General features: G+C 35.3%; 112 protein-coding genes, 3 tRNA genes, 2 rRNA genes and 14 pseudogenes (2 of these 131 cut by a window edge). 87 read left to right on the forward strand and 44 right to left on the reverse strand.

From position 1 onward, the window contains the following. From walE1 to ABWU67_RS01945, 6 genes are all read left to right on the forward strand, one after another. A protein-coding gene (gene walE1 / locus ABWU67_RS01920; protein WP_353282113.1) for an actin bundler crosses the window boundary here: on the forward strand, positions 1–1,405 show its 3' portion. The gene continues 119 nt to the left of window position 1, outside the view; only the last 1,405 of its 1,524 coding nucleotides appear in the window; the start codon falls outside the window, past its left edge; the stop codon is at positions 1,403–1,405. A gap of 91 nt (positions 1,406–1,496) precedes the next feature. Beyond that, entirely contained in the window at positions 1,497–1,679 is a 183-nt protein-coding gene (locus ABWU67_RS01925) for a hypothetical protein (RefSeq protein WP_353282114.1), read from the forward strand. A gap of 167 nt (positions 1,680–1,846) precedes the next feature. After that, complete coding sequence (cutA, locus tag ABWU67_RS01930; protein WP_353282115.1) at positions 1,847–2,182, forward strand: divalent-cation tolerance protein CutA; 336 nt, start codon at positions 1,847–1,849, stop codon at positions 2,180–2,182. Then, positions 2,173–2,247 (forward strand) — tRNA-Gln (locus ABWU67_RS01935). The genes cutA and ABWU67_RS01935 overlap by 10 nt, the downstream gene beginning before the upstream one ends. An 18-nt stretch (positions 2,248–2,265) precedes the next feature. After that, entirely contained in the window at positions 2,266–2,841 is a 576-nt protein-coding gene (locus ABWU67_RS01940) for a hypothetical protein (protein WP_353282116.1), read from the forward strand. 55 nt (positions 2,842–2,896) lie between these two features. Then, positions 2,897–3,859, forward strand: a complete 963-nt coding sequence (locus ABWU67_RS01945) for an IS481 family transposase (protein ID WP_353282117.1) — start codon at positions 2,897–2,899, stop codon at positions 3,857–3,859. Positions 3,860–3,920: 61 nt separating this feature from the next. On the opposite strand, the gene recG is transcribed toward ABWU67_RS01945, so the two are convergent. Further along, the gene (gene recG, locus ABWU67_RS01950) at positions 3,921–5,942 is read right to left on the reverse strand and encodes an ATP-dependent DNA helicase RecG (protein WP_341821823.1); all 2,022 of its coding nucleotides are present in this window, start codon (positions 5,940–5,942) and stop codon (positions 3,921–3,923) included. Between the two features lie 296 nt (positions 5,943–6,238). Here recG and ABWU67_RS01955 point away from each other — a divergent pair, with 296 nt between their 5' ends. Next, the gene (locus ABWU67_RS01955) at positions 6,239–7,036 is read left to right on the forward strand and encodes a hypothetical protein (RefSeq protein WP_341822193.1); all 798 of its coding nucleotides are present in this window, start codon (positions 6,239–6,241) and stop codon (positions 7,034–7,036) included. A gap of 12 nt (positions 7,037–7,048) precedes the next feature. Here the strand turns inward: ABWU67_RS01955 and miaA are convergent, their stop codons facing one another. Continuing rightward, on the reverse strand, positions 7,049–7,942 hold the full coding sequence (gene miaA / locus ABWU67_RS01960; RefSeq protein WP_264329657.1) for a tRNA (adenosine(37)-N6)-dimethylallyltransferase MiaA: 894 nt from the start codon (positions 7,940–7,942) through the stop codon (positions 7,049–7,051). 75 nt (positions 7,943–8,017) lie between these two features. Here miaA and ABWU67_RS01965 point away from each other — a divergent pair, with 75 nt between their 5' ends. The 5 genes from ABWU67_RS01965 (at position 8,018) to ABWU67_RS01985 (ending at position 11,632) form a co-directional block, all read left to right on the forward strand. Further along, a complete protein-coding gene (locus tag ABWU67_RS01965) occupies positions 8,018–8,488 on the forward strand; it encodes a hypothetical protein (RefSeq protein ID WP_353282118.1) in 471 nt (156 codons plus the stop codon). 118 nt (positions 8,489–8,606) lie between these two features. Further along, on the forward strand, positions 8,607–9,194 hold the full coding sequence (locus ABWU67_RS01970; RefSeq protein ID WP_006280292.1) for an L-threonylcarbamoyladenylate synthase: 588 nt from the start codon (positions 8,607–8,609) through the stop codon (positions 9,192–9,194). Between the two features lie 17 nt (positions 9,195–9,211). After that, positions 9,212–10,033 carry an AAA family ATPase gene (locus tag ABWU67_RS01975; protein WP_038199127.1) on the forward strand — a complete coding sequence of 274 codons (822 nt, stop codon included), beginning with the start codon at positions 9,212–9,214 and terminating at the stop codon, positions 10,031–10,033. 73 nt (positions 10,034–10,106) lie between these two features. Continuing rightward, complete coding sequence (locus ABWU67_RS01980) at positions 10,107–10,901, forward strand: hypothetical protein (protein ID WP_022626354.1); 795 nt, start codon at positions 10,107–10,109, stop codon at positions 10,899–10,901. A 68-nt stretch (positions 10,902–10,969) separates the two neighbouring features. Next, positions 10,970–11,632 (forward strand): hypothetical protein, encoded by a 663-nt coding sequence (locus ABWU67_RS01985; RefSeq protein ID WP_010082435.1) that lies wholly within the window; start codon positions 10,970–10,972, stop codon positions 11,630–11,632. Here the strand turns inward: ABWU67_RS01985 and ABWU67_RS01990 are convergent. The 7 genes from ABWU67_RS01990 to ABWU67_RS02020 form a co-directional block, all read right to left on the reverse strand. Continuing rightward, positions 11,629–13,125 carry a proton-conducting transporter membrane subunit gene (locus tag ABWU67_RS01990; RefSeq protein ID WP_341822192.1) on the reverse strand — a complete coding sequence of 499 codons (1,497 nt, stop codon included), beginning with the start codon at positions 13,123–13,125 and terminating at the stop codon, positions 11,629–11,631. The genes ABWU67_RS01985 and ABWU67_RS01990 overlap by 4 nt on opposite strands. A gap of 114 nt (positions 13,126–13,239) precedes the next feature. Continuing rightward, positions 13,240–13,425, reverse strand: coding sequence for a hypothetical protein (locus ABWU67_RS01995; protein ID WP_353282119.1), 186 nt, complete (start codon positions 13,423–13,425; stop codon positions 13,240–13,242). 80 nt (positions 13,426–13,505) lie between these two features. Beyond that, entirely contained in the window at positions 13,506–13,883 is a 378-nt protein-coding gene (locus tag ABWU67_RS02000) for a holo-[acyl-carrier-protein] synthase (protein WP_341820479.1), read from the reverse strand. After that, positions 13,880–15,148 (reverse strand): proline--tRNA ligase, encoded by a 1,269-nt coding sequence (proS, locus tag ABWU67_RS02005; RefSeq protein WP_353282120.1) that lies wholly within the window; start codon positions 15,146–15,148, stop codon positions 13,880–13,882. Before proS ends, ABWU67_RS02000 begins: the two co-directional genes overlap by 4 nt. Positions 15,149–15,250: 102 nt before the next feature. Continuing rightward, complete coding sequence (locus ABWU67_RS02010; protein ID WP_353282121.1) at positions 15,251–16,564, reverse strand: hypothetical protein; 1,314 nt, start codon at positions 16,562–16,564, stop codon at positions 15,251–15,253. Between the two features lie 81 nt (positions 16,565–16,645). Continuing rightward, positions 16,646–16,906, reverse strand: a complete 261-nt coding sequence (locus ABWU67_RS02015; RefSeq protein ID WP_353282122.1) for a hypothetical protein — start codon at positions 16,904–16,906, stop codon at positions 16,646–16,648. A gap of 383 nt (positions 16,907–17,289) precedes the next feature. Next, on the reverse strand, positions 17,290–18,234 hold the full coding sequence (locus ABWU67_RS02020; protein WP_265022222.1) for an IS110 family transposase: 945 nt from the start codon (positions 18,232–18,234) through the stop codon (positions 17,290–17,292). 509 nt (positions 18,235–18,743) lie between these two features. Between ABWU67_RS02020 and ABWU67_RS02025 the strand changes: the two are divergent. The 3 genes and pseudogenes from ABWU67_RS02025 (at position 18,744) to ABWU67_RS02035 (ending at position 21,730) form a co-directional block, all read left to right on the forward strand. Continuing rightward, positions 18,744–19,999, forward strand: a pseudogene (locus ABWU67_RS02025) (IS4 family transposase). Between the two features lie 440 nt (positions 20,000–20,439). Next, entirely contained in the window at positions 20,440–20,967 is a 528-nt protein-coding gene (locus tag ABWU67_RS02030) for a c-type cytochrome (RefSeq protein ID WP_010082469.1), read from the forward strand. Between the two features lies 1 nt (position 20,968). After that, positions 20,969–21,730, forward strand: coding sequence for an alpha/beta hydrolase (locus ABWU67_RS02035; RefSeq protein ID WP_012673268.1), 762 nt, complete (start codon positions 20,969–20,971; stop codon positions 21,728–21,730). A gap of 175 nt (positions 21,731–21,905) precedes the next feature. On the opposite strand, the gene trpS is transcribed toward ABWU67_RS02035, so the two are convergent. The 8 genes and pseudogenes from trpS to ABWU67_RS02075 form a co-directional block, all read right to left on the reverse strand. Then, complete coding sequence (trpS, locus tag ABWU67_RS02040; protein ID WP_353282123.1) at positions 21,906–22,904, reverse strand: tryptophan--tRNA ligase; 999 nt, start codon at positions 22,902–22,904, stop codon at positions 21,906–21,908. 17 nt (positions 22,905–22,921) lie between these two features. Beyond that, positions 22,922–23,491 carry a nucleotide exchange factor GrpE gene (locus ABWU67_RS02045; RefSeq protein ID WP_012673267.1) on the reverse strand — a complete coding sequence of 190 codons (570 nt, stop codon included), beginning with the start codon at positions 23,489–23,491 and terminating at the stop codon, positions 22,922–22,924. Between the two features lie 61 nt (positions 23,492–23,552). Beyond that, a complete protein-coding gene (locus ABWU67_RS02050; RefSeq protein ID WP_010962840.1) occupies positions 23,553–24,539 on the reverse strand; it encodes a polyprenyl synthetase family protein in 987 nt (328 codons plus the stop codon). A gap of 10 nt (positions 24,540–24,549) precedes the next feature. Next, positions 24,550–24,870, reverse strand: coding sequence for a 30S ribosomal protein S16 (rpsP, locus tag ABWU67_RS02055; RefSeq protein WP_006279266.1), 321 nt, complete (start codon positions 24,868–24,870; stop codon positions 24,550–24,552). 401 nt (positions 24,871–25,271) lie between these two features. Further along, positions 25,272–25,643: pseudogene (locus tag ABWU67_RS02060) on the reverse strand (peptidylprolyl isomerase); the annotation flags it as partial. 17 nt (positions 25,644–25,660) lie between these two features. Next, a pseudogene (locus tag ABWU67_RS02065) lies at positions 25,661–26,519 on the reverse strand (IS630 family transposase). Positions 26,520–26,553: 34 nt separating this feature from the next. Then, positions 26,554–26,700: a hypothetical protein gene (locus tag ABWU67_RS02070; RefSeq protein WP_353282124.1), complete on the reverse strand. Its 147-nt coding sequence runs from the start codon at positions 26,698–26,700 to the stop codon at positions 26,554–26,556. Positions 26,701–26,885: 185 nt separating this feature from the next. Further along, the gene (locus ABWU67_RS02075; RefSeq protein ID WP_006279522.1) at positions 26,886–27,068 is read right to left on the reverse strand and encodes a hypothetical protein; all 183 of its coding nucleotides are present in this window, start codon (positions 27,066–27,068) and stop codon (positions 26,886–26,888) included. 397 nt (positions 27,069–27,465) lie between these two features. Here ABWU67_RS02075 and ABWU67_RS02080 point away from each other — a divergent pair, with 397 nt between their 5' ends. Next, positions 27,466–28,173 carry a TerC family protein gene (locus tag ABWU67_RS02080; protein WP_010082284.1) on the forward strand — a complete coding sequence of 236 codons (708 nt, stop codon included), beginning with the start codon at positions 27,466–27,468 and terminating at the stop codon, positions 28,171–28,173. Positions 28,174–28,205: 32 nt separating this feature from the next. On the opposite strand, the gene guaA is transcribed toward ABWU67_RS02080, so the two are convergent. From guaA to ABWU67_RS02095, 3 genes are all read right to left on the reverse strand, one after another. After that, complete coding sequence (gene guaA / locus ABWU67_RS02085; RefSeq protein WP_264373861.1) at positions 28,206–29,768, reverse strand: glutamine-hydrolyzing GMP synthase; 1,563 nt, start codon at positions 29,766–29,768, stop codon at positions 28,206–28,208. A gap of 802 nt (positions 29,769–30,570) precedes the next feature. Beyond that, positions 30,571–32,355: a ribonucleoside-diphosphate reductase subunit alpha gene (locus ABWU67_RS02090; RefSeq protein WP_077188557.1), complete on the reverse strand. Its 1,785-nt coding sequence runs from the start codon at positions 32,353–32,355 to the stop codon at positions 30,571–30,573. A 58-nt stretch (positions 32,356–32,413) separates the two neighbouring features. Beyond that, positions 32,414–33,490 (reverse strand): methyltransferase domain-containing protein, encoded by a 1,077-nt coding sequence (locus ABWU67_RS02095; protein ID WP_353282125.1) that lies wholly within the window; start codon positions 33,488–33,490, stop codon positions 32,414–32,416. 335 nt (positions 33,491–33,825) lie between these two features. Here ABWU67_RS02095 and ABWU67_RS02100 point away from each other — a divergent pair. Then, positions 33,826–36,591: ribosomal RNA gene (locus tag ABWU67_RS02100) — 23S ribosomal RNA — on the forward strand. Positions 36,592–36,657: 66 nt separating this feature from the next. After that, positions 36,658–36,764, forward strand: a 5S ribosomal RNA gene (gene rrf, locus ABWU67_RS02105). A gap of 85 nt (positions 36,765–36,849) precedes the next feature. On the opposite strand, the gene ABWU67_RS02110 is transcribed toward rrf, so the two are convergent. The 3 genes and pseudogenes from ABWU67_RS02110 to rpmH all read right to left on the reverse strand — a co-directional run bounded on the left by ABWU67_RS02110 (position 36,850) and on the right by rpmH (position 37,676). Then, positions 36,850–37,068, reverse strand: coding sequence for a hypothetical protein (locus ABWU67_RS02110; RefSeq protein ID WP_353282126.1), 219 nt, complete (start codon positions 37,066–37,068; stop codon positions 36,850–36,852). A 130-nt stretch (positions 37,069–37,198) separates the two neighbouring features. Beyond that, positions 37,199–37,474: pseudogene (gene rnpA, locus ABWU67_RS02115) on the reverse strand (ribonuclease P protein component); the annotation flags it as partial. Between the two features lie 67 nt (positions 37,475–37,541). Continuing rightward, positions 37,542–37,676: a 50S ribosomal protein L34 gene (rpmH, locus tag ABWU67_RS02120; protein ID WP_006279898.1), complete on the reverse strand. Its 135-nt coding sequence runs from the start codon at positions 37,674–37,676 to the stop codon at positions 37,542–37,544. A gap of 107 nt (positions 37,677–37,783) precedes the next feature. On the opposite strand from rpmH, the gene pstC reads away from it, so the two are divergent. The 6 genes and pseudogenes from pstC to ABWU67_RS02150 all read left to right on the forward strand — a co-directional run bounded on the left by pstC (position 37,784) and on the right by ABWU67_RS02150 (position 45,354). After that, a complete protein-coding gene (gene pstC, locus ABWU67_RS02125) occupies positions 37,784–38,872 on the forward strand; it encodes a phosphate ABC transporter permease subunit PstC (RefSeq protein ID WP_341822187.1) in 1,089 nt (362 codons plus the stop codon). Between the two features lie 101 nt (positions 38,873–38,973). Further along, complete coding sequence (atpD, locus tag ABWU67_RS02130) at positions 38,974–40,401, forward strand: F0F1 ATP synthase subunit beta (protein ID WP_353282225.1); 1,428 nt, start codon at positions 38,974–38,976, stop codon at positions 40,399–40,401. Positions 40,402–40,413: 12 nt separating this feature from the next. Further along, positions 40,414–40,758, forward strand: a complete 345-nt coding sequence (locus ABWU67_RS02135) for a F0F1 ATP synthase subunit epsilon (RefSeq protein ID WP_006279902.1) — start codon at positions 40,414–40,416, stop codon at positions 40,756–40,758. Between the two features lie 426 nt (positions 40,759–41,184). After that, the gene (locus ABWU67_RS02140; protein WP_223823054.1) at positions 41,185–41,364 is read left to right on the forward strand and encodes an ankyrin repeat domain-containing protein; all 180 of its coding nucleotides are present in this window, start codon (positions 41,185–41,187) and stop codon (positions 41,362–41,364) included. A 139-nt stretch (positions 41,365–41,503) separates the two neighbouring features. After that, a pseudogene (locus tag ABWU67_RS02145) lies at positions 41,504–42,362 on the forward strand (IS630 family transposase). Positions 42,363–43,383: 1,021 nt separating this feature from the next. Continuing rightward, positions 43,384–45,354: a hypothetical protein gene (locus ABWU67_RS02150; RefSeq protein WP_353282127.1), complete on the forward strand. Its 1,971-nt coding sequence runs from the start codon at positions 43,384–43,386 to the stop codon at positions 45,352–45,354. Here the strand turns inward: ABWU67_RS02150 and ABWU67_RS02155 are convergent. Next, a complete protein-coding gene (locus tag ABWU67_RS02155) occupies positions 45,351–45,491 on the reverse strand; it encodes a hypothetical protein (RefSeq protein WP_353282128.1) in 141 nt (46 codons plus the stop codon). The two genes, ABWU67_RS02150 and ABWU67_RS02155, sit on opposite strands and share 4 nt — an antisense overlap. A gap of 181 nt (positions 45,492–45,672) precedes the next feature. Between ABWU67_RS02155 and ABWU67_RS02160 the strand changes: the two genes are divergently transcribed. The 4 genes from ABWU67_RS02160 to ABWU67_RS02175 all read left to right on the forward strand — a co-directional run bounded on the left by ABWU67_RS02160 (position 45,673) and on the right by ABWU67_RS02175 (position 51,606). Then, positions 45,673–47,769 (forward strand): hypothetical protein, encoded by a 2,097-nt coding sequence (locus tag ABWU67_RS02160; RefSeq protein ID WP_341822097.1) that lies wholly within the window; start codon positions 45,673–45,675, stop codon positions 47,767–47,769. A gap of 94 nt (positions 47,770–47,863) precedes the next feature. Next, the gene (locus ABWU67_RS02165) at positions 47,864–49,042 is read left to right on the forward strand and encodes a cytosine permease (RefSeq protein ID WP_264951909.1); all 1,179 of its coding nucleotides are present in this window, start codon (positions 47,864–47,866) and stop codon (positions 49,040–49,042) included. After that, a complete protein-coding gene (locus tag ABWU67_RS02170; protein ID WP_209473059.1) occupies positions 49,011–50,060 on the forward strand; it encodes a DUF917 domain-containing protein in 1,050 nt (349 codons plus the stop codon). The genes ABWU67_RS02165 and ABWU67_RS02170 overlap by 32 nt, the downstream gene beginning before the upstream one ends. Position 50,061: 1 nt before the next feature. Then, positions 50,062–51,606: a hydantoinase/oxoprolinase family protein gene (locus ABWU67_RS02175; RefSeq protein WP_353282129.1), complete on the forward strand. Its 1,545-nt coding sequence runs from the start codon at positions 50,062–50,064 to the stop codon at positions 51,604–51,606. A 14-nt stretch (positions 51,607–51,620) separates the two neighbouring features. On the opposite strand, the gene ABWU67_RS02180 is transcribed toward ABWU67_RS02175, so the two are convergent. From ABWU67_RS02180 to ABWU67_RS02195, 4 genes and pseudogenes are all read right to left on the reverse strand, one after another. After that, the gene (locus ABWU67_RS02180; protein ID WP_007549769.1) at positions 51,621–52,166 is read right to left on the reverse strand and encodes a pyrimidine dimer DNA glycosylase/endonuclease V; all 546 of its coding nucleotides are present in this window, start codon (positions 52,164–52,166) and stop codon (positions 51,621–51,623) included. A 20-nt stretch (positions 52,167–52,186) separates the two neighbouring features. Continuing rightward, positions 52,187–52,951 (reverse strand): Rpn family recombination-promoting nuclease/putative transposase, encoded by a 765-nt coding sequence (locus ABWU67_RS02185; protein WP_353282130.1) that lies wholly within the window; start codon positions 52,949–52,951, stop codon positions 52,187–52,189. Continuing rightward, positions 52,948–54,495 carry a group II intron reverse transcriptase/maturase gene (gene ltrA / locus ABWU67_RS02190; RefSeq protein WP_353282131.1) on the reverse strand — a complete coding sequence of 516 codons (1,548 nt, stop codon included), beginning with the start codon at positions 54,493–54,495 and terminating at the stop codon, positions 52,948–52,950. The genes ABWU67_RS02185 and ltrA overlap by 4 nt, the downstream gene beginning before the upstream one ends. A 633-nt stretch (positions 54,496–55,128) precedes the next feature. Then, a pseudogene (locus tag ABWU67_RS02195) lies at positions 55,129–55,374 on the reverse strand (PD-(D/E)XK nuclease family transposase); the annotation flags it as partial. A 580-nt stretch (positions 55,375–55,954) separates the two neighbouring features. Here ABWU67_RS02195 and ABWU67_RS02200 point away from each other — a divergent pair. The 4 genes from ABWU67_RS02200 to tsaD all read left to right on the forward strand — a co-directional run bounded on the left by ABWU67_RS02200 (position 55,955) and on the right by tsaD (position 59,304). After that, a complete protein-coding gene (locus ABWU67_RS02200; protein WP_038198869.1) occupies positions 55,955–56,239 on the forward strand; it encodes a transposase in 285 nt (94 codons plus the stop codon). A gap of 147 nt (positions 56,240–56,386) precedes the next feature. Continuing rightward, the gene (locus tag ABWU67_RS02205) at positions 56,387–56,602 is read left to right on the forward strand and encodes an IS3 family transposase (RefSeq protein ID WP_245836010.1); all 216 of its coding nucleotides are present in this window, start codon (positions 56,387–56,389) and stop codon (positions 56,600–56,602) included. A gap of 262 nt (positions 56,603–56,864) precedes the next feature. Then, complete coding sequence (locus tag ABWU67_RS02210) at positions 56,865–57,809, forward strand: IS110 family transposase (RefSeq protein ID WP_265022222.1); 945 nt, start codon at positions 56,865–56,867, stop codon at positions 57,807–57,809. Between the two features lie 487 nt (positions 57,810–58,296). Beyond that, positions 58,297–59,304 (forward strand): tRNA (adenosine(37)-N6)-threonylcarbamoyltransferase complex transferase subunit TsaD, encoded by a 1,008-nt coding sequence (tsaD, locus tag ABWU67_RS02215; protein WP_209473117.1) that lies wholly within the window; start codon positions 58,297–58,299, stop codon positions 59,302–59,304. A gap of 352 nt (positions 59,305–59,656) precedes the next feature. On the opposite strand, the gene ABWU67_RS02220 is transcribed toward tsaD, so the two are convergent. From ABWU67_RS02220 to ABWU67_RS02230, 3 genes are all read right to left on the reverse strand, one after another. Next, complete coding sequence (locus tag ABWU67_RS02220; RefSeq protein ID WP_010081946.1) at positions 59,657–60,172, reverse strand: IS110 family transposase; 516 nt, start codon at positions 60,170–60,172, stop codon at positions 59,657–59,659. Beyond that, complete coding sequence (locus ABWU67_RS02225; protein WP_010081945.1) at positions 60,162–60,413, reverse strand: hypothetical protein; 252 nt, start codon at positions 60,411–60,413, stop codon at positions 60,162–60,164. Before ABWU67_RS02225 ends, ABWU67_RS02220 begins: the two co-directional genes overlap by 11 nt. 521 nt (positions 60,414–60,934) lie before the next feature. Next, positions 60,935–62,779 (reverse strand): hypothetical protein, encoded by a 1,845-nt coding sequence (locus ABWU67_RS02230; protein ID WP_341821778.1) that lies wholly within the window; start codon positions 62,777–62,779, stop codon positions 60,935–60,937. Positions 62,780–63,200: 421 nt separating this feature from the next. Between ABWU67_RS02230 and ABWU67_RS02235 the strand changes: the two genes are divergently transcribed. Beyond that, a complete protein-coding gene (locus ABWU67_RS02235; protein ID WP_341821667.1) occupies positions 63,201–64,547 on the forward strand; it encodes an IS110 family transposase in 1,347 nt (448 codons plus the stop codon). 236 nt (positions 64,548–64,783) lie between these two features. Then, positions 64,784–66,139: a phosphomannomutase/phosphoglucomutase gene (locus tag ABWU67_RS02240; protein ID WP_227738550.1), complete on the forward strand. Its 1,356-nt coding sequence runs from the start codon at positions 64,784–64,786 to the stop codon at positions 66,137–66,139. Between the two features lie 106 nt (positions 66,140–66,245). Here ABWU67_RS02240 and ABWU67_RS02245 read toward each other — a convergent pair whose 3' ends face one another. Then, positions 66,246–67,097 carry an Rpn family recombination-promoting nuclease/putative transposase gene (locus ABWU67_RS02245; protein WP_015589151.1) on the reverse strand — a complete coding sequence of 284 codons (852 nt, stop codon included), beginning with the start codon at positions 67,095–67,097 and terminating at the stop codon, positions 66,246–66,248. Positions 67,098–67,307: 210 nt separating this feature from the next. Here ABWU67_RS02245 and ppdK point away from each other — a divergent pair, with 210 nt between their 5' ends. Then, entirely contained in the window at positions 67,308–70,043 is a 2,736-nt protein-coding gene (gene ppdK, locus ABWU67_RS02250) for a pyruvate, phosphate dikinase (protein ID WP_353282226.1), read from the forward strand. 85 nt (positions 70,044–70,128) lie between these two features. Here ppdK and ABWU67_RS02255 read toward each other — a convergent pair whose 3' ends face one another. From ABWU67_RS02255 to ABWU67_RS02270, 4 genes and pseudogenes are all read right to left on the reverse strand, one after another. Next, a complete protein-coding gene (locus tag ABWU67_RS02255; protein ID WP_353282132.1) occupies positions 70,129–70,920 on the reverse strand; it encodes a hypothetical protein in 792 nt (263 codons plus the stop codon). Continuing rightward, positions 70,913–71,745 (reverse strand): IS5-like element ISWpi1 family transposase gene (locus ABWU67_RS02260; RefSeq protein WP_353281801.1). Its coding sequence is split into 2 segments (ribosomal slippage): positions 70,913–71,376 and positions 71,376–71,745, totalling 834 coding nucleotides; the frame shifts between segments, so codons are not numbered across the junction. Before ABWU67_RS02260 ends, ABWU67_RS02255 begins: the two co-directional genes overlap by 8 nt. A gap of 90 nt (positions 71,746–71,835) precedes the next feature. Next, a pseudogene (locus tag ABWU67_RS02265) lies at positions 71,836–72,694 on the reverse strand (IS630 family transposase). Between the two features lie 34 nt (positions 72,695–72,728). Beyond that, on the reverse strand, positions 72,729–73,142 hold the full coding sequence (locus ABWU67_RS02270) for an ankyrin repeat domain-containing protein (RefSeq protein WP_353282133.1): 414 nt from the start codon (positions 73,140–73,142) through the stop codon (positions 72,729–72,731). Between the two features lie 262 nt (positions 73,143–73,404). Here ABWU67_RS02270 and glpX point away from each other — a divergent pair, with 262 nt between their 5' ends. The 3 genes from glpX (at position 73,405) to ABWU67_RS02285 (ending at position 75,780) form a co-directional block, all read left to right on the forward strand. After that, the gene (glpX, locus tag ABWU67_RS02275; protein ID WP_264374058.1) at positions 73,405–74,331 is read left to right on the forward strand and encodes a class II fructose-bisphosphatase; all 927 of its coding nucleotides are present in this window, start codon (positions 73,405–73,407) and stop codon (positions 74,329–74,331) included. Positions 74,332–74,412: 81 nt separating this feature from the next. After that, positions 74,413–74,793 (forward strand): hypothetical protein, encoded by a 381-nt coding sequence (locus ABWU67_RS02280; RefSeq protein WP_353282134.1) that lies wholly within the window; start codon positions 74,413–74,415, stop codon positions 74,791–74,793. 51 nt (positions 74,794–74,844) lie between these two features. After that, positions 74,845–75,780 carry a hypothetical protein gene (locus ABWU67_RS02285; protein WP_341821770.1) on the forward strand — a complete coding sequence of 312 codons (936 nt, stop codon included), beginning with the start codon at positions 74,845–74,847 and terminating at the stop codon, positions 75,778–75,780. A gap of 420 nt (positions 75,781–76,200) precedes the next feature. Here the strand turns inward: ABWU67_RS02285 and ABWU67_RS02290 are convergent, their stop codons facing one another. Beyond that, complete coding sequence (locus tag ABWU67_RS02290; RefSeq protein ID WP_010962761.1) at positions 76,201–76,695, reverse strand: hypothetical protein; 495 nt, start codon at positions 76,693–76,695, stop codon at positions 76,201–76,203. A gap of 205 nt (positions 76,696–76,900) precedes the next feature. Between ABWU67_RS02290 and carA the strand changes: the two genes are divergently transcribed. The 36 genes from carA to ABWU67_RS02470 all read left to right on the forward strand — a co-directional run bounded on the left by carA (position 76,901) and on the right by ABWU67_RS02470 (position 97,849). Continuing rightward, entirely contained in the window at positions 76,901–78,100 is a 1,200-nt protein-coding gene (gene carA / locus ABWU67_RS02295; RefSeq protein ID WP_353282135.1) for a glutamine-hydrolyzing carbamoyl-phosphate synthase small subunit, read from the forward strand. A gap of 114 nt (positions 78,101–78,214) precedes the next feature. After that, positions 78,215–78,297: transfer RNA gene (locus tag ABWU67_RS02300), tRNA-Tyr, on the forward strand. A gap of 4 nt (positions 78,298–78,301) precedes the next feature. Then, positions 78,302–78,372 (forward strand) — tRNA-Gly (locus ABWU67_RS02305). A 78-nt stretch (positions 78,373–78,450) separates the two neighbouring features. Then, entirely contained in the window at positions 78,451–79,623 is a 1,173-nt protein-coding gene (gene tuf / locus ABWU67_RS02310) for an elongation factor Tu (RefSeq protein WP_010962759.1), read from the forward strand. A gap of 14 nt (positions 79,624–79,637) precedes the next feature. Further along, entirely contained in the window at positions 79,638–79,958 is a 321-nt protein-coding gene (rpsJ, locus tag ABWU67_RS02315; RefSeq protein ID WP_353282136.1) for a 30S ribosomal protein S10, read from the forward strand. 9 nt (positions 79,959–79,967) lie between these two features. Then, entirely contained in the window at positions 79,968–80,690 is a 723-nt protein-coding gene (gene rplC / locus ABWU67_RS02320; protein WP_006279218.1) for a 50S ribosomal protein L3, read from the forward strand. 2 nt (positions 80,691–80,692) lie between these two features. After that, the gene (gene rplD / locus ABWU67_RS02325) at positions 80,693–81,307 is read left to right on the forward strand and encodes a 50S ribosomal protein L4 (protein ID WP_012673183.1); all 615 of its coding nucleotides are present in this window, start codon (positions 80,693–80,695) and stop codon (positions 81,305–81,307) included. Then, a complete protein-coding gene (locus ABWU67_RS02330) occupies positions 81,304–81,591 on the forward strand; it encodes a 50S ribosomal protein L23 (RefSeq protein WP_209473095.1) in 288 nt (95 codons plus the stop codon). The genes rplD and ABWU67_RS02330 overlap by 4 nt, the downstream gene beginning before the upstream one ends. A 1-nt stretch (position 81,592) precedes the next feature. Next, complete coding sequence (gene rplB / locus ABWU67_RS02335) at positions 81,593–82,417, forward strand: 50S ribosomal protein L2 (protein ID WP_015589143.1); 825 nt, start codon at positions 81,593–81,595, stop codon at positions 82,415–82,417. A 3-nt stretch (positions 82,418–82,420) separates the two neighbouring features. Continuing rightward, positions 82,421–82,705, forward strand: coding sequence for a 30S ribosomal protein S19 (rpsS, locus tag ABWU67_RS02340; protein ID WP_006279181.1), 285 nt, complete (start codon positions 82,421–82,423; stop codon positions 82,703–82,705). Between the two features lie 5 nt (positions 82,706–82,710). Further along, complete coding sequence (rplV, locus tag ABWU67_RS02345; protein WP_353282137.1) at positions 82,711–83,058, forward strand: 50S ribosomal protein L22; 348 nt, start codon at positions 82,711–82,713, stop codon at positions 83,056–83,058. A gap of 39 nt (positions 83,059–83,097) precedes the next feature. Beyond that, positions 83,098–83,712, forward strand: coding sequence for a 30S ribosomal protein S3 (gene rpsC / locus ABWU67_RS02350; RefSeq protein ID WP_353282138.1), 615 nt, complete (start codon positions 83,098–83,100; stop codon positions 83,710–83,712). A gap of 14 nt (positions 83,713–83,726) precedes the next feature. After that, positions 83,727–84,140 carry a 50S ribosomal protein L16 gene (rplP, locus tag ABWU67_RS02355; protein WP_010962752.1) on the forward strand — a complete coding sequence of 138 codons (414 nt, stop codon included), beginning with the start codon at positions 83,727–83,729 and terminating at the stop codon, positions 84,138–84,140. A gap of 11 nt (positions 84,141–84,151) precedes the next feature. After that, entirely contained in the window at positions 84,152–84,355 is a 204-nt protein-coding gene (gene rpmC, locus ABWU67_RS02360) for a 50S ribosomal protein L29 (protein ID WP_265037324.1), read from the forward strand. Beyond that, entirely contained in the window at positions 84,348–84,584 is a 237-nt protein-coding gene (rpsQ, locus tag ABWU67_RS02365) for a 30S ribosomal protein S17 (RefSeq protein WP_353282139.1), read from the forward strand. The genes rpmC and rpsQ overlap by 8 nt, the downstream gene beginning before the upstream one ends. A gap of 13 nt (positions 84,585–84,597) precedes the next feature. Continuing rightward, positions 84,598–84,957 carry a 50S ribosomal protein L14 gene (gene rplN, locus ABWU67_RS02370; protein WP_006279348.1) on the forward strand — a complete coding sequence of 120 codons (360 nt, stop codon included), beginning with the start codon at positions 84,598–84,600 and terminating at the stop codon, positions 84,955–84,957. Continuing rightward, positions 84,957–85,274 carry a 50S ribosomal protein L24 gene (rplX, locus tag ABWU67_RS02375; RefSeq protein ID WP_006279347.1) on the forward strand — a complete coding sequence of 106 codons (318 nt, stop codon included), beginning with the start codon at positions 84,957–84,959 and terminating at the stop codon, positions 85,272–85,274. Before rplN ends, rplX begins: the two co-directional genes overlap by 1 nt. A gap of 6 nt (positions 85,275–85,280) precedes the next feature. Beyond that, the gene (gene rplE, locus ABWU67_RS02380; protein WP_353282140.1) at positions 85,281–85,814 is read left to right on the forward strand and encodes a 50S ribosomal protein L5; all 534 of its coding nucleotides are present in this window, start codon (positions 85,281–85,283) and stop codon (positions 85,812–85,814) included. 16 nt (positions 85,815–85,830) lie between these two features. After that, positions 85,831–86,139: a 30S ribosomal protein S14 gene (rpsN, locus tag ABWU67_RS02385; protein WP_006279345.1), complete on the forward strand. Its 309-nt coding sequence runs from the start codon at positions 85,831–85,833 to the stop codon at positions 86,137–86,139. Between the two features lie 21 nt (positions 86,140–86,160). After that, positions 86,161–86,556, forward strand: coding sequence for a 30S ribosomal protein S8 (rpsH, locus tag ABWU67_RS02390; protein ID WP_007551150.1), 396 nt, complete (start codon positions 86,161–86,163; stop codon positions 86,554–86,556). A 16-nt stretch (positions 86,557–86,572) separates the two neighbouring features. Further along, entirely contained in the window at positions 86,573–87,118 is a 546-nt protein-coding gene (gene rplF / locus ABWU67_RS02395) for a 50S ribosomal protein L6 (RefSeq protein ID WP_007551152.1), read from the forward strand. Positions 87,119–87,123: 5 nt separating this feature from the next. Beyond that, positions 87,124–87,495, forward strand: a complete 372-nt coding sequence (gene rplR / locus ABWU67_RS02400; protein ID WP_006279867.1) for a 50S ribosomal protein L18 — start codon at positions 87,124–87,126, stop codon at positions 87,493–87,495. Between the two features lie 12 nt (positions 87,496–87,507). Further along, positions 87,508–88,020, forward strand: coding sequence for a 30S ribosomal protein S5 (gene rpsE / locus ABWU67_RS02405; RefSeq protein WP_010962748.1), 513 nt, complete (start codon positions 87,508–87,510; stop codon positions 88,018–88,020). 3 nt (positions 88,021–88,023) lie between these two features. Continuing rightward, entirely contained in the window at positions 88,024–88,494 is a 471-nt protein-coding gene (gene rplO / locus ABWU67_RS02410) for a 50S ribosomal protein L15 (RefSeq protein ID WP_006279863.1), read from the forward strand. Positions 88,495–88,497: 3 nt separating this feature from the next. Beyond that, complete coding sequence (gene secY / locus ABWU67_RS02415; protein WP_010962747.1) at positions 88,498–89,826, forward strand: preprotein translocase subunit SecY; 1,329 nt, start codon at positions 88,498–88,500, stop codon at positions 89,824–89,826. Further along, positions 89,823–90,464 (forward strand): adenylate kinase family protein, encoded by a 642-nt coding sequence (locus ABWU67_RS02420; protein ID WP_077188177.1) that lies wholly within the window; start codon positions 89,823–89,825, stop codon positions 90,462–90,464. Before secY ends, ABWU67_RS02420 begins: the two co-directional genes overlap by 4 nt. 59 nt (positions 90,465–90,523) lie before the next feature. After that, positions 90,524–90,892, forward strand: coding sequence for a 30S ribosomal protein S13 (gene rpsM / locus ABWU67_RS02425; RefSeq protein ID WP_353282141.1), 369 nt, complete (start codon positions 90,524–90,526; stop codon positions 90,890–90,892). A gap of 24 nt (positions 90,893–90,916) precedes the next feature. Continuing rightward, a complete protein-coding gene (rpsK, locus tag ABWU67_RS02430; RefSeq protein WP_015589137.1) occupies positions 90,917–91,303 on the forward strand; it encodes a 30S ribosomal protein S11 in 387 nt (128 codons plus the stop codon). Positions 91,304–91,324: 21 nt separating this feature from the next. After that, positions 91,325–92,392 (forward strand): DNA-directed RNA polymerase subunit alpha, encoded by a 1,068-nt coding sequence (locus ABWU67_RS02435; RefSeq protein WP_353282142.1) that lies wholly within the window; start codon positions 91,325–91,327, stop codon positions 92,390–92,392. A 7-nt stretch (positions 92,393–92,399) separates the two neighbouring features. After that, on the forward strand, positions 92,400–92,828 hold the full coding sequence (rplQ, locus tag ABWU67_RS02440; protein WP_007550873.1) for a 50S ribosomal protein L17: 429 nt from the start codon (positions 92,400–92,402) through the stop codon (positions 92,826–92,828). Positions 92,829–92,851: 23 nt separating this feature from the next. Next, a complete protein-coding gene (locus ABWU67_RS02445) occupies positions 92,852–93,202 on the forward strand; it encodes a YraN family protein (protein ID WP_353282143.1) in 351 nt (116 codons plus the stop codon). Between the two features lie 41 nt (positions 93,203–93,243). Beyond that, entirely contained in the window at positions 93,244–93,804 is a 561-nt protein-coding gene (gene atpH / locus ABWU67_RS02450; RefSeq protein WP_010962742.1) for an ATP synthase F1 subunit delta, read from the forward strand. Continuing rightward, the gene (gene atpA, locus ABWU67_RS02455) at positions 93,801–95,342 is read left to right on the forward strand and encodes a F0F1 ATP synthase subunit alpha (protein ID WP_182320407.1); all 1,542 of its coding nucleotides are present in this window, start codon (positions 93,801–93,803) and stop codon (positions 95,340–95,342) included. The genes atpH and atpA overlap by 4 nt, the downstream gene beginning before the upstream one ends. 9 nt (positions 95,343–95,351) lie before the next feature. Beyond that, the gene (greA, locus tag ABWU67_RS02460) at positions 95,352–95,846 is read left to right on the forward strand and encodes a transcription elongation factor GreA (protein WP_353282144.1); all 495 of its coding nucleotides are present in this window, start codon (positions 95,352–95,354) and stop codon (positions 95,844–95,846) included. A gap of 6 nt (positions 95,847–95,852) precedes the next feature. After that, complete coding sequence (gene ribB / locus ABWU67_RS02465) at positions 95,853–96,497, forward strand: 3,4-dihydroxy-2-butanone-4-phosphate synthase (protein WP_007549343.1); 645 nt, start codon at positions 95,853–95,855, stop codon at positions 96,495–96,497. Positions 96,498–96,568: 71 nt separating this feature from the next. After that, positions 96,569–97,849, forward strand: coding sequence for a M48 family metalloprotease (locus tag ABWU67_RS02470; protein WP_341821762.1), 1,281 nt, complete (start codon positions 96,569–96,571; stop codon positions 97,847–97,849). A 27-nt stretch (positions 97,850–97,876) separates the two neighbouring features. Here the strand turns inward: ABWU67_RS02470 and ABWU67_RS02475 are convergent, their stop codons facing one another. Both ABWU67_RS02475 and fabG read right to left on the reverse strand, forming a co-directional pair. Then, entirely contained in the window at positions 97,877–98,206 is a 330-nt protein-coding gene (locus ABWU67_RS02475; protein WP_155968336.1) for a TrbC/VirB2 family protein, read from the reverse strand. 94 nt (positions 98,207–98,300) lie between these two features. Continuing rightward, on the reverse strand, positions 98,301–99,035 hold the full coding sequence (gene fabG / locus ABWU67_RS02480) for a 3-oxoacyl-[acyl-carrier-protein] reductase (protein WP_015589136.1): 735 nt from the start codon (positions 99,033–99,035) through the stop codon (positions 98,301–98,303). 370 nt (positions 99,036–99,405) lie between these two features. On the opposite strand from fabG, the gene ABWU67_RS02485 reads away from it, so the two are divergent. From ABWU67_RS02485 to ABWU67_RS02495, 3 genes and pseudogenes are all read left to right on the forward strand, one after another. Continuing rightward, positions 99,406–100,926 (forward strand): HlyD family type I secretion periplasmic adaptor subunit, encoded by a 1,521-nt coding sequence (locus ABWU67_RS02485; protein WP_174516815.1) that lies wholly within the window; start codon positions 99,406–99,408, stop codon positions 100,924–100,926. A gap of 208 nt (positions 100,927–101,134) precedes the next feature. After that, positions 101,135–101,920 (forward strand): annotated as a pseudogene (locus ABWU67_RS02490) (major capsid protein); the annotation flags it as partial. 290 nt (positions 101,921–102,210) lie between these two features. After that, positions 102,211–103,152: pseudogene (locus ABWU67_RS02495) on the forward strand (IS110 family transposase); the annotation flags it as partial. 23 nt (positions 103,153–103,175) lie between these two features. On the opposite strand, the pseudogene ABWU67_RS02500 reads toward ABWU67_RS02495, so the two are convergent. Beyond that, a pseudogene (locus tag ABWU67_RS02500) lies at positions 103,176–103,355 on the reverse strand (transposase); the annotation flags it as partial. Between the two features lie 62 nt (positions 103,356–103,417). Here ABWU67_RS02500 and ABWU67_RS02505 point away from each other — a divergent pair. Further along, positions 103,418–104,276, forward strand: a pseudogene (locus ABWU67_RS02505) (IS630 family transposase). Between the two features lie 55 nt (positions 104,277–104,331). On the opposite strand, the gene ABWU67_RS02510 reads toward ABWU67_RS02505, so the two are convergent. Beyond that, a protein-coding gene (locus ABWU67_RS02510) for an IS5-like element ISWpi1 family transposase (RefSeq protein WP_353282041.1) occupies positions 104,332–105,164 on the reverse strand; the annotation gives its coding sequence in 2 pieces (ribosomal slippage) (positions 104,332–104,795 and positions 104,795–105,164; 834 coding nt in all). Between the two features lie 219 nt (positions 105,165–105,383). Between ABWU67_RS02510 and ABWU67_RS02515 the strand changes: the two genes are divergently transcribed. Together ABWU67_RS02515 and ABWU67_RS02520 are read left to right on the forward strand one after the other, a co-directional pair. After that, positions 105,384–105,545 (forward strand): hypothetical protein, encoded by a 162-nt coding sequence (locus tag ABWU67_RS02515; protein ID WP_353282145.1) that lies wholly within the window; start codon positions 105,384–105,386, stop codon positions 105,543–105,545. Beyond that, entirely contained in the window at positions 105,538–105,702 is a 165-nt protein-coding gene (locus ABWU67_RS02520; RefSeq protein WP_010082072.1) for an IS3 family transposase, read from the forward strand. The genes ABWU67_RS02515 and ABWU67_RS02520 overlap by 8 nt, the downstream gene beginning before the upstream one ends. Before the next feature lie 179 nt (positions 105,703–105,881). Here the strand turns inward: ABWU67_RS02520 and prfB are convergent. Continuing rightward, a protein-coding gene (gene prfB, locus ABWU67_RS02525; protein ID WP_141456981.1) for a peptide chain release factor 2 occupies positions 105,882–106,986 on the reverse strand; the annotation gives its coding sequence in 2 pieces (ribosomal slippage) (positions 105,882–106,910 and positions 106,912–106,986; 1,104 coding nt in all). Positions 106,987–107,139: 153 nt separating this feature from the next. Here prfB and mgtE point away from each other — a divergent pair. After that, the gene (gene mgtE / locus ABWU67_RS02530; RefSeq protein ID WP_006280192.1) at positions 107,140–108,510 is read left to right on the forward strand and encodes a magnesium transporter; all 1,371 of its coding nucleotides are present in this window, start codon (positions 107,140–107,142) and stop codon (positions 108,508–108,510) included. Between the two features lie 255 nt (positions 108,511–108,765). Here mgtE and ABWU67_RS02535 read toward each other — a convergent pair whose 3' ends face one another. Then, positions 108,766–110,226, reverse strand: a complete 1,461-nt coding sequence (locus tag ABWU67_RS02535) for a TrkH family potassium uptake protein (RefSeq protein WP_341821691.1) — start codon at positions 110,224–110,226, stop codon at positions 108,766–108,768. Positions 110,227–110,367: 141 nt separating this feature from the next. Here ABWU67_RS02535 and ABWU67_RS02540 point away from each other — a divergent pair, with 141 nt between their 5' ends. Beyond that, positions 110,368–110,538: a hypothetical protein gene (locus ABWU67_RS02540; protein WP_353282146.1), complete on the forward strand. Its 171-nt coding sequence runs from the start codon at positions 110,368–110,370 to the stop codon at positions 110,536–110,538. Positions 110,539–110,633: 95 nt separating this feature from the next. Continuing rightward, a complete protein-coding gene (locus ABWU67_RS02545; protein ID WP_353282147.1) occupies positions 110,634–111,125 on the forward strand; it encodes a hypothetical protein in 492 nt (163 codons plus the stop codon). A 72-nt stretch (positions 111,126–111,197) separates the two neighbouring features. Here the strand turns inward: ABWU67_RS02545 and ABWU67_RS02550 are convergent, their stop codons facing one another. Then, positions 111,198–112,214: a substrate-binding domain-containing protein gene (locus tag ABWU67_RS02550; protein ID WP_353282148.1), complete on the reverse strand. Its 1,017-nt coding sequence runs from the start codon at positions 112,212–112,214 to the stop codon at positions 111,198–111,200. Between the two features lie 140 nt (positions 112,215–112,354). Between ABWU67_RS02550 and dcd the strand changes: the two genes are divergently transcribed. From dcd to ABWU67_RS02570, 4 genes and pseudogenes are all read left to right on the forward strand, one after another. After that, positions 112,355–112,912 (forward strand): dCTP deaminase, encoded by a 558-nt coding sequence (gene dcd / locus ABWU67_RS02555; RefSeq protein WP_006280485.1) that lies wholly within the window; start codon positions 112,355–112,357, stop codon positions 112,910–112,912. 232 nt (positions 112,913–113,144) lie between these two features. Beyond that, positions 113,145–113,471, forward strand: a pseudogene (locus tag ABWU67_RS02560) (hypothetical protein); the annotation flags it as partial. A 62-nt stretch (positions 113,472–113,533) separates the two neighbouring features. Continuing rightward, positions 113,534–114,392 (forward strand): annotated as a pseudogene (locus ABWU67_RS02565) (IS630 family transposase). Positions 114,393–114,419: 27 nt separating this feature from the next. Continuing rightward, a pseudogene (locus ABWU67_RS02570) lies at positions 114,420–115,343 on the forward strand (glycoside hydrolase TIM-barrel-like domain-containing protein); its annotated part runs 1,371 nt beyond the window's last position; the annotation flags it as partial.

Here is a 115,343-nt window from a genome sequence, read left to right on the forward strand (position 1 = left end):
CAAGAAGCTAAAAGAAAGAATTACTGACCTGTTAAAAGGGGATACAAAATTCTCTAAGATGAAACAAGGAGATAAGATTCTTGTAGTAAGTGCAGCAAGTGGATTATTTACGGCAGTACTACCACTTTTGGCAGTTGGTGCAACACTTGCTATACCAGGTGCTATAGTTGGTCTTGCTTTATATTTCGCTGTAAAAGTCGCTGTAAAAACAGTTCAATCTGGATATAAAGGGCTCAAGTGGTCAGCAGAAAAAACAGTTGATGGGGCGAAATATACTGCTGGGAAAGTTAAGGACGCATCAACATACGCTGCCGGAAAAGTTAGAGATGGTGCTGTGCATGTTAAAGATAAGGTGAAAGAAGGTTATGAACATTCAGTAGATTCACTGAAAAAAGGCGCTAGTTTTGTAGGCGAAGGAGTGGCAAATAAGTTCCATAAGGCATCTGGTGAGACGGACTATTTAGATAAGGTAAAAAGGTTTACTCCAGATGCAATTAAGAAATCTGACGAAATAAGAAATGATATGAAAGCAATTTTTGCTGATAAAGGAAATAATTCTGGGTTAGTGAAAAATGTACTTTCTGGAATATCGTCAGAAATTGATTTAAAAATGGCAGAGAAGGCAAAATCAGGGGAGATTGAACATACTTCTGGATGGCAAGTACAGAAAGAATTCATTAATAATTTAAATGAAAAAAGCTTGCATAACTTTTTAACACAAAGGTCATTACCTAAAGGTAGTTATTTCATCGACAGTGTTTTCTCTGAACATTACGATGAAATTAAGAAGGTTATTAAAGAATGTAGAGAAAATCATTTGTACTCAAGCGTAAGCAATATGTTTGACAGAGCAGAGAAAAAAGCTAACAGGCCTTCTGTCAAAAGTTTAACTAGGTCTGTGTCATCATCATTCTCTTCACTGGGAAGAAAAGGCTCTGAACAATCTAACAGCTTGTCAAAAAGCAATTCACTAAATTCTATAGGAACTGAAAGTACTGCTACTGTCTCTGATTCAGATTCTCAGAACTTTGCAACAGTCCGTAGAAGCAATTCATCTAGTAGCTTAACTCCTAAGCTTACTCCAGTTGCTCCACCAGAACTACCTAGAAGCGCCTCATTGACTAACTTAAATGGACAAAGTTCTTTCAGTGGAGATGTTCTCAGTGATCCTATTGTGGAGCAAAACCTGGATAGTTTGAGTAACAGAACTCTCACTCACAGTAATTCTACTGATAGTGGAATGGGTTCTGGTTCTTCTACGCTAACAAGAAAACAAGTTCTTCCTTTAAAAGAAGAATTTGACAGAGAACTCGAAGAAAAGTTGGCAAAACGACGCGCATCTCTAGATCAACCTAGTGCAGAACCTGTCAACTCAAGAGCTACAGCAACTCCAGGAACAGTGTAATAAGTAAAACTTCTACCTTCTCCAAAAGGATGTTACTCAATGAGTAACGTCCTTTTTTTGTTTTTAAACTATAGAAAAATCCTAGATCCCAGTGGTATGCGTACAACCGTATGAACATTGTGATTTCTCTGCTAGGAAAGGTGTCATCCGAGTAGCTGACACTGGGATCCAGGAAAGTTTGCTTGTTTACAAGCAAACTAGCATAGGAAGTGGTTACAACGTTTTCGATGAGATTATATGGAAAACTGGATTCCAGTGTCAAGCACTGGAATGACATCACAGGGGCACTGGGATGACACCTTTACGTTTGAGGCAAACTAGCTATAACACTTAACATACTACCTTTGCAAACAAATGTTCATACAGTACGCGCTGGCGTTATTTTCTCTTGATGAATAAATCTCGGTAGAGTATAGTAGCAATGCATTTATGTAGCTACTAATGAATAATTTAGTTTTGGTTTATACAACTTTTTCAAATTTTGAGGAGGCTAAAACTGTTTCTGAAGAATTGTTAAACGAGAAATTAATTGTATGTGTAAATATATTTCCCGAAGTGAATTCTCTGTATTTATGGGAAGGTAAAATTAGTAATAGTTGTGAAGTAGTGGCAATTATGAAGAGCAGGAATAATCAAGTTGATAAAATTGTAGAAAAAATCGAAGCAATGCATTCTTATGATCAGCCAGCTATTGCTGTGATGCCCATAGAAAAAGCAAATAAATCTTTTACTAATTGGGCTAATAGTGTTATTGATGTAAGTAGTATTGGGGTGTAGCCAAGTGGTAAGGCAGCGGTTTTTGATACCGCCACGCGAAGGTTCGAATCCTTCCACCCCAGCCATATTGAAGTGGGTGTGAAATGATATCACTTTTCTATAAATTAAGATTATTGAATTATATATTAGGTAGTCTAAAAGATATAATTGTGAAACTGTTTCTCTTCACAATGTATCTTTACACATTCAGCATTGTGCTCATGTTTCTCAGCAATGGTTTTTGGTATGCTGTAGAATTTTGCTCTTTCAAAAATGCGTTTTACCGTTTGTTTCAATATTGCAAGTGGTATTATGAAAATAGGGAAGATCTCGGTTACGGAATTTCTATTCGAATATTAGTGGCGTTTCTTACTCCGCATTTTCTCTATAAATTATTACTTGGCACAGGCTGGAAGTCCTTTTTAAAGGAAAAGATAATACAGATACTCAACACAAGAAGAAAAAAGGGTGGTGAGTTCAGTAACAGTAGCAAACCAAGTGGCAGTAGTTATAGTGATAAGAATAATTACAGCAATAACAGTGGTAACAATGAGCGTCAAGCTCAAGATGCAAAGCGAAAAGTAAACATGATAAAGCAGCTATTAATCAAAGATATAGAGGCAACTATAGATAGGAGATTGAATTATATTTTTTTCGGTAAAAGGAGTAAACCTCATTAAGATGTATGGTCCCAGAGAGTGATGGTATACTATCATCATCATTTAAGGAGTCATTATGGGACAGATATTACATGGGTGCGCCAAAACAACACAGACGATTCGTAGAGCAATACAAAATAGAAAAGAGAGCATAGCAAAACTCTCCAAGCATTATAACCTTAATCCAAAAACTATTATTAAGTGGAGAAAACGTTCATTTACGAAAGATGCTGATATGGGTCGAAAGCATCCAAGATCAACTGTTTTAACGCTAGAAGAGGAAGCTATAATAGTTACATTTCGCAAGTATACACTACTGCCACTAGATGATTGCCTTTACGCTCTGCAGTCTACAATTCCGCATTTGACTCGCTCTAGCTTGCATCGTTGTTTACAAAGACACAACATTAGCAGATTACCAACTGTTGATGGAGAAGTTAAGTCAAAAAAGAAATTCAAACAATATCCTATCGGTTACTTTCATATTGATATTGCTGAAGTTAGAACTGAGGAGGGCAAATTACATTTGTTTGTTGCTATTGATAGGACATCCAAATTTACCTATGTTGAGTTGTGTAACAGTGCTACAAAACCCATAGCTGCTGAGTTCTTACGTAATTTGATTAGAATTTTACCGTATAAAATCCATACTATTTTGACAGATAACGGTATACAATTTACAAACCAGAAGCGTCATAAGTATGCTTTCCAACATATATTTGATAGAGTTTGCGAAGAGAATGTTATTGAACATCGTTTGACAAAAGTTAGCCATCCTTGGACGAATGGGCAAGTCGAGCGTATGAATAAAACTTTAAAGGATGCTACAGTTAAGAAGTATTACTATCAATCGCACCAGCAACTTAAAGAACACCTTTATAACTTTGTTATGGCTTATAATTATGCAAAGAGACTCAAAACTCTTAAGGGTCTTACTCCTTATGAATTTATATGTTATCAGTGGACACAGTCTCCAGAATTATTTATACTAAATCCACACCATCACACTCTGGGACCATACATAGCTTCAGTTTCATGATAAGGGGGCTGGCGGAGTTTGTCAAGGAAGTTTTTTCGTTTCTGTGGGCTACCTGGTTTTCCTACTGAAATTTTGAAAAATGTAATCTACTCCTATATTCAAATATATCAAGCAGTAATTCAAAATCAGCCATTGCGCCTTTTGCGTTATTATACGCGAGATTGAGCAGCTCTTTGTCCTGATATAAATCAGCAAATTTAAATTCCATACATCCTGATTGTTTTGTGCCTAAAATATCTCCACTGCCTCTTAGCATCATATCCCTTTCAGCAATGTAAAATCCATCTTGTGACTCACACATGATCTTTAACTTTGAAGATGAGCTTTTACTTAAATTATCGTATAATAATACACAAAAAGATGGCTTGTTTCCTCGCCCTACTCTGCCTCTTAACTGATGCAATTGTGATAACCCAAATTGCTCTGCATTTTCTATAATCATGATGGTTGCATCTGGCACATCTATACCAACTTCTATCACAGTGGTTGCAACAAGCAGAGAAAATTCATTCCTTTTGAAGGAAAACATAACTTGATCTTTCTGCTCCTGAGTCAATTTTCCGTGTATTATCCCGACTTTATCAAGAAATGTTTTTTGTAATTCCTGAAAACGCATCTCTGCTGCAGCAATATTGGTCTCTTCGTTTTCTTCTATATATGGACAAATCCAATATGCTTTTTCGCCCCTGTTTATAGCACCTTTTAGCTTTTCAATAACATCTGGCACCCTACTAATGTTCATAGTTACAGTTTTTATTGGCAATCTGGATTTTGGTTTTTCTTTCAAAATTGAACATTCAACATCACCATACATAGCTTGCTGCAAGGTTCTTGGGATTGGGGTTGCAGTAACAAAAAGTATATCGGCATTTTCTCCTTTTCCTACCAAGCGATTTCTCTGCATCACTCCAAATCGCTGTTGTTCGTCTATGACTGCAAGCCCTAAATTTTTAAATGTAACGTTAGCTTGAAATAGTGCATGAGTGCCAATCACTATATTTAAAACACCACTTGCAAGTTCGTTCATGATAATCTTTCTTTCCTTGCGCGAAGTTTTACCAGTAAGCAGCGCAACTTTTATATCGGTACAGGATAAAACTTCCTCAATCCAATTATAATGTTGCTCCGCCAAGATAGTAGTCGGTGCCATTAGAGCTGCCTGCATGTTGTTTTCTACCACATTTATCATCGCAAAAAGTGCAACTACGGTTTTGCCACTACCAACATCACCTTGCAGCAAGCTTATCATGCGATACTTGGATTTTTGTCTCTCTGAGATCTCATCTATTGCACGAGTTTGATCATTTGTTAATTGAAACGACAATTCATTTAAAACTTGCTCTTTGTATTTACTCAATATTATAAATTCTCTTCCCCTTTCTTTCACATGATTTTTTCTTGCAAGTTTCAGCGCTAGCTGATACGCAAACAATTCATCATAAGCAAGCCTTTTTCTACAAACCTCAGCTTCCACCAATGAGCTTGGTCTGTGCAACTTTATGATGCTTTCCCTCCAACTTAACCATTTTTTTTGCTTGATTAATGTATCATCTATCCACTCTGGTAAATCAGGCAATTCCTTTAGATTAGAGCTTATTATGTTCCCAATGCGCTTATTGGTAATGCCACGGCATAATTGGTAAACTGGCTCTATGCAAGCTATTTCTTTAAATTGGTTGATGTCAAGCGACACGTAATCTGGATGAGTAATTTGCCAATGTTCAGCAAACTTTTCGAGCTTGCCACTGATGATTACAGAAGCTCCAGTTGGAAATAGTTTATATAAATACTTAACTGAGTAATTAAAAAAGACTATGAACATATACTGACTCTCACTTTCAACGACTATTTTATATGGTCTACCTCTAAAAGTAGGCGGCTGATGTTCATAAACTTTTGCCATGAAAGTTGTAAGTTCTCCAACTCGAGCATCAGATAGTAACTTGCTTCTATCCACATAACTAAGTGGCTTATAAAACAGCAGATCCACCACCTTGTCCCCACCACAAAGTTTAGGTAATATTGCGGAATGAAATTTAGGTATATTCTCCAGCCTGCTATTTAGAAAAATCTGATTGCTCATTGAGATTCATACATGTGTAAAACTGTTATAGAGCCTTTTTAAAATCTTGTCACCTTATGGTCAGGTATGCACTATAGCTAGCACAGCTCTCTAACGTTATACCGCGATTCATTCGCGGTATCTCAGCCGCTAACACGTAACGGAATGACGAATTTGTTGTTTTTAAAATCGTCGGTAAGCCTAAGTTACCCCTAACTATATTTGCTATCATAGGGCTTATAGTAGGTATTTTATTAACTTATTAATCATTTTTATGTATTATTATACCATTAGCAGTCTATATCAAGGTATTAATGATGAACGGCTCTACACCAAAAGAAAAGGAAAATCCAATAGTTACACTAAGAGCTCAAGCAGAAAAGTTTGGTTTTAGCAGGTTGAGGGCTGGTAAAGATAATGCTGAAGCGAATTCTGGTGCAACTATGTACGTAGATCTTCCAAGAATGAAACTTGTTATTCAGAACAAAGTTATAACAAAAGAGCTTGTTGATGAATTATATAATAAACATACCAACCTCATTTCAAATGACAAAAATAAGTACCGCCAATTTGTAAAACAAGTTTTTACAGAGCTATTTGAATATGCTGAAGCAGAAGTTCCAAATGATTCTATTCTAGAAGAACTAATCACTAATTGTAACCAGGCTGCTTATGTGGGTGCATTGTATGGTAAAGGAGGACCTATCCTTCATTTAGCTGAAACATATGGGTTATTGTTTCAGTCTAATCATGTAACACATATTAATTGTAGTGATCCAAGTCATGCGGCAATCAGAATTGAAGAAAAAATTGCAGTTCGCACTTTTGCAGAACTGGAAGAAGAATTATGTAAATTGGATAGCTCGCTAGAATTCACACTTAAGTCTCAAGGTGATAAAAATGTAACATATGAAGATGGTAAATTGTCGCTCACTGTTCCTCGAAAATTGAGAGATTACAAAATTGATGGCAGAAATTTATTTGATGTCATTAAGGAGTATTTTTACGAATTCTGCGAGAAGCTAGGATTTAAGTTGAAAATAGAGCATGACTTGGATAAGCAACTGAAAGTGAACAGTGTAGAGTCACTTACCCACGATAAGGGTAGGACTTAGCCTTGATAATGATTAAGATATCTCAATCTCTGTAAGCTTATTTGCACAATCAATTACTTTAGAACTCGGAAATTGATTTTTAAACCAAGTATACTGACGTTTCGCGTAGTGTCTTGTATTGGTTTGAGCAATCTGTATCGCTTCGTCTAAAGTAATCTCACCTTTCAAGTACTTTATAATTTCTGGCACTCCGTGTGCTTTCATAGCTGGCAAATGTGGGGCTAGGTTCATGTTAAGTAGCTTTTTTACTTCATCAATTGCTCCATTTTCAATCATTTTGATAAAACGAGAATTTATTTTTTGGTATACATCCTCACGTTTAGGCAAAATTGTATATATCTTAAAATTATTGAATAAAGGAGGCTGTCGATTTTTCTGCCATACGAAAATCGACTTGCCAGTTTCAGTGATAACTTCAAGTGCCCTTGAAAGGCGGTGCGAGTCATTCATGAATACTTTACCTTGAATCCTTGGATCTTTGCTTAGCACTAATTTGTAAAACTCCTCTTTACTTAAATTTTTCCTTAATTCGCTTACATTTTTCCTTACTTTCTGACTTATTTGTGGCATTGATGATAAGCCTTTGATTAAACTGCTGATGTAAAGCCCGCTTCCTCCAGTGATGATAGGTATTTGAGCATTTTCTAATGCGTGATTAACTTCTTTTTCTAAATCCTCTAACCATAGACCCACGGAATAATTTTCTTTTGCTGAAACATAACCATATAATTTATAAAATTCTTCTTGCTTTAGTGGTTGAGCAGTAATTATGGGAATTTCTTTGTATACCTGCTTTGAATCACAATTTATTATACTAATATTTCCATATTTTTCTCTCAGGTTATCGCATAATTCTGATTTACCTGAGGCCGTAATTCCTGTAATAATTACTATATTATTTTTCATTTATATTAATTTAATTAACATATGATAAAGTGTAGTAAAAGTTTGGATTCTACAATCTAAAGTTTGGAGATTTTTATGGCAGAAAACAACGACAATAATTCATTTGCTAAGCGTTTCACAAACAGGACTCCTGGCGGTACAGGGGAAGGTTTTTCCAGTAAGTATTCGTCTCAAAACACCAAAGAACGGGCATTAGGGGAAAAAGGAAAAATTTCTGAATTAGCAGGCAAAAAAACCGAATCCAAGGAAGCTTTTTCTGAAAGTGGCGGCATAAGAAGTAAAAGCAGAACTGTCAATGAAAGATCTTTTGCTGATGCAACAAAAAGAAGTAGGTCAGATCTTATATACTTAGTCCGTGGTAAAGATCGTGGAAAATCAGCGTGGCATTATGTATTAGTTGATAAAGAGAAAAGAGAAATGTTTCTAGCAAAAAGCAGAACTGGCTCTATAGATGTTGCAGACTATGGAGAGATTTTGTATTCAGGATGGGGAGAGGATCCACCACAGGCAATAATTGATAAAGTCAATGAAGAGTTTGGGTTGTAGCAAATCTGCATAACAAATGGTAAGCTGCGTTGCATTACGTTTACAAAAACTAGCAGTTACTATATAAGATACAGTGCAACAAAACTGATCTAGTTGTTATGAATAAGTTTTTAGCTATATGGTATCTAAAATAATAAATGCAATACAGAACAATTTATTAGTGTGTTTTCCAACAGAAACAGTGTATGCTCTTGCTTGTAATGCACTAGATAATGAATCTATAGGAAAAATATATCAGATAAAGAAACGCTCTCAAAATAAACCACTGTCTATATTTGTTAGTGATATTTACAATTTGACAAAAATAGCAAAGGTAAAGGAAAGATATATTGATTTAATAAACCACTTTTCTCCTGGACCAATTACCTATATTTTACCACTTAAAAACAACAACATATTGCCAAACGAATTCTTTAAAGATAGTATAGGTATCAGAATTCCTGAGCATCCTATTGCAATTTCAATACTAAACAAACTGAAAGTTCCAATAGTTGCAACTAGTACAAATATTTCAGGAAAAGAAAGTGTATGTAAGGCAAACGATATACCACAATCCATTAAGCAACATTTATCTGTAGTGATTGAAGATGACGAACTAGTTTCTGGTATAGAATCTACTATTATTGACTTAACCGAAGATAAGATTAAGGTTTTAAGGGAAGGTGCAATTTCATTACAAACAGTAAACAACGCATTTTCAAACTAAAATCTATAGGAGAAAGAATGAAAAAAGTAATAGGCCACAACCAAGCCAAAAAAAAAATAATGAACAACTTATCTGTTCAGTCTTGGCTGATCTGTGGTAAAAAAGGTATAGGAAAAGCAACACTTGCAAAATCCTTCTCTAATTGGTTACTCATAAAAAACTATAATGAAGTAGCATTGGACTTACACATTGTTGAAGGTGATACTATCGGAATAGAAAAAGTCAGAGAAATGAAAAACTTTCTACACTTAAGTCCCATTCAATCAGAACACAAAATAGCTATAATAGATAGCTTAGAGGCAATGACTAATAACGCTAAAAACGCAATATTGAAAATATTAGAAGAGCCGCCAAAAAATTCTAAGATATTTATAATTAGCCATAAGCCATATGATATACAAACCACTATCCGGTGTAGGTGCTTTCAGCTAAATTTACTCCCATTAACTTATGATGAAACAAAGCAAGTTGCTTCATCTCAATGTAAATTTGATAATCAAACGTTTGACGAAATGATTACTTTATTTCCTGGAATGCCAGGAATGATAATAAATACAATAAGTAGTGATGCTTATGAAGCATACAAATGCTTTTATAAATTTCTTCATGATTTAAAGAATCCCAATATGATTAATAAAGTAATTAATAGCGAAATCGAACTAGAACTAGCATCATATATAATTCAGGCCTTCATTTTAGAAAGCATAAAGAGAGAAGTAAATGGTGTTGAAATTCTGCTAAGTCAGTGGAAAAAAATAGATGAACTTTTCGTTGCCGCAAAGCAACTCCACTTAGATAAAAAGCATGTTTTAGCTAATGTAGTTAATATCATGACATAAGTTTACAAAGTATAATACTTTTAACATAAATTCATGATAAAATTCTGTTAATTTAATACTCGAAGTATATAATTTGACTGATAATAAATTAACTGTATGGCAATCAATAGAAGTTTTGACGAAAGCCATATTGAACATGCAGAAAAAATTAAGCTTAATTAAGAATATAGCTTCAGATCAAGACATAACCCTAGAAAAAGGAAAGGAGTTGTTAAGTGGCATTTATGAAGCAAATTTTAAGCTAAACAAGACAATCAATATAGCTACTTTGCCAAAAATTGGCTATCATATGCTAAATGGTGAGCTTGTTGTACGTAATCATATTACGGAAGAGGAAGTAAAGATTCCTGGAGATTTTCATTACCTTAAAGTCGTAAAATCCGATCATGATAATTATAAATTAACGTTTTGTAATTTTTTAGGTAATGAGTTTTTTGAATATAAAAAGTATGATCCACAATATTCTGGTATTTCAGATGAATATAAATTTGTGGATTTTGGTAGTGTAAAAAAGACTCATAATCTAAAATTTAAGGAATACATTGGTCATGCACCTAAATTTTTTGCTGCAGAAGGGCCTATTGAGCCTGGATCCCAAAACCATGTAATTGATCTATTTGAGCTAGTCAAAAGTGGTAAAGGTAGAAAAGTGGGAACCTTTGCTGATGAATTTGGTTATTTTGATGATCAAAATAAATTACATTATTATAATTATCACAAAAGTGTAGAAAGTAATACTTATGATCCTGAAAATTTCAGTGTAAAAATGATAAATATAGATGTGAGCAAAATCGATAAATTCTACCTCATTGCAGAACAAGGTGATATAATCATTCATCCTATTTGGGAAAATTTAGACATATTTTAAAGTTTTTTTTAGAGTATCTAAGCTTATTGTTATTATAATGATCCGATTAGGTCTGGTAGTATTGTGTTATGGAAGATAAATTGCTTGAATCAGTAAAAAACAAAAGTTATTTCAGTAAAGCAGTCGAATGGTACTGCCATAGGTATCTGTTTTGTGTAGCAGAAAGATCTTGGATGGCATTAATAGTATCGCTTCTCCTAGTATGCTTATGTTTATTAACATTAAACATATACCTGTTATTTCCTATTAAAAAAGATTTAAATTTTGTGAAGTATATGAACCACACAGAAGATGAGTTCTCTGCAATGCATAAGCTTAGTTTCAGTAAAAAGGAAGATGAATACACTTCCACAGCGAGGTACTTAATAAGTAAATACATTGAAATATACGAGTCCATTAAGATCGTTGAACCGAAGTACCAAGAAAATTTTATAAGAAACAATTCTATACATAAAATCTATCAAGGCTTTCAGGAAAAAACGAATAATGAAGCTGGTAATTTGTCTTTATCTAAAAGAAAAATCGCCAACATAAATGTAATAACATTATCTATTGATCGATCGACCAAGGACTTAGTTACATTTGCTGGAAATGCTACTGTAGTTTTTACAACCGAGCAAAATAAGGAGGATACTGTGGAGATTAGCTTCACTTTGTCGAATATAAAAGCAACTCTGGCTGGTATAATACCATTTAAATTTATTGTTAATGGTTATAAATACAGATTTTAAAATATTACTTGGTAGCTAAAAAAAATAACCAAAGTGCACATAGCAGTAATAACTGGAGGTAAAACTAGAAGAATTGGTGTTTTTTTAATAAAGTAATTCTGAGAAGGTTTTAAGAAAAAGGCGTTGTAAATTATCGGTAAAAAGTACAGAGCGTTGAGTATAGTACTAACAATTAACACTAGAGTTACAAACACAGAAAGTATTACATTGCCAGAGTTGAAAACAGCTTGAAAAATGAGAAATTTACCCCAAAAAGTCGGAGCAGGCGGCACCCCTATCATAGACAATGCACCTATAGCAAATGCTGTCATGCTAATTGGCATACTGCGTCCTATACCGTAAATCTTATCTATATATTTCTCACCTGCTCTCGTTATTATTGCTCCGGCAACGAAAAACAAAGTGATTTTTGCAAATGCGTGGCAAACTAATTGAAAAATTGCAACCCTCATGCTGAGATCACTAAAAATTGAAGCGAATAATATAATATACGACAATTGAGAGATGGTAGAGTAAGCAAGCAATTTCTTTAATTCTTTTTGCTTTAGTGCAATCAATGATGCAGTAATAATAGTAAATCCAGCAGCGTACGGAAGCCACCCTCCAGCAAACCAATTTTGCTGCACAAAACGTTGCATATTATCGACGCCGAAAGTGTATAATATAACTTTTATGATGATGAAAACTCCGGATTTCACAACAGCAACAGCGTGCAGTAGTGCACTCACAGGAGTTGGTGCAACCATTGCTTTTGGTAACCAAAAATGCATTGGCATTAATGCAGCTTTTCCTATTCCGTAAATCAGCATAGCAAAACAAACTGCAATGAAAGTGATGGGTGAAGTATCAAATTTGAATATTCCACCGCTTACAAAGTCTAAAGTATGAAATTCATGATATAAAAGGCCTATTGCAGGAAAAAATAATACCAAAGAAGAGAAAAATAGCACGCCAAAGTAATAGCGTCCTGCAATCATTGATTCATTTGTTGAGTTGTAAGTAACCAGAGGGTATGTACTAATAGTTAGAAGCTCATAAAAGACAAATGTAGTGAGCAAGTCTCCAGAAAAAGCAATAAACATTGCACAGCCAATCGATATTGAAAAAAAGCATAGAAAACTTGAGTGATTGCTATCAGCATAGTTATTCTGCATATAACATATTGCATATATACTGGTCAGCACCCATAAAAACGATATTAATAAACTGAATATTACTCCGGTAGACTCTAGCTTTAAACTAATGTGCAAATTATTACCAAAATCCATGAGAATAAATTGAGAATGATCACCATATACCCAATATAAAGTGCACAGACACGTATACGTAAACAGAAGTACAGAAGAAGTGACAGTAATACTATTGTTCACTCCGGGCCATTTACCAGTAAAAAAAATAACTAACGCACTTAAAAGTGGAATCAACGCAGTAATTAATAAATAATTCTCAGTAATTGAAAATGGTAAGGAAAGAGACGTTAAAACACAGTCCATTAAATAATTCATCTTTTTGTTTAGGTAAAGCTAGAATTATACTAAAATCATAGAAAAACCGCTATGTTTTTTTGGCAAACTAGTCGTTTGTGTATGCTATAGCTATACTGCGATTCATTCCACAACTGTACGAACATTTGTTTTTGTTAAACACAACAAAGATGTCATCCCAGTGCCCTGACTACTTGGATCCAGGAAAGTTTGCTTGTGAGCAAGCAAACTAGCATAGAAAAACGTTTTCGATGAGATTGCAGAAAACCATTGTCTGGGCACTGGGATGACAAAGGAGGACAGTGTCAAGCACTGACCATTTGCTGTGCAGTTTACCTTTAAAAATGAATGTTCATACAGTAAGCCATAAGATGACAAAAGAGTAAACTTTATCTGTGTGAGCTATAGACGCAAATTACAACAAATGCAGTAGCGTAATCTCCATCGTCACTTAAAGAAAGATGAATTTTGGAGATAAAATCCTTGCTAACGGTAAGATATGGCTTGCCTCTCACATCATTGTATATTTCTATATCTTTCATTGTAATGCCCTGACTAAATCCAGTACCTCGTGCTTTAACAAAAGCTTCTTTTGCTGCAAAGCGTTTAGCAAAATACCTTGCTCGCATTTCTTGACTATTATACTTTCTACTTAGCTCTATTTCCTTTTCAGTGTAGATTCTATTGAGAAATTTTTCCCCGTATTTTTGTAATATTCTCAATACTCTTGGTATATATACTATGTCAGTGCCGATACCGTGTATCATTTTGTGCTAAAGTGATTTATTGCTTCTTCAATCTGCATTTCCTTTACCTCTCCAGTTGCTCTATTTTTTACTTCAACTATCTTTTCATCTATTGCCTTTTTTCCGACAATTATTTGCCACGGCAAGCCTATCAGATCCATTCTAGAAAATTTTACTCCTACACTTCCTTCCGTATCATCGTAAAGCACTTCATCGCTCTTCAAAGCTTTGTATATTTTATCTGCAGCCTCCGTTACTTTCGTTTGTAAATTGATTAAACCAATTCTGAAAGGAGCCACCGATTCTGGCCAGATAATTCCCTTATCATCATGAAAAGCTTCTATTATTGCACCAACAAGCCTTGAAACCCCAATGCCATAAGAACCCATATGTATATTGACATTTTTTCCATCTTGAGAAGTAACACTTGCCTTCATAGGCTTTGAGTATTTGTCGCCAAAATAAAAAATATGCCCTATTTCAATACCTTTACTAACATTTAACTGCTCTTGTGATATAGGGCAAGTCTCAGGATCATGCATATCATCTGCAACTGCGTATATACTCTTTAAACTTTCAATATCTTCACTCTCTAGTAGTTCAGAAAATTTGTTGTCGTAATATAAAGTGCTTTCACCAGTGTTTGCCAATATATGAAACTCGTGGCTCAAATTTCCTCCAATTGGCCCCGTATCAGCTCTCACTCCAATTGGGGTAAGTCCCATGCGTTTGAAGATTTTTATGTAAGTTTTGTACATCAAATTATATGAATTCAGTGCACCTTCGTAATCTACATCAAAACTGTACGCATCCTTCATCAAAAATTCCCTGCCCCTCATAACACCATAACGTGGTCTTACCTCATCACGAAACTTCCATTGAATTTGGTATAAACAAAGTGGCAAATCTTTGTAACTTTTTACCACATCTCTAATTAAATCAGTTGCTACCTCCTCGTACGTTGGACCAAAAAGCATATCTTCCTCATGCCTATCCTTTATACGCAACATTTCCTTACCGTAATCATCATAACGTCCCGATTCTCGCCAAAGATTTGCTGGTTGGACACAAGGCATCAACACTTCAATTGCACCAGATTTATTCACTTCATCTCTGATAATGTTTTCAATATTTTTAAGCACTAAGAGACCAAGTGGTAACCAAGAATAGATGCCAGATGCTACCTGTTTTACTAAACCTGCACGTAAAGAATATTGATGGGAGATAATTTTAGCATGAGCAGGCTTTTCTTTTAAAGTTGGTAAGTAATACTTGGATAAACGCATATAATAGATCTGATTGTATTAAGTAATCTTAATACAATCAGACCTGTAGGTAAACTTATTTTGAAAAGGAAGGGAAGTGCATGGCTGACCATTTCATAGTTATCATAGTCTTTGTACAACATTTTCCTTTTGGCATCGCAACGCTTCTCCACCAAACTTTTTTATGTGATCCTTAACAGAAAGAGTAGATGGATCTTTCATCTCACTGCTTACTGGACTCTCTTCTTTTACAGGAGGAGCTTCAGGTTTCGTTTGTAAACCAGCAGGCTTAGGCGGTATCGGTTGCTTCCCTGCCTCTGGTGCAGGATGTGACGGAGATGTGGGTTCAGGTTTTGCATCATCACCAGATACATTCCCACTGTCAGGACTCTTGCTTCTTTCTTTATGGAACGATTGGGGGTTTGAAGGCATAGATTTTTTCCTGTGTTTTGTCAGCATCTTTTGTTTCGGTCCTACTTCTTCCTGTTCGCCTTCATCAGACCAACCTGACTCTCTACTAGAACTCTCACTTTCACTATTTGACAATTGCATGACTGCTCCCCTTGCAAGAATAAAATCTCTATCACACTTTGTTTTTGGAGTACTCTTCTCAGGGCTTTGTTGATTTTTATTAACTGATTTCAATTTTAAACCTGCTCCTATTTCTGCAAGTAAAGGATTTTTGGAATCTGTTTGCTTACCTTCACTATTCTTTTCTCGTTTTTCCCTATTTTGTTTTAATTTTTCATCGCGTGCTTCTTGCCGTTCTTTGCTCGTACTTAGATTAACGATAACTTTTCTTATACTACTAAGTAAATCATCATTACCCTGTTGAGTTGATGAATTTTGAGGAGGAGGTGGTGGAGGTAATGCACCACTTGTTTGATTCAATTGCTTAGGAGTTGGCAGAGGAGGAGGTGGTGGAGGAGGTGGTGGAGGAGGTGGTGGAGGTAATGCACCACTTGTTTGATTGAATTGCTCAGGAGTTGGCAGCGGCTGTAGCATATTGGCACTTGAATTTGGTTGTGTTCCAAACGTTACTATAGGTGATTGAGGAGTAGGTACATTTGATTTATTCTCCAGATTAGTACAATTTTTACACACAAATTTTTGTGGTTCTTGAGATGGAGTATGGCCGAATTCCTGTCCATTAAGACCTGCTTCTTTCTTATTATCATCTCTAGAAATAGCCAGTTTAACAAGATATGTCACTGAAATAAGTGCAACAACCGCAGAAACAGCAAAGATTGCTAAAGGAACTGCTGCAATGGCACCAGAACCAGACACTGCTATAATAACATAAGGAAGATATTGACCAGCTGTAAAACTAAATACAGATAATAATGAAACAGCAATTAAAGGTTTCCATATAGTCCCCTTAGTTTTAGTAAGCTCCTGACTATCTTTTAGCAATGAAGAATTATTGGATGTCATCATTTCTTTGCCTCACTTGTTAACGATAATTTAATAATAACCCAATTAATAATTTCTGTCAATAATGAATTATGAAAAATAAAGTCAAAATTTGAATAGATAAGCTATAAGTAATATACGATCAGCAATAGCTATACAATAGACTTCTTGTATAACCCACACTAAGTAGAAAAAAGGTGTCATCCAAGTAGCTGACACTGCTCTCCTTTGTCGTTCCAGTGCTTGACACTGGTTTCCATCCAAAATGGTATCATTCCAGTGCTTGACACTGGAATGATACCATTTTGGATGGAAACCAGTGTCAGAACTAGTTAACCATGGGGCTTCTTTTGCCTTTTTTTCCATTTGGTAAATTTCTTAAATATTTATGGCTAACATGAAGCTAAGTACGAACTTTGTTAAACATAACAAATGGTGCCATTCCAGTGCTCCTTTTTTTGTCATCCCAGTGCTTGACACTGGGATCCAGTTTTCCATATAATCTCATCGAAAATGTTGTAACCATCAACTATGTTTTTTAAAATTTTTTGAATTTAGTCTCATTTGTTGATAATTTTGTATTTTTATTCAATTGAAAAATGTATTTTGGTAACAAAGATCCTAGTTTATACAGAAAGAAATTTATATCAAACAGCAACCACTGCTTAGATTTTATGGTTAACGAATATGTGCTTTAAATGTGTGTAGACGCACATATCCGTTAACCTATTTTCTATGCAGATTTTTTTTTATTTCATATTAATTGCTTCTTTAAGTCTTGCATTGGCAATTACTATGATTTTTCGCATTAGAGCTGTTATAGCTACCATCTTCTTTTTACCTCTACCAATAAGATCAGAATAAAAAGCACCAAGTGCAGATTTAGATCTTGCAGCAGCCATAGCAGCTGTGAAAAGCTTTGCACGAACATTGCTTCTACCACCTGTTATCCTTCGGTAACCAATAGTTTTACCGCTTTCTTTTGGATGTGGAGCAACTCCAGCAAGACTTGCAACTTCTTTTTTGTTTAGGTGGCCAAGTTCTGGCATTAGACACACAAAAACTTGTGATAACTTGAGACCTATTCCTGGCACTGTTCTCAAGATTTTTTGACGCTTTTGTAACTCTGGATTTTTATCAATAATTCTTTGTATGGCATCGTTGAACTCATTTATCTGACTGGTAAAAAAGTCTATTGTTTTTTGGCAACTTTCCTTTATATAGTCGTTTTCAGGTGCTGCAAGCCTACATTTCTCTTGAGTTCTCATTTGCGTAATGTCATCACGACGTTGACAGAGTGCAACTAAGGCGGTTTGTTCTTTTGACATAGGCACAAATAGAGATAGAGCACTATAGCGTTCAAAACCATATTGAGCAAGGGCTCTTGCATCTGATTGATCTGTCTTTGCTAAAGTTCCATGTGATATGATAAAACTTTTTACTTTACGAGTATTAGCTCGATGTACAGCAACATTCTTATCAACAAGAAAATGTGCTAAGCCAAGCTCATATTTTCCAGTGTTTTCTAAAGTTACTAGAGAATTAGGTAGGATATCTGAAAATTTTTGAAACAACTGTTGCCAACCAGTAGCATCATTGTCAAACTTGATAGCGCTCCTTTGGTTATAAGCTGCAGCAACATTTTTAAATTTTCCGATATCAATGCCAATGAAATTTTGATAAGATGTAATCATAATAAATAACCTCGATAGTTTAATTAATTTAAGATTGTAAACGGGTGCATACATATGTCCCATGCAACTATTCAAACGTATCGAGAGATGGGGCTAGTTTACCTTGATGGCTACGGTTGTAATACCAACTTTCATTCGGTCGCACACGCCCGTGATAGCCCTATTCCTATAGTGAGTAGGGTTATCTTTCCCTCTTATCTCTTTTATATCACATTTTTAACTTACAACTTTCTGTGCTAGTTTGCTTGCTTACAAGCAAACTTTCCTGGATCCCAGTGTCTGGGCACTGGGATGACATCATAGGGACACTGGGATTACACCCTGACAATCGTCATCCAGCTACTTGTTAGCGGCTAAGAGATACCGCGAATGAATCGCGGTATGACGGTTCGTGGCGGCATGACGATAACCTCGTCACACTGCCATTAAGTTAAGGAAAAAAGATAGATTTTATGGGATAATGATGTATACCAATAAGTTTAAAGGTAGTATGAGTAAAAAAGGCAGTAATAAAATTTATTCAAAATGAATTGGCAAGTCTAGAATTTATAGAATCCCATAAATCATCTTCAAAAGATTTTATGAGAAAGAGGAAGTTATCTTTTATTGACATATTTATCTTAATTTTAAGAAAAAGTGTAAAGTCGCTGCAAGTAATACTAAACGAATTTATTTTATATAGGAAAAAAGACTATACCGTTACTGCTAGTGCTTTTAGTCAAGCAAGAAAAAAAATGAAACACAGTGCATTTTCAGAAATTAACGAAGGTGTGGTTTCCTTGTACTACCAAGACCAAAAATTTAAAACTTGTTTTGGCTTTAGAGTGTTAGCTCTTGATGCCTCCAAAATCATTTTACCAACAAGCGTTGAAATAAAAAATGAATTTGGCTCAAGAAAAATACGTAACCAAAAACCAAAAGATTTAGGTGATTATGCAAGTGCAACCTTTGCGGTTTGTTAAGATGTGCTAAATAATGTTGCCATAAGGTCAGTGTTAGATAGAGGTAACACTCATGAAATTAACTTAGCAGATGAAATGCTTAAAGTTGTAAATACTAATGACTTACTGATTTGTATATTTACCTTATAAATTTCTTTCTAGCCTTACAAAAAGAAAAATTGCTTATGTCATTCGATGTCCCAGATCATCTTTTAATGAAGTGAATGCTATGTTTGAAGAAAAAAGCCCATCTAGTGTTGAGGTTACCATATGTGCTCAGCGTAAGATAAAACAAGAAAATAGTGGAATAACGCTTCAAAGTGGTACTGCCATCTGGTGAAATTGAAGTGTTAGCTACATCATTAATGGATGAACAAAAGTTTCAAACTGGAGGATTTAAGGAGTTATATTTTTTACGCTGGGGAGTTGAGACATTTTTTGCAAAACTCAAAGGAAGACTAAGTCTAGAAAATTTTACAGGAAAAAGTGTTGAGTCTGTTAAACAGGATTTTTGGTCAGCTATCTTTATTAGCAACCTAGAAAGTGTTATGACAGAAGATGTAGAAGAAGCGTTGAATATGGACTTAACCGATGATAAGCTTAAGAGGAGCATTAACAAATCTGTCTCATTTAACGCGATCAAAAACTTGGCTTTCGACATTTTTGCTACGGAATCAGATACTGACTGCATTATGGATCAATTATCAAAGCTATTTTTGATGAACACTTTGGCGGTAAGAAAGGGAAGGAAAGTTGATCGTCATAAGGTACCTTATCTTCGTTCGTTCAATTACCAAAAAAGGGTTAGAAAACACATATTTTGACTAGAGGTAGTATTCATATCTTCTGATAATAACTGGGTAGCTTATTGCCATAGCTCCTGTAAAATGACTTCTAAACAAACTATTTCTTAAGTAATTTACACTTCAGAGTTTATCTTCTTTAAAGTTTACTCTATTCTGTTTCAGTATTTGTCATAAATCCTTAATTATTTCTGACTTTTTAGTTCAGTTTTTAACCATTCTTTCCTTAACTTAATGGCAGTGAACCTCGTCATCCCGCTACTTGTTAGCGGGATCTCTTGTTAGCGGCTGAGATACCGCGAATGAATCGCGGTATGACGGTTCGCGGCGGTATGGACGTAGGAAAACCTTTCTTGGGTCAGCTATAGAGACTCTCATCTTTAGCGAGCTTCAAGGTAATTGGTTGCTATTTGCGAAAATATTCGCATAATTTAAGTAACATTACTTAATAAAAATTAACTATGGAGCTTAATAAGATTGCAGCATCGATTTTACTTTCTGGGCTAATCATTATGATAGTTAGTAATGTAGTTGATATGCTTTACAGTCCAGAAGAATATAAGATTGAACACCAAACGATAGTAGCTGCTGGCAGCAATGAGTTCCAGCAAAAAATCGAGCAAGTGGCGCTTGATATTGGAGCGCTCATGCAGAATGCTAGCTTTGAGAAAGGTAAATCAGCAGCAAAAAAATGTATAGCCTGCCATAGTTTTGAGAAAGGTGGAATGAATAAAGTAGGACCAAACTTATGGAACATAGTTGGAAATAAAAAGGCCCATCTTGGTAACTCATTCAATTACTCAAAAGCAGTGCTTGAAAGAGGTGGAAAATGGGGGTATGAGGAGCTATTTGCCTTTTTAAAGAACCCAAAAGCCTATATAAAAGGTACACGTATGGCATTTGCAGGTATTTCCAATCCACAAGAAATTGCAGATCTAGTTAGTTATTTGCATCAATTGAGTGATAGCCCGGTTGCTTTGCCAAAGTAGTATGGATTATTGTAAATTGTTTGATGGAAATAATGGTCACATAGCATATCGAAAGCTACAAGGAAAGAAAGCTTCTGTAGTTTTTTTCGGTGGATTTGCATCCAATATGGATGGAACTAAAGCAACTGCTATTTACAAATTTTGCCAAGAAAATGACGTAGCACTTGTGCTATTTGATTATTTTGGTCACGGTCATTCAAGTGGTAATTTTATTGATTACACGATAAGTGATTGGCAAAAAAATTGTGCTAAAGTAATGAGTGAATTAACTAGCGATAAACAAATAATTATAGGTTCAAGTATGGGAGGATGGCTGATGTTGCTCACTGCCCTTCAATTTCCAGAAAAAATTGCAGCACTAATTGGTATATCGTCTGCTCCCGATTTTACTGAAGATTTGATATTCAAGCAATTGTCAGGCAAGCAAAAAGAAGAACTAGATTCTAAAGGTGTAATAGATTTTACTTCAGAGCATTGTACATACAAAATAACTAAAAATTTGATCGAAGATGGCAGAAAGAACCTTCTTTTAAACAAAAAGACAATAGATATAAACTGTCCTGTGCGCTTGCTGCATAGCATTAATGATAAAGATGTTCCTTATCAAACTTCATTGAATTTAGCTGAAAAAATTAAGTCAACCGATGTTGAAGTACACTTAATAAAATCAGCAGAGCACAATATGTCTGACAATCATTCACTGGAAGTTTTATTTAAGACCATTAGAGAATTTTGTAACCAGACTGCATTCTGTGATTTTTAGCAAAACACGATTTTTCATTTGAGCTTTCTTCAACTTAAAATAAATACAGAAAATTGCTGCCTATAGCTAAACTGACTTAGATTTACCGACAATTTGAAAAACCGTCATCCCGCTACGTGTTAGCGGCTGAGATACCGCGGCGGTATGACGGTTCGCACCATCACACTTTGGAACCTTACAGATATTGAGCAAATCCAATAATATCCTTGATTTCTTTTATATTATGGGTTGCAATTTCTGCTGCTTTCTTTGTGCCTTTTTTTAATATTTCATGTAAATGGAATTGGTCTTTTAAAAGATCATTCATTTTCTCACGTATGGGTGATATAACACTGATAATTAAATCAGCTAACTCTTTTTTGAAGTGCTTCATGTCATGTTTGTTCACTTCTTCACATACTTTTTCTGCATTTACATTACTAAGCACTGAATAAATGTTTATCAAATTGCTTATTTCTGGTCGGCACTTTAAAGTAGCAAAGCCTAGAATTGAATCTGTTTTTGCTTTTTCTATTTTTTTGACAATTAAGTCATCCGTATCATCAAGGTTAATGCACGAATGTTCTGAAGGATCAGATTTACTCATCTTGCTTGTGCCATCCCTTAAGCTCATTATCCTTGATGTGCAATCCAAAGTTAAGATTTCAGGTACGATGAAATAATCCAGCTTATAATGATTGTTAAAAGCTGATGCAATATCACGTGCAAGCTCCAAATGCTGTTTTTGATCATCACCAACAGGAACGTATTTAGTTTGATACAACAATATATCTGCAGCCATAAGTACTGGATAACTATATAATCCAAGAGAGGCTTTTTGTTTATCGCTGCCAGCTTTATCTTTAAATTGAGTCATGCGATTAAGCCAACCAATTGGTGTATAGCATCCAAGCAGCCAGCCCAGTTCTGCATGACCACTAACTGTGGACTGACTAAAAATAACGGACTTTTCTGTATCTATTCCGCATGCAATATAAGCTGCTGCTGTTTTGAAAATATTACTTTTTAATTCACTTGCGGGAAGCTTATTTGCTGTGATTGCGTGTAGGTCGACAATACAAAAAAGAGATTTGTATTTATCCTGTAAGTCTATCCACTGTTTGATTGCACCAAGATAATTACCTAAATGTAATACGCCACTTGGCTGGATACCTGAAAAGACAATACTTGTCATTATACATTTACCTCATGCTAATCGCTTCCACAATCAGCAGATTTCTTAGAAAGAATAACCATTGCAGGACGGAGCAACCTATTTTTGATAGTATAACCAGTTTGTAGTACTTCTACAATGGTGCCAGGCTTTTTTTCATTGTCTTCTCTTTCCACAACAGCTTGGTGTAAATTACTATCAAAAAGCTCACCAAGTGGATCTACTTCCTCTATTCCATGTTTTTTTAGATCATTTATAATTTTTTGATAAGCTACTTTAATCCCCTCATGAACAGGATCACCGTCTTTCAAAATTTCCATTACTCTTTTTAAATTGTCGCACGAGTCGATCATATCACGTGCAAGTTTTGTGACTGCGTAGTCACTTGCATCGCTAATTTGCTTTTGCATTATACGTTTGACGTTTTCATTATCTGCAACAGCACGGCGTAAATGATCTTCAAGCTGAACTGCACGTTCTTTTAATGTATTGAGATCTTCATTTAAATCATCAGTTTGCTTATGGTTATCACTTTGTTGGTCGTCACCTTTCTGCCTACTTACCATATCAGCAAACTTCTTCTTTTTCTCCTTACTGCTATCTGACATATCATTACCCTTAAGAATCTAATAAATATATAACAATTAATCTGAAAATATCAAGCGCCAGCTACATTCGTCTTTCTATGCTCGCATTTAAAAAGTTAATTAAAGTAGTTTTATAAAAAGAATCAGAAAAAGTACTAATATCATTTTGTGCCATATTAATGTAGTGTCTAGCTTTTTCCATAGAAAGCTGAATGGCATTATGGTGATTAATATAGTGTAATGCTTGGTCAAAATTGTGTCTAGCTGAAGAAAAGCATTTTTCCCAGAATTTTTGCTCTGCTGGACTGCCCTTTTCGTATGCTATAATAGCAGGTAAGGTGACTTTACCTTCGAAAAAGTCTTTTCCGACTTGCTTTCCAGAAGTGCCTTGATTAGCAGTATAATCGAGCATATCATCAACTATTTGAAATGCCATACCAAAATTAAAACCAAAATTCTTTAGCCTCTCTGTTTCGTCATTTGTTGCACCAGATACTGTTGATGCAGCTTCACAGCATGCAGAAAATAAAGATGCTGTCTTTTCTCCAATGATATCAAAATAATTTTCCCTGACTGTGTGGGGGTCAAAGCGTGCTGTCATCTGCTTTATTTCACCCTTCACAAGTAAATGCGATGCTTTAGATAAAATAGAGAGAATATTTAAATTTCCACACTCTATAAGCCATCTAAATGCTAGAGTCAACAATAGATCACCAACTAAAATGCTTGATTTATTTCCCCAAATCTTATTCGCTGTTTTAACTCCATGGCGTGCCTCACTTTCATCGAGTACATCATCATGAAGTAAAGTAGCATTGTGTATAAACTCTACCGATGCAGCAACGTTGATCCTATTCTCCCCAGAATAGTTTAGCATTTTACATATAATAAAAACTAGTTTAGGCCTTATTTTTTTTCCACCTGACCTAACAAGATGAGATATAATATCAGTAGCAAGCTTAGCATCTTCATCATTGACATTTTTGAAGACAAAGTCATTCATAGCTGACAAATCAGAAGATACAATATCGTCTAATTTATCGCTGTTTGTTAAATCAGTATTTAGCATTTTAAGAGACTTATGCCTCTTGCCCTTGTGCTTTCTCGTTCTCTACTTTCTTCTTTTCTGTTTTCTTTGGTTCTGTTTCTAAAGTTACTATGCCTTTTTTGATAAACCACAGTACTCTTTCAGTTGCCTGCGCGCCTACACTTAGCCAATGTTTTAATCTATCAGCTTTCACCACAACACGATTTTTATTGTCTTTTGGTAACATTGGATCATATTGTCCTATTTTCTCAATAAAACGCCCATCTCTTGGTGCTCGTGAATCAGCTACAACTATCCTATAAAAAGGGCGTTTCTTTGCGCCAAACCTCGCCAACCTTATTTTAACTGCCATGTTAACCTTTATTCATATATTAGCCACAATTTTATACAATGAGCCGTTTTAAGTCAAATGAATTATACAGCTTTTGCACCTTATAATATAATTACCAATAATGTAGGGCAGTGCCGGGCGCACAGCTATACGAACATTCATTTTTGAAGGTAAATTGCACAGCAAATGGTGTCATTCCAGTGCTTGACACTGGAATCCAGCCTTTTTTTAATCATTAAAACGTTGTATTTTAACATAAAACGGCTACTTTTATGCTTACCAACTTAATAAAATTCCTGGATCCCAGTGTCTGGGCACTGGGATGACATCCTTTCTAGTGAAGATTGCTCTCAAATCGCAATGTTCGTACAGTTGTGTGTCTGGGCACTGGATGCGTTTGAAGCAGCTTATAAGATTTTTGATTATATATCATCAAGTATAGCGTGATTAACTTCGACTTTATACTTTGATTCCAGATAGCTAATTAATTGCTCTTTTAGCGATATCATCACACGTTTTCCGGTGTCAAGCGTGTTTAATTTGCCATTTGATGAATGCATTTCTTTTAGAACACCTATTATAATTTCATTATTGTATTGAATAGGATCTGTCACTGAACCAGTTGTTTTCATATTGAAAATCTCTTCTACAAAAGAAAAGGGGTAGTTTTGTTGATCCACTTTATTGCGGTGCATCTGCTGACCTTTAACTAATTCCACACCTTGAATTTCTTCCAAATCTGTTTTTTCTCTTAGTTGAACTGCAACCTCTTGCCCGAATTTATAGCATTTCTCATAATAGTCCGAATAGGTCATAGGAAGGCAGAATCAACAGCACGACGAAAGGATTCGAATAGAGGAATGTTTTTCCTGGCTCTGTTTTTTATAGCAAACCAATGATGCTCAATTTTGTTAAAATCTGGAGAATAAGGCGGCAGATACAAAATTTCTGCACCGACTCCTTTAGCGAGCTTGATAAGCTTATCAGACTTATGAAAAGTAGCATTATCAAGAATGACAGTTTGTCCAGGTTCTAAGATCGGTGCCAAAAATTGCTCAAACCATCCATTAAAAATATCCATATTACAGTGGCCTTCAAATGTTAATGGAGCAACTATCTTTCTTCTACTTAAGGCTGCAACCATGCTGATTCGTTGAGTTTTTTTTCCAGATTTTAGGGCATAAAATCGCTGTCCTTTCTGGCAATACCCATATGGATAGTCCTCCGTGTTATCAATCCCAGACTCATCTATATACACTAAGTTTTCTGGTTCTTTTGTTGCTATAATTTTTAAGAATTCAGCACGTTTTTCTTCGTTCCTTTCCTTGTATCCATATGTCTTTTTTTGCGCGTAAATCCAATTTTTCTGAGAGCTCGGTGGATCGTTTGGATACTAACGTTGCCCCAAAGTTTAGCCATTTCCGACAGAGTTTTTCTACCGTGTTTTTTAGCAAATTCGATAAACTTATTCCAGTCGATAATTTTCTGATTGTAACCTCCATTACCGAGTTTTTTGACTGAAAGTCGCCTGTTTCTTTTTTTCTTTGCTGCCACTCCCACAAAGTAGTTCGTCCAATTTTAAATCTTGCTGCCACTGCTTCTCTGCTTTCCCCTTCGTCTAGTGCTTCCATTGCTTTTTTTCTTAAATCATAACTATATGCTGCCGGCATCCAACCTCCTTATCGCCATCTATCCTTAATCTTATCATATCCGGACTTCTGTGGAAAGAGCTATAAATGTCTGTGTAGTAATAACTTCTTCTTTTCTTTTTTTAAGAACAACCCTTAAATCTTCAATCGCCTTTTCACCATCTTTTATTCCAAGAATTATTGAATCCAAATTATTTATCATGCTATCCTCCTTGGTTTGATTGCATTACTCATTAATAAATAATATAATAAATCCTGCTAAAAGTCAAGCAATTAATTAATAAGTTAATATAATCCTCCAAAAGGAGCTCCTTACTTTTTGTTCAGCATGTCCATTGGATCAGACTCTTTAAGCTTGCTGTTTGCTGAATTTATTCATCACAATAGCTACAATGTGCTATCGAAGTTCTCTGTAATCTTAGTTGGTTCTTCTAGAATATTCAAAATATCAGTTGCACAATAAACCCGATCTCTCTTTCCTTGAGAAGTTTGTGAAACGATGCCTAAATCTTCAAGCTTTACGATTGCTCTTTGGGCTGTTGTAAATACGACACCTAAGTTTTCAACCACTTTCCTTATAGTAAAGTAAGGGTTTAAAGACTATTAACTAAATCATTGTCCCATTCAAATTTTGGTGGCAAGGGGCTTGGTATAAATGCCTGATAACCAGCGAATACTTTGCCTGATGGTGATCCTTTAATATACATTCATTCAACCGAGCACACTATTTTTATAGTATATATTATTTTCAAATAAAGTCAAAAATGAAAATAAGGCTTTATCTTATTTGCGTGCATGAAAATAAGAAACTCTCTTATTATTGATTTTGCTCAAAAACGAAAATAGAAGAAGCTGCTGAACTTTATATATCCTGTTTTTCTGGAGAACTGCTATAAAACTTCTGAGTGAAGTCACTTAATTTTTACACATCTATTGTAGAGTAAGAAGAACCGAATTTGAAACAAAAATGCTAACTGATGCTTGGACTTTACTGACACTTACACTACTTGAAACTATACTTAGTGTAGACAATTTAATCTTTATTTCTCTAGCAATAGATAAGGTACCAAATGCGCTGAGAGAAAGAGTGCGCCTTATGGGCCTTGGATTAGCACTATTAATGCGTTTTGTAATACTATTTTTTACATCATCTATATTATCAATGCAAAAACCTATATTTCACACTGCATCAGCAAGGGATTTACTTATGATCGCAGGGGGATTATTCCTTATTGTTAAGAGCTCTATGGAGTTACGGGATGACATCTTTGTATGTAAGAAAAATAAAAAGAAAGCAAACGTTAAATCAAAATTTTTTTTAGTTGTGCTACAAATTATATTAATAGATTTAGTTTTTTCGGTTGATTCGATATTAACTGCTATAGCACTAACTTATAACATGGTAATAATTGCTACAGCATTTACATTTTCCATGCTAGCAATGCTGTTTTTATCAAGTTATACCGCCCAGTTAATCAAATCTAACCCAGGGTTAAAAATAATCGCCATTTTATTTGTTTTACTTGTCGGTGTGTACCTCATACTTCATGGATTTCATATAGAATTACCAAAAGGATATTTGTATTCTTCATTTATGTTTGCACTGCTTGTGGAAATTATAAGCAAAATAAAGAAAATTAACCGTCATACCGCGATTCATTCGCGGTATCTCTAGATCCAGCTAACAAGCAGCGGGATCTTTTTGATTTACTCCCACTCAATAGTTGCGGGTGGTTTAGAAGTGATATCATAAACAACTCTATTTACTCCGGGAACATTATTAACAATTATACTGCCGACATTGCGTAAAAAATCCCAAAATACTAGCAAGTGTTGATCCTTATCTTCAAATGGAAATGCATCGGCTGTCATACCATCAGATGATGTTACAGCCCTTAAAGCACAAACATATCCATACGTACGACCATCTCCCATAACGCCTACAGTTTTTATTGGTAATAATACAGCAAAAGCTTGCCATATCTTATCGTATAGATCGTAATTTTTCATCGTATTAATATATATTTCATCTACTTCTTGCAATATTCGCACCTTTTCTTCATCGACTTCACTTATAATCCTCACTGCAAGTCCAGGTCCAGGAAATGGATGTTGAAATATTATCTCATCTGAAAGCCCAATTTCTTTTCCAAGTAGCCTTACCTCATCTTTAAAGAGGTAGCGTAAAGGCTCCACTAGCTTCAGGTTCATCTTTTCTGGCAACCCACCAACATTATGGTGAGACTTAATTGTACTAGTGTTGTTTGAGGCATGCCCTGACTCAACTACATCAGAGTAGATGGTACCTTGCATCAAAAAATCCACATCACCTATTTTTTTTGCTTCTTCTTCAAACACTTCAATAAAAGTGTTACCGATAATTTTTCGCTTTTCTTCTGGATCAGTTATTCCCTTCAACCTACTCAAAAATAAATTTGATTTATCAACGTAATTTATCGGAATCTCTTTCAACATAGCGATGGTTTGGTTCTTGCGTAACAACCCAGTATCGATAAAAATACAGTTCAATTGTTTTCCTATAGCTTTATGTGTGAGAGCCGCTGCAACGCTTGAATCAACCCCACCACTTACTGCAGCGATTACTTTTTTCTCTCCTACTACATTTTTGATTTTTTCCTTTTGCTCCTCAATAAACGACTTCATTGTCCAGTCTCTTTTGCAATTTGCAATATCCAAGAAGTTAGAGAGCAATTTACTGCCATTTGTTGTGGGCTTAACCTCAGGATGGAACTGAGTACAGTAAATCTTCCGCTGTTCGTTGACAATCATTGCAATTGTTTGATTTATCACACCTGATGCGATAACAGTAAATCCCTGTGGTATAGTATCAACACTGTCCGCATGGTTCATTAATACATCCACTTCAGAATTAACATCCCAGGTATCCTTTACAATGGGGGATTCTTTTAGTATCTTGATTTTAGTTCTACCAAACTCCTGTTTGAAACTCTCTTTTACTTTTGCTCCAAAATAATGACAAATGAGTTGCTGTCCATAGCATATTCCAAGTATAGGAACGCTTGTTGCCTCATTAAGTTTTATAATTTCATGTACTATTCTACTTGTTTCAGAACAATCATCATTTACAGATTGTGGTCCTCCAGAGAGAATAAACCCATTGAATTTTGATATTGTTTCAAAACTGACGCTGCTTGGAAATATTTCACAATAAACGCCCATTCCTCTTACTTGTCTTGCGATAAGCTGTGTAAACTGTGAACCAAAATCAATAATGGCAATTGCTGACAATTTGCTCCTCCATATTATTTAAAATGATATCTGATAATAAAGAAAATAATGGAGTAAGTAAACCAAGACCTGTTTAAAAGCTTTAACGCGTGGTACAAGTTAGCTATATAGCTAATTTTCCTACACCATACCGCTACGACGCTAACACGTAGCGGGACGACGAGCTTATCGTCATACCGCGATTCATTCGCGGTATCCCTTAGCCGTTAACAAGTAGCGGGATGACGATTGTCGTTTAGCCATAAATGTTTAAGAAATTTACCAAATGAAAAAAAAGGCAAAAGAAGCCCCATGGTGGTTGGCTATTTACTATGTACTAAAATATCGGCGTTTTTTTTATTCTAAAACGCTTGATTAAGAGCGATTTAGATGCTTTTAACTTGCAACTAACCTACACCGCAAGTGTTTAAGAAATTTACTAAGCAGGAAAAAAGGCAAAGAAACCCCGTAGTAGCTAGCATTGAAATTCTCCCTTGTCAATTTGACGTTTTTTGCTGTCTTAAACGCTTTGTAAGCGCGTTTCGGCTTATATAGGTAAAAACCTAAAAATTTTTAAAGACATGCGATGCACGTAGTGCGAAAAATTAAACATGAGACGCCAAATACCCTAAGTTTTTTGTCATTAACCTGCACAGATTGCGAAGATAAATAAATAGCTTCAGTTTTATGATAAGGGAGCTGGCGGAGTTTGTCAAGAAAGTTTTTTCGTTTCTATTCCCAATAAAAGTGCGTTATATGGTTATGCAAGAAGTCTATTTACCCATTTGCTTAACTTTCTCTCTACTTTTTCTGAGTAAGGCCGCTATTGGCATGACAGACATTCATCGTAGTCAATATCTGTTTTTTGTTGCAATATTTCACTTTTTTTGAATATGTCATGTGAGACCTTATCGGCTCTCTGCATTGATTGTGATCTGCAGTAATATAAGCTCTTCAATCCTTTTTTCCAAGCAAGCATGTGTATTTTGTGCAAGTAACGTTTGTGTACGTTGGCAGGTAAGAACAGATTTACTGATTGAGATTGACAAATATACGAAGTTCTATTACTTGCATGTTCTATAATCCATCTTTGGTCAAGCTCGTACGCTGTTTTAAATGTCAATTTTTCATGCTCACTAAGAAAATCTAAATGCTGAACGGAACCCTCGTTTGTTGAAATTGAAGACCATATTTTATCATTGTCTTGATTTTTTTCTGCTAATAGTTTTTGCAAGAATTTATTTCGCACTACAAATGAGCCTGTAAGTGTCTTTTGTATGAATACGTTTGCTGCGTATGGTTCTATTCCAGGGGAGGTATTACCTGCAATAATGGAGATCGAGGCAGTAGGAGCAATAGCGAGTTTGTGTGTAAACCTTTCCATTAGATCAACTTCTTTGGCATCAGGACATGCTCCCTTTTCTTCTGCTAATTTTTTAGAAACTATATCTGCTTGCTCGCGTAAATACTTAAATATTTTTTTATTCCATTGTTGTGCTGTTACTGATTCAAAAGGAACCATTTTGCTTTGTAAAAATGAGTGAAAGCCCATCACACCAAGACCAATACTGCGTTCTCTGGCTGCAGAATATTTTGCTCGCTGCATTTCATTCGGTGCTTTATTTATGAAATCTTCCAATACATTATCAAGAAAGCGCATTATATCTTCTATGAAGAGTTTATTGTCTTTCCATTCTTCGTAGTACTCAAGGTTTACGGATGATAGACAACACACAGCAGTGCGTGACTTATTCAGGTGATCATAACCTGTGGTTAAAGTTATTTCACTGCATAGATTTGACATCTTGATGTCTAAGTTGAGCTTTTTGTAAGATTCTGGCTTATTGTTATTTGTTGCATCAAGGAAAATAATGTAAGGTTCTCCAGTTTCAACTCTTGCTGTTAATATTTTGATCCATATATCCCGCGCTTTTACAGTTGAAATAACCTTATTGTTGTGAGGGCTTATTAAATTCCATTCTTGATCATTCTCAACAGCCTGCATAAATTTATCTGTTACTATTACAGCATGATGTATATTTAACGCTTTGCGATTTGGGTCACCGCCTGTTGGCTTGCGTAAATCTAGAAACTCTTCTATCTCCGGATGAGATACAGGAAGGTAGACTGCTGAACTTCCTCGCCTTAGGGATCCCTGACTAATTGCAAGCGTTAGAGCATTTTGCACTACAATAAATGGAACAATTCCTGATGTTTTGCCGCTACCCTTTACGCTTTCGCCTATTGAGCGTAAATTTCCCCAATAACTACCTATGCCTCCTCCACGTGCAGCAAGCCAAACATTTTCGTTCCATAGATCAACTATTCCCTGCAAGCTGTCTTCGGTTTCATTAAGAAAGCAAGAGATAGGTAACCCTCTCTTAGTGCCACCATTGCTGAGTATTGGTGTTGAAGGCATGAACCACAAGTTGCTCATGTAGTCATAAAGACGCTGCGCATGTTCTTTATTATCAGAATAGTAATTAGCAATACGTGCAAAGAGGTCTTGATAACTTTCATTTTCTATTAAATACCTGTCTGATAGAACTGCTTTTCCAAAGTCGGTTAATTTGCTGTCCTTTGCGTAATTAATGGTAATGTTATTCATAAAGTTCCTTTTATTCTTTTATTATATATAGGTACTTAAAAGTCATTTTGAGCGATTTTTAAGTTAGGTTTTTCGGATTTTTTTGTTGATGCTGTAATGCAAACAAGATACCGTCAACCTGACTGCCATATATTTTACAGTAACTCATATAACTTATTTGCATATTTATTTCTTTTGCAACATGTTGAACATAACTTTCTGAGTGACGAAAATAGTCTCCTTTGTTTACAAAGTCAATACCTTCACCTTCCTTTCTTCTTATTAAACATACAATAACTCCTTTTTTGCTCGTAGATCTTTTTGCTAATTCCAACTCTTCTTGAAAGTCATGTAGATAATGTAGCACTTCAGCAAAGATAATTACATCATACTGTTGGTTTTTCTCTTGTTTAAGAAACTCTTTCATTTCCATATGTATTAATTCATTGTAAACAGGCTTACCTTTTATAAAGCATCCTCTTGCGATATTTAGCATTCTACTTGAAATGTCAATTCCTGTTATATGGTTTCCAATACTATTTATTTTCAAGAAATGACCACATATTCCAGTTCCACAACCAAGGTCGAGTATATTGAGCTCAGAAGTGGAGTTGTTGAAGATTTTTGTAATTATCATGTGTACAAGTTCATGCCCTCTATATTGTTTGGCAATCAACCAATGCTCAACAAAATATTCACCTGTGTAATCAAAATATTGTCTTATGAGGTTTTTTGGCAATTCTGTAATAGGCGCTGAGTTTGTCATTTTTTTTATATAGTAAGACGCCTCCTCGTGGTCATTATCTAATTTTAGTGCCCTTGTTAAATCATTATAAGCTTTGTTAGTATTCCCTACCGCAAAATGACACCTTCCGATGTTATACCAGACTATAGGTAAATGGGGGTAAAATATGCTAATTAACCAAAATCGTAACTTTGCATCTGATATGCTACCTTTATAAAAGTGATATAAACCGATTTCAATGTTGGTGTTTAACAGGTTCTTAGATTTTTTAAGAAGCACTGTCATTTCTTTATGAAGAGTATTATATTTATTCACAATGAAGTGTTTTACTTTCTTAATATTTAATACGCCAATGAGCTTAGACATACAATTTAAAGCAACGTTTTTTATAAAAGAGAGATTACTTTTCATACGTTAGAAATACTCCGAATGTTTATTATCATTTTTAGGCAATTGATTTTAACACATTTTATCTTACAAAATATCTTTTTTATTAATTTTTACTGTATATATAAGTTTACCACATATTTCTCAGATTATACTGTTTAGGATTGCTAGTATATTGTTGTTGATAATATAAGTAAATGTTTTGTGCAAAAAGGCGTTGACATATTATTTATTAGGTTATAACATATAAAAGATTAATTTAGTTTTTAGATGTTTGACAAGTTTTATGGTAGAGATTAATTTAATCTCAATTCAATTTTAATAATATTTAACTCTGCATATTCTGCATATAGTCGGATAAATAAATTATTAAGAGCACTTGATGGATGCCTTGGCGTTAAGAGGCGATGAAGGACGTGGCAGGCTGCGATAAGCTGTGGGGAATTGTCAACAAATTTTGATCCGCAGATTTCCGAATGGGGAAACCCAACTAGTTTAGCTAGTTATTACGTACTAAGTATGTAAAGCAAACTTGGTGAACTGAAATATCTAAGTAGCCAAAGGAAAAGAAATCAACCGAGATTCTGTTAGTAGTGACGAGCGAAAGCGGAAAAGGCTAGTGATTTAAGAATAAGAATTAGAATACTCTGGAAATAGTAACCATAGAAGGTGATAGTCCTGTATAAGTAGAAAGTTTTTAAATCCTTGAGTAGAGCGGGGCACGTGAAATCCTGTTTGAATATGGGGGGACCATCCTCCAAGCCTAAATACTCCTTAACGACCGATAGTGAACAAGTACCGTGAGGGAAAGGTGAAAAGAACCCCGGGAGGGGAGTGAAATAGAATCTGAAATCAAGTGCTTACAAACAGTTGGAGCTCTATATCAATTTATTGATATTTAGAGTGACAGCGTACCTTTTGCATAATGGGTCAGCGAGTTAATCTATGAAGCAAGCTTAAGCCGTTAGGTGTAGGCGTAGCGAAAGCAAGTCTGAATAGGGCGTTTTAGTTTTATGGATTAGACCCGAAACCAAGTGATCTAGTCATGACCAGATTGAAGGTGTGGTAAAACACACTGGAGGATCGAACCAGTTAATGTTGCAACATTATTGGATGAGTTGTGATTAGGGGTGAAAGGCCAATCAAACTTGGAAATAGCTGGTTCTCCGCGAAATCTATTTAGGTAGAGCGTTGTATGTATGTTGTTGGGGGTAGAGCACTGGATAGACTAGGGGGATTCAACCTCTTACCAAATCTAACTAAACTCCGAATACCAACAATTAATTATACAGCAGGCACACTACGGGTGCTAAGTCCGTGGTGAAGAGGGAAACAACCCAGATCACTATCTAAGGTCCCAAAATTACAGCTAAGTGGGGAAGGAAGTAGAAAAACCATTACAGCTAGGAGGTTGGCTTGGAAGCAGCCATCCTTTAAAGAAAGCGTAACAGCTCACTTGTCTAAATAAGTTTTTCTGCGCCGAAAATGTACCGGGGCTAAAGCTGTATACCGAAGATGTGAGTGCTTATTGATTTCGATCAATAGGCGCGGTAGCGGAGCGTTCCGTAAGTCTGTGAAGGTGGTTTGTGAAAACTGCTGGAGATATCGGAAGTGAGAATGCTGACATAAGTAGCGTAAAAGAGTGTGAAAAACACTCTCACCAAAAATCTAAGGGTTCCTACGTTAAGTTAATCTGCGTAGGGTTAGTCGGTTCCTAAGGCGAGTCCGTAAAGGAGTAGTCGATGGTAATTAGGTTAATATTCCTAAACCTCTTAAGTGTGACGGGTTTCGTATTTGTATAGATCTTATTGGATTGATCTATGCTTAAAAGAAGCTCCAGGAAATAGCACTTATATTTATGAGGCCGTACCGCAAACCGACACTGGTGGATGAGTAGAGTATACTAAGGTGTTGAAAGAATGATGTTGAAGGAACTCGGCAAATTATACCTGTAACTTCGGAAGAAGGGTAACCTGCTTTTAGGCAACTATGAGTAGGTGGCACAAAATAGGGAGTAGCGACTGTTTACTAAAAACACAGGACTCTGCAAACACGTAAGTGGAAGTATAGGGTCTGACGCCTGCCCGGTGCTGGAAGGTTAATAGGAAGGGTGCAAGCTCCGAATTGAAGCCCCAGTAAACGGCGGCCGTAACACTGACGGTCCTAAGGTAGCGAAATTCCTTGTCGGGTAAGTTCCGACCCGCACGAATGGCGTAACGATTTCTCCACTGTCTCCAACATCACTTCAGCGAAATTGAATTCCCCGTGCAGATGCGGGGTACCCGCGGTTAGACGAAGAGACCCCGTGCACCTTTACTATAGCTTTACATTGCTATTAAAAGTGTGATGTGCAGGATAGGTGGGAGACTTTGAAGTTATGGCGCTAGCTATAATGGAGTCAACCTTGAGATACCACCCTTTACACTTTTGATATCTAACTATGTTTCATTATCTGGAACTAGGACATTGTATGGTGGGTAGTTTGACTGGGGCGGTCGCCTCCTAAAAAGTAACGGAGGCGTGCGAAGGTAAGCTAGAGCTGGTCGGAAATCAGCTTGATAGTATAATGGCATAAGCTTGCCTGACTGCGAGGCTGACAAGCCAAGCAGAGACGAAAGTCGGTCATAGTGATCCGGTGATTCTGTATGGAAGGGTCATCGCTCAACGGATAAAAGGTACGCCGGGGATAACAGGCTGATGGTGTTCGAGCGTTCATAGCGACGACACCGTTTGGCACCTCGATGTCGACTCATCACATCCTGGGGCTGAAGAAGGTCCCAAGGGTTCGGCTGTTCGCCGATTAAAGTGATACGTGAGTTGGGTTTAGAACGTCGTGAGACAGTTCGGTTTCTATCTGCCGTGGGTGAAGGAAATTTGAGAAGGTCTGACTCTAGTACGAGAGGACCGAGATGGATATACCTCTGGTGTACCAGCTGTTATGCCAATAGCATCGCTGGGTGGCTATGTATAGATGGGATAATTGCTGAAAGCATATAAGCAAGAAACCCTCTTCAAAAAGATTTCCCAATTAAGGCCGTGGAAGACTACCACGTTGATAGGCTAGGTGTGGAAGCATGGTAACATGTGAAGCTAACTAGTACTAATAGCCTGATTGATTTATTTGCTTTCTATATGTGTGTATGCAGTGTTAAATATTAAGTTAAAATTGTTAAGTTAGAAATTTTTATTGACTTGGTGGCTATAGCAAAAATGAACCACCCGATCTCATCTCGAACTCGGAAGTGAAACTTTTTAGCGCTGATGGTACTTGAAAAGGGAGAGTAGGTCGCCGCCAAGTTTATAAAAATTTCTTTGTTAATTAGACAGTAGGTATACTTATATTTTAACTTTCTTGTTTTGTTACTATTCTTTAAGTTTTTATTTTAACTACGATATCTTTTTTTTCTTATATGTTCTTGGTCATTTTCTACATTATTTAGCATTGTTCCTACTTCCCCTAATTGATTCCCTTTTGAAGGAGAATTACTGATTTCTGGTAATATTACATTACCTCCCACTTTTTTAAATAATTCTTCTTGTTGGCGAAATGCTGACCTCCAATCTGTTCCTGTTCCTTTAGGAAGAAATAAGAATTGATACATCTGACCAAAGCCTGTGTTATTTACCTCTTTTATATGCTCTACCATTCACCACACCCATTAACTATTTTTAAAAATTTTACCTATATTATCATAAAAAATATAGTTGTAAATACCTTAATTGAGATTTTTTTTATTTTATCTTTTTTAAGCAAATAGTTAGATCTTTTTGTAAATTTTTATAACTTGCTTGCATAATGTTTCTATGAGTTAGTATTATGTAGTAGTGCCCTATATTACTTATATTTAAAATGCTAATTTTAGCAAGCATTCGTAGTTGCCTTTTTATTTTATTTCTTTTTGCTGCTTTTCCGGTTTTTTTACTGATAGCCAGACCTACTCTAATAGTATGAATGTACTTTTCAGGTTCTCTTTCTTTTATAGCGTACAGTGATATATAAAGCCCACGATAAAAAAGACTGTTGAGTGCTAACTTATTTTTGAAAGCAGAAGAAAAATCTTTTTTTTTATACTTACTATGCGCATAATTTGTTACACCCTAATGAACGGCGCCTATTAAGGATTTTTCTTCCAGCTCTTGTTGCCATACGTGAACGAAATCCGTGTCTGCGCTTTCTTATCAAATTTTTTGGTTGAAATGTTCTCTTCATTGTTTTTATATTAATATAATTATTTATTTTAAATTGTTTTACTTTATTGTCAAATAATGGTGAACTTGTATGACATTTTCGTAGAATAAAATTTGATGCATGGAAGAATGAATTCGGTGATAGTCATACCTGTCTTACTAATCCTTTTATTTTGTTTTAGTAGGTTTCAAGAAGTAAATAAGGTTAAATCTTATCTATATCTTAGTTGTGTATGGATGCTAACTTGGTTGTTAGTATTCTATAATAATTGTTTTGTAACTTTTATTTCTATAGCGTTACTTTTTTTCATGCTTGCTTTTATCTTTAAAAATAAAAGAAATAAGATAATAAAACTTTCGTTATTTGTGGCTTTGGCCATATCATTTTTTATCACTTTATTTATAATGCTGTCTATTTTTATTCAATCCATTAGTTTTTTTAATAAAGTAGCTATTTCAGAATTCTTGTTTTGCTTGAAATGGGGCCACAATGTAGTCACTATCAATGAAGAGAAGATAGGATGTTTTGGTATAGCGCCGCTTTTAGTTGGTACATTACTTATAACTATTATAGCAATGTTAGTTGTCGTTCCGCTTGGTTTATTTTCTGCAATATATATTAGTGAATATGCGAGTGAGAAAGTGCGTTATATTGTTAATACAACTTTGCAAGTTTTGTCTGCTATTCCTACGGTTGTATATGGATATTTCGCGGTTGTGTTTTTGTCTTTCTTTATAAAGCAGGTAGCAAATTTTTTTGGTTTAAGTATACACTCAGAAAGTGCCTTAGTTGCCGGTTTATCGATTGGGATAATGATTCTTCCTTTTATTATTTCTTTACTCGAAGATGCCATAAGATCTGTTCCAAAAAGCTTGCGTTATGGCTTCATGGCACTTGGTGCAACTCCAGCGGAAACTATATGGCATATAACAATACCTTATGCAATGCCTACAATTTTAAGTGCAATTTTATTGTCAATTTCAAGAGTGATAGGTGAAACAATGATTGTGCTAATGGCTGTGGGAATCAACGCAAATTTGACTTTTAACCCTCTTAATTCAGTTGCTACCATTACCGTGCAGATCGCTACATTACTTACCGGAGATCAGGATTTCAATAGTGTACAAACTCTTGCTGCTTATGCGCTTAGTTTAGTATTGTTTATTATTACTTGGCTATTAAATGCATTTGCATTGTTTGTAATGAAGCGTAACTAGTAAGCGTTTTAATGTTGCAAAATTTCTATTAATAATATAAAATTTGTTTTCTTTAGAAGTTCTTTTATGGAATTATAGTGTTAGGTGATAAAAATAAAGAGATGAATATAGGTAGAGCGATTAAGGTAACTCAAGCAGTTGTTGATATAAAATTTGAAGGTGAATTGCCTAAAATATTTAATGCTTTAAAAAGCAAACTAAAATATAAGGATAAGGAGCTGGTTTTAGAAGTTTCGCAGCATATAGGTGACAATATAGTTCGTTGTATTGCTATGGATAGCACAGATGGCATGTCAAGGGGGGATGAATTTGTTGATACAGGTGCACCAATATCGGTGCCAATTGGGCGTTCAACTTTAGGAAGGATTTTTGATGTTGTTGGAGAGCTTATAGATGAGTGTGGTCCACTGAAGGGAAAGTATAACTTAGAGCCTATACACAGAGCACCTCCAAGTTTTACTGAACAGAGAATACAGGAAGAAGTTTTAGTTACGGGAATAAAAGTTATAGATCTTCTTGCACCTTATCTTAAAGGAGGAAAAATTGGCTTATTTGGTGGAGCCGGTGTTGGTAAAACAGTCCTAATAATGGAATTAATTAATAATATAGCAAAAGCTCATAAAGGATTTTCTGTGTTTGCCGGGGTAGGGGAGAGAACGCGTGAAGGTAACGATCTTTATCACGAGATGATCACTTCAAATGTAATAAATATAAATGAGCATGAAAAATCTCAAGCTGTTTTGGTTTATGGTCAGATGAATGAGCCTCCTGGAGCAAGGGCTAGAGTTGCTTTAACAGCGCTTACTATGGCAGAGTATTTTCGTGACCGTGAAAACCAAGATGTTCTATTTTTTGTGGATAATATCTTTAGATTTACACAAGCTGGTTCTGAAATTTCTGCTTTACTTGGAAGAATACCGTCAGCTGTTGGTTATCAGCCAACCCTTGCAACTGATATGGGTTCAATGCAAGAAAGAATAGCTTCAACAACTTCTGGCTCTATTACTTCTGTGCAAGCTATATATGTTCCTGCGGACGATTTGACTGATCCAGCCCCAGCAACTACATTCTCTCACCTTGATGCAACCACAGTGTTGTCAAGGCAAATAGCTGAAATGGGAATATACCCTGCTGTTGATCCACTTGATTCAACTTCTCAGTCTTTATCTGCTGAAATCATTGGTGAAGAACATTATAATGTAGCTTCTGAGGTGAAACGTATATTGCAAACTTATAAATCACTGCAAGATATTATCGCAATACTTGGTATGGATGAGCTATCTGATGAAGATAAAATTATTGTTGATAGGGCTCGTAAGATTCAGAAATTTCTTTCTCAACCTTTTCACGTTGCAGAAATATTTACTGGCATGCCTGGTAAATTTGTTTCACTTTCTGATACTGTTTCCAGTTTTAAAGGGATTGTTGAAGGCAAATATGATCACTTACCAGAGGCTGCTTTTTATATGGTGGGGAATATAGATGAAGCAATAAAAAAGGCTGAATTAATACAAGCTGAAGCTAAATAAAAGTTAAAGATTATGAATACTTTTAAAGTGCAATTTTTCTCTCCTGATGATCAAATTTCATTCAGTGGAGTGGTTTCTCTTTCAGTAACTGGGCTCGAAGGGGAGCTTATGATTTTAGCTCACCATGCTCCTTACTTAATTTATTTATTGCCTGGTATGATTACTGTTAAAATGAGTAACCAAACAGAAAAGAAGGTTGTAATTGATAGTGGCGTATTAGAAGTTGCAAATAATAATTGTAGCATTATAACAAGTCAAATTCAGGTTTTTGATCGTGCAATTCATGATGAGAAATCGTTTAAAAATAAGAGAATTAGTATATATTTAAGTTATCTTGATGAGAAGTTTCTTTCTTAGTTATTTTAGGTAAAAAGTCAATTATCATTCAAGTGGCTATAAGATTTTTGCTCAGGGGGCTCTTTTTTGTCATCCCAGAAACCCCTGGGTGTCATCCCAGTGTCGGAGTACTTTAGGTGTATGATCCCAGAGTGTGATGGTATGGGACCGTACACCTAATCAAATAAAAATTAAAGAAGGAGAGTTGGTTGTAACGGTTGGAGATAACGACTTTGTTTTACCTGGAATTTACGTTGGATAAACTACAAAAAATAACAGGTAAAAATCAACGTAAATTTAAGATAAATCGATTTTATTAGTATTATCAAATCAAAATCTGTTTTTAATTAATCAATAATACTTTTTTACATATTTTCATCCCCTTTCATGGATTTTTTAATTTTATAGATGATATCTAATATTATTAGAAGCATTGTAAAATATCTTATGAGAAAAGTTATAAAATATATTAGCATTATTGGTATTGCATGTTTAGTATTGTTATTTTTTATATCTAATGTGGAAACACGCGTAAAAACACAGGAAGAACAATTATTCCTAGCTGTAGAAGATGGTAATGCACAAGAAGTAAAACTATTACTCAAAAATGGTGCAGACCCAAATTGACCTTACCCAGAAAAAGTAGAGAGAAAGTTAAGACGTTTTTATCATGAGAATAAATTGTGCAGGAATGCAATAGTTATAGCTCTTTCCACAGAAGTCCGGATATGATAAGATTAAGGATAGATGGCGATAAGGAGGTTGGATGCCGGCAGCATATAGTTATGATTTAAGAAAAAAAGCAATGGAAGCACTAGACGAAGGGGAAAGCAGAGAAGCAGTGGCAGCAAGATTTAAAATTGGACGAACTACTTTGTGGGAGTGGAAGCAAAGAAAAAAAGAAACAGGCGACTTTCAGTCAAAAAACTCGGTAATGGAGGTTACAATCAGAAAATTATCGACTGGAATAAGTTTATCGAATTTGCTAAAAAACACGGTAGAAAAACTCTGTCGGAAATGGCTAAACTTTGGGGCAACGTTAGTATCGAAACGATCCACCGAGCTCTCAGAAAAATTGGATTTACGCGCAAAAAAAGACATATGGATACAAGGAAAGGAACGAAGAAAAACGTGCTGAATTCTTAAAAATTATAGCAACAAAAGAACCAGAAAACTTAGTGTATATAGATGAGTCTGGGATTGATAACACGGAGGACTATCCATATGGGTATTGCCAGAAAGGACAGCGATTTTATGCCCTAAAATCTGGAAAAAAAACTCAACGAATCAGCATGGTTGCAGCCTTAAGTAGAAGAAAGATAGTTGCTCCATTAACATTTGAAGGCCACTGTAATATGGATATTTTTAATGGATGGTTTGAGCAATTTTTGGCACCGATCTTAGAACCTGGACAAACTGTCATTCTTGATAATGCTACTTTTCATAAGTCTGATAAGCTTATCAAGCTCGCTAAAGGAGTCGGTGCAGAAATTTTGTATCTGCCGCCTTATTCTCCAGATTTTAACAAAATTGAGCATCATTGGTTTGCTATAAAAAACAGAGCCAGGAAAAACATTCCTCTATTCGAATCCTTTCGTCGTGCTGTTGATTCTGCCTTCCTATGACCTATTCGGACTATTATGAGAAATGCTATAATTGCCAATGCAAGACTTAAAGAAGCAATTAATATGAAATAAAAAAAAATCTGCATAGAAAATAGGTTAACGGATATGTGCGTCTACACACATTTAAAGCACATATTCGTTAACCATAAAATCTAAGCAGTGGTTGCTGTTTGATATAAATTTCTTTCTGTATAAACTAGGATCTTTGTTACCAAAATACATTTTTCAATTGAATAAAAATACAAAATTATCAACAAATGAGACTAAATTCAAAAAATTTTAAAAAACATAGTTGATTGTTGATTGTTTATTGTTTATTACTGGAAGTTTTAGCCAATTTTACTATAGATCAACAAAATTGAGAACACCAGCTATATTTAATATATAGGAATATGATGCTTTAAAGGAGTACAAAAACTGCTGAAGCTTATACAGTAACCTGCGGAGCCACTTCAGCAGAATAAACAAACATATGCTAGTATCAGTAGAGAATTATTTATAAGTCAACTAACTTTTTAAAAAAATATTTTAGTGAAGATACCATGCTAGCTAGTGTTATAAGGAATTGAATTATTGACTCTTCCTAAGATTGCAAAAAAGGTCGTATATTTGTGAGAACAAGCCGCGTAAAAATAAGGTTATAAAAATAGAAGATTTAAATTATTTCAATAAGCTTAGGCAAAAAAGTTCGTATGTAGATATGGATGAAATGGGCTAATATAGCTAGTTTTAGCGTATAGTTAAATTGTTATATTAAAAAGTTCGTATGGTACATATGGTAGTCCAATCCATCCCAAAACAAACTCTTCTCACGACCCTTGGTTTTGAATGCTGGAAATGGTTGTGTTATTTGAGTTAGTGGTAATTAATGTTAAAGAGTGAAAATTAGTTTATTTGGAAATAAAAGGAAAATTCATTGCAATTCTATATTTAAAATAGAATAAAGCTCTTTTTGCATCATGTATTAATAAAAAAATATATTTTTTTGCGTATCCTTTCGTTTTAATTAATATGAAGTGATATGACACCTAATGTAGAGTTTAAAGATAATCACGGCACATCAATATCAAATTTGGAAAATGTTAAAATTATAACCTTGAGCGATGAGAAAGGTAATAAGTATACTTTAGATGCAAGCAATGGTAGTCTGGAATTAAAATATAAACAAGATGGTCAAGGTGAAATAAGCTATAAAGTAGGAGGTTTAGCGGCAGCTTTTAAAAGTCTACTTGATATGAAAAGTACTAACAATGATGAACATACAGTACTTGAAGAGAAGTTAGCAGAAAAGTCCATAGTGGAGGCGATATTTTATGCAAAAGATTTTGATAAGGGTGATAGAATCTCTAACTTGATACTAGATAGTACATTTTCTAGGCGAGATGTTCTGCCTGCTTACCTAAATAAAAAGGCTGATGTTGAAAATGTATATACTAAGGAAGAAGTAGATGAAGGATTAAATAAAAAGGTTGATGTTGAAAATGTATATACTAAGGAAGAAGTAGATGAAGGATTAAATAAAAAGGTTGATGTTGAAAATGTATATACTAAGGAAGAAGTAGATGAAGGATTAAATAAAAAGGTTGATGTTGAAAATGTATATACTAAGGAAGATACAGATAGAGGATTTATTTCTCGTGACAGTGACGGAATCAATAGATTAGCAAGGGAATTATTTTATAAACATGATCCCAATGCAACTTCAATTTTAGTTAATACATTAGGGAAGCTTCTTGATGAAAAATATGAAATATATGGTGATAATAAAACAGCAAAAGATTTTTTGGCAGAAAAGGGTAATTTTGCTAAAGCTGATGGCTCTAATATAAAAATTTTAGAATTCACGAAAAAAATACTTGATGCAACAGAGGATATAGGAGATGGGAAAAAGAAATCAATTTTAGTGGAGAAATTAGGCAGATTTCTTGATCAAACTGCTGATAACGAAAATGCTTATGATGGTAAGATAGCAAAAGCTTTTTTAGGAGACAAGGGGGTGCAGGGATCAAAAGGTGCAGATGGTCCTCAAGGTCCGGCAGGTAGAGATGGAAAAAGCCCATCAATTGAGGAAGTCGCTGTACAGCTACTTACTGATGAAAATAAAGATATATTGGGAAAAACAGTACTTGATATAACTGATAGCACTGGTCAAAATCTTGCTACTCATGTTGCTAATAAAATAAATCTTAATTCGCAGGATTTTATAAATAAAGCTGATCCAATAAAACTCGCTGAGTTGCTTTTTAATAAAAGTAACTTAGATCAACTTGCAGCCAAAAAGATTGCCGAAGATAAAGTTAGCTCGTATAAGATTTCTGAACTAGTATTTAACGATGCTAAGAATGCACTAGCAGAGAATTATCAGTGGGATCAAAAGAGCTTTATTAAAGATATAATAAAAAATGTCGGCACTTCTAGGTTAGCTGAGTTGTTATTTAATGCTGGCAGTATAGAGAAAGGTGAAGCAAAAAGAATTACTGAAGGGAAGGTTAGCCCTGAAAAATTAGCTGAATATTTGTTTAATGCAAGTGGCTTAGGCGATAATATAGATGAGTCGAAGACGTTAGTCAATAACGTAACTCAGCACCTTTTGAATACCAAGGTAGATGAAATAGGGAAAGCGGTTGTGAAGGATAATGAAAATAGAGAGATCTTAGCAGGTAGTCGTATTTTGCAGGAAGGAGTGGCAGAAAAATTAATTAGTAGCAACACAAATAAATTGGGACAAGCTATTCTGAATGTGAAAAACAAATTTGGTAATGACGCAAAACCTGTGCTGGAAACTCATCTTGCCAATAACAGCAGCTTTCAGGAAGCTGTGGCAGGAAATCAAGATTTAAGGACTGCAGTAACAGCTAATTTTGGGAGCAATAGAGATTTTTGCAATATTGTAACAAGAGATCTTAGTAGAGATGAAGAAAGTCTGTTAATTGATAGGCTGCCTTTTTATGAAATTCCAGATGATCCAAATGCTCCGCTTTCTTGGAATTAGTAATGTATAGCCTTTCTTATAATAGTCCGAATGCGATAAGATATGTGTTTATGGCTATAGCAGGCCAGTAGCATATTACGGTCTGTTCGGATTATTGTAAAAAGAGCTATAATTTTTGCTAGACCAACGGATTCCAAGAAAAACTCTTCTCACGCTTGTTTGTTAATTAGGCAAAAAGTAGAACCATATTATTAATTTAATAATAAAAAATATGGAAATATATATCTATTGAAAAATATTGTTATTTATCATAAAAAAATAATTTACTTTGCTTATTTTTTCTGCTATCAAGCAGGTAGCTTGGTTTAGTGAGTTAATATGTTAGCAGTGGGTAAAGGGTCAGGTGTTAGTAGAGAGCCTATTTCCGTTTTTTGTCAGATAAAAAAGGCAAAAGGTGAGAAGCGAAAAGAACTCGAGGAACTTTTAAGTAAGCTAAAAAAGGAGTTTCCTGGGAACTATAAAATAGGGGCTGCTGTAGGTGCAGGAGATTGCTTTTTTGATTCTGTTGCTCAAGGATTGAATGAACTAAAAAGTAATGGTCTGATTACAAGTAGTGAAGAGTTTAACGTAAAGTCTTTACGGAAAAGTTGTAAACAATATGCAAAACAATCAAAGAGCAGTTCATGGTTGAATAAAGCTTTAAAAAAAGAAGATGATAACATTATAAGAGATGTTTCACGTATTGAATTTACTGTAAAAGATGTTAAAGATTTAAGCCTTAATTCATTAATGAGAAAACTAGAGTTAGAAGATGCTGTATGTGGAAGAAACGAAATTGAAGGAAAAATAATATGTGAGAAATATAATGTGAAAATTAAAGTTATAGAATTGCATGAGAAATCGGTAGATGGATTACATATTACTACAGATGAAGTAGGCACAGGTGATAATGTTGTTTATATAGTGAATTACAGCAACCATTTTGTACCACTTCTTAGTAACATCGAAAAGGACATAGAGGATGATATGCCAGTTTCTAGAGAAAAAATTTACGGCGTTTCATCCAATACATCAGAGAAACCCAAAGCAGAAAAAAAAGATCTTAATGAAATCTTGGCTCGTTGCGAAGAACTCATATGTGACAAATGTGACAAAGGTGAAGATATCTTTGAGTTACTAGATCCTCTTGTATCAGATAGCCTATGTCAAATTCGTCCCTTATTTATTCTTTCTATGTTGCCTAAGTTCTGCAAAGAAGGTAAGCTTTCTCGTGATGAAGTCAAAAACTTAACAAAGAAAGAAAAAGATCTATTTTTACCTGTAATTCTGCTCAGTTTGTTAAAATATAGAAAAAAAGATAAACTTGGTATTGCAGTTTTGGAAGAATCGATAGATAATTTTGGTGGTGTTTCTCTTGGTAAAGATAAGGAGGAAGAACTCATTGCCAAAATGAAAAGCGAAATTAACTTACATTCTATAGAATATATAAAAAATATTGCAAATGAAAGAGTTCAGAAAATATTGGGCACATGTAAAGGTGTTCTACTGTATTCAAAACATAATATTACCCTCAAGGTATTACCTTGTTACATTAGTGTCTATGCAGTAATCAGCTGTATGGAACAAAAAGGGCTGCCAATCATTATTTCGTTAGTGAGAATTAATAGAGTAAATGATCAGCTTAGTATAGATAGTAAAGATGTGCTTTTTTACAAGTTCCAAGCAGAAAATAAAAAAACGTTTTATTATAAAAAGGAGGAAGATGTTGATGAAAATGAAAAAGTACAACCAACTCTTGCTTTTTTTTGTTTTAGCTTGATTAATGGAGAATGTTCTAAAGAATATAAGGAGTATGCCGATGGTACACAAGTACCGTCAAAGAAATTTCTAACAGAAGATTGTGATATCAGAAATATTCTTATGCTCCATCCTGCAGGTCATATTCAATTACCACTATGCACTAAACTTCCTGAAGAAGATAAACCATCTAAAGATGAGGAAAAACTTAGAAAGTACGTAGAAAGCTTATATGAGAAGTGCCCAGATGGCTCAGTAGAATTACAAGATCCATTAGTAGATGACTTTCATTCAATAGATAAAGATTTCCTTGGTTATAATAATATGCATGTTAATTTTGCGAGGAGATTTGGTATAAAAGATACACGCTATTCACATCATGTTAAGGTTGGAAATTTAGCCAAAGTAACGCGGAGAAGTGAAAATGCTCTTTTTGCTATACATCATATATGTTTATCAAACTATTCAAGGGAACGTGAGTATCAAAAGAGCTTAGCTCCTGATGCCAAAGTTAACATGGAGGAGGATATAAAGGTTGATAAGGCCACTGAAAAAGCCAAGGAAGTCCTTCGCCAGTTGCATGCTGATACTGGAGCAGGTCCTAGTACTAAAGTTGACGAGACTGAGACTTCAAAAGCTCAAAGAGGACTAACTAACTTAAGAATGAATCTCCTTTGATTGTTTTGTAGGTGATAAGTTGAAGTATACTAGTCAAACATACATAGATCTTACCGCGATTCAAGCAGGTGCAGTCTTTTGTGTACCTGCTTTCATGTTGGGGTATATGCTTACTACCAAATATGGTGTTACTTCTAGCTTAATTTCTATAATTATAGCAAATCTTATACTGACAATGTTGGGGTTGTGTTTTGCTGTATTGTCAGTAAGAAGACCATGCAATACCATAGAACAAGTATTACACTATTTTGGTGTTCACGGTACATGGCTATATGGATTAGGTATTATAATGTGTTTAGTGTTCTGGTTTTCTATTCAACAAAACATTATGGTGAACACTATTATAGAATTTCCTCTATTAAAAATGAAAGACTTACCATATGTATTCGTTGCTACTAATTGTATCATTGGTTTCGCTATTACACTTCTTGTAAGCAGAGGTATCACTGCATTAAAGAGCTTTGCAAATATTGCAACGCCTTTTCTTATCATAGTTACGATAATCGCAATATTGCAACTTTTTTACAAGCACACCTTACCTGATATTATACTTACATCTAATATGACATTAAAAGGCGTACCGCTTATAATTGCAGCATCTTTAGGTGCTATTTTCGATATCCCAACATACTATCGTTTTGCACGAACAAATCTCGATGCATATGTAAGCGTTATACTTACCTTTTTCATATGTTATTTTTTCGTTATAGGCACAGGAGTCTATTTTGCTCTTTGTGTGCCAGATTCAAGTTTTATAGAGGTATTATTGAGCAGCGGAAATGATTTGTGGAAGTTATTGTGTATTCCGTCTATAATTCTTTTATGCTGGACTACTAATAACTTAAACTTGTATTCTGCTGGTGTAAACGTTAATTTTTTGTTACCCAAAGTTTCATTACCGTTCTGCATAACAATTATAGGGATTGTTGGTACAGTACTTTCATGTACTAATATAATACTAAAATTTGAGGAGTTACTTAATGTAATTACCATTGTCATAGGAAGCCAAGGATCTGTTATTGTAACCTGTTTTGTGCTGGATAAATTACAACCTATACAATATACGTCTTCAGCACAAAAAACCAATCTCATTTGTGCAATATTTGGTATTATATATGGTTTGCTTTCGTTACTTAAGGTGCATGATATAACAACTGGTTTTATTTACACCGATGCAGCAATTGTATCATCTTTTGCTGTTCTATGCACACGCACTTTTCTGTTTATTTATAAGAACTATTGTGAAAAAAATAAACCAACTAACTCTCAATAATATAGAAGCTCTTTCTTTAGGGGCTGGATTATTAGGCTCAGGAGGTGGAGGTAATACCTATTATAATAAGCTTAGTACACAATATAAAATCGAACTCCATGGCGAGGTAGCTATTACAGATATAGATGAGTTGGAAGATGATGCTCTAATTATGCCCATTGGTTTTATGGGTGCACCTCTTGTAGCTGCAGAAAAATTACCCAGTAAAGAGTGTCACTCATTAATCGATGTATTTACGTTATATTATAAGAAAGAACCTACGGCACTTATACCAGCGGAAATAGGAGGAAGTAACGCTTTTACACCATTCCTTGCAGCAGGTAAAGTCGGGATTCCTGTTATAGACGGAGACTTAATGGGCAGAGCATTTCCATCATTGAATATGGTATCACCTAATTTATATGGCATTTCTTGTTGTCCTGCATTTTTTGCAGATAGCTTAGGTAACACTATAATTATGCATATTGAAAGCAGTGACCACCTCGAAAGGGTTGCGCGCGCGGTGACAGTGGCATGTGGTTCAAGCATAGGTGTTAGCTGTTACCCTATAACAGGTCAACAAGCAAAGCAAGTTATTTGTAGAAACAGTATCTCCTATGCATGTTTTCTAGGTAATATTATACTGGAAGCACGAGAACGAAAAATATGTCCTATAAAAGCGTTATGCGATAAGCATGCATTGCTGTTGGGAGAGGGAATTATAAGAGATATAGATCAGTCAATTAAGGGAGGGTTTCTTTCAGGAAATGTATCTATAGAAGGTTGTAATAATATGTTGACCATCATTTATCAAAATGAATATCTTGCAGTGTATGATGGTTCCGATTGTGTTGCTGCAACACCAGATATCATTGCTGTTCTTGATAAAGATACTGGATATCCAATAGCTTCTGAAGCTTTAACATATGGAATACGTGTATCAGTGCTAAAATTTCCTTCTCCCACGTTATGGACAACACCAGAAGGACTGGCAATAGTAGGTCCTGAAGTGTTTGGTCTTTCTGAAAAAAGGAGGTGATATGGATTATAGAATAGGAATCGACGTTGGTGGCACAAATATTGACGCTGTACTTGTAAAGGATAATGGTACAATAGTTACTTCTTGTAAAGTGATTGCTACGAAAAATATTTCTGAAGGGGTTTTACGTGTATTATCCACATTGTATGAGCTTCATCCTTTTGATAAACAGAGAATTTTAGCTGTATCTATAGGAACCACGCACGCAACTAATGCGGTTTTGCAAGGATCTGAACTATACAAGGTAGGTGTGATTCGCATTGCAGGTCATAAACCTTCACTTTCACCTGCATACTCGTGGAACGCACAGACACGTAGTACATTGTATATTGGAGAAAAAGTTATTAATGGAGGGTATGATTGTGATGGTAGTTGTATAACTAAGCTTTCTATTTCTGAAGTACGCTCTGCCATATACGAGTTGCACAATAAAGGAGCAGAAGGATTTGCAGTAGTGGGAGTGTTTTCTCCTCTATATTGTGAACAAGAGAACATAGTAGGAAATGAGATCAAAGAAATTTTAGGGAAAGCTTTTCCATTTACGTTATCACATAAGATTGGTGGAGTTGGTTATATCGAAAGAGAGAATTCAGCTATACTTAATACTGCTCTTATAAAAGCGATGAATGCAGGGTTTAAAGATTTGCAAAATATATTAAGCATTTTCGGGTTAACATGTCCTTTGTTTATTACTCAGAATAACGGTACTATTATTACTTTAGAAGAAGCACTGCAGTACCCTATATTGACTATTTCATCAGGCCCTACTAATTCTTTTGTGGGGGCAGCACGTCTTGCTTGTAAAAATGAATGTGTAGTTGCAGATATTGGAGGAACATCAACAGACGTAGGTATAGTGCTAAACAATTTTCCGCGGCGTTCGCTTTATAATTCTTCTATTGGTGGTATTACACTCAATTGTGCTATGCCTGATATTTTGTCTATTGCATTAGGAGGTGGCAGTTATATAGAAGCAAAAGATGATAAAGTTAATATAGGACCTGAAAGTGCAGGATATCTAATAAAGCAACGTGCAAAACTATGGGGAGGCAGCAAGATAACTCTCACTGATATGGCACAAGCTTTAGGGCATGTTAATTTTTCTTCTGTTAAGTTTACTAAACAGGAAGCTATGTGTGCAAAGCGTATTATGAGCGAAATAGTATTGAAGCTTGAAAAACTTTATCAGAAAATTTCTGGACCGCATGCTGACCTTCCTTTTATCATTGTAGGTGGTGGCGCTATGTTGCTTGCATCACCGTTTTTACCAAAATATGCGTTCATTCCTGAATATGCTGAAGTTGCAAATGCTTATGGAGCTGCTTTTGCAGAGGTTTCGGTAACAAAGGATACTGTAGTTTCTTTAACTGATAGAGAAAATGTGTTGAAAAATATAAGAAACGAAGCTAAGGGTGAAATATCACTGCTATATAAAGTGAATCCTAGTTCAATTCGCATTGTATATGAAGAAATTATTCCCTATCATTATATACCCAATAATCTTGCACGTGTGCGTATTACTGCTGCTAGCCCTTGGATATCGTAAACCTTGTGTCCTTATCAAGAAAAGATGTGGAAAAAATGTGTAGCAGGATTTCCTACTATCCAACCTGGTGCTTCTCTTCCATTTTCCCACTTAGCGAATCTCATCTTTTCCTGTAGGTAATACTCCCTATAAGCTTTTACAGGATTAGTACATTTATACCGATCGGGCAGTGCTTGTATAAAAGCTTGCATATCAGTTGATCGAAAAATGAGTAAATCCTTATTACTATCACACCAATCTATTACTTCTTCTGATTTATGCTTTCTTTTGTATCGCCAAGTGTACTCTTTACATAATTCTTTTCCGTACTCTATCAACCAACAAAAGTTCCCTTTCGATTGCCTAGCCCACAAAGAACAAGGATGATTGCTGTGAGTGAGTTTATATGGAACTGCTATATTCTGATCTGTGGTACTGACAAAAGGATTTGGCGCTTTTAATGCTATTGAAAAAACATTACTTAATAACTGAGCAGTTTCTAATGGCATTTTTACTATATGCTTATCACACAACATTTGTGCTGCAATTACTGGGTTTTCATCTAGTACAAAGATGTTCATCTAGGTGTCAAAAGATATAATCAGCTTAAGTCTTTAACTTCATCAACTGTAAGACCAGTAGTTTGAGCTATAATATCAATAGAAACACCTGCTTTAGGTAGATTCTTTGCAACTGCTATTTTAGCTTCCTTCTCACCCTCTTCTCTGCCTTTTTCATGACCGATTTGGATGCCTTCGTCTTTAGCAAGATCAAGCCTATATTCAAGGATGGCTTCTTCTTTCTGTAGATTCATTATTCTTTCCTCGTACGCCATTAGATCTTTTTCATTCCAATGAAATTTGTCTAACTCATCATATGCTAGCTTTATTATTGGTGATTTTTCTGCTATTTTTCTTAAATCTTCATCTGTAGTATCTTCTGCATACCGGAAAAAAAAACACCACCTTTCTACTGTGTTCTCTAGTTGTTCTACTCTGTTTTTTGTAAATTTAGGCAACTCAATGAAAACGAATTGAAAATCTTTTAGATAATGTCCGTTGGTTTTTATCTCTCGTATATTATGAGTAGAAATATACTCAACCTCTGTAGGAAATAGCGTACTATTAGAAATAGCAATAAAGAATACTTTCTTAAAATCAATGTAATTGCCAGATTGTCTTGAGTAAGCTTTAGCAGCATAGAGTTGGGCGCGTTTTTCAAAGCCTTTATCACGAGCGAGTTGGTCAGGTAAGGAAGCAGTATTACTACTACCCCCTCCCTTAGAAACGCAGCATGCAGGTTTCCCAACACTACGCTTGAGCCCCTTATCTAAGTTCTTCTTTTCTAGAACCGGCTTGTCCTTCATGATTCCTCAGGAAACATCATTCTTAATGGTGACACCAACAGTAGAGAACCTTCTCTTGAGAAAGAGCTTGCTAACATTCTTGTTCGTTTCACTCTCTCATCAAAATACTTTTTCCATTTTAAGTCAAGGGGATTTGCATCCGCTCTGATTTTAACATGTCGTCTGATAGGTATATCAATCAGCTTAAGCAGTCTTAAATACCGTATCTCTTTTGGTTTGTTCTTGCATAGGGGTGCAGCAAAAACCCATTGGCGTTGACCCATTACTTTGAAGTAACGATTCTTTATCCAACGTAATCCTTTACGAGGATGTCCTTTCTTTGCCCATTTCCATAAACTATGCCAAATTTCATTGTCGATCTTTCTAAACGCTTTTTTAGCACACACATGGTGATAGTAACTTCCCCATCCTCTCAGTAGAGAGTTGAGTGACTTAATTACTATAGCCTGAGTGTTCGCTATATTTGCTTTTATCAATGTACGTGCTTTATTAAGAAGTCTTTTAATACTTTCTTTCGAAGGTTTAATAATTAACTTCTTATTATATCTACGTACATTACAACCAAGAAAGTCAAACCCTGTTGTGATAGATGTAATCTTTGTCTTCTCTTCTGACAGAATTAAACCTCGCTCATGAAGAAAAGATGATACTAAAGGCTTAACTTCCTTTTCCAGTACTTCATGTGTGAAACCTGAAATAATAAAGTCGTCTGCGTATCTGATTACATTCACTCCACTTCTGATTTTGTTTCTTTTTCTACTGCCGAGTTTACCAAATCGACTTTCCAATAACTTTTCAAGTCCGTTTAAGGCTAAATTGTCTAGTATTGGAGAAATTATACCACCTTGCGGGGTACCTGCAGTTGTGGGATACAGAGTTTTTGATTCTAGGAAGCCAGCTTTTAACCAACTATGCAGAATTTTTTTCTCCATAGGAATATGCTTCATAAGCCATTCATGATTAATGTTGTCAAAGCATCCTTTGATATCACCTTCAAGTATCCATTGTAGTTGATTACGACTTGCCAGTAACAAATGACAAGCTACTGTAGCATCTGCACAGGATCTTTTAGGTCTAAAGCCATAGGAGTGACGATCACTGATCGTTTCAGCTATCGGTTCCAGAGCAAACAGATATAATGCTTGCATGGCTCTATCTTTTATCGTGGGTATTCCAAGAGGTCTTCTTTTGCCATTAGATTTACTGATATAAATCCGTTTTAGCGGAGAAGGTTTATATCCTCTTTGCTTTAACTGCTTTATTCCTTGAAATTTAGCATTGCAAGTTGACCATAGTTGACGATCTACACCCGCTGTGTTTTTTCCTTGGTTTTCAGTTACTCTCTTAACAGCCAAAGCTTTTCCGCTAAAAGAGCGTGTGAGAAGATGTTGTAAAGTTTTTACCTTACCCCATCTTCCTTCTTGGACAGCCTTAACAATACATCTTTGTAGCCTCACAATAACTTTCTGGCATTTCTTCCATGGCAACTGCTTCCATGCTTCAAAGCTTTTGGTAGATGCACTTACAGGTTTACTTGTAATCATCTGCTTTCCTACCTTAAGTGGTTAACAAAGTTTCTTGTCACGAGGGACCAAACGGAAGTCTGCTCGTTTTCACGCGAATTAATGTTACAAATTCTATCCATTTCGTTACAAAATGGCATTCGCTTTCTCCATTCTCCTTTACCTGCACTTCCATCAGCATTCCTTGCGGTTTGCTTGCCATGTAGGCGAAAATACAGGCTTACCCTGTTTCTCCATTCATACAATAGTGGGTTAGGTGGCTTCTCTATACCGGTGGAGTTATTATTTGCGTACATCTAGAAATGAAAAATGTAACTTATCCACATTACCTTTTGGTCAGAGCTTATCAGCATCTTTAGCTCTTTCATCGTATCGGTACTTATAAAGCTTCACTTACGTTCACCATACCACTAGCCTAGCCCTCCAACCACATGATGCTTGCAGTTTATGCCTCTCTCACGATTGAGCATCTTCTTTTTCAAGAGGAGGTTCATTGTCCGCATCGCTTGGCACCAACCGGTTGCCCGATTCGTACTGATGCGTAGACTCAGACGGCAAAACATCTGGTTTAATAAGTTTTAGAATCCTTTCAGTTTCTTTCTGAATGAATTCCTCTCCTTTTAAACAATATGACCGAAGACTTTCAGGTCGCACCATTTCGCAAATGTATTGAGCACCTGTAGAATCTCTACAGAGAACATCAACAATACTTTGCTTTTTAGCGGCGATATCGGGGTCTTGAATAGTACTTAAAAACTCTATATCCTTTATTTCATTTTTACCAGTAAAGCCAAGAATATCATTGAGGAAGTGAATAAGGATATCTCTATTTTTTTCAGTACCGAAGATACGCTTAAACGATACATCATTTTTGGGATCAAGAAACTTAGAAAAAGTCATAAGAAAGAACCTGAAAAAGCATTAATAATTATACATAATTCTGAAGAAATGTTCAAGTTTTTTATTTTTTTAAGTTTTGAATGCGTTGATGAAAAAAATGTCTCCCATAGATGGCTTTAGAATGCTACTACGCACCTTAGATGTCCTTTTGTAGATCTTTTAATTAACCCTTCTATAAAGCGCCTTAAAAGGCCGGCAAATGGATGCTATGAGTTTGGAGCTGTAGGAGACATCAAAGATACCCTTTTTGGTGTATAAAAATACGAATCTACGACAACATCGTTTAAAGAAATTAGCAGCTATTAATATCTTCTACCTTTTCATAAAAAAATAAACAAAAAAAATTGAAAATTTGATTTGACTTCACCCAAAAGCTATGGCTTTATGCCAATACTGCTAAGAAAATAACAGTAAACATTTAAAAATAATTTATTATTAGTGAAGGGTATATTATATGAACAATAAGAATAAAAGTAAAGATCGTAAAAAAGAAATAGAGTTCCGAATTGACCTTACCCAGAAAAAGTGGAGAGAAAGAAAGGAGTTTTTTCGGGTAAAATAAAATTTTGGAGGATTAGAAATGGCAAGAGAATATACGGCAGAATTCAAATTGGAAGCTGTTAAGCTGGCAAATGAACAAAGAAAGGTAGGTCAACCAGTTGCAAAAGTAGCAAGAGATCTAGGAATAAGGGATAGTGTATTAGGAAAATGGATGAAGAAATATAACGAAAAAAAGTCAGCGGCAAATGCATTTCCAGATGTAGCACCTTATGACAAAGAGAGATTTGATTTACAGAAAGAGTTAGCAAAAGTAACAAGAGAAAGAGACATTTTAAAAAAAGCCCTGGCCAGTCAAAAAGAGTAAAATATTTTTTCATAAAAGAGCATAGTAAACACTATAAAGTGCAGGAATTATGTAGGGTTTTCTGCTAGTGGCTACTATAAGTGGACTACAAGGAAAATAAGCAGTAGAGAATCAGCAAATAAAGAGTTATTAGCAGATATTCAAAAAATATATCAAGCTTCTAAATGTAGATATGGAGCTCCTAAAATTCATGCTGAATTAAAGGCTTTGGGTAAAAGTTGCAACTTAAAAACAGTGCAAAGTATTATGCAGAAAAATGGTATTCAGGCTATATTGAGAAGAAAATTTAAAATTAAGAAACAACAAACGGACAGTAGCTCCCAATATATTAGACCAAAACTTTATTGTCGATCAACCAAATAAAGTATGGGATTACTTATATAAAAACCAAAGAAGGATTGTAAGTTAAAAATGTGATATAAAAGAGATAAGAGGGAAAGATAACCCTACTCACTATAGGAATAGGGCTATCACGGGCGTGTGCGACCGAATGAAAGTTGGTATTACAACCGTAGCCATCAAGGTAAACTAGCCCCATCTCTCGATACGTTTGAATAGTTGCATGGGACATATGTATGCACCCGTTTACAATCTTAAATTAATTAAACTATCGAGGTTATTTATTATGATTACATCTTATCAAAATTTCATTGGCATTGATATCGGAAAATTTAAAAATGTTGCTGCAGCTTATAACCAAAGGAGCGCTATCAAGTTTGACAATGATGCTACTGGTTGGCAACAGTTGTTTCAAAAATTTTCAGATATCCTACCTAATTCTCTAGTAACTTTAGAAAACACTGGAAAATATGAGCTTGGCTTAGCACATTTTCTTGTTGATAAGAATGTTGCTGTACATCGAGCTAATACTCGTAAAGTAAAAAGTTTTATCATATCACATGGAACTTTAGCAAAGACAGATCAATCAGATGCAAGAGCCCTTGCTCAATATGGTTTTGAACGCTATAGTGCTCTATCTCTATTTGTGCCTATGTCAAAAGAACAAACCGCCTTAGTTGCACTCTGTCAACGTCGTGATGACATTACGCAAATGAGAACTCAAGAGAAATGTAGGCTTGCAGCACCTGAAAACGACTATATAAAGGAAAGTTGCCAAAAAACAATAGACTTTTTTACCAGTCAGATAAATGAGTTCAACGATGCCATACAAAGAATTATTGATAAAAATCCAGAGTTACAAAAGCGTCAAAAAATCTTGAGAACAGTGCCAGGAATAGGTCTCAAGTTATCACAAGTTTTTGTGTGTCTAATGCCAGAACTTGGCCACCTAAACAAAAAAGAAGTTGCAAGTCTTGCTGGAGTTGCTCCACATCCAAAAGAAAGCGGTAAAACTATTGGTTACCGAAGGATAACAGGTGGTAGAAGCAATGTTCGTGCAAAGCTTTTCACAGCTGCTATGGCTGCTGCAAGATCTAAATCTGCACTTGGTGCTTTTTATTCTGATCTTATTGGTAGAGGTAAAAAGAAGATGGTAGCTATAACAGCTCTAATGCGAAAAATCATAGTAATTGCCAATGCAAGACTTAAAGAAGCAATTAATATGAAATAAAAAAAAATCTGCATAGAAAATAGGTTAACGGATATGTGCGTCTACACACATTTAAAGCACATATTCGTTAACCATAAAATCTAAGCAGTGGTTGCTGTTTGATATAAATTTCTTTCTGTATAAACTAGGATCTTTGTTACCAAAATACATTTTTCAATTGAATAAAAATACAAAATTATCAACAAATGAGACTAAATTCAAAAAATTTTAAAAAACATAGTTGATGGCTGATCTTATGTTAAAACACAACGTTCTTGATGAGATTACGGCAAGGCTGGATTCCAGTGTCAAGCACTGGAATGACACCATTTGCTGTGCAGTTTACCTTTAAGAATGAATGTTCGTACAGTTGTGCGCGGTATCTCATCAGCTAACACATAGCGGAATGACGGTTGTCGGTAAATCTTTTAGCTATAGAAGTTAACTTTGCAGTTAACTTCTACAGCGTTTCAAAGTATAGTTTTGGTAATACAGTAACTAAATATACATGAAAACCATTTTAGCTGTTGAAACAAGCTGCGACGAAACTGCAGTAGCGATTGTAAATAGTGACAAGCAAGTCCTTGCTCACAAGATTCTTTCTCAAGTAGAACACAAAAAACGCGGTGGGGTGATTCCTGAGATAGCTTCACGTGCTCATATGGAACATTTAAGTGGCCTGATAAAAAGCGCTGTAAAAAAATCTAACCTTAACTTTTGTGACCTCAATGCAATTGCAGCAACATCAGGACCAGGACTCATAGGTGGATTAATAGTTGGTACAATGATGGCTAAAGCAATTGCGCATGTAGCACAAAAACCGTTCATTGCAGTGAATCACTTAGAAGCGCATGCATTGGTTATTAGGTTACTGCATGAGGTAAAATTTCCATTTTTAGTCCTATTAATATCAGGTGGTCACTGTCAATTTTTAATTGCACAGGATGTAGGCAAATACGTTAAACTTGGAGAAACGCTTGATGACTCGCTGGGTGAAGCGTTCGATAAAGTTGCTAAGATGCTGGGTTTAAGCTACCCAGGAGGCCCATTAATTGAAAAGTTGGCTAAAAAAGGCAATGGCACAAGATTCAAACTGCCAAGGGCAATGATAAAACGTTCTGGATGTAACTTTTCGTTTTCTGGAATTAAAACAGCAGTAAAAAACTTAGTGCAAGAACTGAAAATGAGCGAGCAAGATGTGTGTGATGTATGTGCTTCGTTTCAAGAGTGTATTAGTGACATACTGCTGGACAGGGTTAGTAATGCGATTATTATAGCCGAATCTTTAAATATCAAAATCAATGACTTTGTGATTACCGGCGGAGTTGCAGCAAATAATTTCTTGAGAGAAAAATTAAAGCAACACATAAACTTAAACATATTTTTTCCTCCCAACAACCTATGTACAGATAATGCAATAATGGTTGGATGGGCAGGAATTGAAATGTTACAGAAAAGCTATATAGATTCTCTCAATTTTGCACCAAGACCTAAGTGGGAGTTAGAGAGTTATTAAAAGCTCTCAATTCTGAATTATAGCTAAAGTGACTTAGGTTCTCTAATTGCACATAAGTCAACAATAATTTTCACACAAATCAAAACAGCATATCTTCTCCATAATCCTTGGTAATTTTACATAAGTTAAAAGTAGCATATGGTTCTCTCCGCGGTCTGAGATGACAATAAATTTGTCAAGCCGCATTATACTTGTTAGGCGGAAGTGGACGGCAACATATTTACCACGAAGTCTAACTAAGTTCTTGCTTGTCCCTTCCATCGGCATTGCTATCTTTATTTTCAATAAAATTATTGTCCTATGCTCTTTTGATGTTTATTGATAATAAAATTCTGTTTTATCAACCAACATCCTATGCATAATTACAGCTAATTTTCTTGCTACTGCTACAATTACTTTTTTCATTCCTTTTTTCTTCGCAACCCCAGTTTTTTAATTTAAATGTCCTCTTGGTAACTGTAAGCATTGTTTGTGCAGCTTCATATAACATACTTCTACATTCCGCTGGTCCCATCTTTGATATGCTGCCATGCCGATCAACTTCTCCAGAAGAATATTGCCTTGGTGTCAACCCTATATATGCTCCAACTGTATCAGATTTCTCAAACCTATGTGGGTTATCAATTGCAGCTTTATACGTCATTGCTACTATAATCCCCACTCCTGGAACAGTAGTTAACAATTTACAATCATCGTCTTTTTCACCTTGTTCTGAAAGCATTTTGTCAAGCTTTCTTAATGACTTTTCTATTGCTTCCAAACTACAAACTAACGCTTCAATTGAACTCCTACTGATTTCATCCAAATTATTTATTGCCTCTTGTATTCTTAAAGCGAAAGTTTCAAATTTTGATCCTTTACCGACCATGTATCTTCAACAACCCTCTTATTGTTCCAATAACCTGCTGTTTGCTACACATTAGCTGTCTTCTGCTTCCAAGCGCTATTTTAATTTGACAACTGATTTTACTAACACTTCTCATCATCTGCGCTATACCCCTCGCATCGTTTTTATCATTCTTATTGATTCTTGCAGACAACGCTGCTGCCATATGCCTTGCATCTACACAAATTACTGGTAATCCAAAACTCCTTAACTCTTTGCACATTGATATTGACAACTATCCACTTTCTATTCCTATGGGTTCGTATTTTTTGCCTTGGCTAATCTGCTATTGCCTTACTTTCGCTTGCAACAACTTCTTCCTTAACAACTTTTCCTTTCTCATCAACGATACTTATAAAAGTTTCTTTTAATGAGATCGCTATAATATTTCATGACCTACTGTAAAAGTTTAAATTATTTTTGAAGAACCAATTCATTGAATTTGTTACTTCGTGCTAAAATAATGGAGTATGTCTCTCCATCATTCAATAGCAATTACAGTATGTTTAGCTATAATTTGAAAAACAAAAATTCGTCATTCCGCTACTAGTTAGCGGGATCTAGAGGTACCGCGGCGGCATGACGTAGGATTGCTGTCATCCCGCTGCTTGTTAGTGGCTAAGAGATACTGTGAATAAATCACGGTATGACGGTTAAGTATCCCGCTACGTGTTAGCGGCTGAGATAACGCGAATAAATCGCGGGATGACGTGTTGCTTGGGTCAGCTATAGAAGCAAAACTCATCATTTTGAAAGAGGAGGAGATTTTTCCGGACCCTCAGCGGAGATTGATTTTGGATCTGATAATTCTGTATTTACCTTGATTGGCTCTAATGGAGTTTTCTGCTCTTCCGGTTTATCATCTGGAATTGGAACAGGCCAATCCATAATGTTTTGCGGTATAACTTCTGCTTCTTTAGCTTCTTTTTGACCTGTTGAAGATGATGCATCAACTCCTGCATTTTTGGTAACTTCTTGTTTTAGTTGTTTATTTTCTTCTTGCAGTTGCTTTAAATTTTTCTTTAACTCGTCAATCTCTCTTATTTTTTGTTTTAATTGTTCAGATATAGTTAGTTTGTCTCTAGTCAATTTTTTGTTTTCTTGTCTTAACCCACTAGCTGTTCTGCTTGAGTTGTTGTTTACAGCTTGTATACCTTGGTCTTGCTGCTGCATGCTTGTTCCTCTACTTTCATATTCAACTTCAGTTTGAGTTGATGTAGCTGCCTGACCTTTTTCCTGCTGTAATATGTTCTGCAGTTGCTCTAGACTCTCTTTGACAGATGCCAGCTCTTCCTGTGTACACGTTAACATCCCTTCCTTTTCCTTAAGTTGATATTGAAGTTTTTCTATTTCCCTCTTCGTATTTTCTTCGCTTAGCTCATCTGCAAGTGATCTTCCAGGTTCAAGTTGTCGAATTTCCCTCTCTAAATCTTCCTTTTCTCTCTGTAATTCATTTAATTCTTTAGACAATTGGCTCGCCGTTTCAGCCAATGTATTGTTTTCCTTTTTTGTTTCCATTAACTGTTCTGCCAACTGCTTTTTATGATCATCCTTTAAACCTTCCACTATTTTCTTCAGGTCATTCTCCAAATTTGCATTCTTTTCCTTTAGTACAGTTAAATTAGCTTCACTTTGCTTCAATTTTCTCTGTAATTCTTTATTTGCCTCATTTGTTTCACCTTCCTTATCTTTCAACTGATCATTTAAGTTCTTTATTACATCATTTTTATCCTGTAGTTCTTCCTCTTGTTCCTTTATTCTTTGACCTCTTTCAAATATCGCTCGCTGTTGTTCATTGACTTTATCTCTCAAGGAGTCACGTTCTAATCTTAGATCCTCAAGCTGCTTTGCCTGCACTGCAAAATATTTAGCAAATGTTTCTTTTTCTTCCTCTAATTCCTCAACTTCATCTTTTAATCCTTCTTGCTCATACTCTTCTTCATCACCAGACATATCATCCTCAAATATTTCATCTTCATCACTAAATTCACTGCTGGTGGATATAGAACTTCTACGTGAAGAAGGTGTGCTAGGAGAGGAATACCCACTGCTGCTTGGTGTAGGTGACTGTGGTGATATATGTAGATCTTTTGTAAATATTTCCTCTGCTGGTACTTGCTGATCGTCTACACTCTTGGATATGCCAGTAAAAGCTTGATACAGAGTTTTTCCGTTGATAAAAACTTCTTTATTTTGTCCAACTAACTTTAATACTTCTTCTGAACTCGTTATTCCTCCAAATTTTGGCTCACCAATAACACTCTGTATACCACCAGAATCCAATTTTACGGTCATGCTACAGTCTATGCTGTTACCTTCAGAATCCTTAGCCTGCCAATTAATGGTCATTTCACATGAGCTTGAACCAGTAAAATCATAGTGCCTTTCGCTGCCTTTTTTGGTTGCAGTTATTTGACTATCTTTCCCTAAAGATATGTTATAAACCTTACCTTCACTGCTGGTCCTTAAAATATTGCTAATTTCTATTGGTTTTTCTTCATTTTCAAATCTAATTTTGAAGTCATTATCCTTTGTTGGATACACTAAGAAATTTTGACCAGGCAGAGACGACTTAAGTTCTTTATGCATTGCGTCTATTGATTGCTCAAATTTTTGGAACTCCTTTTCCCACTTTAAATTTATCTGTCCTGTAATGTCCTCATCTTTGCGTAAAGGACCAATAAAGTACCAGATTAAATTTTCTTCCTCCAGTCTTTTGATAAAATCCTGAAGATCGTTGAAAGCCCAGAACAGATAAAATCTGTAAAACCAAAAAGAAACTCCCTCTTTACTTTATGTTCTTTGGGTATAGTGTTATGAAGAAGCGCTTCTGCAGCTATAACCGAAACAATCAATGGTGCTATAAATGCCCGTTTGAAAGCATGGTTTTGGGGGAAATGGTAAAACCATTGATGGAGTTCTTTTTGGGCTACCTCGTTTAGAAGATTGTATAACCTAACCGTCCCAAGCTGAAGTGCTTCTTATCATAATAATATAGGAGGGATTTTATATGGCAGAAGCAAAAAGTAAATTAAAAACAATAAACCTTGATGCAGCAGGGATTGATATTGGCTCGACTGTACATTATGTATGTGTACCTGAAGGAAGAGATGAACAACGTATCCAAAAATTTGGGTGCTTTACAGTAGATCTACACAACTTAGCAAAGTGGTTAAAAAAGTGTCAGGTTAGAACTGTAGCCATGGAGTCAACTGGAGTATATTGGATTCCCTTATTTCAAATATTAGAATCACATAAATTTGAAGTAAAATTAGTAAATGCGCGACATGTCAAAAATGTGCCTGGTAGAAAGTCTGATGTTCAAGATTGTCAATGGCTGCAACAATTGCACAGCTATGGACTGCTTCAAGGATCATTTAGACCGGATAATCAAATGTGTGTACTGCGTAGTTACGTTAGACAACGTGCTAATCTAATTGAAAATGCAGCTAAACATACTCAACGTATGCAAAAAGCGCTAATTCAAATGAATATTCAATTACACAAGGTTATTAGTCATATTACTGGGATAACTGGTATGAAAATCATTGAAGCTATAATTGAAGGCGAAAGAGATCCTGAGAAATTGGCTAAATTCAGGGATGCACGAATAAAAAATGATCAGTCTACTATAGCAAAAGCGTTAGCTGGTGATTATAGAGAGGAACACTTGTTTGTGCTAAAACAAGAATATGCAGCATATACTTTTTTTCAAGAGCAAATAACGGGATGTGATAAAAGTATAGAAAATTACTATAAAACATTTGAAACAAAGTCGAATGAGAACAGGGCATTGAATAAGACACGAAAGAGAAAACAGAAGAATAGTCCAGATTTTGCCGTAGATGAAGATTTATATCGAATAACGGGGATGGATTTTACTAGAGTTCCAGGACTTGATGTATTAAGTATACAGGCTGTCATTTCAGAAACAGGTATAAATCACAATAAATGGAGGACAGAAAAGCATTTTTCTTCCTGGCTCGGATTAAGTCCTGCTAATAAAATTACAGGAGGGAAAATTATTGGAACAAGAACTCGTAAAGTTGTTAATCGTGCTGCAACTGCCTTGCGACTTGCTGCTCATTGTGTATCAAGAAGCAACACTGCACTTGGTGCATACTGCAGGAGGTTAAAGAAGCGACTAGGGATACCAAAAGCGATCACTGCTACAGCAAGGAAATTAGCATGTATTTTTTATAATATGCTAAAATATGGACAAGAATATGTAGAAAAAGGAATGAACTATTATGAAACACTCTACAAAGAGAGAGTAGTCAAAAATTTGACTAAAAAAGCAAAGGAATTTGGTTATATACTAATGAAAGAGGAGCCGATAGATGAAGAAGGTTCTTAGGAGTTTCTTAGAAGATTCAATGACATTTAAAGTATCATTTTTCTTTTGTTCATCTACATCTAAACTTTGACTTTCAGCTATAAATACATTTTCGTTTTCCTGTGGCATAATTTTACATTTTAAAAAATATACTATAATATTAACAGATTTCTTTAAAAAAATCAACTAATTGTTGGATAAATAAACTTGAGCATTTGGCCAAAATGTTATATAGTAGTCACTTCAAGAAGTACAGTATGGACAATACCATTATAAGAAAATACGATATTAGAGGTATAGTAGGCAAAGATTTGCAGATTAATGATGGGTACGAGATAGGTAGAAAGTTTGGCCAAACCGTAGCTAGTGTTTGTGTCGGCTACGACAGCAGAATAGATTCACCAGGTATAGAAAGAGAATTAATTAGGGGCTTAACTTTATCCGGTGCAAATGTTATACGCGTTGGACTATGCTCTTCACCTATGCTTTACGCTGCAACACAAATCACACAGGCGGATCTTGGTATCATAATAACTGCCTCTCATAACCCCAGCGAATATAATGGCTTTAAATTTTTTAGTAATAAAAAAGTCTTCTCAGATCAAGAAATGAAGGAAATTATAAGCAGTCCAATTAAAAACAGCACAAGAATTGGAAGCTTAATTAACATAAATATATATAGTGAGTACATTAGCATATTGAAAAGTGCAGTGAAGAATAATACTACACAGAAATTAAAAATAGCCTGGGATTGTGGAAATAGTCCAGCAAGTGGAATTATAAGGTATATTGAAAAGATCTTGCCTGGTCATACGCACATCGTAACCAATAACTCTATAGATGGGGCATTTCCACTGCATGATCCAGATCCCATAGAGGAAAAAAATCTTGCTCAATTAATTGACATTGTGAAGGAATATGGATGTGATCTTGGCATTGCGCTAGATGGCGATAGCGATAGGGTGCGCTTAATTGATAATAAAGGCAACGTTGTTTCCAATGACCATTTATTTATAATTTTTGCACGTGAAGTGTTGGAGGAATATCCAGAAAGCAAAGTTATTGCTAACGTAAAAATGAGTATGAAAGTGCATGATTTTGTTAGCAAGTTAGGAGGGCAAGTTATCACCTGTGCTACTGGACATTCACTAGTTAAGAAGAAGATGGTAGAGGAAGAGGCAAAGTTTGCTGGTGAATTAAGCGGGCACTTCTTCTTTTCTGAGCTAAGTTTTGATGATGGGCTATATTCTGCTGTTAAAGCAGTTGACATTTTGCTTAAGAAAAACCAAAGCCTATCTCAGGTGATTGAGGATTTACCGAAGTTATATATCACTCATGAAGTGAAGATTGTAGTGAAAGATGAGAAAAAGTTTCAAATAATTGAGTCAATAAAGAAAACACTGGAGCAGCAAAATATTGTATTTTCAGATCTTGATGGTGTTAAGGTAACCGATAATAAAGGTTGGTGGCTTCTTAGGGTATCAAATACGCAAAACTGCATTACAGCAAGATGCGAAGGAGAGACTTTAGAGGGTTTTGAACTTACTAAAAAGGTTTTGTTCCATTACATTGATGAAGCAAGGTCTTTAAATTGTAGCTACTCACAGAAATAAATTTGATTTATAAAATTGACATGAAAGTATAAAGATAAATAGGCTAAATGTACTTATCACCTGGTCAGGCTGCAGCATTATTTCGTGTAACCGTTTGCGGGTCCACTTAATTCTGCAATTCTTTGATCTCACTCATGGAGAGGCCAGTAAACTTAACAATAGTGGTGACATCAACATTATTAGCCAGCATTGTTTTTGCAACTTCAATTTTTCCTTCCTTTTTAGCATCATCAAGTTTTTGTTCAAGAACAGCCCGTTCATCACGAATACGTTTTATTTCCTGTTCGTAGGCAATAAATTCTTTCTCTGACCAGTTGAATCTATTTAGTTCTTCATATGCCTTTTTAATTATTACATCACTACCTATTATCTTTTCCAATTCTTCTTCGCTAGTTTCATCTGCATATTTAAAATAATAGATCCATTTTTCAACTATACTCTCCAATTGGTCTTCTTTAGTTTTAGGAAATTTTGGTAACTCAATAAATGTAAAATAAAAATCTTTTAAATCATGTTCATAGCTATCTTTGTCTAACATTACATGATCTGACTTATACTCAGATTTATTAGGAAAGAGAATACAATCAGCAATAGCTATAAAAATGATTTCTTTAAGACCCTGATATTGATCACCTTTATCAGCTTGCCTTGAATAAGCTTTAGCAGCGTAATATTGAGCGCGTTTTTCAAAGCCTTTAGTTTTGGCAACTTGCATTTCGACTATTACTTGCACCCCATTTTCATCCCTGCAAAGAACATCAACGATACTTTGTTTTTTAGAGGCAATTTCAGCATCTTGAATAGTGCTGAGGAATTCTATTTCTTTTATTTCATCTTTGCCAGTGAACCCCAAAATATCATTGAGAAAGTGAATGAGGATGTCTTTATTTTTTTCAGTACCAAAAATACGCCGGAACGCAACATCATTCTTGGGGTCGAGAAATTTAGAAAGAGCCATAAAAAAATTTTTAAATGTATCTTTATATTATATATTCTTATTAATAATAATTCAATAATTTGTCGTCTTTTTTGTTAACTTTACTGATGTTGTTGTAAGGAACGTTGTTGCAAAATTTTGTAAAATTTATTATCCTAAGGTTTCAAGTTCTCACAGGTTTATTGGAGCTATATGTACAATGTGTTTATCAGTGAAAATCCGGAGAAAATGATGGGGGAAAAGTTAATACATTACTTTGGCCAGGGTAAATGCGAAGGCAATGCAGAAATGAAAAATCTGCTGGGAGGAAAGGGGGCAAATTTAGCAGAAATGTGCAATGTTGGCATTCCTGTTCCACCTGGTTTCACAATTTCCACCTCTGCTTGCAAAGTCTATTATCAAGACAATAGATCTTCTGTTATCCAAGTAGCTGACTACTCGGATCCAGAAAAAAATGTGGTCACGCACTGGAATGACATATGTAGTGGAATCAAAAACTACATGGCGATGCTCGAAAATGACATCGGTTGTAAATTTGGGGATTTAAATAATCCCTTATTAGTTTCCATACGCTCTGGTAGTGTTAGTTCAATGCCGGGCATGCTTGATACTATTTTAAATGTTGGTCTAAATGATGAAACCGTTGTTGGGCTTGCAAAAAAAAGTGGCGAACGTTTTGCTTACGATAGCTACTGCCGTTTCATCATGATGTACTCCAATGTTGTACTACAGCTTGATCATCACCTATTTCAAGATGTTGTTGATAATAAGCAGCAAAAGAGTGGAGCAAAAAGCTTAGCTGATCTTGATGTTGATGTTTTAAAAGAAATTGTTAACAATTTCAAAAGGATAGTACATGAAAAAACAGGAAAACATTTTCCGCAGAACGTTGAAGAGCAATTGTTAAACTCAGTTAATGCAGTATTTGCCTCTTGGAAAAATGATAGGGCTGTTTCCTATAGAAGAATACATAATATTCCTGAAAACCTTGGAACAGCGGTCAACGTGCAAGCAATGGTTTTTGGTAATTTAAATGATAATTCTGCAACTGGTGTGATATTTACACGAAATCCTTCAACTGGAGAAAAAAAATACTTTGGTGAATTTCTGATTAATGCTCAGGGTGAGGATGTGGTTTCTGGTGTTTATACTCCTATGCCAATTGACGGAGAGCAAAAAAACACCATGGAGAAGTTGCTGCCAAGTGTCTACCGAGAATTATGTGTGGTATGTGAAAAACTTGAAAGGCATTATAAAGACATGCAGGATATCGAATTTACTGTACAGGACGGTAAATTATGGATTTTGCAGACTAGGTCTGGCAAGCGCACGGCTGAAGCTGCTATTCGCATAATAGTTGATATGGTAAACGAAGGAACGATTACAAAAGAAGAAGGAATATTGAGAATTGATCCAAAAACCTTTGACAATTTATTGCATCCAGTTCTTGACGTTAAGAGTGACCAAAAAGTAATAGGGAAGGGGCTGCCGGCTTCTCCAGGGGTTGCTTCTGGATATGTAGTGTTTAGTGCAAGTGATGCTGAAAAAGCTGCAGAGCAGGGCAAAAAAGTGATTTTAGTAAGGTCAGAAACGAGTCCTGAAGATATTAATGGAATGAATGCTGCAAGTGGCATAGTAACAGCACGGGGAGGGATGACCTCGCATGCTGCTGTTGTAACCCGTGGAATGGGTAAGCCATGCATTTGCAGTGTGAGTGGACTTTATATCGATAAAGATGGAACTTTCTTTTCTGTAGGGGATACAAAAGTAAATAAAGGTGAACCAATTACCATCAACGGAGGAACAGGGGAGGTTATGCTTGGCATTCTCCCTACAATTTCACCTGAATTATCGCAAGAATTCAAAACGGTAATCAACTGGATAGATGAAATCAAAACGGTCAAAGTGAGAGCGAACGCTGATACTCCAAAAGACGCAAAAATTGCAAAAGAATTCGGTGCAGAAGGTATAGGCTTATGTCGCACAGAACATATGTTTTTCGCTAGTGATAGAATCGAATTCATTCAAAAGTTGATAATAGCTGACGATGAAAATGAAAGGGCAAATGCGCTCATTAAACTAGAAGAAATGCAAAAGTCTGATTTCAAAGAAATATTTTCTATTATGGAGGGCAGGGAAGTCACTATACGGTTGCTTGATCCACCTTTGCATGAATTTTTACCCAATGATCAGTCTACTATAGAAAAAATTGCCAAATCACTTAGTAAGTCAGTTGAGTCAGTAAAAAATAAAATAGCACAGTTATCAGAAAAGAACCCAATGCTTGGCCATCGAGGTTGTAGACTTGCTATTTCTCATCCTGAAATATATAGCATGCAGATTAGGGCAATACTTAGTGCTGCAAGTGAATTAAAGAAAGAAAAGAAGATAGAAGTGGAGCCTGAAATCATGATTCCTTTTATCATGAGCGAGAAAGAATTTATTCTGATATGCGAGCTAGCAAAGAAAGAATCCTCTGTTATCTCAGCTGGGATCCAGACGCAGATTCCAGCGTCACGCGCTGGAATGACATCAGACAAGGCTTATTCAATTGGAACGATGATAGAACTACCAAGAGCAGCACTGATTGCTGATAAATTAGCAAAACATGCAGAGTTTTTTAGTTTTGGCACTAATGATTTAACGCAAACAACCATGGGACTTTCAAGAGATGATTCAGTTAATTTCCTTGATTCTTATAAGGAAAGCAACATATTCGAAAACGACCCATTTGAAGTGCTGGACATCGAAGGGGTAGGGGAGTTAATCAAGATAGCCATTGAAAGAGGCAAAAAAACCCGAAAAGAAATAAAACTGGGTATATGTGGAGAGCATGGAGCAGATCCAAAATCTATAGAGTTTCTCATCGAATCAGGGGTAGATTATGTTTCATGCTCACCCTATAGAGTACCGATTGCAAAGTTAGTGGCAGCACAGTTTAGTGTTAGATCTAAATTTGCTAGGTAAGTATAGTGGCAGTGTTGGCTACTCATATGGTTTGAGCCCACCAGAGGGTGTCATTCCAGCGCGTGACGCTGGAATCTAGTTTTTATTATGACCTTCTGGATCCCAGTGTCTGGGCACTGGGATGACATCCTGTTACACGTTCAACTTCATTCTCTCTCATCTCCCTATAACTTGGTAATGTAGAATTTTTTACATGCAACCCGGTAGCTATTGCAACCAAAGCAGCTATAACACCACAAATCACTGCACCAGTTACAAATGGAACCATCACAGCAGCAGTAATGAATAATCCTGTAATAACAACTCCAACAACATCTTTTGTTAATGAGGTGTAAAAATTTTCCTTGCTTTTTTTATATTTAGCTTCTTTTTCATTTGGCACAGAAAATTGAGCATCTACAAAGCCGTTAGCTTTATTATCATTATTTGGTGTGGCAGTTTGGTCAATCCCTGTTACTACAGGCGTTTTATTTTCGTTATTATGATGCTGACCGTTACCACTATTTGGTGTAACAGTTTGATTGGTATTTGTCTTCTTTGTTAATATAGAAGGCACTGTTACTACAGGCGTTTCATTTTTGTTATTATGATGCTGACCGTTACCACTATTTGGTGTAATAGTATGATTTGATAGACCATCGCCGTGAGTTCTTATATTACTAGACTTATCATTACCGCTTGACATAGCGGATGTGCCGGCGTTTGTTGATACTACAGGAGATACTGGTTTATTAATAACACTCCTACCGTTACCACTATTTGGTACAGTAGTTGGATTTGTTTTTTTTGTTGATGTTGCTATAGATTTACTAGTGGCATTACTATTACTGCCAGATCCTACTTTAGAGGTTGTCCGGAAACTAGTAAATTCAAGCATATTCCCTCTTTAACATAACCCTACTCATAGCTAGGTATATGAAATTCTCAGTGGATGTTGTGAGTAAATCATACTCCTTCGATAGCCTTCTATTCCTATTAACCCAAGCAAAAGTCCTTTCTACAACCCATCTTCTTGGCTGTACTTTAAACCCTTGTTCTCTTGTTGGTAGTAGCTCAGGTGGAGTATCTTTGTGCACCCAAAATCTACATGGAGGCCTTTTAACAATTTCAATATCTATGTCATATTCTTCCTTTATGTGATTCTTTAAATTTCTTCCTTGGTATCCCATTTCAGCCCACATTTTTTTAACTTTAGTATATTTTGTTCTCATATTGTTTAATGCTATTTTAATACCATCTCTATCATTTTCGTTAGCAGCGCCTACGTAACAACCTAGTATAAAACCCTGAGTGTCTGTAATTATATGCCTTTTTCTACCCTTTACTTTTTTACTTCCATCATAGCCTTTGATCCCCCCTTTTCTGTAGTCTTTACAGATTGACTATCTACTATACAGGCACTCGGCTGCTCATTCATTCCTATTTTTCTTCTACTATATTTTGTAATTTCATAATTCATTTTCTCAAAAATTCCCTGCTTCTTCCATTGCCTGAACTGCTCATACACAGTCTTCCATAGCGGAAAATCATTTGGTAAATACCGCCATTGACACCCTGTACGCAATACATAGAAAATTGCTTCTAATATTTCTTTTTTGCTATACTTTGGCGGCCTTCCTCCTTTCTTGTATGATACTCTGAAGTGTTTTTCTATTCTTGCCCATTCCCTTTCGCTTAGATCTGTTGGATACTTTTTTCTCATCTTTACCCCGTACTAAAATTTCAGATATTATAGCCTTTTACTTGTTTCCGGACAACCTCTTATAGCATTTCTCATAATAGTCCGAATAGGTCATAGGAAGGCAGAATCAACAGCACGACGAAAGGATTCGAATAGAGGAATGTTTTTCCTGGCTCTGTTTTTTATAGCAAACCAATGATGCTCAATTTTGTTAAAATCTGGAGAATAAGGCGGCAGATACAAAATTTCTGCACCGACTCCTTTAGCGAGCTTGATAAGCTTATCAGACTTATGAAAAGTAGCATTATCAAGAATGACAGTTTGTCCAGGTTCTAAGATCGGTGCCAAAAATTGCTCAAACCATCCATTAAAAATATCCATATTACAGTGGCCTTCAAATGTTAATGGAGCAACTATCTTTCTTCTACTTAAGGCTGCAACCATGCTGATTCGTTGAGTTTTTTTTCCAGATTTTAGGGCATAAAATCGCTGTCCTTTCTGGCAATACCCATATGGATAGTCCTCCGTGTTATCAATCCCAGACTCATCTATATACACTAAGTTTTCTGGTTCTTTTGTTGCTATAATTTTTAAGAATTCAGCACGTTTTTCTTCGTTCCTTTCCTTGTATCCATATGTCTTTTTTTGCGCGTAAATCCAATTTTTCTGAGAGCTCGGTGGATCGTTTCGATACTAACGTTGCCCCAAAGTTTAGCCATTTCCGACAGAGTTTTTCTACCGTGTTTTTTAGCAAATTCGATAAACTTATTCCAGTCGATAATTTTCTGATTGTAACCTCCATTACCGAGTTTTTTGACTGAAAGTCGCCTGTTTCTTTTTTTCTTTGCTTCCACTCCCACAAAGTAGTTCGTCCAATTTTAAATCTTGCTGCCACTGCTTCTCTGCTTTCCCCTTCGTCTAGTGCTTCCATTGCTTTTTTTCTTAAATCATAACTATATGCTGCCGGCATCCAACCTCCTTATCGCCATCTATCCTTAATCTTATCATATCCGGACTTCTGTGGAAAGAGCTATAATTTCCTCATTAGATATTTTTTGCTTTTCTTGTTTCTCCTCTATCGCTGACACGAGTAACGTAACAAGTTTTTCATTGTTTTTGTCTATAGCCTTATCTAACGCATTACTCTTTAATTGTTGACACAACTTGTACAGCTTGCTTTTAGGTATTAGCTTTGATTGTTCTGCGTTAACATTTTGTAAGAATAGATCTAAAATTTCGGTATTACCAAAATGGACAGCATAATTTAATATAGATTGACCATTTATAGTTTTGGGAATATGGCATGTTTCTTCTTGTTGGGAAATGATACTAATAATTTTTAGCTCATTTTTAAAGAGAAATTTTATAAAATCTAGATTACTTTTTTCAATTGCAAGTGCTAATAGTAAATCTCCCAACACACAGCTATTATGAAATTTTTGCTTTAGATCAATTCTTGCATTTAGCTCTTTACTTAATTCTTCAAGACTTGCTTAAGGCTTCTGTTTTACAGTCTCATTTATATTTAGATACAACTCTCTAATATCATCATTACTATATATCATAACTAACCCTACTACTATATGTTAGTTTATTATAGCAACTTTCCCACAACCAGTCAAGGCATATTGCAGTTTCAAGCAGCATGATATATATTGAATATAGTTCTTAAAGCAAATGATGGAAGATTTAGCCTATAAATTAGTTAAAGTGACCGAAGCTGCGGCGCTTGCTGCATATAAACTAGCAGGCTTCGGCGATGAAAAAAAGGCTGATCAGGTTGCAGTTGATGCAATGCGTACAGTATTAAATTCAATGGAAATAAATGGTACTATCGTAATTGGTGAAGGTGAGAGAGATGAAGCGCCGATGCTATATATTGGCGAGCAGGTTGGCACTGGAAATGGTCCTGAAATCGACATCGCTGTTGACCCACTTGAGGGCACTACGATTTGTGCTCATTACAAATCAGGGGCAATGTCTGTTCTTGCTGCAACGAAAAAAGGTAATTTTTTACACGCACCTGATGTTTATATGGAAAAAATAGCAGTGGGAAAAAATCTTCCAGAGGGTGTAGTCTCACTAAAAAATAGCATTGAAAAGAATCTAGACAATTTAGCCAAGGCAAAAAAATGCAAAGTGAATGATCTCGTGGTAACTGTACTTAAACGTGAAAGGCATGGTGAATTAATAGAGAAAATCAGGAAATTAGGATCAAAAATTAAACTAATAGATGATGGTGATGTTGCGGCCATAGTTTCACTAGTAAATGGCAATCATGATATGTATATCGGTATAGGAGGAGCACCAGAGGGAGTGCTTGCGGCTGCAGCGCTAAGCTCTATCGACGGACAGATGGAGGGAAGATTAGTACTTGATACGGATCAGTTAAGAGAAAGAGCAAAAAATTTAAATATTGATGACCCAGAAAAAGTCTACGCCGTAAAAGATATGGCAAGAGGTGAATCAGTGTTCATTGCAACTGGAGTAACAAGCGGAGAACTTGTGGATGGAGTTAAATTGAATCATAATACCTATTCAACTAATTCTTTAATAATTCTGCCTAATAGGCTGATAAAGCTGCAAACAATGCAGAACTTATGTTAGCTTTTTTAGTTTCTAATTTTAGCTTTACAACATTTAGCATTAAGATATAATCAAGTTTACTTATAACAATAGAGGTGTGAAATGTTTTCTAGTATTATAAATCTATTTAATGGTTTGTACAAAAATTCGAGTACCAAGGAAAGTGAAGAAAAGTTGACTCTTCTATCTCCTCAAGCAAATCTTCAATTCGATGAGACTCAGGTACAAAGTGTGCTCTCAGATTTTGAGGAATTGGAGTTTAAGGATAATAAGTGTTTTGACAAAATAGCAGACGATTATGAAAAGAAGGGGGAGAGTGCCCTTTTTCACTATGTAATATTGAATAAGCGGAAAGAAATAATCGATATATTAGATAGGAATCTTCCTCTCCTCGAAGAACAGGAGGAGTTTAGAAAGAAATATGGTCAATATGTTCTTCAAATTGACAAAGGAATGAGTTATGGAAAAGAACTTCAAGATTGACTTCGGTCTTTTGAAGATAGGGCAGAAAAAGTATTATCAGATTTTGAAAGATTGAATTTTGATTTTAAGGATAATAAGTGTGAAGATTCTTCTGATTCCGTAAATTATAATAACGGTTGGCCGGCAGATCCATTTGACAAGATAGCAAATTATTATCGAGAGGATGATATTTTCCTTTTCAATTATGTGGTATTGAGTAAGCGAAAAGAAATAATGGGTATATTGGATAAGAAGCTTACTTCTAAAGATCAGGAGGAGTTAAAAGAAAATTTTAAAAAGAGGTTGGGTAGATATCTTATTCGAATTGGTGAAGGAATGAGCGATGGACAAGAATTTCTAAAAACTGGTAGTGCAATTGCTTTCTTTGATGGGTGTTATGTGCCATGTCCATATGCAAACCGTCTTCTTAATCATTATGACCATCTTAATATCAACATTACTAAACCTGAACAAAGTTTAGAAACCAGTCGTCTTTTCACTGAAAAAACTAAAAGAATGGAAGAAGAGAAAAGCGAGGTAAAAAGAGCAAAAATATACAGCAATGGTGAAAGAATAGTAACAATTGAGAAGAATGAGAAACAACAGAGGAACTACTCCTTTACAGAATTTGCAATATGTGACATCGAAATTAGTTGGGGTGCAAAAGATGAATCTGGAAAAGACCTTAACTGTACTGTTGTTCTAAATATAAATTTAGGTCAAGTTAGTATTAAAAAATCAACTATTGACGGTAAAGATGTTGAACCAAAGAAAATTTTAGAGTTAGCTAAGCAAAACGAGGCTGTGCTTATAAAAGGTAAAGCTTTACATGAAGTTTTAGCAGCACATTTCATTAAGCAAACACCATGTGAGGAAAAGAAGGATATGCAATCGCACGAGAATATCGTTGTACCTGGTTCCGGTGCACCTCGCTCTATTAATGAGGAAATAACTGTAGAGCATCCGTTTGGGAAAGCGGCAAATAAAGATAATCATAGAGAAATGTGAGTTTACAACAAATGGTGCCATGAAAGTAGCTGATACATAACTGTACGAACGTTTGTTTGCGAAGAAATGTTATAGCAGGTTTTGCCTCAAACACAAAGGTGTCATTCCAGTGCTTGACACTGGAATCCAGCCCTTTTACGCAGTCCCATTAAAAACGTTGTATTTTAACGTAGGATTAGCTACTTTTATACTCACCAATTTAATCTCTAATCAAAATTCCTGGATCCCAGTGTCTGGGCACTGGGATGACATCCTCCCTAGTGGATTCAAATCACAATATTCGTATAGTAAGCACTGACCACTTTTGCTTCAATATTTGCGATGCCCCTGAACAGATACAATTATTCTATTATCAGGAGGATGCCATTAATCGCTTTATATAATGCTACTTGTAACACTTATGCCCTGAACGGAGACAGTTTAGGCTGTTATGCCTGGCGGCTTTGTTGGAATAAGTTTTTCAACACTGCTAACAATAAAATTGATTGTATCGTCAGCTACCTTATCGAATTTATCATTTATCTCTTTTCCTATTTCTTGATTTTTAACATATTCGTGTAGAGCTAAAGCAGTTATAGCTGCACATGCTGCAATTAAGCCAGTTTGTGCTATAATGAATAGTGATAATCCTCCTACGAATATAGATGTTAATCCAATAGCCAGGTTTATAATTTTACTTTGTGTTGTTTGTTGCGTCGCTTGGCTTTGATCTGCCTGTTTATCCTCTAAAGCATTCGATATTGTTTTTAAGGCAACTTTTATCGCTATTGCTGCAACTGAAACCATAATTAGCCCTATAGCTATTTTTGCTAAAAGAAGAATCGACGGTAGCATCATTACAAATAATAGCGCGCCAATTCCTCCAGCTAACCACTTCTCATTTATTTTTTTTGATTGATTTGTACCAGTGTTCATTATTACCCTCCACTTTACTTATGATTTACCTATATCTAATACGAAATATGAAGGTAGTCAACTATATATTTTATATGAAAGATTGTATTAAAAGTTTTTCATGTTATTTTTTGCTGCTTCGTGGTTAAATTTGGAATTTTAGAAAGAGTTACGTATTATTTGAAATTCTTGTATACTGTTTTGAATCAGTTAAATAGATAATGAAGTGCAGGACGCAGTTTTAATTTTACAAGATGGCAAGTGCTTTTGGGGAAAATCAGTAGGTAAAAAAGGCAAATGCATAGGTGAGGTCTGTTTTACCACTGGTATGACCGGTTATCAGCATACTATAACTGATCCTTCTTTTGCCGATCAAATTATAACGTTCACTTTTCCTCATGTTGGTAACGTTGGAATAAACCATAAGGATAATGAAGGAAAGAAAATTTTTGCAAGTGGTGTGGTTATGCGTGAACTTTCTTTTATGTCCCACCCTTCTTCATATATCAGTTTAAATGATTGGTTAGAGAAAAATAACGTGATTGGGATATCAGGAGTTGATACTAGAGCTTTAACGAGACATTTGAGAGAACATGGATCTCAAAATGGAATGATATGCTCATCGAGTAAGGCGCATGCATTAGACAAATTGAAGGAATACAAACCTGTAAATGGGATAGAAATAACTAATAAGGTTAGTTTAAATAACAGTTTTGAAAATAATAGACTAGCGGAGCACTTTGTCATCCAAGTAGCTGACTACTCGGATCCAGCAAAAAATATATGGATTCCAGTGTCACGCACTGGAATAACATCAGATAGAGCTATTGACCTTAATGCAAAATATAGGATTGTAATCGTTGATTTTGGCGTAAAAATCAGTATAGTTTCACGCTTAATAGAACTTGGTTGTACAGTTGAATTAATCAGACCAAGCACAGGTTTTGCTCAAAAAGTGTTGAGTATGAATCCAGATGGTATAGTGCTTTCAAATGGTCCTGGTGATCCGCAAGAAATAGGAGAAAGTGTAGTTTCAGAAATAGACATTATTATAAAATCTAAAATACCAATTTTTGGCATATGCATGGGCCATCAATTACTTGCGATTACTTTGGGGGCAAAGACCATCAAGATGGATATAGGTCACCGAGGGAGTAACCATCCAGTTTATGATGTAATTAGTGGAAAAGTTGAGATCACTAGCCAAAATCATGGTTTTGTTGTTGATTCAGCTTCTCTTCCAAGTAATGTTGAAATTACTCACATTTCTCTATTTGATAATAGTGTAGAGGGAATAATGATGAAGGATTACCTAGTCTTTTCTGTGCAATATCATCCAGAAGAAGCGCCAGGTACGCATGATTCGCATTATTTGTTTAGGCGTTTTATTGGCAATATTGTGTTATATAAAATGAAATCTGCATGATTTTAATCAGGGTAGGTTTTATTGCTTGATTTTTTAATTTTAGGCGTTTAGTATTAAATACAATAAGAGCTTAAGTTAAGATGCTAAAATAGTATTCTCTTAACAAATTTTTGCGGAGGAGTGACCGAGTGGTTAAAGGTAACAGACTGTAAATCTGTCCGCGTGAGCGTACGTAGGTTCGAATCCTACCTCCTCCATTGTGCGGGTATAGCTCAATGGTAGAGCTCTAGCCTTCCAAGCTAGTGACGTGGGTTCGATTCCCACTATCCGCTCTTTTTTTTGTTGTATTTTTATAAAATCAACATATTATTTATTGATGTATTTGTATTTTAGGTAGAAAAGTTTAAATTATGACAGCAATAGTGGAAGCATTTGGAAAGCCGCATGTAAATGTGGGAACAATAGGACATGTGGATCATGGGAAGACGACGTTAACAGCGGCGATAACGAAGCATTATGGAAATTTTGTAGCGTACGATCAGATAGATAAAGCGCCAGAAGAAAGGAAGAGGGGGATAACGATAGCAACAGCGCATGTTGAGTATCAGACGGAAAAAAGGCATTATGCACACGTTGATTGTCCTGGACACGCTGACTATGTAAAGAACATGATAGTAGGTGCAGCACAGATGGATGCGGCGATATTGGTAGTGTCGGGGGTTGATGGGCCAATGCCACAAACGAGAGAGCATATATTGCTGGCGAAGCAGGTAGGTGTTGGATATATCGTGGTGTATATAAATAAAGCTGATGTTGCTGATGCTGATATGATAGATTTAGTAGAAATGGAAGTGAGGGAATTACTGAGTAAATACGGATTTCCAGGGGATGAAGTGCCTGTGGTGGTTGGTTCAGCGCTCAAGGCGCTGGAGGATGACAGCAGCGAATATGGAAAGAAATCAATAGATAAATTGATGGAAAAGTTAGATGAATATGTAGCGGTTCCACCAAGGCCTGTGGATTTACCATTTTTATTGCCAATCGAAGATGTATTTTCGATATCGGGGCGAGGAACAGTGGTAACAGGAAGAATAGAGAAGGGAGAGATAAAGACGGGAGAAGAGATAGAGATAATAGGTCTGAAAGCGACGCAAAAGACGATATGCACAGGTGTTGAGATGTTTAAGAAGTTGCTGGATAAGGGAAGTGCAGGACTCAATGTAGGAATATTGTTAAGAGGAACAAAAAGAGAAGAAGTGGAGAGAGGGCAAGTATTAGCGAAACCGGGGACGATAACACCGCATAGAAAGTTTAAGGCGGAGGTTTATATATTAAAGAAAGAGGAAGGAGGAAGGCATACACCATTTTTTGCGAATTACCAGCCACAGTTTTATTTAAGGACAACGGATGTAACTGGGAGCATAAAATTGCTAGATGGGAAGGAGATGGTAATGCCAGGAGATAATGTGAGTGTAGAAGTAGAATTGCAAGTACCGATAGCAATGGATAAGGGATTGCGTTTTGCGATAAGAGAAGGCGGTAGAACTGTTGGTTCTGGTGTTGTTTCTGAAATTTTGGAGTGAGTGTAGTAACTAAGATGAAGCAAGATATATATATTAACATTAAGGCTTTCGATTGTTCTTTATTGGAGGAGTGTGTTCGAAAATTTGTTGATGAATTAAAGCGGTCCAGTGCAAAATTATCTGGTCCGATTGCGTTGCCAAGGAAAGATTCTAAATTTATTGTTAATAGATCTCCTCACGTTGATAAAAAATCTCGTGAACAGTTTGAAATGAGAACTTCTAGGCGTTTGATTGTTTTACATGATCTTACTCCTACTATGATTCAGATGCTTACAGGTTTATCTTTTTCTGCTGGCGTAGAAGTGGATTTAAAAGTCAAGGAAGTTAAGGTTTAGGAGAAGGAAATGAAGAGAATAAATTCGCTGAGGAGAATTGGTTTACTAATGATGAATATTGGTCATACTGCTATGTATTCTGACAATAGTCGCATGGCTGTAACTTTATTGCATCTCAGCGAAACTTATATTATTGATATAAAAGGACAAGATAAATGTGGCTATAATTCAGTCATTTTAGGCACAGGAGATTTTAAAAATATAGCAAAACCTCAGTTGGAATATTTAAAGAAAAAGGGTATAAATAATAAATGTAAGTTATACGAAAGTAGATTAAATGACCTGTCGGGAATAGAATGTGGTAAAAAAGTGGGAATCAATCATTTTGTGGTTGGTCAATATCTTGATATTACGGGTTATTCTATAGGTAAAGGATTTGCTGGTGTGATGAAGCGGCATAATTTCAGTGGGCTTAGGGCATCTCATGGTGTTTCTATTGCTCACAGATCACAAGGTTCCACTGGCCAATGTCAGGATCCTGGTAGAGTATTCAAAGGAAAGAAAATGGCTGGTCATTTAGGTAACAGCAGGATAACTGCACAAAATATGAAGATATTATCCATTGATCATGAAAATAGTATAATTGCTGTGAAGGGTAATAATGTTCCTGGGTTTAAAAATTCCTATGTTTTTGTAAGAGATGCAGTTAAAAAATCTTTACATAAAGATGTTCCTTTTCCGGTAGGTTTACTGTTAGATGTAAATGATGATGCTAGTAATTTGGTAAGTTAGTTATGGAATGTAATTTAGTTAATCTATCTAATGATAATGTAGGTACTGCTCAGCTCAATCCTTTGATATTTTCTGCTAAGCAAAAATTGAGTATTTTGCATGATATAGTGAGATGGCAATTAGCGAAGAGAAGAGCTGGTACTCATAAAACAAAAGGTATTAGTGATGTCTCTGGTACAACAGCTAAACCTTATGGTCAAAAACGTACCGGTAGGGCAAGACAAGGGAGCTTGCGATCTCCTCAATTTAGAGGTGGTGGGATTATTTTCGGCCCTGTTGTGAGGAGTCATACTTATTCTCTTAATAAGAAGGTACGCAAATTTGGTTTAAAAATTGCTTTATCTCTAAAGTATTTAAATAATCAAGTAATTATTCTGGATAATTTAAATATTGATGTGAAGAAAACGTCTGAAATGTGTAAATGTATTAAAAATTTTAAATTTTCTTCCTTTTTGATAGTTGGTGATTATGGAGATGATTTGTTGCGTGCGGCTAAAAACTTGCACTATGTAGACTTAATCAAACCTATTGGGTTAAATGTTTTTGATATATTGAATCACGAATGCGTGATGTTGACAAAGGATACTTTAAAGCATCTTGAAGGTAGATTGTTATGATCAAATATAATAATATAATAAAATCTCCTATAATTACAGAAAAGGCCTCTTTTTTGAGGGAGAAGTTTAATAAATATTCTTTGTATGTTTTTGTAAATGTAAATAAGCGTCAAATAAAGTTGGCAATAGAGTCTCTATTTGATGTTAAAATTTCTTCTATAAATGTTGTTAGAATTAAGCCTAAATATAGGCGTTTTAGGGGTGTGGTTGGTTGTGAAAAACAGAAAAAGAAAGTTTATTTTTCTTTGATGGATGGTCAAAAATTAGATATAATGAGCGTTTAGTATGGGTATGAAATTTTTTAATCCCGTTACTCCGTCTTCTCGTGGGACTGTGTTAGTAAGTAAAGTTGGTTTATCAAAAGATGAGCCAGAAAAGTCTCTTACATCCGGTAAAAAGTCCAGTGGTGGAAGAAATAATCATGGTAGAATTACAACTCGTCATAGGGGTGGTGGTCACAAAAAGAAGTATAGAGTGATAGATTTTAAGCGTAATAGAAGTGGTCAAGGTATAGTTGAAAAAATAGAGTATGACCCAAATAGAAGTGGGTTTTTGGCGTTAATATCATATAAGGAAGATGATATTAAGTCTTATATATTAGCTCCTCAAGGTATGAAGCCAGGTGATGTTGTTACAGCTGGGAATGATGCTGATATTTTGCCAGGGAATTGTTTACTACTCAAGCATATACCTGTTGGTTCTTTCGTTCATAATGTTGAGCTGAAGCCAGGTAATGGTGCTGCGATTGCTAGAGCTGCTGGTTGTTATGCACAAATCGTTGGTCGTGATGGCCAATATGTTTTATTACGACTCAGGTCTGGTCAAATTAGGTTGATTTTATCTTCTTGCAAGGCTACTATTGGTGTAGTATCTAACCCTGACCATAAGAATAGAAAGTTGGGTAAAGCTGGGAGAAGTAGGTGGCTTGGGATTAGACCTACTGTACGTGGAGTTGCAATGAATCCGGTTGACCATCCTCATGGAGGCGGGGAAGGAAAAACCTCTGGTGGTCGTCATCCTGTTACTCCTTGGGGTGTTGCAACAAAAGGAAAGAAAACTCGAAGGAGAAATAAATCTAGTGATAAGTATATAAAACAATTGAAAGGTTAGTTTATGAGTAGATCTGCATGGAAGCCTCCTTTTTGTCATCCTTCTATATTAAAGTCGGTGAATAATGCTTTAAACAAGGGGTTTGTTAACATGGCTATAAAAGTTCATTCCAGGGCTTCTGTAATTCTTCCTAATTGTTTAGGTTTAAAGTTTGCTGTTTATAATGGTAAGGATTACATTCCTGTGAATGTTAATGATCAGAATATGATAGGTCATAAGTTTGGTGAGTTTTCACCCACTCGTAAATTTACTGGGCATAGTGGTGATAAAAAGGCGACAAGAAGGTAATTGATATGAAAAACAGAGATGTAATAGTTAAAGCTGGTTCTAGGGTTTTTAAATCAACTCCTCGTAAATTGAATTTGGTTGCTGGTTTAGTACGTAATAAAAAAGTTTCTTTTGCCACTGTGCAATTAAGATTTTGTGAAAAGAAAGCTGCAGGTCTTATAAGGAAGGTATTAAATTCTGCGATTGCTAATGCTCAAAATTATGGATTGGATATCGATAATTTATATATAAAAGAAATTTTAATAGGTAAGTCTCTTACTTTGCGTAGGGTATGTCCAAAAGCTATGGGTAGAGCTAATAGAGTTAGTAAACGTTATAGTAATATAACTGTAAAATTGGGGGAAATTATATGATTCATAAAAATAGAAAATTAATAAGGAAAGTGCAAAAATATGGGAAACGTTAATCCTAAAGGATTTAGGTTAAAAATAATTAATACTTGGTCATCTATTTGGTATGCTGAGAAGGGTTATAAACAAGGGTTGCATCAAGATTTATCTATTCGCAGTTATATAAATGAATCTTTTAAGCATGCTGGTGTTTCTAAAGTAATTATAGAGCGTACGATCGATTTGGTATCTGTAATAATACATTCTTCTAGACCTGGAGTGATAATAGGTAAGAAAGGCTCGGATATTGAGAAGATAAAGCAAAAGATAGCTGAAAAAGTAAAAAATAATGTGGAAGTGAATGTAGTAGGGGTTAAAAGGTCTGAAATAGATGCAGTTTTAATATCAAGCAGCATTGCACAGCAGTTAGAAAAAAGGGTTTCATTTAGAAGAGCGATGAAAAAAGCTATTCAAAGTTGTTTGAGGATGGGTGCTAGAGGTATTAAAGTAAGTTGTTCTGGGCGCCTTGGCGGAGCTGAGATAGCTCGTACTGAGTGGTATAAAGAAGGCCGTTTGCCTTTGCATACTTTACGTGCTAATATAGATTATGCTTTTGCTGAAGCAAAAACTATATATGGCATCATAGGAGTTAAGGTCTGGGTTTATATTGGTAACTAATTAGGTATATTGAAATGTTTATTCCTAAAAAAAGTAAATATAAAAAAGTATTTAAAGGACGAATTAAGGGTAACACGAAAGGTGGTAGCACATTATCTTTTGGAGATTATGGTCTAAAGGCTATGGAAGCAGGTAGGATTCAATCTAAGCATATTGAAACTGCAAGGCGTGTAATATCTAGAACATTAAAACGCTCTGGTAAAGTGTGGATAAGAATTTTTCCTGATACCCCTGTTAGTAAAAAGCCGGCGGATGTGCGTATGGGTAAAGGGAAAGGTAGTGTTGAGTTTTGGGTATTTAAAGCTAAGCCCGGTAGAATGTTGTTTGAAATTAGCAGTGATGTTCCCATGCATTTAGCAAGATTGGCGCTTGAAAAGGCAACTGCTAAGCTTCCTATGAAGTGTAAATTTGTATCTAATCATAATTAAATGGAGTTGCAATGGATATAGCTGACATTGAATCGAGGTCCTCGCAAGAATTGCATGAAATTCTTGTGAATTTGAGAAAAGAGTTTGTTAATTTGGTTTTTCAAAAGAAGCTGGGCCAGTGCAACAATATTTCGCGTTTTAGCTTAATAAGAAAGAGCATAGCTCGTATTTTAACTACATTAAATAAAAGAAGAAGAGAGGAAAAGAATGTCTAAAAAGGTTTTTTGTGGTACTGTAACTAAGGCTAAGTGTGATAAGACTGTAAAGGTTTCGGTATTACAAGTGTATAAGGATGAGCTGTATAAAAAGGTTATAAAAAAATACAAGAAGTATACAGCACATGATGAGAATAATAGTTGTAAAGAAGGGGACAAGGTTTTAATACAAGAACACAAGCCTATTTCTACTACTAAAAAATGGGTTATTGTTAATAGCTCACATTGAATAGGATATTTATATGATTCAAAAAAATACATTGTTGGAAGTAGCTGATAATTCTGGCGCGCGTGCAGTGCTTTGTATTGGTTTATTGGGTGGTAGAAAGTCTGCATCTATAGGTGACACAGTTATTGTATCTACTAAATCTATTACTCCAAGAGGGAAAGTTGAGAAGGGAAAAGTATATAGAGCAGTTGTGGTGAGGGTGAAAAGCCCTATTAGGAAATCTGATGGTTCTGTAATTCGTTTTTCTAGCAATGCTGTAGTTTTGATTAACGATCAAGGTGAACCACTTGGCACTCGGGTGTTTGGTCCGGTAAAAAAGTTATCATCTGGTTCTTTTATGAAGATAATGTCATTAGCTGTTGAGGTTTTATAATGAGTGCTAAAATAAAAAGTGGTGACGACGTTATAGTTTTAACTGGTAAAGATAAGGGAAAAATTGGTAAGGTAATCAAAGTTATAGCACGTGATGCTAAAAAGAAAGTAATTGTTTCTGGAGTGAATGTGCATAAGAGACATACTAAACCAAAAGCTGGTAGTAGTGGTGGTATATTAAATAAAGAGTTAGCTATTGATATATCCAACGTTGCAACATTGGACCCTAAATATAAAACTCCAACTAGAGTGGGGTTTAAGGTTATAGACGGTAGAAAAGTGCGTTTTGCAAAAGTTTCTGGAGAAGTGATAGATTAGGTTGATATGTTTAAAGAATTGTATAAAGATAGCATAGTAAAGTCCTTGAAGGATAAGTTTAATTACGGCAATATAATGCAAGTGCCTAAACTTGTCAAGGTGTGTATCAATATGGGCGTTGGAGATGCTGCTACAGATAGTAAAGCAATAAATGAACCACTTGATAGCCTATATTTGATTGCTGGGCAGAAGCCTTTATCAACTTTTGCAAAAAAATCTATTTCTGGCTTCAAGATCAGAAAAGGTGCTACAGTAGGTTGCAAAGTAACTTTGCGTAGAGATAAAATGTATGAGTTTTTAGAAAGATTGATATATATTGCTTTGCCAAGGGAAAAAGATTTTAGAGGATTTAGTGTGAAGCAATTTGACGGTAATGGTAATTTTTCCTTTGGTATAAAGGAACATATCTCGTTTTTAGAAATAGACTATGATAAAATAAGTAAAATTAGAGGTGTGGATATTAATATTATAACAAGTGCAGTTAGTGATAAGGAAGCAAAGGAATTATTACTGGCTCTTAAATTTCCTTTTTTTGATTAATTGAGAGGAGAAATATATGGCAAAAAAATCTATGATAGAAAGAAATCTTCGCAGAATAAAGTTGTGCGATCAATATAAAGAAAAAAGAGAAAAATTGAAATCTATAATAAATAATAAGAATTTGTCTATTGTAGAAAGGTTTACAGCTCAAAATAAATTAATTAAAAAATTGCCTAGAAATTCTTCTAAAACCAAAATTAGAAATAGGTGTGCTTTAACTGGGAGACCAAGAGGAGTATATAGAAAATTTGGTTTATGTAGAATTGTTTTGCGTGATTTATGTTCTTTTGGGCAAATTCCAGGAGTTACAAAGTCTAGTTGGTAAATATAATATAAGGAGTATATTGTGGCGTTATCTGATAGTATTGGTGATTTTTTAACAAGGATACGTAATGCTCAATTGGCAATGCATAGGGCAACAAGGGTACTATTTTCTAAGATGAATTCTTCTATATTGGAGATTTTAAAAGAGGAAGGGTATATCCTTGATTATGAAAAGCAAGTTGTAGATAATTTACCTTCTTTCATTGTAAAATTGAAGTATTATGAGAAGTCACCTGTAATTAGTGACATAGTTAGGGTGTCAAAGCCTGGTTGTCGTCGTTATTCTAAGTATAAGGACATTTCTAAAGCATATAATGGTCTTGGTATTTTTATTATATCGACACCCAAAGGAGTGATGACTGATTATAATGCACATAAATTAAAGGTTGGTGGAGAAGTTTTGTGTCGTGTGTTTTAAATAATAGGAGAAATTCATGTCTCGTATAGGTGCTGCTCCTATCAATATTCCTGCTGGTGTTTCAGTTGAATATAATAATGGTAGTATGTTAATAAAGAGTGCTAAGGCTGAAAAGGAAGTTAGCTTGATCAGGGATGTTGTGTGTCAGATTATTGATAATCAGCTATTGCTTTCTGTTGATCAAGATAAAGATAATTATGATAAAATAAAGCCTATGTGGGGCACTTATAGGAGTAATATTAATAATATCATTAACGGCATGGTTGATGGTTTTTCTGTTAATCTTGAGATTAACGGTGTGGGATATAAGGCAGAGTGTGATGGTAAGTATTTGACTTTATATCTTGGTTATAGCCATAATGTTAAATATAAAGTGCCTAAAGATGTTGAGATTAAGTGCATAAAGCCAACTCACTTAGTAGTTAGTGGTATGGATAAGCAGAAGGTCTATATGGTGGCGTCTGATATATGCAAAATTAGAAAATATGATCCTTATAAAGGTAAGGGTGTTGTAATAAAAGGCAAATTTATGCTGCGTAAGGTTGTAAGTAAAAAGAAGTAATAAAAATGAAAAGATCGTATAATTTTTTAAGTAATTCTGAAAAAAGGAAGTTACGTAATAGAGCGAAGCTTGACAAGAGCGCTGAACGTTTACGTATATCCATATTTAAATCTAATAGGCATTTTTATGTCCAGTTAATTAATGATGTAAAAGGAATAACTCTCACTTCAGCTTCTACTTTGGATGCTAAAATTAAGGATGTATGTAAAGGGAAAGTCAACGCTGAAACTATAAAACAGGTTTCTTCTTTAATGGTTGAGCGTCTGTCTGGCATGAAATTAGAGCAGCAGCTTACGTTTGATCGTGGAGCGTATAAATACACAGGATTAGTTTCTCAATTTGCTGAGGCTTTAAGAAGTTCTGGATTTGAATTTTAGAAGGTTTTGAATATGGCTATAAAGAATTTACAAAATAATAATGATTTATCAGAGCTTTTAGTTTCGGTACGAAGAGTGACAACGGTTACCAAAGGTGGTAGAAGATTTTCATTTTCAATTTTGGTTGTTGTTGGCGATGAGAAGGGTAGGGTAGGGTGTGGAATAGGTAAGCACGCAGAAGTTGCTGAAGCAAGAGTCAAAGCTGTAAATGCTGCAAAGAAATCAATGATTAGAGTGTACTTGCGTGAAGGTAGAACTTTGCATCATGATATTAAAGCTAAATTTTGTTCTGGTGAGATAGTTTTAAGAACCGCAAGAGCCGGAACAGGTATTATTGCTGGTGGAGCGATTAGATCAGTTTTTGAGGTGTTAGGTATAAAGGATGTGGTAGCTAAATCCACTAGATCAAATAATCCTCATAACGTTATATGTGCGGTGTTTAAGGCTTTTGATAGTATGTTATCTCCTCGTCAGGTAGCAAGCAAAAGAGGCAAAAAGATTAGCGAGATAGTTGGAAACAGGTAAAGTATGAATAATGCTGTAAAATTAAACTCTATATTTACTAAATTATCTAAGAAAAAGAAGCCTAAGTTGCTGGGTAGAGGTATCGGTTGTGGTAAAGGTAAAACATCCGGTAGAGGGCATAAAGGGCAGAAGGCTAGAAGTGGAGTTTCTATAAATGGTTTTGAGGGTGGACAACAGTCTATATATACTCGTTTGCCTAAAAGAGGTTTTAAGCCTATACGTAGGAGCATATACTCTATAATTAATGTTGGCGATATACAGCGCTTAATGGAAGCTAAAAAAATAGTGAAAGACTCTGTTATAGATAAGGAGAGGCTGTATAAATTAGGTTTTATAAAGTCTATTAAGGATAAAATTAAACTTCTTAATAAAGGTAAGTTGAGCGAAAAATTTGTGTTTCATGTTGATTTTGCGTCAGAAGCTGCAAAAAAATCTGTAGCTTCAGTTGGTGGTAGTGTGGAAATACTATCGTAAGTCATGGGCAATAAATCAGCATTTAATAGCTTGGATCCTACGTTGTTATATAAAGGCGATTTATTAAAGCGTATATTTTTTACGCTAATAGCTTTAATTTGCTATCGCTTGGGTACTTATGTGCCTATTCCTGGAATTAATCTTGATGTAATTAATGATATATTTCCCAAAGATGGCTCAGGCGTTTTTGGAGTATTTAATTTATTTTCTGGTGGTGCATTGGCTAGAATGACAATTCTAGCATTGAATGTTATGCCATATATAATGGCTTCTATCATTATTCAGTTACTTTCTTCTGCGATTAAAGGAATGAAGGAAGTTAAGAATGATGGAGAGTCAGGCCGTAGAAAGATGAATTCTTATATACGCTATCTGACCATAGTAATTTGTGTATTTCAATCAATTCCAATTTTGGTTGGATTGGAAGGGATGAATAGGGAAGGGGTATTGGTTGTAATCGAACCTGGTGTTATGTTTCGTACAATAGGTGTTTTCAGCCTTTTAGGTGGAACTATGCTTTTAATATGGCTTGGTGAACGAATCAGCGCTAGCGGTATAGGCAATGGTATCTCATTAATCATTTTCACGGGTATAATATCAGAGTTACACAGCGCTTTGTCATCTTTGTTAACGTTAAATAAAAACGGTAGCGTATCGTTATTTATTATCCTTTTTGTTTTGGTATTGTTTTTTTTGCTGCTACTCTTAGTCATTTTTGTAGAGTCTTCTTATAGAAAGGTTATTGTTCAACATCCTAAAAAGCAATTTAAAAGATTACATAATGACGATTTTACTTATATTCCATTGAAGATTAATTTATCTGGTGTAGTACCAACCATTTTTGCTAATGCAATTTTATTGACACCTATTTCAATTGCAAATTTCTATAAGGGGCACGCTTTTTCTGATTTTATTTTGAATTACTTTATGGCAAATAAAGTAGTATATATTGTAGCCTATTTGGTGCTGATAGTATTTTTTAATTTTTTCTATACCAATTTTATATTTAATCCAGAGGAAAACGCAGATTTTCTTAAAAAAAATGGTGGTTTTATACCTGGTAGAAGGCCTGGGAAACATACTTCTGATTACCTTCAAGATATAGTTTTTAAGTTGACATTCATTGGCTCTGCGTATTTGGTAGTCATATGTACTGTACCTGAAGTTATGAGATATTATTATGATATACCATTTATTTTTGGTGGGACGAGCTTACTGATTATAGTGAACGTTATTACTGATACTATTATGCAAATACAATCTTATATTTTTTCAAATAGGTACGACAACTGGATAAAGAAATATGAGTCTAAAACGAGGAAAGTAAGATGATCATTACGATTTTTGGTCCTCCAGGTTCTGGTAAAGGTACTCAGTCAAGCTTGTTAATAGCAAAATATAATTTAAAATTAATTTCAGTAGGGGATTTATTAAGGAATATTATATCTAGCAGTAGTGAGTTAGGTAAAAAAATAAAGGGTACCGTGGAATCTGGTAATTTAATTCAAGATGAAATTATATGTGGATTATTACGTGACCAGATTGCATTAGTGGATGATAATTGCTTATTAGATGGTTTTCCGAGAAATTTAAACCAGGCTCATTTTTTGACTCAAGTTTTGCAAGAAAAATATAATAGGGATGTTGACATTGTAGTTGAGCTGCAGCTTGACGATAATATTGCAATCGATAGGTTAAAAAATCGTCTCGCGTGTTTGGACTGTAAAAGCATATATAGTGTATCTTCTTTTAAGAGTACTACTTGTGCTAAATGTAAAAGTACGAGGTTAGAGAAAAGAATTGATGATGCTGATATGTCTGCAATTAATAAGAGAATAAGTGAATATCACCTTCAAATGAAAGGTTTACGCGAGTATTATAAAGGCAAATTATTAACAATTGACGCTAATTTGAGTGTTGATGAGGTAACGCAAGAGATTGAAAGTAAAATTTCTTGTAATTTGGTTTGACTCTGAGTTGTTTTATGGTATAAATTAAGAGTTGTTATTAATAAAGTATCGAGGTACCAGTGGCACGTATTGCAGGCATAAATATTCCAGTGAGGAAATGTGTTCCTTTTGCATTAACTTATATATATGGTATAGGTATTGCTACTGCGAATGTAATTTGTCACGCTTGCGAAGTTGATAAGCGCAAACGTGTTTCAGAATTACGAGATGAAGATATAGGAAAGATCAGCGGTTTCATTAGACAAAATTATGTTATAGAAGGTGAGCTCAGAAAAGAAGTGGCTATGAACATAAAATCTTTAGTGGAAATGGGATGCTATAGAGGGGTGAGACATAGAAAAGGTTTACCTGTGAGAGGGCAAAGGACTCATACTAATGCTAAGACTCGTAAAGGTAGATCTCGGTTGCCTATTGCTGGGAAAAAATAAAATTTATTATTATTGTGAGTTTTAATGAAAAAAGTCAAAACGGTTAGTAAGAGTAAGAAGGAGTTTATTACTGGTGTTGTCCATATTCGTGCAACTTTTAATAATACTTTTGTAAATGTAACTGATGTTCATGGTAATACGCTATGTCAAACTTCTGTGGGTGCATGTGGTTTTTCAGGTTCGAGAAAATCCACACCTTATGCTGCAGGTAAGGCTGCGGAGTCTGCTGCGAAGAACGCAATGGAGAGATTTGGTATGAAGGTTGTCTCTGTAATAATTCGCGGCCCTGGCTTTGGTACCGAAGCTGCGGTTAAAGCACTTCAGAGCTGTGGGTTGACTGTGACTTCAATTGCAGATAAAACCGCAATTCCTCATAATGGGTGCAGGTTAAGAAAAAAAAGAAGAGTATAGGATATTTGAAAAGGTTGTTTTATGTATTATAATAATGATGTTTCTCTCTGTAGCAATTTAGATAAATTGATTAAACCTAGTTCAGTTAAGGTAATATCAGATGATTCAAGTGAAAAAAGTGATATAGTGCTAGAACCGTTGGAAAGTGGTTTTGCTTTAACATTAGGCAATGCATTAAGACGTGTAATGTTATCTTCTCTTAAAGGTAGTGCTGTTTATGGAATAAAAATTGAAGGTGTAACTCATGAGTTCACTTCAATTCAAGGGGTGAGAGAAGACGTAACTGATATAGTATTAAATATGGGTATGTTGAGGTGTAAATTAAATGGTGCTTCTAATAAATGCTTAAATTTAAACGCTAAAGGGCCTTGCCAGTTATTGGCTGGGATGATAGAAACTGATGATCAATGTTCTATTGTTAATAAAGATTTGTTAATATGTACGCTGGGGCAAAATGTGGAGCTTAACATGACCATATATGTGGCTAGCGGAAAAGGTTATCTTCCTGTAACTAAATATAAAGAAAATGAACTTTTGAAGCTTATGAGTGAACAGGATTTAATTGGTTTTATTCCAGTTAATGCTTTGTATAGCCCTGTCAACAGGGTTTCGTACAGGGTAGAGAACAGTCGTGTTGGCCAAGTGACTGATAAGGATAAGCTGATATTGTCAATTGAAACTGATGGTACAATTTCTCCGAGTCAAGCTGTTGACTCTGCTGCAAGAATATTACAGGAGCAACTTCAGCCCTTTATTAGTTCTGATGTAAGTTATAAAAAATCGCAGGTTTCTTCGTCTAGTGGTGCTAAAGATTTGGGTTATGACCCTGTCTTATTGCGTAAGGTAGATGAAATGGAATTATCTGTCAGGTCTCATAACTGTCTGAAAAACGAAAACATCACTTATATAGGTGATCTTGTACAAAAGACAGAAGGTGAAATGTTAAGAACTGCTAATTTTGGCAGAAAGTCTTTGAATGAGATTAAGGCAGTTTTGACTAATTTTGGCTTGTCTTTGGGTATGAATGTGCTAAACTGGCCACCTAAGGATATAGATGAGTTGGCTAAACAACATACTGATGAAGATTAGGTGATATATGAAACATGGAATAAAAAAACGTAAACTATCTCGTTGTACTGAACATAGATTATCGACGTTAAAGAATCTATCTATCTCATTAATTAACCATGAGCAGATTGTAACTACTTTACCAAAAGCTAAGGAACTTCGTCCATATGTCGAAAAGTTTATTACAATTGCTAAGAATAAGAATACTTTACATGGTAGAAGACTTTTGCTTTCACGCCTTCATAATAGTAAGTTAGCAGTTGATAAGTTATTAAACGTCTTAGCCAGCCGTTATCAAGATCGTAAAGGTGGGTATTCTAGAATAATAAAATTTAGCACTCGAAAGGGTGATTGCGCTTCAATGGCAGTGATAGAACTGGTTGATAGGGATATTGCAGCAAGAGGTAAGGTTTATAGTAAAAATAAAGAAGGAGGCAAAGTAGTTACACAAAGTTAATTGTTATCATAATTGTTCTTCTTGTGGTAAGTAGGTTACGCTACTTTGTAGGTTACTTTGGCGAGTTATTAGTTTTAGTATATTTAAAACTGAAATGGTATAATGTTATAAAACGCCGTTACCGTTGTAAGTTCGGTGAAATTGACTTAATTGTATCTAAAAAAAAGGAGCTGATTTTTATAGAAGTTAAAACAAGTTTACTTGGAAAAGAAATACCGATATCTTATCTTCAATGTCAGTCTATTATAAATTCTTCTAAGTATTTCTTAAGTAAAAACCTTAGTTTTTTAGATTATTCAGTCAGATATGATTTATATTTTCTTTCCTTAAAGAGAAGACCTGTTTATATAAAAAATGCTTGGATTGAAGAATGAAAGATTTGTAGCTGAATTAATTTAGATTTACTGGATTTAATATGAAAAAGACCCAATACAATAATTTAGTTTCATCTTACGCTAGAGTGCTATTTCATGTCTCAGGAAGCAGGTTAGGTATTATAAGGAAAGAAGTAGAATTTTTGTTGGCTTTTTTTAAGGATCAACGTGATGTTTTTGTGTACCTATCTCATCCTATGATTTCTTTTGCACACAAAAAAGAAGTGATGCTTTCTATAAATGAGCACTTGAGTGAGAATTTAGTAAAATTTATTATGGTTATATTTGCAAATAAACGCTCTAGTTTATTGATCCTTATATTAGAAAAATTCTTAAGTCTTGCAAGAGAAAATGAAAATGAATTCGAAATTACTATAAAGTCAGCAGAAACTTTAAAGGAATCTGATATAAAAATAATTACTGAATCTTTGAGCTTTCTTGGTAAAATAATAAAAGTAAGCAATGTGGTTGACCCTTCTATACTAGGTGGCTTCGTAGTTAGGTATGGTTTTAATTTGATCGATGCTTCGCTAAAAAGTTACTTGGATAGGTTAGTTGACTTAAGTAAAATGGAAATATTAAAAGTAAGGAATTTTGTATGAAGAACAGTATGAATGTTTCTGAGATAGCAAGTATAATAAGAGAAAAGGTTGAGACGTTTGATAATCCTATAAAGCGGGAAAATATAGGTGAAGTAATTTCAGTAACAGATGGTATCGCATTGGTTTATGGGCTGGAAAAAGCAAAATTCGGTGAAAAGGTATTTTTTGCAAGTGGTGTAGAAGGAATAGTTCTCGATTTAGATCATAATACGGCTGGAATAGTTGTGCTTGGTAATGACCGTGATGTGAAAGAAGGGGACGTTGTAAAATGTAGTGGTGATGTTGTGCAGGTGCCTGTAGGGCATGAATTGTTAGGGAGAGTTGTAAATGCGTTGGGCCATCCTATGGACGACGGTGGGGAAATTAGAGCCAAAAACAGAATGGATATAGAATCTAAAGCGCCAGGCATTATTGATCGTAAGTCTGTGCATGAGCCACTGCAAACAGGAATTAAAATTATAGATTTGCTAATTCCAATAGGTAGAGGGCAGCGTGAATTAATTATTGGTGATAGACAAATTGGTAAAACTACTATTGCGCTTGATACTATTATCAATCAGAAGAAGATTAACGATGAGGTAAACGAAAATCAAAAAGTTTACTGTGTTTATGTTGCTATTGGGCAAAAAATTTCAACAGTAGCAAAAGTGGTAAATAAGCTGAAAGAAAGCGGAGCATTAGAGTATACAACTGTAGTTGTGGCTAGTGCATCTGACTGCGCGCCTATGCAATTTTTAGCACCTTATGCTGGTTGCACTATTGGGGAATTTTTCCGTGACAATGGAATGCATTGTTTGATTATATATGATGATTTATCTAAGCATGCTGTGGCATATAGGCAGATGTCTTTATTGCTCAGACGTCCTCCTGGTCGTGAAGCTTACCCTGGAGATATATTCTATGTACATTCTCGCTTGCTTGAAAGAGCTGCTAAAATGTCTGATAAAAAAGGGCAGGGTTCTTTAACTGCTTTGCCAATTGTCGAAACTCAAGCTGGTGATGTATCTGCATATGTGCCAACAAATGTTATTTCAATTACCGATGGGCAGATCTTTCTTGAGTCTGAATTATTTTATAAAGGATTTCGACCTGCAGTAAATATAGGTTTGTCAGTTTCACGGGTTGGTTCTGCTGCACAACTAAAGTCTGTGAAGAAAGTTGCTGGTTCTATAAAGCTAAGCTTAGCTCAGTATAGAGAATTAGAAGATTTTGCAAAATTTGGTTCTGATCTTGATGCTAGTGTTCAATTATCCTTGAATAAGGGTAAATATCTTGTCGAGTTATTAAAGCAAAAACAACATTTACCTATGTCAATAGAAGAGCAAGTAGTGCTGATGTATATTTTTTCTAACCTATATAATCAGTTAAGTAAAATACAAATAAGTTACATTAATAAATTTGAACATGATCTTATTAATTATTTTCATACTGTACACCCTGGGGTTTTAAAAAAGTTGTCAAATGACATGAGTGATGATATAAAAGGTGATATTTTTAACATTGTGAGTAATTTCGTTACTCAATTTAATTGCGTTTAGGTGGTGATTATGGCTTCATCCATTATTAATAAATTTCCTATGACGAGGGAAGGTTTTGAGAATATGCAAGCCGAACTTGAAAAATTAAAGGAAGAAAAACCTTCTGTGATACAGGCTATTTCTGATGCTCGTGATCAAGGTGATTTGTCTGAAAACGCAGAGTATCATGCAGCACGGGAAAGGTTAGGTTTTATTGAAGGCCGTATAATGGAGATAGAAAGTAAGCTCTCACATGCGGAAGTAATAGAAGTAAAAAATTTGTCTGGTGATTCAGTAATGTTTGGTGCAACTGTGACATTAAGCATGTTAAGTGATAATAACGGTGAAGTGGAATATGTTTATAAGGTTGTAGACGAATATGAAGCTGATGTTTCAAAGCAGTTAATATCTACTAGTTCACCACTTGGGAGTGCCTTAATCGGCAAAAAAGTCGGTGAATATGTGGAAGTGACAGTGCCAAATGGAGAGAAATTGTATAAAATAGTTAAGATTGAATTTAAGTAAATTATTATGGTACAGGCCACTTATGCTTCAATGAGTCTACCAGGTATTTCTTCTGTGGAAGATGTATTAGAGGATGCTCGTTCCGGTAAATTATTCATTTTAGTTGATGATGAAAATAGAGAAAATGAAGGCGATTTGATTGTCTTAGCTGAGAAAATAAAGCCGGAACATATGGCTTTTATGGTTAGGTACGGTACAGGGGTTGTTTGCTTAGCAATGACTAAATTTCACATGAAAAGGTTGGGCCTTAATTTCATGGAAAAGAAAAATATTGGTGAAAATCATACCGCATTTACTACATCAATTGATGCACGTTATGGCATTACAACCGGTGTTTCAGCAGAGGATAGAACGAAAACTATACATGCTGCTATCAACAAGGATGGTACTCAGGATGACATCATAACTCCAGGTCATGTTTTTCCTGTAATTGCACATAAAGGTGGGGTGGCACAACGTGCTGGTCATACTGAAGCGAGTGTTGAAATGGCGAAGTTAGTAGGGTTTGATCATTCAGCAGTTATTTGTGAATTAGTGAATGATGATGGCTCTATGATGCGCTTACCTCAGTTACTTAAATTTGCTGAACAACATAAAATTAAGTTAACTACCATCGACAAACTTATCAGTTACGTTAAAAATTTAAACTAGCGTTTATAAATTTGTATAATTTAAGTGTTAAAATATAGAATTTCTATAAATTATACAAGCACAGAATTTTCATGTTTAGAGTTGCTAAGTTTTTGACCTTATTGTTCTTTTTTGCATATTGTAATAATGCTTACTCTATTAACATTATTAGAGATAGTGAAGTGGAAGAAATAGTGAAAGAGCTAGCGCAACCTTTATTTTCTGCTGCGGATATTGATCATGAGCAAATAAAAGTTTTTATAATTAATGACAATTCGATTAATGCTTTTGTAATTAACAATAACAGTATTTTCATTCATTTAGGACTTTTACAATATTCGGCTAAACCTTATGTCCTGCTTGGTATATTAGCACATGAGATTGCTCACATATCTGCTGGTCATATATTGCAAATGAGTAGTGCTATGGGTTATTTTCAATCGATAGCAATGATTAGTTATATGGTAGGATTAGTTTCTAGTATTATCATTAACCCTCAGGTTGCTGGTGCAATTTTGCTTAGTGGTGTAGCGTTTAGTTCAAGGCTATTTTTTAACTATTCTCAAGAGCAAGAAAGTGTAGCAGATAGCTATGCTTTAAGGTATCTTGATGAATCTGGCTATGATAATTCAGGTATGAAAGAGATTTTTGATTATTTTAAAAGTATTGAGCATGAGAACACCGAGGAATATTTCCGCACTCACCCACTTAGTGAGAAACGTATATTTGCTGTACAAAATTATAAGGTTAAAAACAACGTAAAACCAATTTTTGCGGATAAGTTACTAAAGTTTGAGCGTGTGGTTGCCAAGCTAGACTCTTTCTTTGCTCCTATTCATGTGTTATCTAATAAATATGAAAATAATTCTGAGTATGTAAATGCTATAGTTTGCTATAGGCAAGGAAAGATAGAAGAGGCTATTGCTAAAGTTAATTCATTGATTCAAGAGTCACGCAATGACCCATACCTATATGAATTAAAAGCAGAAATGCTATACAAGGCCGGAAATTTAAGTGAAGCAATAAAAATGTATGAGGAATCGCTTAGGTATTTATCTGAGAAAAACAGTTATTTAGTGAAACTTGCATTATCTCATACTTTATTATTACACGGTGATGCAAAAAAGGCGATTTTTTACCTGGAGCAGATTTTGAATGTAGAACCAGATAACGCTTTTGTCTGGAAGTATTTAAGCATTGCATATAAATGTGAAGCTGATACGGCAATGCATTATTTTGCCTTGACAAAAAAGGCTTGTATTGAAGGTGATTTAAAGCAATTTACAAAATATGCTGAGCTAGCTGTTAAAACTTTACCAAAAGATAGCCCTTATTTGTTGCAAGTTGAAGATATGAAGCGGTTTAATGGATAACAAAAAAGCATTTCTGCACTTTTTGGATTATTTTTGTCCACACTTTTCCAACATAGTTTTTGCTTCATCGCTTACGTTGGGCATAATTTTCGTTATGATAGTTTTAGCGCCAAAAAATACACCACAGAACATGCCAAGAGCAAAGAGGGCTGGCCACGGCATCCTGCCAAATATTGCAAGCAAAGCTGCACCAATTATTACTACCGTCATAAGTGGACCGCCTATCCCCCAAACATAACCAATAATATTGCATATTACTTTAGTTGTGTCATCCATATCAGGGTCAGCTGCATAACCTGAGAAAGAGAAAAGCAATACTACGCAAAAAACACTAAAAAATTCCATTATAGAGCTCATTTTTTTGCCTCTAAGTAATAAATTAACCTAAACCTAAACCTACACATTTTTTATTTTAAAGTAAAAATTATAATTTGTCCATACATAAGTGTTGCTACATAAATAACCCACCATTAATATTGAGCACATGCCCTGTTATATATTTTGCTTCATCACTTGCTAAAAACAAGACCCCTGCTGCTATTTCTTCCCCTGTTCCCATTCTTTTCATTGGAATATTATCTAATATTTTTCCCTTTTGTCCTTCATTTAAAACTTCAGTCATTTTAGTATCTATAAACCCAGGAGCAATACAATTTACTGTTATATTACGACTTGCAACTTCTTTTGCTATGGATTTGCTCATAGCTATTATTCCAGCTTTAGACGCCGCATAATTTGCTTGCCCGGCGTTTCCTGTCAGCCCTATTATTGAGGAAATATTTATAATTCTTCCCCAATTATTCTTAATTAGTTTTCTGCATGCTTCTCTACTCAGCTTAAATGTAGAGCTCAAGTTAATATCAATTACTTTTTGCCATGCTTCATCTGTCATTCTCAATAATAAACTGTCTCGCGTAATACCCGCATTGCATACGAGCCCGTCAAAGCCTTCCATCAGCTCACTTGCTCTATTTATTAGTTGATTTACTTCCTCAGCATTTGATAAATCACAAGGGAGTACATGCATGTTTTTTTCATATTGTTTAGCAACTTCTTCGAGCACTTCTTTTTTTGTGCCAGAAATACATAAAGTTGCTCCGGCTTTGTGCATAATTTTTACAATTGCTTGCCCTATTCCGCCTGATGCGCCAGTAATCAGGAACTTTCTGCTTTCCAATTTAAGCATAATAACTTTATATTATCTTAATTCCTAACAGAATATTGACTAGTTGGCAATAGATTTCTTACATAATATAAGTATAGCCTTTCTTATAATAGTCCGAATGCGATAAGATATGTGTTTATGGCTATAGCAGGCCAGTAGCATATTACGGTCTGTTCGGATTATTGTAAAAAGAGCTATAACTCAGATATTCACAAAATAAAGAAAAAGTTATAATAAAGTTAAACGTCAAAAAATTTTAAAAACATAGTTGATGCAGGAATTGTTACTAAATAGTTTATTCTGGTGCTCTACAGTCTAAATGGAATGCTTAAATTATAGATTCTTTGTTTTTGTGTGTTATCTTGAGTTAACACAAATTCACAGTAGTATTATGATAAGTAAGTTAAAAAAGCTTAGCGCTGGATTTTCTTTGACAGGCTTGATTGGCCATGGTGATAATATAAATATGCAAGGAGCAAAAAATAAAAAGAAGAAGTACCCAAAATTTTTGGATAAGACGTTTGCATTGATTGATGCAGTGATAAATTTTATTTTAAAACGCGAAAGTAATAACGTAAATGAAGTCCTGAAAGTAACATGGGGACCACTATTTTTTGGTCTGGTAGTAATACTCATCTTTTTTGGGATAGGTGGTATTTGGTCGGCTATAGCTCCAATTGACGGTGCGGTGCATGCAAGTGGAGAAGTTATTGTATCTTCAAATAGAAAAATAGTTCAACACTTGGGCGGAGGAATAATAAGCAAAATTTTAGTAAAAGAGGGTCAAGCAGTTAAAAAAGATGAGCCTCTAGTTTTGTTGAGTGATGTTAACGAGAAGGCGAATTTAAGTATCATCAAAGAGAAGCTCTTATCATTTTTAGCAACAGAAGCAAGGCTTCTTGCAATCAGAGTAGATTTGGACACGCTCGAGTTTCCTGATGAGGTTAAAAAATTATCTCACGATGAACTTGTAAATAAAGCGATAAAGAATCAAGTAAAGTTGTTCAACTCTCAGAGAAAGAGCATATTGGGAAAAACAGACATACTGCAACAACGTATAAAGCAGTTAAATGATGAATTAGCGGGGCTAAACTTTCAACTAAATGCAGCTCATAAGCAATATGACTTGATAACTGAGGAGTTGGAAACAAAAAGACAATTACTTGATAGTGGCCATATAAGCAAACCACACATTTTAGCTTTAGAAAAGCAGTTTGCTGAAATTGAAGGCAGAGTTGGACATTACCGTTCTGCAATATCTCAAGTGCAGCAAAAAATTGGAGAGAACGAATTAGAAATTATAAACGTGAGAAATGATTCTCAAGAAAGAGCAAACGCTGAACTTAAGGAAGTTAGTACGTCTATTGCAGACTTGAAAGAGAGACTGATGGTTGCTGAAGATTCATTAGCACGTACAATAATTAAATCGCCTCAAGATGGGATAGTCACAGATATAAGATACCATACTGAAGGTGGTGTTATACAATCTGGAGTTCCGATCATGAGCGTAGTGCCATCGGATGATGACCTAATAATAGATGCTAAAATTCAGACCAGAAACATAGAAGAGATACTGTCAGCACAAAAGAAAGATAGCAACATAGTCTCTATTGATGGGCTAGAAGGGCTAAAGGTTAAAGTTCGTTTAAGTGCTTACAGTGCACGTCGTTTAAGTTTAATTAATGGTATAGTAAGCAATATTTCTCCCGATGCCCTTGATGATCCAAGGCTAGGGCGTTATTATTCAGTACGTGTAGTGATACCAAAACCAGAGCTTGCTCAGTTTAAAAACGTATACCTATACCCTGGTATGCCAGCAGAAGTGTACATAGTTACTCAATCTCGTACTCTTTTATCATTCTTGTTTACGCCTATAATTGCAACAGTCGATAGGTCTTTTATAGAAAGGTAGCTCACTCGTTAAAGTAGTAGTGAAAGTGCCGTAATAAAATTTAGGTACATAATTAGACAATAGGCTTCTTGACCTTACCCAGAAAAAGTGGAGAGAAAGAAAGGAGTTTTTTCGGGTAAAATAAAATTTTTGAGGATTCGAAATGGCAAGAGAATATACGGCAGAATTCAAATTGGAAGCTGTTAAGCTGGCAAATGAACAAAGAAAGGCAGGTCAAACAATTACAAAAATAGCAAAGGATTTAGGAATAAAGGGTGGTTTATTAGGAAAATGGATAAAGAAACACAACGAAAAAAAGTCGGCAGCAGATGCATTTCCAGGTAGAGGTAACATGGCTCCTTACGACAAAATGAGAAACAAACACGCAATAACATTAGAGCATTTACGAATGGGAGCGCTGAAGGGAATTATTCTTGATGCTGACGGGTCAGAATTACTAAATCTGTATAACGAATTTGAAATAACACCAAAAGTAGTAAATTTTGCCCTTGGAACAGCAACAACAGATGTAAAACGTAAGTGTCTGGAAGTACTCCGGCATATAGAAGATAATCTAAGTGGTGAATATATGACGGGAATTCATGCACTGGTAAGCCCTGAGTTTTTTGATGCATTAACTTCCCATAGTAAGGTGAAAGAGGCATATGAGAGATGGCAAGAAGGAGCAGCGCTAAGGAACGACATGAGATCAGGATTTACATTTTGCGGAATAACATTTGAGGAATATAGAGGGCAAGCAACTGATCCTGAGGGAAATGTAAGAAGGTTTATAGAAAGAGAAAGTGGAAACTGTTTTCCAGTAGGAACAGCGAGCACATTTACAACATATTTTGCACCAGCAGATTTTAATGAAACAGTGAATACTCTTGGACAGCCACTCTATGCAAAACAAGAGCCAAGAAGATTTGATAGAGGAACTGATTTACATACGCAGTCGAATCCATTGCCAATGTGCCATCGTCCGGGAGTTTTGGTAAAAATTAGTTCTAGTTGATGAATATAGGAAAATTATTGGAAGCCCAGAACAGATAAAATCTGTAAAACCAAAAAGAAACTCCCTCTTTACTTTATGTTCTTTGGGTATAGTGTTATGAAGAAGCGCTTCTGCAGCTATAACCGAAACAATCAATGGTGCTATAAATGCCCGTTTGAAAGCATGGTTTTGGGGGAAATGGTAAAACCATTGATGGAGTTCTTTTTGGGCTACCTCGTTTAGAAGATTGTATAACCTAACCGTCCCAAGCTGAAGTGCTTCTTATCATAATAATATAGGAGGGATTTTATATGGCAGAAGCAAAAAGTAAATTAAAAACAATAAACCTTGATGCAGCAGGGATTGATATTGGCTCGACTGTACATTATGTATGTGTACCTGAAGGAAGAGATGAACAACGTATCCAAAAATTTGGGTGCTTTACAGTAGATCTACACAACTTAGCAAAGTGGTTAAAAAAGTGTCAGGTTAGAACTGTAGCCATGGAGTCAACTGGAGTATATTGGATTCCCTTATTTCAAATATTAGAATCACATAAATTTGAAGTAAAATTAGTAAATGCGCGACATGTCAAAAATGTGCCTGGTAGAAAGTCTGATGTTCAAGATTGTCAATGGCTGCAACAATTGCACAGCTATGGACTGCTTCAAGGATCATTTAGACCGGATAATCAAATGTGTGTACTGCGTAGTTACGTTAGACAACGTGCTAATCTAATTGAAAATGCAGCTAAACATACTCAACGTATGCAAAAAGCGCTAATTCAAATGAATATTCAATTACACAAGGTTATTAGTCATATTACTGGGATAACTGGTATGAAAATCATTGAAGCTATAATTGAAGGCGAAAGAGATCCTGAGAAATTGGCTAAATTCAGGGATGCACGAATAAAAAATGATCAGTCTACTATAGCAAAAGCGTTAGCTGGTGATTATAGAGAGGAACACTTGTTTGTGCTAAAACAAGAATATGCAGCATATACTTTTTTTCAAGAGCAAATAACGGGATGTGATAAAAGTATAGAAAATTACTATAAAACATTTGAAACAAAGTCGAATGAGAACAGGGCATTGAATAAGACACGAAAGAGAAAACAGAAGAATAGTCCAGATTTTGCCGTAGATGAAGATTTATATCGAATAACGGGGATGGATTTTACTAGAGTTCCAGGACTTGATGTATTAAGTATACAGGCTGTCATTTCAGAAACAGGTATAAATCACAATAAGAGGTTGTCCGGAAACTAGTAAATTCAAGCATATTCCCTCTTTAACATAACCCTACTCATAGCTAGGTATATGAAATTCTCAGTGGATGTTGTGAGTAAATCATACTCCTTCGATAGCCTTCTATTCCTATTAACCCAAGCAAAAGTCCTTTCTACAACCCATCTTCTTGGCTGTACTTTAAACCCTTGTTCTCTTGTTGGTATAGCTCTTTCCACAGAAGTCCGGATATGATAAGATTAAGGATAGATGGCGATAAGGAGGTTGGATGCCGGCAGCATATAGTTATGATTTAAGAAAAAAAGCAATGGAAGCACTAGACGAAGGGGAAAGCAGAGAAGCAGTGGCAGCAAGATTTAAAATTGGACGAACTACTTTGTGGGAGTGGAAGCAAAGAAAAAAAGAAACAGGCGACTTTCAGTCAAAAAACTCGGTAATGGAGGTTACAATCAGAAAATTATCGACTGGAATAAGTTTATCGAATTTGCTAAAAAACACGGTAGAAAAACTCTGTCGGAAATGGCTAAACTTTGGGGCAACGTTAGTATCGAAACGATCCACCGAGCTCTCAGAAAAATTGGATTTACGCGCAAAAAAAGACATATGGATACAAGGAAAGGAACGAAGAAAAACGTGCTGAATTCTTAAAAATTATAGCAACAAAAGAACCAGAAAACTTAGTGTATATAGATGAGTCTGGGATTGATAACACGGAGGACTATCCATATGGGTATTGCCAGAAAGGACAGCGATTTTATGCCCTAAAATCTGGAAAAAAAACTCAACGAATCAGCATGGTTGCAGCCTTAAGTAGAAGAAAGATAGTTGCTCCATTAACATTTGAAGGCCACTGTAATATGGATATTTTTAATGGATGGTTTGAGCAATTTTTGGCACCGATCTTAGAACCTGGACAAACTGTCATTCTTGATAATGCTACTTTTCATAAGTCTGATAAGCTTATCAAGCTCGCTAAAGGAGTCGGTGCAGAAATTTTGTATCTGCCGCCTTATTCTCCAGATTTTAACAAAATTGAGCATCATTGGTTTGCTATAAAAAACAGAGCCAGGAAAAACATTCCTCTATTCGAATCCTTTCGTCGTGCTGTTGATTCTGCCTTCCTATGACCTATTCGGACTATTATGAGAAATGATATAAGAGGTTGTCCGGAAACTAGTAAATTCAAGCATATTCCCTCTTTAACATAACCCTACTCATAGCTAGGTATATGAAATTCTCAGTGGATGTTGTGAGTAAATCATACTCCTTCGATAGCCTTCTATTCCTATTAACCCAAGCAAAAGTCCTTTCTACAACCCATCTTCTTGGCTGTACTTTAAACCCTTGTTCTCTTGTTGGTAGTAGCTCAGGTGGCGTATCTTTGTGCACCCAAAATCTACATGGAGGCCTTTTAACAATTTCAATATCTATGTCATATTCTTCCTTTATGTGATTCTTTAAATTTCTTCCTTGGTATCCCATGTCAGCCCACATTTTTTTAACTTTAGTATATTTTGTTCTCATATTGTTTAATGCTATTTTAATACCATCTCTATCATTTTCGTTAGCAGCGCCTACGTAACAACCTAGTATAAAACCCTGAGTGTCTGTAATTATATGCCTTTTTCTACCCTTTACTTTTTTACTTCCATCATAGCCTTTGATCCCCCCTTTTCTGTAGTCTTTACAGATTGACTATCTACTATACAGGCACTCGGCTGCTCATTCATTCCTATTTTTCTTCTACTATATTTTGTAATTTCATAATTCATTTTCTCAAAAATTCCCTGCTTCTTCCATTGCCTGAACTGCTCATACACAGTCTTCCATAGCGGAAAATCATTTGGTAAATACCGCCATTGACACCCTGTACGCAATACATAGAAAATTGCTTCTAATATTTCTTTTTTGCTATACTTTGGCGGCCTTCCTCCTTTCTTGTATGATACTCTGAAGTGTTTTTCTATTCTTGCCCATTCCCTTTCGCTTAGATCTGTTGGATACTTTTTTCTCATCTTTACCCCGTACTAAAATTTCAGATATTATAGCCTTTTACTTGTTTCCGGACAACCTCTAAAATTAAAAAACAACAAACAGATAATAGAGCTGTAGCTCCCAATATACTAGATCAAAACTTTATTGTTGATCAACCAAATAAAGTATGGGATTACTTACATCAAAACCAAGGAGGGATGGCTATATTTGGCAGCAATAATTCTCACGTATGGTAGTTAATGAGTAGTGCAATAAATAAACAATTGGTTATGAACTCTTTATTAATGGCCATTAATAGGCGTAAACCTGTTAAAAATCTACTGCTGCACAGTGACCAAGGTTTACAATATACTGCGCAAGGGTATCAATATCTCTTAGCTGTAAAGAATATAGATGAGTAATAAAGGCTGTTGTTACGACAATTCTGTTGCAGAAAGCTTCTTTAGCTCATTGAAAAGAGAAATACTTATTGATACTTCACAACACTCTGCTCAACAAACTAGAACTGCAATATTTGAATACATAGAAATTTTTTATAACAAACAACGTCACTATTAACTATTGCATTCCAGAACAATTTGATGCATCATTCTTTTTGTAAAAAACATTCCACACTTTCTCTCCACTTTTTCTGGGTAAGGTCACTTTTCCACTGATCATATTTAATCGCCATAACTTTACTCCTACTTTAACAATATTTTAATTATCATATATTATGGCAAGAAAGTCAACCCTACCTAATTTTGCTTAGTGAGCACACTAACTATGAAACAATCTATATTACCATCAAAAACAGAATTTATATTGCCCACTTCATGTCCGGTTCTTAAATCCTTCACCATTTGATATGGATGCATAACGTACGATCTGATCTGATTGCCCCAGCCTATATCGCATTTTTTACCATATTCTTCAGCCATTTTCTGTTCTTTTTTTTCCAGTTCAATTTGGTATAAACGTCCTTTAAGTAATTTTAACGCCTCATCTTTATTTCTGTGTTGAGAACGACCATTTTGGCATTGAACTACAACACCAGTTGGAATATGCGTAATGCGTACCGCACTTTCAGTCTTGTTCACATGCTGACCGCCTGCTCCGGAAGCACGATAGGTGTCGATCTTTAGATCCTTTTCATCCACAGCAATATCAATTGAATCTTCTATCACTGGAGTTACTCCTACACTTGCAAAACTGGTATGACGTTTACCATTTGCATCAAATGGCGATATTCTAACCAGCCTGTGAATTCCACTTTCACTTTTTGCCCACCCATAAGCTTTTTCTCCAACGATTTTTATCATTGCAGACTTTATACCAACTGACTCTCCTTCTAATTTTTCTACAACTTCAACTTTAAAGTTGTGATAAATTTCTGCCCACCTTATATACATGCGCATCAGCATTTCAGCCCAATCATTGCTCTCGGTTCCGCCAGCTCCTGAGTGGATTTCTAAAAAGCAGTTATTATTATCTGCTTCACCAGTAAATAAGGACTCTGTTTCTTTATACTTGATTAATTTCTCTAGCTTAGCTAATTCATTTTCAACTTCAGAGAAAAATTCTTCATCATTTTCATCAATAGCAGACTTCATTAAGCTGATGGCATCGTTGTAATCGCTTTCCAGCTTTAAAAACGACTCTACGTCATTCTTAATTTTAGAACGTTCTTTTAAAACTTCTTGTGCTTTTTGGTTATCTTGCCATAGGTCATCATTCGACGCTTGGGAGTCAAGCTCTTCAAGACGCAACTTTAATTTTTCTATGTCAAAGACACCTCCTGATAAGAGAAATACTTTTATTTAAGCTTTGAAAGTGTTCAAGAATTTCTGGATAAGTTTTCATTATACTTTAGATTTTAATATATTTACTATCAATAACAATAACAGTAAACAAAATAGAAATTTAACCATATGATAGTTAATTTAAATAATTTCATTATACTTTAATGTTTAAGGAAATCAAGCGCGTATATTTATTAAAAAACAAGGTAAAGTAATGAATATTGAAATAAGTTCCCATTATGGTTTAGACAAAAAGGCTATTGATGACTTAATAGAGTCACTTGATAACGAGGAGCTAGAGAATGTTCGTAATATTGTAAAAACGATAGACAGTGTTCAGTTAGCTTATTTTTTATCTACTTCGATCAGTGATCACAGGGAGAAATTAGTTAATATCCTCGATCAACATTTGTTAAGTGATGCCCTAGTGCATGTAGTGCCAGATTTACAAATAGAGATCATAGAAACATTGGGAATAGAAAATACAGCAAAGTTACTAATGCTCCTTGATGTAGAAGATATAGTAACCATAGTGAAAGATTTAGATAGAAAGTCTGTAGAAAATATACTTTACTATTTGCCCAGCAAAACTCAGAAATCGGTAGAGGAGTTGCTATCATATCCAGAAGAAAGTGCAGGAAGGTTAATACATAAAGATATGGTTATAGCTCCATATTATTGGACAATAAATCAACTGACAGAATTTGTGTGCAACTATAAAAAAATACCAGAAAAATTTCACCAGATATTCATTATCAACTCAAAATTAGAGCCTATAGGCAGTGTTAATTTAAATAAGGTAATATCTCACTCAGGAGACACAATAATAAAAGAGATAATGGATCATGACATAAAAATCATTAAAACTGGAATAGACCAAGAGGAAGTAGCAAGAATATTTAAAGATTACTCTCTATTATCGGCTCCGGTAGTAAATAAGAATGGTAAAATTATTGGTGTGATCTTAATTGAAGATGTGATAAAAGTTGTTCAACAAGAAACAGAAGAGGATGTACTCAAAATAAGCGGTGTATCTTCTAAAGCCGATATAAATGCCCCTATACATAAAACTATAATTAAAAGGCTACCTTGGTTACTGTTTAACCTCTTAGCTGCAACAATGTGTTCCATAGTAGTTGGCTTTTTCGATGATGTAATAAAAAGTTTTATAGTGCTGCCAATAATCATGCCGATAATTGCATCAATGAGCGGAAATGCAGGATCCCAAACAGTAACGCTAACCATCCGGGCAATCGCAACAAAATATCTAACTGAGCAAAATGCAAAAAGAATACTGATGAAAGAATTTTTAATAGGTCTTATAAACGGGGTGATCTTATCTACTATTTCATTAGTAGTGTTAGCAATAAGGTTTCACAACTTCAAAGTGGAGATGATTTTTGTGGTCTCCATGATTATGATGTCAATTATTGCAACGTTCATCGGAACTTTCATTCCTATAATGCTTCATCGCTTAAAGTCTGACCCTGCCGTTTCTTCTTCAATCCTAACATCGGCAACAACTGATATTCTCTCAGCTTTTATATTTCTTGGTTTAGCTACGATCTTTTTATTAAATAGCTAATACTATCTATAGCTATACCGCCGCGAACCGTCATGCCGCGATTCATTCGCGGTATCTCTTAGCATAGATCCCGCTAACAAGTAGCGGGATGACGAGAAAGGGGCTACTTGGATGACATTCTTCCTGGTGTGCCCAAATCACAATGTTCGTACATCTGTGGATTTATTCGCGGTATAGATATCGCTAACGAGTAGCGGAATGACGGTTTTTCAAATTGTCGTAAGTCAGTTTAGCTATAATATCAAGTTTCACCAACTATTTCTCTCTATTAAATAAGAATAAATTACCTATACAAAAATAGATTGGCAATATTTCAAGTCTGCCAAGCAGCATTAAAAACGATAGAAATAATTTTACTTCATTACTGAAAGAAGAATAGTTACCTGAAGGACCTATTAAGTTGCTGAACCCTGGACCAGAGTTTGTAAGCGTTGCAGAGACTGAACTGACGCTAGTTATAAAGTCTGCATTGCTTAAGTAAGACATCACTATTGATGAAATGGTAAACGTTAACATGAAAATTGCAAAAAATATAAAGACAGAGTAAACTTCATCATTCTCCAGGGTTTTTCCATTGAATTTTACTCCATTGTCTGCATCAGGGTTTAATAAAAGGTAAAAGTAATTTCTTATAGACCTTAAAAGAACAATCAAGCGGAAGATTTTGACACCACCACTTGAAGAACCACTACATCCACCAACAAAGGTGAGAAAAAAAGCTAAGACTGAAATGAAACTCCAATCTATATGATTACAGATTGCATAACCAGTTGACGTAATCAAGGAAGTGATGGTAAATGTGCTGCATCTAAATGATAATGACACTCCTAAATCAACATTTTTATACAACCAAAAACAAGCAAATAAAGATGAAACAATAGCTATCTTAAAAAAGTAAGAGACCTGCTCATCATAGCAAATGTCTAACCGTCTTATGATTTTTAAATAGCTAAGAAAAGGCAGAGAACCCAAAATCATAAAAACGATCGTTATGGCTTCTAGTATGGGATTATTATAGTGCCCTATAGAATCATTATAGTTAGCAAATCCACCAGTTGATACAGCAGACATTCCGTGACATATTGCATCAAATAGTGGCATACCAGCTAGATAATAGGAAAATATACATAACAAAATTAAGCCATAATATATTGCCGTAACATGAATCACTACGCTTCGCGTATTCGGCAACTTCCTTTTGGTAGCATCTGAATACTCAGAATAAAGTAAATTATTTAGGCTGAGAACCTTAAACATAGGAAAAACTGCAATTCCTAAAGTGATTACACCAAAACCCCCCATGCCATGTAGCATTGCTCTCCATAGCAGTATTCCTGGAGATTGTTTTTCAATATCATTAAATATAGTTGCTCCTGTGGTTGTGATGCCAGATATCGTTTCAAACAATGCATCAACATAGCTCAGATTATCAAAATAGAAAGGAATAGCTGCAAACAGAGACAAGGCAATCCAGGTGCAACTAGTAATCGCAAAAATTGCTGGCATTCCATGCAATCTACTTAATTTACCGAGTAAAATAAAAATTGCGCCAGATGTGCAGGTAATTATGAATCCAGCGAGGAAATTTTTCCATTCGTAGCTGAGATACTTATTGGTAATAGCAGGAATAAGCATTGCTAAGCTAAACAGCAATAGGAATATTCCCACAATAAATACAATTGAACGCAAATTTTGTAAACGTTGATGATTTTTCATAGAATTACTTCCTCGCTATACAAAGCCATAAAAGCTACTCTAACGTCAAGCATTTTGTTGGCCTTTATTAACAGTTATTAACAGTATGCTTGATTTACTTGTAAATATGTGTGATAATTAAATTTTTATTAGAGGTAAGATATGGTTGAATTAACTAATGCACAAGAAGAAATTCTAGATTCATTAAGACAGGCAGTCTGGAATGGCAATTTTCAAGAAGTCCAGAACGTACTCGACAATAATAAACATGATGATATACAAGTAGTTTTGAGCCACGAGGGGACTTTGACTAGTGACAAAGGTACCATTTAAATGATGTTATTGGCTGTACTAAAACTAGCGTTAACACTAAAGTAGGGATCATTGAACTAATTTGGCAGAAAGCTGATAAAGAAACTCGTGATTTTTTGTGTGATTACAAGGTAGTAAATTCTTTTGAAGGTCAACCATATTTTGTAGATACAATAGATGGTCTTAAACCCTTTCAACAAAAAATTGACCCTAATAACACAGAATATTCTGCTCTTGCACAAGTTATTCAAGAAATAGAAGATCACAAGTGGGTAAAGGATCTTTATTCCAATGCTCCTATAGTAACTAACACTACTACACCAACTACTGGCAACAAAACCCCAGAAAAGAACGAAACAACCTTCTGGAGTGAACACAAAGGGAAAATTGCTCTGGGCGTTGTTGGACTGTGCGCAGTTGGTGCTGTTGCAGCCTATGTGCTGGCATATCCTGTAGTTGCATTAGTTTTAGAAGTTTCAGCAGTTTCAGCATTGGCTGTACTAGCTTATATTGGAGGAGTTTGTGAGAAATCAGAAAGTCCAAATACGAAAAGTTTGAACCCGGTTGTTTCTGGGTGTTGCAACAACGCAGAACTGCTTAATCAGTAATCCATTGTCATCCCAGCGCGCCGCGCTGGGTCTGACTACGCTAGAACAAAGAATATAAAAGAAACGTTGCCGTCACGTTATATCATAAACCTTTGCTGAAGCTTTCTTTATATCTTCACTTGAAAGTGGAATTAGACCAAGCCTAGATAGGTACCCATCTTCAATGCCGATCGAATCTATAATTTCTTTTATGAATTCTCTTAATCCATCAACAGTATCCAGGTGTTCTTTCTTTATATAAAGGTATAGAGGTCTTGCTAATATATATTTTCCCGATGATATATTTTCGTAAGTTGGCTCAATTCCTGCAATTGTGCTCCCTTGTATTTTATCTTGATTCCTCATTAAAAAGCTAAAACTAAATATCCCTAAAGCGTTCTTGTTACTTTTCAATTTTTGTATTATTATGTTTTCATTAATTCCAACTTCTATATACCTTCCGTCATCCCTTATATTACCACATGCTTTCTTTCTTTCTTCCTGATCTTTATAATTCTCTTTGAAAATTCTCGAGTTCATGCATGAATATTGATCAAGCATAATAGAATTAACCAAAGTTTCGTATGTGCCTGTATTTTGATGTGGACCATAAATTTCAATTTCTGTTTTTGGTAAGGCTTGATTTACATCAGACCAAAACTTCTTATTATTTTTTACTAATTTATCATTTTCTTGAGAATATGCAGATAAAGTTTCAAATAAGTCCTTCTTTGTGAAATCAAATCTATGGCTTTGATTTGAATTTGCAATGACAACTCCATCATAGCCAATGATGATTTCTATCACTTCATTAATTTTATTCCTTTTACATAGTTCTCTTTCTACTTCCTTCATAGGGCGAGATGAAGTGGTGATGTCTGGAGTGTCTTCCCCTATTCCTGAGCAAAACATTTTGAATCCTGATCCACTTCCTATCGATTCCACAACTGGAGTCTTAAAGGAGAATACACGGTTGAACTCTTCGGCTATAAACGAGATAAAAGGAAAAACAGTTGAAGATCCAACAATTCTGATGTATTTCCTGGCATCAGCATTTGATAGCGGCGTGAATAATACGAATACAAAAATCAGGAGAAAGTTTCTAAGCATTATTTTTAGTTAAGAACATAAATCTAATTATTATAACAAAAATCAAACTGAAAAGCTTTAATTGCATGACAAAAGCTACAGTTTACATTTAAATTTTATTTTATATTATTGTAAGTATTACACAACTTTAAGGGGCAATTATGGCAGTTATGCCAGATAAATGGATAAGAGAAAAAGCTGAAAATTTTGGAATGATAGAGCCTTTTGTGAATCACAAAAGCAGCAAAGGTGTTATATCTTTCGGACTATCATCTTATGGTTACGATGCAAGAGTGGATAATAAATTTAAAATTTTTACTAACGTTAATTCAGCTATCGTGGACCCTAAAAATTTTTCTGAGAATAGTTTTATAGATAAGGAAACAGATGTATGCATAATTCCACCAAATAGTTTCGTACTTGCAAGTACAGTGGAATATTTTCGTATACCAAGGAATGTACTGGTCATTTGTGTTGGTAAATCAACTTACGCAAGGTGTGGAATTATAGTAAACGTTACTCCCTTAGAACCTGGATGGGAAGGTCATGTCACACTCGAATTCTCAAACACCACTCCGCTTCCTGCGAAAATTTACGCTAATGAAGGCGCATGCCAATTCGTATTTTTAAGCGGCGAAAGTGAATGCGAGAAATCATATGATGATATGAAAGGAAAATATATGAATCAGCATGGTATCACTTTGCCGCTGGTGAAGTGATTGCCATGAGAGTGGTAATTTTTCACTTCCGTACTTTTTCATTGTTGCTTACAATAATTATAGCTACACCATGTGCTTTTCTTAATTAAAAACTTCAATTATTAATTGTAAGTTACTGAATTTCTTATCATAGTATCTGTCATCCCAGTACCACTTTCTTGTCATCCAAGTAGCGTGACACTTGGATCTTTTCTCAACAATTTCAAAAAAATCTATCAAAAGGAGGATTACCATGTCTACAATAATTTTATCATCAATTTTTGGTCAAGCAGGCAGCATTTTTGGGCCAATTGGCCGGATTATCGGTTCAGAGCTCGGTGCTCTTCTTGGTGCGCAGCTTGATGGTGCGATGTTTGGCCTTGATGCCGAGCAAAAAGTAACGCATGGTGCGAGGCTAAAAAATCTGCAAGTTCAAACCTCAACCTATGGCAGAACAATTCCAATTATCTATGGCACTGCTCGTGTTGCAGGGAACATTATTTGGGCGCAGCCAATAAAAGAAGAGGCGATAACCACCAAAAGTAAAATTGGAAGAGGTATGAACGTTACATATAATTATAGCTCTTTCCACAGAAGTCCGGATATGATAAGATTAAGGATAGATGGCGATAAGGAGGTTGGATGCCGGCAGCATATAGTTATGATTTAAGAAAAAAAGCAATGGAAGCACTAGACGAAGGGGAAAGCAGAGAAGCAGTGGCAGCAAGATTTAAAATTGGACGAACTACTTTGTGGGAGTGGAAGCAAAGAAAAAAAGAAACAGGCGACTTTCAGTCAAAAAACTCGGTAATGGAGGTTACAATCAGAAAATTATCGACTGGAATAAGTTTATCGAATTTGCTAAAAAACACGGTAGAAAAACTCTGTCGGAAATGGCTAAACTTTGGGGCAACGTTAGTATCGAAACGATCCACCGAGCTCTCAGAAAAATTGGATTTACGCGCAAAAAAAGACATATGGATACAAGGAAAGGAACGAAGAAAAACGTGCTGAATTCTTAAAAATTATAGCAACAAAAGAACCAGAAAACTTAGTGTATATAGATGAGTCTGGGATTGATAACACGGAGGACTATCCATATGGGTATTGCCAGAAAGGACAGCGATTTTATGCCCTAAAATCTGGAAAAAAAACTCAACGAATCAGCATGGTTGCAGCCTTAAGTAGAAGAAAGATAGTTGCTCCATTAACATTTGAAGGCCACTGTAATATGGATATTTTTAATGGATGGTTTGAGCAATTTTTGGCACCGATCTTAGAACCTGGACAAACTGTCATTCTTGATAATGCTACTTTTCATAAGTCTGATAAGCTTATCAAGCTCGCTAAAGGAGTCGGTGCAGAAATTTTGTATCTGCCGCCTTATTCTCCAGATTTTAACAAAATTGAGCATCATTGGTTTGCTATAAAAAACAGAGCCAGGAAAAACATTCCTCTATTCGAATCCTTTCGTCGTGCTGTTGATTCTGCCTTCCTATGACCTATTCGGACTATTATGAGAAATGCTATACCTGATGATTGGCAAGTAGGAAGTAGTACCAGAGATAATGCTCAGCTAATTTCAAAAGATGCGAGTGGAAACCCAAGATATGGTGGCACAGTTAGTGATGCAGCGCTAATAAGATATATAGAAGAGCTACACAGCAGAGGCTACAAGGTGATGCTCTATCCAATGCCCTTGCTTGACACAAAGAACAAAGAGTGGCGAGGAAAATTGAGCGGGACTCCTGGGGATATAAGTGATTTTTTTGAGAATCAATATAACAAATTTATAGAGCATTATGCAAGCATTGCCAAACAAACTAAAGTAGAAGGGTTTATCATCGGTTCTGAACTTGTGCGGCTTACCAAAATTAGAGATGAACAAGGTAATTACCCTGCCGTTATAGAGCTAGTTAAGCTTGCAAAGCGAATAAAACTTCAGCTTGGAAAAGAAGTAACGGTAACTTACGCTGCTGATTGGAGTGAATACCATTCATATGATGGTTGGTATAATATGGATGAACTGTGGTCTTCAGAGTACATCGACGTTGTTGGCATAGATGCTTATTTTCCACTGACTGATGGTCCAGAGCCTCCTTTTGGCTATTCTGCAGAAGATGTAATGGGTGGTTGGAGCAGTGGAGTGGGGTATGATTATTTCTACGATTACTCAAAGAGTGAACCTGAAAAAGTAAAGTATAACGACAGCAGGTATGCGTGGAAAAATATAGAGAAATGGTGGAGTGAAACTCACATAAATCCAGGTGGTAGTAAAACGAAATGGCAACCAAAAATGAAAAAAATATGGTTTACTGAGTATGGATTTCCCAGTATGAACGGCTGCACTAATGAGCCAAATGTGTTTGTTGATAAAGGCAGCATAGAGAGCAAATATCCACGATATTCAAACGGAGAGGTGAGCTTTCTTTCGCAAAAAATTGCAATTGAA

The organism is Wolbachia endosymbiont (group A) of Aleiodes leptofemur, assembly GCF_964028465.1.
Taxonomy (GTDB): domain Bacteria; phylum Pseudomonadota; class Alphaproteobacteria; order Rickettsiales; family Anaplasmataceae; genus Wolbachia; species Wolbachia pipientis.

Bases quoted from the DNA above. Each gene is read 5' to 3' on its own strand.
- cutA (WP_353282115.1), top strand. From the start codon at position 1,847: ATGAATAATTTAGTTTTGGTTTATACAACTTTTTCAAATTTTGAGGAG.
- ABWU67_RS01940 (WP_353282116.1), top strand. From the start codon at position 2,266: ATGATATCACTTTTCTATAAATTAAGATTATTGAATTATATATTAGGT.
- ABWU67_RS01945 (WP_353282117.1), top strand. From the start codon at position 2,897: ATGGGACAGATATTACATGGGTGCGCCAAAACAACACAGACGATTCGT.
- recG (WP_341821823.1), bottom strand. From the start codon at position 5,942: ATGAGCAATCAGATTTTTCTAAATAGCAGGCTGGAGAATATACCTAAA.
- ABWU67_RS01955 (WP_341822193.1), top strand. From the start codon at position 6,239: ATGAACGGCTCTACACCAAAAGAAAAGGAAAATCCAATAGTTACACTA.
- miaA (WP_264329657.1), bottom strand. From the start codon at position 7,942: ATGAAAAATAATATAGTAATTATTACAGGAATTACGGCCTCAGGTAAA.
- ABWU67_RS01965 (WP_353282118.1), top strand. From the start codon at position 8,018: ATGGCAGAAAACAACGACAATAATTCATTTGCTAAGCGTTTCACAAAC.
- ABWU67_RS01970 (WP_006280292.1), top strand. From the start codon at position 8,607: ATGGTATCTAAAATAATAAATGCAATACAGAACAATTTATTAGTGTGT.
- ABWU67_RS01975 (WP_038199127.1), top strand. From the start codon at position 9,212: ATGAAAAAAGTAATAGGCCACAACCAAGCCAAAAAAAAAATAATGAAC.
- ABWU67_RS01985 (WP_010082435.1), top strand. From the start codon at position 10,970: ATGGAAGATAAATTGCTTGAATCAGTAAAAAACAAAAGTTATTTCAGT.
- ABWU67_RS01990 (WP_341822192.1), bottom strand. From the start codon at position 13,125: ATGGACTGTGTTTTAACGTCTCTTTCCTTACCATTTTCAATTACTGAG.
- ABWU67_RS02000 (WP_341820479.1), bottom strand. From the start codon at position 13,883: ATGATACACGGTATCGGCACTGACATAGTATATATACCAAGAGTATTG.
- proS (WP_353282120.1), bottom strand. From the start codon at position 15,148: ATGCGTTTATCCAAGTATTACTTACCAACTTTAAAAGAAAAGCCTGCT.
- ABWU67_RS02010 (WP_353282121.1), bottom strand. From the start codon at position 16,564: ATGATGACATCCAATAATTCTTCATTGCTAAAAGATAGTCAGGAGCTT.
- ABWU67_RS02015 (WP_353282122.1), bottom strand. From the start codon at position 16,906: ATGGAAAAAAAGGCAAAAGAAGCCCCATGGTTAACTAGTTCTGACACT.
- ABWU67_RS02020 (WP_265022222.1), bottom strand. From the start codon at position 18,234: ATGATTACATCTTATCAAAATTTCATTGGCATTGATATCGGAAAATTT.
- ABWU67_RS02030 (WP_010082469.1), top strand. From the start codon at position 20,440: ATGGAGCTTAATAAGATTGCAGCATCGATTTTACTTTCTGGGCTAATC.
- ABWU67_RS02035 (WP_012673268.1), top strand. From the start codon at position 20,969: ATGGATTATTGTAAATTGTTTGATGGAAATAATGGTCACATAGCATAT.
- trpS (WP_353282123.1), bottom strand. From the start codon at position 22,904: ATGACAAGTATTGTCTTTTCAGGTATCCAGCCAAGTGGCGTATTACAT.
- ABWU67_RS02045 (WP_012673267.1), bottom strand. From the start codon at position 23,491: ATGTCAGATAGCAGTAAGGAGAAAAAGAAGAAGTTTGCTGATATGGTA.
- ABWU67_RS02050 (WP_010962840.1), bottom strand. From the start codon at position 24,539: ATGCTAAATACTGATTTAACAAACAGCGATAAATTAGACGATATTGTA.
- rpsP (WP_006279266.1), bottom strand. From the start codon at position 24,870: ATGGCAGTTAAAATAAGGTTGGCGAGGTTTGGCGCAAAGAAACGCCCT.
- ABWU67_RS02070 (WP_353282124.1), bottom strand. From the start codon at position 26,700: ATGATAAATAATTTGGATTCAATAATTCTTGGAATAAAAGATGGTGAA.
- ABWU67_RS02080 (WP_010082284.1), top strand. From the start codon at position 27,466: ATGCTAACTGATGCTTGGACTTTACTGACACTTACACTACTTGAAACT.
- ABWU67_RS02090 (WP_077188557.1), bottom strand. From the start codon at position 32,355: ATGAATAACATTACCATTAATTACGCAAAGGACAGCAAATTAACCGAC.
- ABWU67_RS02095 (WP_353282125.1), bottom strand. From the start codon at position 33,490: ATGAAAAGTAATCTCTCTTTTATAAAAAACGTTGCTTTAAATTGTATG.
- ABWU67_RS02110 (WP_353282126.1), bottom strand. From the start codon at position 37,068: ATGTATCAATTCTTATTTCTTCCTAAAGGAACAGGAACAGATTGGAGG.
- rpmH (WP_006279898.1), bottom strand. From the start codon at position 37,676: ATGAAGAGAACATTTCAACCAAAAAATTTGATAAGAAAGCGCAGACAC.
- pstC (WP_341822187.1), top strand. From the start codon at position 37,784: ATGAATTCGGTGATAGTCATACCTGTCTTACTAATCCTTTTATTTTGT.
- atpD (WP_353282225.1), top strand. From the start codon at position 38,974: ATGAATATAGGTAGAGCGATTAAGGTAACTCAAGCAGTTGTTGATATA.
- ABWU67_RS02135 (WP_006279902.1), top strand. From the start codon at position 40,414: ATGAATACTTTTAAAGTGCAATTTTTCTCTCCTGATGATCAAATTTCA.
- ABWU67_RS02140 (WP_223823054.1), top strand. From the start codon at position 41,185: ATGAGAAAAGTTATAAAATATATTAGCATTATTGGTATTGCATGTTTA.
- ABWU67_RS02150 (WP_353282127.1), top strand. From the start codon at position 43,384: ATGACACCTAATGTAGAGTTTAAAGATAATCACGGCACATCAATATCA.
- ABWU67_RS02160 (WP_341822097.1), top strand. From the start codon at position 45,673: ATGTTAGCAGTGGGTAAAGGGTCAGGTGTTAGTAGAGAGCCTATTTCC.
- ABWU67_RS02165 (WP_264951909.1), top strand. From the start codon at position 47,864: ATGTTGGGGTATATGCTTACTACCAAATATGGTGTTACTTCTAGCTTA.
- ABWU67_RS02175 (WP_353282129.1), top strand. From the start codon at position 50,062: ATGGATTATAGAATAGGAATCGACGTTGGTGGCACAAATATTGACGCT.
- ABWU67_RS02180 (WP_007549769.1), bottom strand. From the start codon at position 52,166: ATGAACATCTTTGTACTAGATGAAAACCCAGTAATTGCAGCACAAATG.
- ABWU67_RS02185 (WP_353282130.1), bottom strand. From the start codon at position 52,951: ATGAAGGACAAGCCGGTTCTAGAAAAGAAGAACTTAGATAAGGGGCTC.
- ltrA (WP_353282131.1), bottom strand. From the start codon at position 54,495: ATGATTACAAGTAAACCTGTAAGTGCATCTACCAAAAGCTTTGAAGCA.
- ABWU67_RS02200 (WP_038198869.1), top strand. From the start codon at position 55,955: ATGGCAAGAGAATATACGGCAGAATTCAAATTGGAAGCTGTTAAGCTG.
- ABWU67_RS02210 (WP_265022222.1), top strand. From the start codon at position 56,865: ATGATTACATCTTATCAAAATTTCATTGGCATTGATATCGGAAAATTT.
- tsaD (WP_209473117.1), top strand. From the start codon at position 58,297: ATGAAAACCATTTTAGCTGTTGAAACAAGCTGCGACGAAACTGCAGTA.
- ABWU67_RS02220 (WP_010081946.1), bottom strand. From the start codon at position 60,172: ATGGTCGGTAAAGGATCAAAATTTGAAACTTTCGCTTTAAGAATACAA.
- ABWU67_RS02225 (WP_010081945.1), bottom strand. From the start codon at position 60,413: ATGTGCAAAGAGTTAAGGAGTTTTGGATTACCAGTAATTTGTGTAGAT.
- ABWU67_RS02230 (WP_341821778.1), bottom strand. From the start codon at position 62,779: ATGCATAAAGAACTTAAGTCGTCTCTGCCTGGTCAAAATTTCTTAGTG.
- ABWU67_RS02235 (WP_341821667.1), top strand. From the start codon at position 63,201: ATGGCAGAAGCAAAAAGTAAATTAAAAACAATAAACCTTGATGCAGCA.
- ABWU67_RS02240 (WP_227738550.1), top strand. From the start codon at position 64,784: ATGGACAATACCATTATAAGAAAATACGATATTAGAGGTATAGTAGGC.
- ABWU67_RS02245 (WP_015589151.1), bottom strand. From the start codon at position 67,097: ATGGCTCTTTCTAAATTTCTCGACCCCAAGAATGATGTTGCGTTCCGG.
- ppdK (WP_353282226.1), top strand. From the start codon at position 67,308: ATGGGGGAAAAGTTAATACATTACTTTGGCCAGGGTAAATGCGAAGGC.
- ABWU67_RS02255 (WP_353282132.1), bottom strand. From the start codon at position 70,920: ATGCTTGAATTTACTAGTTTCCGGACAACCTCTAAAGTAGGATCTGGC.
- glpX (WP_264374058.1), top strand. From the start codon at position 73,405: ATGGAAGATTTAGCCTATAAATTAGTTAAAGTGACCGAAGCTGCGGCG.
- ABWU67_RS02280 (WP_353282134.1), top strand. From the start codon at position 74,413: ATGTTTTCTAGTATTATAAATCTATTTAATGGTTTGTACAAAAATTCG.
- ABWU67_RS02290 (WP_010962761.1), bottom strand. From the start codon at position 76,695: ATGAACACTGGTACAAATCAATCAAAAAAAATAAATGAGAAGTGGTTA.
- tuf (WP_010962759.1), top strand. From the start codon at position 78,451: ATGACAGCAATAGTGGAAGCATTTGGAAAGCCGCATGTAAATGTGGGA.
- rpsJ (WP_353282136.1), top strand. From the start codon at position 79,638: ATGAAGCAAGATATATATATTAACATTAAGGCTTTCGATTGTTCTTTA.
- rplC (WP_006279218.1), top strand. From the start codon at position 79,968: ATGAAGAGAATAAATTCGCTGAGGAGAATTGGTTTACTAATGATGAAT.
- rplD (WP_012673183.1), top strand. From the start codon at position 80,693: ATGGAATGTAATTTAGTTAATCTATCTAATGATAATGTAGGTACTGCT.
- ABWU67_RS02330 (WP_209473095.1), top strand. From the start codon at position 81,304: ATGATCAAATATAATAATATAATAAAATCTCCTATAATTACAGAAAAG.
- rplB (WP_015589143.1), top strand. From the start codon at position 81,593: ATGGGTATGAAATTTTTTAATCCCGTTACTCCGTCTTCTCGTGGGACT.
- rpsS (WP_006279181.1), top strand. From the start codon at position 82,421: ATGAGTAGATCTGCATGGAAGCCTCCTTTTTGTCATCCTTCTATATTA.
- rplV (WP_353282137.1), top strand. From the start codon at position 82,711: ATGAAAAACAGAGATGTAATAGTTAAAGCTGGTTCTAGGGTTTTTAAA.
- rpsC (WP_353282138.1), top strand. From the start codon at position 83,098: ATGGGAAACGTTAATCCTAAAGGATTTAGGTTAAAAATAATTAATACT.
- rplP (WP_010962752.1), top strand. From the start codon at position 83,727: ATGTTTATTCCTAAAAAAAGTAAATATAAAAAAGTATTTAAAGGACGA.
- rpmC (WP_265037324.1), top strand. From the start codon at position 84,152: ATGGATATAGCTGACATTGAATCGAGGTCCTCGCAAGAATTGCATGAA.
- rpsQ (WP_353282139.1), top strand. From the start codon at position 84,348: ATGTCTAAAAAGGTTTTTTGTGGTACTGTAACTAAGGCTAAGTGTGAT.
- rplN (WP_006279348.1), top strand. From the start codon at position 84,598: ATGATTCAAAAAAATACATTGTTGGAAGTAGCTGATAATTCTGGCGCG.
- rplX (WP_006279347.1), top strand. From the start codon at position 84,957: ATGAGTGCTAAAATAAAAAGTGGTGACGACGTTATAGTTTTAACTGGT.
- rplE (WP_353282140.1), top strand. From the start codon at position 85,281: ATGTTTAAAGAATTGTATAAAGATAGCATAGTAAAGTCCTTGAAGGAT.
- rpsN (WP_006279345.1), top strand. From the start codon at position 85,831: ATGGCAAAAAAATCTATGATAGAAAGAAATCTTCGCAGAATAAAGTTG.
- rplF (WP_007551152.1), top strand. From the start codon at position 86,573: ATGTCTCGTATAGGTGCTGCTCCTATCAATATTCCTGCTGGTGTTTCA.
- rplR (WP_006279867.1), top strand. From the start codon at position 87,124: ATGAAAAGATCGTATAATTTTTTAAGTAATTCTGAAAAAAGGAAGTTA.
- rpsE (WP_010962748.1), top strand. From the start codon at position 87,508: ATGGCTATAAAGAATTTACAAAATAATAATGATTTATCAGAGCTTTTA.
- rplO (WP_006279863.1), top strand. From the start codon at position 88,024: ATGAATAATGCTGTAAAATTAAACTCTATATTTACTAAATTATCTAAG.
- secY (WP_010962747.1), top strand. From the start codon at position 88,498: ATGGGCAATAAATCAGCATTTAATAGCTTGGATCCTACGTTGTTATAT.
- ABWU67_RS02420 (WP_077188177.1), top strand. From the start codon at position 89,823: ATGATCATTACGATTTTTGGTCCTCCAGGTTCTGGTAAAGGTACTCAG.
- rpsK (WP_015589137.1), top strand. From the start codon at position 90,917: ATGAAAAAAGTCAAAACGGTTAGTAAGAGTAAGAAGGAGTTTATTACT.
- ABWU67_RS02435 (WP_353282142.1), top strand. From the start codon at position 91,325: ATGTATTATAATAATGATGTTTCTCTCTGTAGCAATTTAGATAAATTG.
- rplQ (WP_007550873.1), top strand. From the start codon at position 92,400: ATGAAACATGGAATAAAAAAACGTAAACTATCTCGTTGTACTGAACAT.
- atpH (WP_010962742.1), top strand. From the start codon at position 93,244: ATGAAAAAGACCCAATACAATAATTTAGTTTCATCTTACGCTAGAGTG.
- atpA (WP_182320407.1), top strand. From the start codon at position 93,801: ATGAAGAACAGTATGAATGTTTCTGAGATAGCAAGTATAATAAGAGAA.
- greA (WP_353282144.1), top strand. From the start codon at position 95,352: ATGGCTTCATCCATTATTAATAAATTTCCTATGACGAGGGAAGGTTTT.
- ribB (WP_007549343.1), top strand. From the start codon at position 95,853: ATGGTACAGGCCACTTATGCTTCAATGAGTCTACCAGGTATTTCTTCT.
- ABWU67_RS02470 (WP_341821762.1), top strand. From the start codon at position 96,569: ATGTTTAGAGTTGCTAAGTTTTTGACCTTATTGTTCTTTTTTGCATAT.
- ABWU67_RS02475 (WP_155968336.1), bottom strand. From the start codon at position 98,206: ATGAGCTCTATAATGGAATTTTTTAGTGTTTTTTGCGTAGTATTGCTT.
- fabG (WP_015589136.1), bottom strand. From the start codon at position 99,035: ATGCTTAAATTGGAAAGCAGAAAGTTCCTGATTACTGGCGCATCAGGC.
- ABWU67_RS02485 (WP_174516815.1), top strand. From the start codon at position 99,406: ATGATAAGTAAGTTAAAAAAGCTTAGCGCTGGATTTTCTTTGACAGGC.
- ABWU67_RS02515 (WP_353282145.1), top strand. From the start codon at position 105,384: ATGAGTAGTGCAATAAATAAACAATTGGTTATGAACTCTTTATTAATG.
- ABWU67_RS02520 (WP_010082072.1), top strand. From the start codon at position 105,538: ATGAGTAATAAAGGCTGTTGTTACGACAATTCTGTTGCAGAAAGCTTC.
- mgtE (WP_006280192.1), top strand. From the start codon at position 107,140: ATGAATATTGAAATAAGTTCCCATTATGGTTTAGACAAAAAGGCTATT.
- ABWU67_RS02535 (WP_341821691.1), bottom strand. From the start codon at position 110,226: ATGAAAAATCATCAACGTTTACAAAATTTGCGTTCAATTGTATTTATT.
- ABWU67_RS02540 (WP_353282146.1), top strand. From the start codon at position 110,368: ATGGTTGAATTAACTAATGCACAAGAAGAAATTCTAGATTCATTAAGA.
- ABWU67_RS02550 (WP_353282148.1), bottom strand. From the start codon at position 112,214: ATGCTTAGAAACTTTCTCCTGATTTTTGTATTCGTATTATTCACGCCG.
- dcd (WP_006280485.1), top strand. From the start codon at position 112,355: ATGGCAGTTATGCCAGATAAATGGATAAGAGAAAAAGCTGAAAATTTT.